The 115,343-nt window shown below is 42.3% G+C and carries 99 protein-coding genes, 1 pseudogene and 1 other annotated feature (1 of these 101 cut by a window edge); of the genes and pseudogenes, 38 read left to right on the top strand and 62 right to left on the bottom strand.

Translation table 11 applies throughout. The annotated features are described in order from the left end of the window. Positions 1–517 carry the final stretch of an MFS transporter gene (locus Xenpb_RS02500; RefSeq protein ID WP_187652950.1) on the top strand. The gene continues 692 nt to the left of window position 1, outside the view, so the window shows 517 of its 1,209 coding nt (coding positions 693–1,209); the start codon falls outside the window, past its left edge; its stop codon occupies positions 515–517. Positions 518–613: 96 nt separating this feature from the next. Here Xenpb_RS02500 and Xenpb_RS02495 read toward each other — a convergent pair whose 3' ends face one another. The 5 genes from Xenpb_RS02495 to cecR all read right to left on the bottom strand — a co-directional run bounded on the left by Xenpb_RS02495 (position 614) and on the right by cecR (position 6,463). Beyond that, positions 614–1,720 (bottom strand): ABC transporter permease, encoded by a 1,107-nt coding sequence (locus Xenpb_RS02495; protein WP_187652949.1) that lies wholly within the window; start codon positions 1,718–1,720, stop codon positions 614–616. Positions 1,721–1,732: 12 nt separating this feature from the next. Next, entirely contained in the window at positions 1,733–2,893 is a 1,161-nt protein-coding gene (locus tag Xenpb_RS02490) for an ABC transporter permease (protein WP_187652948.1), read from the bottom strand. Continuing rightward, complete coding sequence (locus tag Xenpb_RS02485) at positions 2,890–4,626, bottom strand: ATP-binding cassette domain-containing protein (protein ID WP_187652947.1); 1,737 nt, start codon at positions 4,624–4,626, stop codon at positions 2,890–2,892. Before Xenpb_RS02485 ends, Xenpb_RS02490 begins: the two co-directional genes overlap by 4 nt. A gap of 9 nt (positions 4,627–4,635) precedes the next feature. Then, on the bottom strand, positions 4,636–5,646 hold the full coding sequence (hlyD, locus tag Xenpb_RS02480; RefSeq protein ID WP_187652946.1) for a secretion protein HlyD: 1,011 nt from the start codon (positions 5,644–5,646) through the stop codon (positions 4,636–4,638). Positions 5,647–5,785: 139 nt separating this feature from the next. Next, positions 5,786–6,463, bottom strand: coding sequence for a transcriptional regulator CecR (gene cecR / locus Xenpb_RS02475; protein ID WP_187652945.1), 678 nt, complete (start codon positions 6,461–6,463; stop codon positions 5,786–5,788). Between the two features lie 368 nt (positions 6,464–6,831). Between cecR and rhlE the strand changes: the two genes are divergently transcribed. Together rhlE and dusC are read left to right on the top strand one after the other, a co-directional pair. Further along, the gene (gene rhlE / locus Xenpb_RS02470) at positions 6,832–8,235 is read left to right on the top strand and encodes an ATP-dependent RNA helicase RhlE (protein WP_187652944.1); all 1,404 of its coding nucleotides are present in this window, start codon (positions 6,832–6,834) and stop codon (positions 8,233–8,235) included. A gap of 3 nt (positions 8,236–8,238) precedes the next feature. Next, a complete protein-coding gene (gene dusC, locus Xenpb_RS02465) occupies positions 8,239–9,171 on the top strand; it encodes a tRNA dihydrouridine(16) synthase DusC (RefSeq protein WP_187652943.1) in 933 nt (310 codons plus the stop codon). A gap of 402 nt (positions 9,172–9,573) precedes the next feature. On the opposite strand, the gene Xenpb_RS02460 is transcribed toward dusC, so the two are convergent. From Xenpb_RS02460 to Xenpb_RS02425, 8 genes are all read right to left on the bottom strand, one after another. Next, positions 9,574–10,512, bottom strand: a complete 939-nt coding sequence (locus tag Xenpb_RS02460) for a hypothetical protein (RefSeq protein WP_187652942.1) — start codon at positions 10,510–10,512, stop codon at positions 9,574–9,576. 128 nt (positions 10,513–10,640) lie between these two features. Continuing rightward, complete coding sequence (locus Xenpb_RS02455; RefSeq protein WP_187652941.1) at positions 10,641–11,609, bottom strand: hypothetical protein; 969 nt, start codon at positions 11,607–11,609, stop codon at positions 10,641–10,643. A gap of 83 nt (positions 11,610–11,692) precedes the next feature. Then, positions 11,693–11,938: a hypothetical protein gene (locus tag Xenpb_RS02450; protein ID WP_187652940.1), complete on the bottom strand. Its 246-nt coding sequence runs from the start codon at positions 11,936–11,938 to the stop codon at positions 11,693–11,695. Between the two features lie 128 nt (positions 11,939–12,066). Beyond that, positions 12,067–13,047: a hypothetical protein gene (locus Xenpb_RS02445; RefSeq protein WP_187652939.1), complete on the bottom strand. Its 981-nt coding sequence runs from the start codon at positions 13,045–13,047 to the stop codon at positions 12,067–12,069. Next, complete coding sequence (locus Xenpb_RS02440; RefSeq protein ID WP_187652938.1) at positions 13,048–16,176, bottom strand: toxin VasX; 3,129 nt, start codon at positions 16,174–16,176, stop codon at positions 13,048–13,050. It abuts the gene before it with no gap. Between the two features lie 18 nt (positions 16,177–16,194). Then, a complete protein-coding gene (locus Xenpb_RS02435; RefSeq protein ID WP_187652937.1) occupies positions 16,195–17,406 on the bottom strand; it encodes a DUF4123 domain-containing protein in 1,212 nt (403 codons plus the stop codon). After that, positions 17,406–19,415 (bottom strand): type VI secretion system tip protein TssI/VgrG, encoded by a 2,010-nt coding sequence (tssI, locus tag Xenpb_RS02430; protein WP_187652936.1) that lies wholly within the window; start codon positions 19,413–19,415, stop codon positions 17,406–17,408. Before tssI ends, Xenpb_RS02435 begins: the two co-directional genes overlap by 1 nt. Positions 19,416–19,427: 12 nt before the next feature. Further along, entirely contained in the window at positions 19,428–21,170 is a 1,743-nt protein-coding gene (locus Xenpb_RS02425; RefSeq protein ID WP_187652935.1) for a type VI secretion system baseplate subunit TssF, read from the bottom strand. Between the two features lie 199 nt (positions 21,171–21,369). Here Xenpb_RS02425 and Xenpb_RS02420 point away from each other — a divergent pair, with 199 nt between their 5' ends. The 3 genes and pseudogenes from Xenpb_RS02420 to Xenpb_RS02410 all read left to right on the top strand — a co-directional run bounded on the left by Xenpb_RS02420 (position 21,370) and on the right by Xenpb_RS02410 (position 23,860). Beyond that, the gene (locus Xenpb_RS02420; RefSeq protein ID WP_187653093.1) at positions 21,370–21,642 is read left to right on the top strand and encodes a hypothetical protein; all 273 of its coding nucleotides are present in this window, start codon (positions 21,370–21,372) and stop codon (positions 21,640–21,642) included. A gap of 908 nt (positions 21,643–22,550) precedes the next feature. After that, a pseudogene (locus Xenpb_RS02415) lies at positions 22,551–23,036 on the top strand (phage tail protein); the annotation flags it as partial. A 572-nt stretch (positions 23,037–23,608) separates the two neighbouring features. Beyond that, positions 23,609–23,860 (top strand): GlsB/YeaQ/YmgE family stress response membrane protein, encoded by a 252-nt coding sequence (locus Xenpb_RS02410; RefSeq protein WP_099114406.1) that lies wholly within the window; start codon positions 23,609–23,611, stop codon positions 23,858–23,860. 111 nt (positions 23,861–23,971) lie between these two features. Here the strand turns inward: Xenpb_RS02410 and sseA are convergent, their stop codons facing one another. Both sseA and Xenpb_RS02400 read right to left on the bottom strand, forming a co-directional pair. Further along, the gene (gene sseA / locus Xenpb_RS02405; protein ID WP_187652934.1) at positions 23,972–24,811 is read right to left on the bottom strand and encodes a 3-mercaptopyruvate sulfurtransferase; all 840 of its coding nucleotides are present in this window, start codon (positions 24,809–24,811) and stop codon (positions 23,972–23,974) included. 100 nt (positions 24,812–24,911) lie between these two features. Continuing rightward, positions 24,912–25,067 carry a hypothetical protein gene (locus Xenpb_RS02400; RefSeq protein ID WP_167336750.1) on the bottom strand — a complete coding sequence of 52 codons (156 nt, stop codon included), beginning with the start codon at positions 25,065–25,067 and terminating at the stop codon, positions 24,912–24,914. A 236-nt stretch (positions 25,068–25,303) separates the two neighbouring features. On the opposite strand from Xenpb_RS02400, the gene dinG reads away from it, so the two are divergent. Further along, positions 25,304–27,439, top strand: a complete 2,136-nt coding sequence (gene dinG, locus Xenpb_RS02395) for an ATP-dependent DNA helicase DinG (protein WP_187652933.1) — start codon at positions 25,304–25,306, stop codon at positions 27,437–27,439. A 54-nt stretch (positions 27,440–27,493) separates the two neighbouring features. On the opposite strand, the gene Xenpb_RS02390 is transcribed toward dinG, so the two are convergent. From Xenpb_RS02390 to rhtA, 3 genes are all read right to left on the bottom strand, one after another. Continuing rightward, positions 27,494–27,715: an alkylphosphonate utilization protein gene (locus Xenpb_RS02390; protein ID WP_187652932.1), complete on the bottom strand. Its 222-nt coding sequence runs from the start codon at positions 27,713–27,715 to the stop codon at positions 27,494–27,496. Positions 27,716–27,904: 189 nt separating this feature from the next. Next, complete coding sequence (gene dps, locus Xenpb_RS02385) at positions 27,905–28,411, bottom strand: DNA starvation/stationary phase protection protein Dps (RefSeq protein ID WP_187652931.1); 507 nt, start codon at positions 28,409–28,411, stop codon at positions 27,905–27,907. A gap of 249 nt (positions 28,412–28,660) precedes the next feature. After that, positions 28,661–29,551, bottom strand: coding sequence for a threonine/homoserine exporter RhtA (gene rhtA / locus Xenpb_RS02380; RefSeq protein WP_187652930.1), 891 nt, complete (start codon positions 29,549–29,551; stop codon positions 28,661–28,663). Between the two features lie 145 nt (positions 29,552–29,696). Between rhtA and Xenpb_RS02375 the strand changes: the two genes are divergently transcribed. Genes Xenpb_RS02375 through Xenpb_RS20380 form a run of 3 tightly spaced genes read left to right on the top strand, consistent with a single transcriptional unit; the run spans position 29,697 to position 30,797 of the window. Then, positions 29,697–30,311, top strand: coding sequence for a TIGR00730 family Rossman fold protein (locus Xenpb_RS02375; protein ID WP_187652929.1), 615 nt, complete (start codon positions 29,697–29,699; stop codon positions 30,309–30,311). Positions 30,312–30,333: 22 nt separating this feature from the next. Further along, complete coding sequence (locus tag Xenpb_RS20385; protein WP_368666792.1) at positions 30,334–30,612, top strand: hypothetical protein; 279 nt, start codon at positions 30,334–30,336, stop codon at positions 30,610–30,612. After that, positions 30,531–30,797 carry a GNAT family N-acetyltransferase gene (locus Xenpb_RS20380; protein ID WP_368666794.1) on the top strand — a complete coding sequence of 89 codons (267 nt, stop codon included), beginning with the start codon at positions 30,531–30,533 and terminating at the stop codon, positions 30,795–30,797. The genes Xenpb_RS20385 and Xenpb_RS20380 overlap by 82 nt, the downstream gene beginning before the upstream one ends. A gap of 109 nt (positions 30,798–30,906) precedes the next feature. Here Xenpb_RS20380 and Xenpb_RS02365 read toward each other — a convergent pair whose 3' ends face one another. Then, entirely contained in the window at positions 30,907–31,914 is a 1,008-nt protein-coding gene (locus Xenpb_RS02365; protein ID WP_187652928.1) for a Gfo/Idh/MocA family protein, read from the bottom strand. A 264-nt stretch (positions 31,915–32,178) separates the two neighbouring features. On the opposite strand from Xenpb_RS02365, the gene Xenpb_RS02360 reads away from it, so the two are divergent. Further along, positions 32,179–33,774, top strand: a complete 1,596-nt coding sequence (locus tag Xenpb_RS02360; RefSeq protein WP_187652927.1) for an ABC-F family ATPase — start codon at positions 32,179–32,181, stop codon at positions 33,772–33,774. 50 nt (positions 33,775–33,824) lie between these two features. Here the strand turns inward: Xenpb_RS02360 and moeB are convergent, their stop codons facing one another. Then, positions 33,825–34,574, bottom strand: a complete 750-nt coding sequence (gene moeB, locus Xenpb_RS02355; protein WP_187652926.1) for a molybdopterin-synthase adenylyltransferase MoeB — start codon at positions 34,572–34,574, stop codon at positions 33,825–33,827. 12 nt (positions 34,575–34,586) lie between these two features. Next, positions 34,587–35,828 (bottom strand): molybdopterin molybdotransferase MoeA, encoded by a 1,242-nt coding sequence (gene moeA / locus Xenpb_RS02350; RefSeq protein WP_187652925.1) that lies wholly within the window; start codon positions 35,826–35,828, stop codon positions 34,587–34,589. 220 nt (positions 35,829–36,048) lie between these two features. Between moeA and Xenpb_RS02345 the strand changes: the two genes are divergently transcribed. From Xenpb_RS02345 to yeiB, 3 genes are all read left to right on the top strand, one after another. Next, the gene (locus tag Xenpb_RS02345) at positions 36,049–37,233 is read left to right on the top strand and encodes a YbfB/YjiJ family MFS transporter (RefSeq protein WP_187652924.1); all 1,185 of its coding nucleotides are present in this window, start codon (positions 36,049–36,051) and stop codon (positions 37,231–37,233) included. Positions 37,234–37,381: 148 nt separating this feature from the next. After that, positions 37,382–38,050, top strand: a complete 669-nt coding sequence (gene folE / locus Xenpb_RS02340; RefSeq protein WP_187652923.1) for a GTP cyclohydrolase I FolE — start codon at positions 37,382–37,384, stop codon at positions 38,048–38,050. A 39-nt stretch (positions 38,051–38,089) separates the two neighbouring features. Then, complete coding sequence (yeiB, locus tag Xenpb_RS02335; protein WP_187653080.1) at positions 38,090–39,223, top strand: DUF418 domain-containing protein YeiB; 1,134 nt, start codon at positions 38,090–38,092, stop codon at positions 39,221–39,223. A gap of 77 nt (positions 39,224–39,300) precedes the next feature. On the opposite strand, the gene sanA is transcribed toward yeiB, so the two are convergent. The 6 genes from sanA to metG all read right to left on the bottom strand — a co-directional run bounded on the left by sanA (position 39,301) and on the right by metG (position 46,510). After that, positions 39,301–40,023, bottom strand: a complete 723-nt coding sequence (sanA, locus tag Xenpb_RS02330; protein ID WP_187652922.1) for an outer membrane permeability protein SanA — start codon at positions 40,021–40,023, stop codon at positions 39,301–39,303. A 172-nt stretch (positions 40,024–40,195) separates the two neighbouring features. Then, complete coding sequence (locus Xenpb_RS02325; RefSeq protein WP_187652921.1) at positions 40,196–41,893, bottom strand: NAD-dependent malic enzyme; 1,698 nt, start codon at positions 41,891–41,893, stop codon at positions 40,196–40,198. 241 nt (positions 41,894–42,134) lie between these two features. Then, complete coding sequence (cdd, locus tag Xenpb_RS02320; RefSeq protein WP_187652920.1) at positions 42,135–43,019, bottom strand: cytidine deaminase; 885 nt, start codon at positions 43,017–43,019, stop codon at positions 42,135–42,137. Between the two features lie 203 nt (positions 43,020–43,222). Next, positions 43,223–43,918: a CidB/LrgB family autolysis modulator gene (locus Xenpb_RS02315; RefSeq protein WP_187652919.1), complete on the bottom strand. Its 696-nt coding sequence runs from the start codon at positions 43,916–43,918 to the stop codon at positions 43,223–43,225. Next, positions 43,912–44,334, bottom strand: coding sequence for a CidA/LrgA family protein (locus tag Xenpb_RS02310; RefSeq protein WP_187652918.1), 423 nt, complete (start codon positions 44,332–44,334; stop codon positions 43,912–43,914). Before Xenpb_RS02310 ends, Xenpb_RS02315 begins: the two co-directional genes overlap by 7 nt. A gap of 148 nt (positions 44,335–44,482) precedes the next feature. Continuing rightward, the gene (gene metG, locus Xenpb_RS02305; protein ID WP_187652917.1) at positions 44,483–46,510 is read right to left on the bottom strand and encodes a methionine--tRNA ligase; all 2,028 of its coding nucleotides are present in this window, start codon (positions 46,508–46,510) and stop codon (positions 44,483–44,485) included. Between the two features lie 182 nt (positions 46,511–46,692). On the opposite strand from metG, the gene apbC reads away from it, so the two are divergent. From apbC to asmA, 5 genes are all read left to right on the top strand, one after another. Further along, the gene (apbC, locus tag Xenpb_RS02300) at positions 46,693–47,805 is read left to right on the top strand and encodes an iron-sulfur cluster carrier protein ApbC (protein WP_187652916.1); all 1,113 of its coding nucleotides are present in this window, start codon (positions 46,693–46,695) and stop codon (positions 47,803–47,805) included. A gap of 354 nt (positions 47,806–48,159) precedes the next feature. Beyond that, on the top strand, positions 48,160–49,239 hold the full coding sequence (locus Xenpb_RS02295) for a YiiG family protein (RefSeq protein WP_187652915.1): 1,080 nt from the start codon (positions 48,160–48,162) through the stop codon (positions 49,237–49,239). Between the two features lie 378 nt (positions 49,240–49,617). Further along, on the top strand, positions 49,618–50,259 hold the full coding sequence (gene udk / locus Xenpb_RS02290; protein WP_187652914.1) for a uridine kinase: 642 nt from the start codon (positions 49,618–49,620) through the stop codon (positions 50,257–50,259). Between the two features lie 47 nt (positions 50,260–50,306). Beyond that, positions 50,307–50,888: a dCTP deaminase gene (dcd, locus tag Xenpb_RS02285; protein ID WP_099114380.1), complete on the top strand. Its 582-nt coding sequence runs from the start codon at positions 50,307–50,309 to the stop codon at positions 50,886–50,888. Positions 50,889–50,950: 62 nt separating this feature from the next. Continuing rightward, on the top strand, positions 50,951–52,822 hold the full coding sequence (gene asmA / locus Xenpb_RS02280) for an outer membrane assembly protein AsmA (protein WP_187652913.1): 1,872 nt from the start codon (positions 50,951–50,953) through the stop codon (positions 52,820–52,822). A 248-nt stretch (positions 52,823–53,070) separates the two neighbouring features. Here asmA and Xenpb_RS02275 read toward each other — a convergent pair whose 3' ends face one another. Both Xenpb_RS02275 and Xenpb_RS02270 read right to left on the bottom strand, forming a co-directional pair. Next, on the bottom strand, positions 53,071–53,481 hold the full coding sequence (locus Xenpb_RS02275) for a hypothetical protein (protein ID WP_187652912.1): 411 nt from the start codon (positions 53,479–53,481) through the stop codon (positions 53,071–53,073). A 223-nt stretch (positions 53,482–53,704) separates the two neighbouring features. Then, the gene (locus Xenpb_RS02270; RefSeq protein ID WP_187652911.1) at positions 53,705–55,285 is read right to left on the bottom strand and encodes a TerC family protein; all 1,581 of its coding nucleotides are present in this window, start codon (positions 55,283–55,285) and stop codon (positions 53,705–53,707) included. A gap of 299 nt (positions 55,286–55,584) precedes the next feature. Here Xenpb_RS02270 and gndA point away from each other — a divergent pair, with 299 nt between their 5' ends. Then, on the top strand, positions 55,585–56,991 hold the full coding sequence (gene gndA, locus Xenpb_RS02265) for an NADP-dependent phosphogluconate dehydrogenase (RefSeq protein ID WP_187652910.1): 1,407 nt from the start codon (positions 55,585–55,587) through the stop codon (positions 56,989–56,991). A 321-nt stretch (positions 56,992–57,312) separates the two neighbouring features. Here the strand turns inward: gndA and Xenpb_RS02260 are convergent, their stop codons facing one another. Next, the gene (locus Xenpb_RS02260) at positions 57,313–57,807 is read right to left on the bottom strand and encodes a YbaK/prolyl-tRNA synthetase associated domain-containing protein (RefSeq protein WP_255523003.1); all 495 of its coding nucleotides are present in this window, start codon (positions 57,805–57,807) and stop codon (positions 57,313–57,315) included. Between the two features lie 169 nt (positions 57,808–57,976). Here Xenpb_RS02260 and yiaY point away from each other — a divergent pair, with 169 nt between their 5' ends. Then, positions 57,977–59,128 carry an L-threonine dehydrogenase gene (gene yiaY, locus Xenpb_RS02255; protein ID WP_187652909.1) on the top strand — a complete coding sequence of 384 codons (1,152 nt, stop codon included), beginning with the start codon at positions 57,977–57,979 and terminating at the stop codon, positions 59,126–59,128. Positions 59,129–59,353: 225 nt separating this feature from the next. Here the strand turns inward: yiaY and Xenpb_RS02250 are convergent, their stop codons facing one another. Next, complete coding sequence (locus Xenpb_RS02250) at positions 59,354–59,692, bottom strand: helix-turn-helix transcriptional regulator (protein WP_187652908.1); 339 nt, start codon at positions 59,690–59,692, stop codon at positions 59,354–59,356. Positions 59,693–59,812: 120 nt separating this feature from the next. Here Xenpb_RS02250 and Xenpb_RS02245 point away from each other — a divergent pair, with 120 nt between their 5' ends. Next, positions 59,813–60,814 (top strand): permease, encoded by a 1,002-nt coding sequence (locus Xenpb_RS02245; protein WP_187652907.1) that lies wholly within the window; start codon positions 59,813–59,815, stop codon positions 60,812–60,814. Between the two features lie 234 nt (positions 60,815–61,048). Further along, positions 61,049–62,134 carry a methyltransferase domain-containing protein gene (locus tag Xenpb_RS02240; RefSeq protein WP_255523002.1) on the top strand — a complete coding sequence of 362 codons (1,086 nt, stop codon included), beginning with the start codon at positions 61,049–61,051 and terminating at the stop codon, positions 62,132–62,134. Between the two features lie 193 nt (positions 62,135–62,327). Here the strand turns inward: Xenpb_RS02240 and hisIE are convergent, their stop codons facing one another. From hisIE to hisL, 9 genes are all read right to left on the bottom strand, one after another. Beyond that, positions 62,328–62,981, bottom strand: a complete 654-nt coding sequence (hisIE, locus tag Xenpb_RS02235) for a bifunctional phosphoribosyl-AMP cyclohydrolase/phosphoribosyl-ATP diphosphatase HisIE (RefSeq protein WP_187652906.1) — start codon at positions 62,979–62,981, stop codon at positions 62,328–62,330. Next, positions 62,975–63,751: an imidazole glycerol phosphate synthase subunit HisF gene (gene hisF, locus Xenpb_RS02230; protein WP_187652905.1), complete on the bottom strand. Its 777-nt coding sequence runs from the start codon at positions 63,749–63,751 to the stop codon at positions 62,975–62,977. Before hisF ends, hisIE begins: the two co-directional genes overlap by 7 nt. After that, complete coding sequence (gene hisA / locus Xenpb_RS02225; RefSeq protein WP_187652904.1) at positions 63,733–64,470, bottom strand: 1-(5-phosphoribosyl)-5-[(5-phosphoribosylamino)methylideneamino]imidazole-4-carboxamide isomerase; 738 nt, start codon at positions 64,468–64,470, stop codon at positions 63,733–63,735. The genes hisF and hisA overlap by 19 nt, the downstream gene beginning before the upstream one ends. 4 nt (positions 64,471–64,474) lie before the next feature. Next, positions 64,475–65,065 (bottom strand): imidazole glycerol phosphate synthase subunit HisH, encoded by a 591-nt coding sequence (hisH, locus tag Xenpb_RS02220; protein ID WP_187653077.1) that lies wholly within the window; start codon positions 65,063–65,065, stop codon positions 64,475–64,477. 23 nt (positions 65,066–65,088) lie between these two features. Then, on the bottom strand, positions 65,089–66,156 hold the full coding sequence (hisB, locus tag Xenpb_RS02215; protein ID WP_187652903.1) for a bifunctional histidinol-phosphatase/imidazoleglycerol-phosphate dehydratase HisB: 1,068 nt from the start codon (positions 66,154–66,156) through the stop codon (positions 65,089–65,091). After that, positions 66,153–67,259: a histidinol-phosphate transaminase gene (gene hisC / locus Xenpb_RS02210; protein WP_187652902.1), complete on the bottom strand. Its 1,107-nt coding sequence runs from the start codon at positions 67,257–67,259 to the stop codon at positions 66,153–66,155. The genes hisB and hisC overlap by 4 nt, the downstream gene beginning before the upstream one ends. Before the next feature lie 15 nt (positions 67,260–67,274). After that, a complete protein-coding gene (hisD, locus tag Xenpb_RS02205; protein WP_187652901.1) occupies positions 67,275–68,597 on the bottom strand; it encodes a histidinol dehydrogenase in 1,323 nt (440 codons plus the stop codon). 3 nt (positions 68,598–68,600) lie between these two features. Continuing rightward, positions 68,601–69,500 (bottom strand): ATP phosphoribosyltransferase, encoded by a 900-nt coding sequence (gene hisG, locus Xenpb_RS02200; protein WP_187652900.1) that lies wholly within the window; start codon positions 69,498–69,500, stop codon positions 68,601–68,603. A 55-nt stretch (positions 69,501–69,555) separates the two neighbouring features. Further along, positions 69,556–69,676 (bottom strand) — a sequence feature (His leader region). Further along, positions 69,652–69,699: a his operon leader peptide gene (gene hisL / locus Xenpb_RS02195; protein WP_139837445.1), complete on the bottom strand. Its 48-nt coding sequence runs from the start codon at positions 69,697–69,699 to the stop codon at positions 69,652–69,654. (Overlaps the previous feature by 25 nt.) Before the next feature lie 308 nt (positions 69,700–70,007). Here hisL and Xenpb_RS02190 point away from each other — a divergent pair, with 308 nt between their 5' ends. Further along, entirely contained in the window at positions 70,008–70,847 is an 840-nt protein-coding gene (locus Xenpb_RS02190; protein WP_187652899.1) for an SDR family oxidoreductase, read from the top strand. 3 nt (positions 70,848–70,850) lie between these two features. Here Xenpb_RS02190 and Xenpb_RS02185 read toward each other — a convergent pair whose 3' ends face one another. After that, positions 70,851–71,471: a glutathione S-transferase family protein gene (locus tag Xenpb_RS02185; protein ID WP_187652898.1), complete on the bottom strand. Its 621-nt coding sequence runs from the start codon at positions 71,469–71,471 to the stop codon at positions 70,851–70,853. A gap of 185 nt (positions 71,472–71,656) precedes the next feature. On the opposite strand from Xenpb_RS02185, the gene Xenpb_RS02180 reads away from it, so the two are divergent. Next, on the top strand, positions 71,657–72,865 hold the full coding sequence (locus Xenpb_RS02180) for a serine hydrolase (protein WP_187652897.1): 1,209 nt from the start codon (positions 71,657–71,659) through the stop codon (positions 72,863–72,865). A gap of 121 nt (positions 72,866–72,986) precedes the next feature. Here Xenpb_RS02180 and Xenpb_RS02175 read toward each other — a convergent pair whose 3' ends face one another. The 3 genes from Xenpb_RS02175 to Xenpb_RS02165 all read right to left on the bottom strand — a co-directional run bounded on the left by Xenpb_RS02175 (position 72,987) and on the right by Xenpb_RS02165 (position 76,702). Continuing rightward, on the bottom strand, positions 72,987–74,291 hold the full coding sequence (locus tag Xenpb_RS02175; protein WP_187652896.1) for an HAAAP family serine/threonine permease: 1,305 nt from the start codon (positions 74,289–74,291) through the stop codon (positions 72,987–72,989). A gap of 1,065 nt (positions 74,292–75,356) precedes the next feature. Then, positions 75,357–75,965: an undecaprenyl-diphosphate phosphatase gene (gene ybjG, locus Xenpb_RS02170; RefSeq protein ID WP_187652895.1), complete on the bottom strand. Its 609-nt coding sequence runs from the start codon at positions 75,963–75,965 to the stop codon at positions 75,357–75,359. A 473-nt stretch (positions 75,966–76,438) separates the two neighbouring features. Beyond that, positions 76,439–76,702, bottom strand: coding sequence for a GrxA family glutaredoxin (locus Xenpb_RS02165; protein ID WP_187652894.1), 264 nt, complete (start codon positions 76,700–76,702; stop codon positions 76,439–76,441). Positions 76,703–76,901: 199 nt separating this feature from the next. On the opposite strand from Xenpb_RS02165, the gene Xenpb_RS02160 reads away from it, so the two are divergent. The 3 genes from Xenpb_RS02160 to rlmC all read left to right on the top strand — a co-directional run bounded on the left by Xenpb_RS02160 (position 76,902) and on the right by rlmC (position 78,968). After that, the gene (locus Xenpb_RS02160) at positions 76,902–77,213 is read left to right on the top strand and encodes a YbjC family protein (protein WP_187652893.1); all 312 of its coding nucleotides are present in this window, start codon (positions 76,902–76,904) and stop codon (positions 77,211–77,213) included. 84 nt (positions 77,214–77,297) lie between these two features. Continuing rightward, on the top strand, positions 77,298–77,813 hold the full coding sequence (locus Xenpb_RS02155; RefSeq protein ID WP_187652892.1) for a YbjN domain-containing protein: 516 nt from the start codon (positions 77,298–77,300) through the stop codon (positions 77,811–77,813). 24 nt (positions 77,814–77,837) lie between these two features. Continuing rightward, on the top strand, positions 77,838–78,968 hold the full coding sequence (gene rlmC / locus Xenpb_RS02150; protein ID WP_187652891.1) for a 23S rRNA (uracil(747)-C(5))-methyltransferase RlmC: 1,131 nt from the start codon (positions 77,838–77,840) through the stop codon (positions 78,966–78,968). A gap of 100 nt (positions 78,969–79,068) precedes the next feature. Here the strand turns inward: rlmC and artM are convergent, their stop codons facing one another. The 5 genes from artM to Xenpb_RS02125 form a co-directional block, all read right to left on the bottom strand. Next, on the bottom strand, positions 79,069–79,737 hold the full coding sequence (gene artM, locus Xenpb_RS02145; RefSeq protein WP_187653076.1) for an arginine ABC transporter permease ArtM: 669 nt from the start codon (positions 79,735–79,737) through the stop codon (positions 79,069–79,071). After that, positions 79,737–80,453, bottom strand: coding sequence for an arginine ABC transporter permease ArtQ (gene artQ / locus Xenpb_RS02140; protein ID WP_187652890.1), 717 nt, complete (start codon positions 80,451–80,453; stop codon positions 79,737–79,739). Before artQ ends, artM begins: the two co-directional genes overlap by 1 nt. 11 nt (positions 80,454–80,464) lie before the next feature. After that, a complete protein-coding gene (gene artJ / locus Xenpb_RS02135; RefSeq protein ID WP_187652889.1) occupies positions 80,465–81,202 on the bottom strand; it encodes an arginine ABC transporter substrate-binding protein in 738 nt (245 codons plus the stop codon). Between the two features lie 33 nt (positions 81,203–81,235). Next, positions 81,236–81,964, bottom strand: coding sequence for an arginine ABC transporter ATP-binding protein ArtP (gene artP, locus Xenpb_RS02130; RefSeq protein ID WP_187652888.1), 729 nt, complete (start codon positions 81,962–81,964; stop codon positions 81,236–81,238). Positions 81,965–82,190: 226 nt separating this feature from the next. Next, positions 82,191–83,093 carry a lysine exporter LysO family protein gene (locus tag Xenpb_RS02125; RefSeq protein WP_187652887.1) on the bottom strand — a complete coding sequence of 301 codons (903 nt, stop codon included), beginning with the start codon at positions 83,091–83,093 and terminating at the stop codon, positions 82,191–82,193. A gap of 556 nt (positions 83,094–83,649) precedes the next feature. Between Xenpb_RS02125 and macA the strand changes: the two genes are divergently transcribed. Then, positions 83,650–84,801: a macrolide transporter subunit MacA gene (macA, locus tag Xenpb_RS02115; RefSeq protein ID WP_187653074.1), complete on the top strand. Its 1,152-nt coding sequence runs from the start codon at positions 83,650–83,652 to the stop codon at positions 84,799–84,801. Then, positions 84,801–86,762, top strand: a complete 1,962-nt coding sequence (macB, locus tag Xenpb_RS02110) for a macrolide ABC transporter ATP-binding protein/permease MacB (RefSeq protein WP_187652886.1) — start codon at positions 84,801–84,803, stop codon at positions 86,760–86,762. The genes macA and macB overlap by 1 nt, the downstream gene beginning before the upstream one ends. Positions 86,763–86,862: 100 nt before the next feature. Here macB and cspD read toward each other — a convergent pair whose 3' ends face one another. Continuing rightward, a complete protein-coding gene (cspD, locus tag Xenpb_RS02105; RefSeq protein ID WP_187652885.1) occupies positions 86,863–87,093 on the bottom strand; it encodes a cold shock-like protein CspD in 231 nt (76 codons plus the stop codon). A 326-nt stretch (positions 87,094–87,419) separates the two neighbouring features. On the opposite strand from cspD, the gene clpS reads away from it, so the two are divergent. Both clpS and clpA read left to right on the top strand, forming a co-directional pair. Then, positions 87,420–87,740 carry an ATP-dependent Clp protease adapter ClpS gene (gene clpS, locus Xenpb_RS02100; protein WP_187652884.1) on the top strand — a complete coding sequence of 107 codons (321 nt, stop codon included), beginning with the start codon at positions 87,420–87,422 and terminating at the stop codon, positions 87,738–87,740. A gap of 31 nt (positions 87,741–87,771) precedes the next feature. Further along, on the top strand, positions 87,772–90,066 hold the full coding sequence (gene clpA / locus Xenpb_RS02095; RefSeq protein ID WP_187652883.1) for an ATP-dependent Clp protease ATP-binding subunit ClpA: 2,295 nt from the start codon (positions 87,772–87,774) through the stop codon (positions 90,064–90,066). Between the two features lie 124 nt (positions 90,067–90,190). Here clpA and infA read toward each other — a convergent pair whose 3' ends face one another. From infA to trxB, 5 genes are all read right to left on the bottom strand, one after another. Further along, positions 90,191–90,412 (bottom strand): translation initiation factor IF-1, encoded by a 222-nt coding sequence (gene infA / locus Xenpb_RS02090; RefSeq protein WP_045969938.1) that lies wholly within the window; start codon positions 90,410–90,412, stop codon positions 90,191–90,193. 152 nt (positions 90,413–90,564) lie between these two features. After that, positions 90,565–91,254: a leucyl/phenylalanyl-tRNA--protein transferase gene (aat, locus tag Xenpb_RS02085; protein WP_187652882.1), complete on the bottom strand. Its 690-nt coding sequence runs from the start codon at positions 91,252–91,254 to the stop codon at positions 90,565–90,567. Between the two features lie 8 nt (positions 91,255–91,262). Next, positions 91,263–93,005: a cysteine/glutathione ABC transporter ATP-binding protein/permease CydC gene (gene cydC, locus Xenpb_RS02080; protein ID WP_187652881.1), complete on the bottom strand. Its 1,743-nt coding sequence runs from the start codon at positions 93,003–93,005 to the stop codon at positions 91,263–91,265. A gap of 2 nt (positions 93,006–93,007) precedes the next feature. After that, complete coding sequence (gene cydD, locus Xenpb_RS02075; RefSeq protein ID WP_187652880.1) at positions 93,008–94,777, bottom strand: cysteine/glutathione ABC transporter permease/ATP-binding protein CydD; 1,770 nt, start codon at positions 94,775–94,777, stop codon at positions 93,008–93,010. Between the two features lie 104 nt (positions 94,778–94,881). Beyond that, positions 94,882–95,841: a thioredoxin-disulfide reductase gene (gene trxB, locus Xenpb_RS02070; RefSeq protein WP_187652879.1), complete on the bottom strand. Its 960-nt coding sequence runs from the start codon at positions 95,839–95,841 to the stop codon at positions 94,882–94,884. A 631-nt stretch (positions 95,842–96,472) separates the two neighbouring features. On the opposite strand from trxB, the gene lrp reads away from it, so the two are divergent. The 5 genes from lrp to serS all read left to right on the top strand — a co-directional run bounded on the left by lrp (position 96,473) and on the right by serS (position 103,878). After that, complete coding sequence (gene lrp / locus Xenpb_RS02065) at positions 96,473–96,967, top strand: leucine-responsive transcriptional regulator Lrp (protein WP_004256338.1); 495 nt, start codon at positions 96,473–96,475, stop codon at positions 96,965–96,967. Positions 96,968–97,105: 138 nt separating this feature from the next. Next, on the top strand, positions 97,106–100,432 hold the full coding sequence (locus tag Xenpb_RS02060) for a DNA translocase FtsK 4TM domain-containing protein (protein WP_187652878.1): 3,327 nt from the start codon (positions 97,106–97,108) through the stop codon (positions 100,430–100,432). Between the two features lie 73 nt (positions 100,433–100,505). Further along, positions 100,506–101,117, top strand: a complete 612-nt coding sequence (lolA, locus tag Xenpb_RS02055) for an outer membrane lipoprotein chaperone LolA (protein WP_099114343.1) — start codon at positions 100,506–100,508, stop codon at positions 101,115–101,117. Between the two features lie 7 nt (positions 101,118–101,124). Continuing rightward, a complete protein-coding gene (locus Xenpb_RS02050) occupies positions 101,125–102,468 on the top strand; it encodes a replication-associated recombination protein A (RefSeq protein WP_187652877.1) in 1,344 nt (447 codons plus the stop codon). 120 nt (positions 102,469–102,588) lie between these two features. Beyond that, positions 102,589–103,878, top strand: a complete 1,290-nt coding sequence (gene serS, locus Xenpb_RS02045; RefSeq protein ID WP_187652876.1) for a serine--tRNA ligase — start codon at positions 102,589–102,591, stop codon at positions 103,876–103,878. 133 nt (positions 103,879–104,011) lie between these two features. On the opposite strand, the gene Xenpb_RS02040 is transcribed toward serS, so the two are convergent. The 7 genes from Xenpb_RS02040 to ycaO form a co-directional block, all read right to left on the bottom strand. Next, positions 104,012–104,830 carry a BPSS1780 family membrane protein gene (locus Xenpb_RS02040; protein WP_187652875.1) on the bottom strand — a complete coding sequence of 273 codons (819 nt, stop codon included), beginning with the start codon at positions 104,828–104,830 and terminating at the stop codon, positions 104,012–104,014. 117 nt (positions 104,831–104,947) lie between these two features. Beyond that, positions 104,948–105,763 (bottom strand): BPSS1780 family membrane protein, encoded by an 816-nt coding sequence (locus tag Xenpb_RS02035; protein ID WP_187652874.1) that lies wholly within the window; start codon positions 105,761–105,763, stop codon positions 104,948–104,950. 593 nt (positions 105,764–106,356) lie between these two features. Next, complete coding sequence (locus Xenpb_RS02030; RefSeq protein WP_187652873.1) at positions 106,357–107,502, bottom strand: endonuclease/exonuclease/phosphatase family protein; 1,146 nt, start codon at positions 107,500–107,502, stop codon at positions 106,357–106,359. Positions 107,503–107,673: 171 nt separating this feature from the next. After that, complete coding sequence (pflA, locus tag Xenpb_RS02025) at positions 107,674–108,414, bottom strand: pyruvate formate lyase 1-activating protein (RefSeq protein WP_187652872.1); 741 nt, start codon at positions 108,412–108,414, stop codon at positions 107,674–107,676. A gap of 121 nt (positions 108,415–108,535) precedes the next feature. Then, positions 108,536–110,818, bottom strand: a complete 2,283-nt coding sequence (gene pflB, locus Xenpb_RS02020; RefSeq protein ID WP_187652871.1) for a formate C-acetyltransferase — start codon at positions 110,816–110,818, stop codon at positions 108,536–108,538. Positions 110,819–110,873: 55 nt separating this feature from the next. Then, positions 110,874–111,731, bottom strand: coding sequence for a formate transporter FocA (gene focA / locus Xenpb_RS02015; protein WP_187652870.1), 858 nt, complete (start codon positions 111,729–111,731; stop codon positions 110,874–110,876). A 328-nt stretch (positions 111,732–112,059) separates the two neighbouring features. Beyond that, entirely contained in the window at positions 112,060–113,820 is a 1,761-nt protein-coding gene (gene ycaO, locus Xenpb_RS02010) for a 30S ribosomal protein S12 methylthiotransferase accessory factor YcaO (RefSeq protein WP_187652869.1), read from the bottom strand. A gap of 148 nt (positions 113,821–113,968) precedes the next feature. On the opposite strand from ycaO, the gene ansB reads away from it, so the two are divergent. Then, complete coding sequence (gene ansB / locus Xenpb_RS02005) at positions 113,969–115,012, top strand: L-asparaginase 2 (RefSeq protein ID WP_187652868.1); 1,044 nt, start codon at positions 113,969–113,971, stop codon at positions 115,010–115,012. The last annotated feature ends 331 nt before the right edge of the window (positions 115,013–115,343 follow it).

Genomic DNA, 115,343 nt, shown 5'->3' with positions numbered 1-115,343 from the left:
GGACTACTCTAAAATGACAGGCTTTGTGGGATTATCTTTTATAGTCAGTTATTCCGATGTGTTGGCCTTTTTCTCATTTATCTCTGCATTGTCTTTGTTATTTGGGAATTTTATTGCAGGGCGTTTTTTTAGTTTGGAGAAAATCAGACTTTCTTTTTTTCTGGGGGCTTTTTTTGTTTCTTTAGGGTGTGTTTTTTGGTCTTATCCGTATCATGATTTTCAATTGCTACATTATAGTATAGGGAGCTTTATATTATTTGTTGGATTATCTTTTCTCAGAATATCTCTTTATGCTTCGGGCCAAGAGTTGACTCCATCTGAGTATTTGGCTGAGATTATTGCTGCATCAGATGTTATATCGCGTAGTTATCAATCTTTATTAGGCGTAGTTATTTTATCTTTAATACCTATATTGACAGTAAACAATATCTTATCTTTTTTAGCTTTTTCAGCAATGGGATCATTACTTATCACAGGAAAAATAAGTCAGAAAGTTCAGGAAAAACACAATAGCTAAAGAATGTTAGCTCTTAGATTAGGAGAGTAAGGGAGAAACTGAGGAAAGAGAACACCATTTATCCATATCCTGCTCTCTTTCCTATTTGCATTTTTATCAAGCAATCTTACTGCGGAACAGCCGATAAGCGATCCCCCCAGTCGTTGCAGTAATCACCAACAAAGGCCATAAATTCGGCCAAATGACGGATAAATCTGCCCCTTTTAAATAAATCTGTTTGGTAATATCAGTAAAATGCCGGATGGGATTAATCCATGTTATGTCTTGTAACCAGACGGGCATGTTCTCGACTGGGGAAATGTACCCGGAAAGTAAAATCGCCGGCATCATAAACACAAACACGCCGATAAATGCCTGTTGTTGGGTGGAGCAAACCGCAGAAATCAGCAACCCGAAACCAACCAGAGATAATCCATAAATCAACATACAGCCATAAAATAGCGCTAATGAACCAGCGAAGGGAATTTGATAACACAGAATCCCAATCAGCAAAACAATGGTTGCCTGCATAGTGGCGACGACCAGTGCCGGAATGGCTTTGCCAAGGAAAATTTGCCATGTCGCTAATGGAGAAACCAGCAATTGATCCAGCGTTCCCTGTTCCCGCTCACGGGCGACAGACAAAGCCGTGACGATCAGAACGCCAATCGTAGTAATCATGGCAACCAGCGATGGCACGACAAACCACTTATAATCCAAATTGGCGTTATACCAGTTACGGATGATTAGCTCACTGTTATTGAAACCAGGGGCATTCCCCAATAACTGTTTCTGATAATCCATCACAATTTGCTGGATATAGTTAGCGGCAATCTGGGCACTATTTGAATTACGCCCATCCAGCAAAACTTGAATTGATGTCGGATTATGAGTGGCAATATTGGCACTGAAGTTCTGAGGAAAACGCACCAATAGCAGTGCCTTGCGGTTATCCAGTGTAGGACGGATTTCTTGCGAACTGGTCAGCAAAATAACATCAGGAAATGCTTTCGATTTTGCCAGCCGTTGGGTTAACTCAATCGAAGCCTGCCCTTTGTCTTCATTATAAATAGCAATAGTGGCATTTTTGACTTCCAGCGTTGCTGCCCATGGAAATAAGATCATTTGCAGAATTACGGGCAAAATCAAAATACTCCGTGTTTGCGGCTCTCTCAGAAGAGACTGCAACTCTTTCATGATTAGCGTATACAAGCGATGAAACATGCTCTTTCCTTTTTAATCCAGATGACGACGAGTTTTCCACGCAGTCAAGCCAATAAAAACGATGGAGCTGGCAATCAGCAGGAGCAGGTTTGTGATTAACACCGTACCGATGTTACCCGCCAGAAAGAGTGTCTGTAGGCCACTGACAAAATAGCGTGCGGGGACGATATAAGTCGAAACCTGAATAAGCACCGGCATACTGTCTATTTCGAAAACAAAGCCAGACAACATAATGGCAGGCAAAAAAGCGGCGTTAAGGGAAATCATCGCTGCATTGAACTGATTGCGCGTCAGAGTTGAGATCAATAACCCCATGCCCAAGGCAGTGGCAAGATAGAGACTAGAGACTGACGCCAATATCCAGAGTGAACCACGATAAGGAACATCCAGTACAAAAACCGTGAATATCATGCAAAGCACCATGACAAAAGAGCCTAAAACTTGGTAGGGCAATAACTTGGCGAGCAGTAATTCGGTTCGGGTGACTTGGGTTGAAAGTAACGCCTCCATGGTTCCACGTTCCCATTCACGGGCAACCACGAGTGAAGTGAGAATGGCGCCTACGACGGTCATGATAATGGAAACAGCCCCGGGGATGAGGAAGTGCCGGCTAATGGCAGCCGGATTAAACCAATAGCGGATTTGTGTATCAATCAATGGCGTGGTTGAAACACCCCGATTTTGTCCCCGTTGTTGGAGCCAGATTTGCCAGATACCTTTGGTATACCCCTGGACAAAGTTGGCGGTATTGGGTTCACTGCCATCAGTAATGACCTGAATAGGCGCATGGCTGTCTGCACGGGCAAGCAGGGCATCAAAATTTACCGGAATGACGATAATGCCCCGAATTTGGTTCTCCTGCATTTTCTTGATTAAGAAGTGGCGATTATCGCTGATGGTGGCATCAATATAAGGCGATCCCGTAAATGCGTGAACTAATTCACGGGCATCTTCGCTTTGCTGCTCCATCAGAATACCGAGGCGAAGTTTGCTGGAATCAAGATTTATGCCATAGCCAAAAATAAATAACAGCATCAGCGGGATCACCACCGCAATCAACGCACTACTGGGATCGCGGATAATCTGTTTAGTTTCCTTGATGCAGAGGGCTTTCAATCGACGCCATGAGAAATTGACGGCTTTCTGGGATGCTGCATGTTCAGAACGGCTCATTGCGGCTCCTTATCGTAATTCACCACGAGATCGATAAACGTATCTTCCATCGAAGGGTTAGGCCGCTCATCCGTGGCAACTAATTGTTTCAGCTCATCAGGGGTTCCGGCTGCAATCAATTTTCCCCGAAATACCAGCCCGATACGGTCACAGTATTCTGCTTCCTCCATAAAGTGGGTTGTTACCATCACGGTAACCCCTTTATCGACCATGCCGTTGATATGGAGCCAAAATTCACGGCGGGTCAGCGGATCGACACCAGAAGTGGGTTCATCCAGAAACAGGATGTCAGGTTCGTGCATCAATGCGCAGGAAAGGGCAAGGCGTTGTTTAAAACCGAGCGGAAGACTATCTGTTTTTTGTTGCAAGATTGGCCCAAGATTGAATGCCTGGATCATATCTGACATTTTTTCTTTCTGATGTCGGCCTTTCAGCCCGTAAACACCGGAGAAAAATTTAAGATTTTGCTCAACCGTCAGGTTGCCATAGAGCGAGAATTTCTGAGCCATATAACCAAGACGTTGGCGCGCCTTGCCTGAGCTGGTTTTTAAATCCATATTCAGAACCAGCGCCTTACCGGAAGTGGGGATCATCAACCCGCACATCATTTTAAAGGTTGTGGATTTGCCGGCGCCATTTGGTCCCAACAGACCAAAAATTTCCCCGCGTTTCACCTGAAAATCCACATCATCAGTAGCGGCAAAATCCCCAAATTTTTTAGTCAGGTTACAGGCTTCTATCACGGTTTCTGTCGGATTGGGCGGAATCTGAGGCATTATTTCAGCCAATGCGGAACGGTGGGATGGGCCGCCGCCCAGTAAATCAATAAAAGCATCTTCGAAACGCGGTTCGGCCTCAAGAATATTGGCTTCGGATAGCCCTATTTGTTGGAGTAATGCGCTTTTATCTGCTTCTCCTTTTAAGATTAAACGAACATATCTTCCTTGAATCACGCCATCAGTCACCTGGGGCAGGATGAGGGCATGTTGGAGCGTTTTGCGTCGGTCGCCCTGTTTAACATCCAGTAAAAAAGATCGTCCGGCAATATTCTGAGTCAAATTTTGTGGCTGACCGCGATAGATCAACTCACCCCGGTTCATTAGCAAGACATTACGACATAACTCGGCTTCATCCAAATAAGAGGTACTCCATAGAATAAGCATACCTTCGGAAGCGAGTTCATGTACCATCTGCCATAATTCACGGCGGGCGATAGGGTCAACGCCCACGCCCGGTTCATCAAGTAACAGAACCTTCGGGCTACCCAGTAAAGTACAGGCAAGCCCCAATTTTTGTTTCATGCCGCCGGATAATTTTCCCGCCAGACGTTCAGTAAAACGGGTTAAATCCGTAAAAGTGAGTAATTTTTGAAATGTGGCTTTGCGCTCCTCGCCAAGTACACCACGTAAATCGGCATATAAAGTGAGATTTTCCATAACGGTTAAATCTTCATACAGGCCGAATTTTTGCGGCATATAGCCGAGTTCAGAACGGACTTGGACACTATCCTTGATGGGATCAAGCCCCATGATTTCAATATTGCCGCTATCAGGCTTCAATAATCCGGCCAGCATTCGTATCAACGTGGTTTTTCCTGCGCCATCAGGGCCGACAAGCCCCGTGACAGATCCGCCCTGAATTTCTGCCCGTAGATGGGAGACAGCAGGAGCGTCCAATCCTGGAAAAGTTTTCTCCACGCCGTTCAGTTTGATCGTATAAGCTGAACTGCTCATGTTATCGCCTTACTTATTGTTGGCTTCAGTAGAATTTGTACCAGCAAAACGCAGGGTAACAGGCATTCCTTGTTTCAATCCTTCATCAGGATCAAGAACAATAACCCGCAGGCGATAAACTAAATCCGTTCTTAAATCGGGAGTTTCGACATTCTTCGGGGTAAATTCAGCGGTTGGAGAAACGAAGCCGATTTTGCCGTGATAGGGCTGATTTTTCCGTCCATCGGTATAAATCAGAATTTCCCGCCCTGCGGTAGCCTGATTCAGATTCGGTTCATCAATATACGCCCTGATCCAGACCGGATTGGTGAGTGATAGAGCAAAAACCGTATTTCCAGCCGCCAGCATTGTACCCGGCTCAATGGCTCTGGTCAGAATCACACCTGCTGATGGTGAAGTGAGTTGGGTATCTTTCAGATTGAGTTCAGCCTGTGCAACCGCCGCTTCTGCTTGGCTAAGCTGGGCTTTGGCGGCGACAATTTCTTCTATGCGATAACCGGTTTCAAATTGGCGCAATTTATCTTTTGCCGCCTGATAAGCGGCCAATGCCTGGTTTCGCCCGGTTTTGGCATTTTCCAAATCATTAGCTGAAATAGTTTTACTTTGCCACAATCCTTGCTGGCGTTTCAGGAAACTATCGGCAAAGCGGAATGCAGATTCTTTCTGAGCCACTTCTGCACGCACTTGGGAGATTTCTTCAGTACGGTAACCCGCTTCTGCTTTGGCAAGGTTTGCCTTGGCGACATCCCGCGCGGCTTTGGATTGATTCAAGGCATTAATAAAGGGAGCATCATCAAGATGGCCGAGTGTCTGTCCCGCAGTAATGGCATCACCTTCATCCACTTGTAGTTTGGCCAGTTTACCTGCAACCCGAAAACCAAGATTAACGGTTCTGACATCGACATTGCCATACAGAGTCAGTTCCCTGCCATTTTGTTCTTGATAATAATAGATACCAACAATAGCACCGATAACAACAATGAGCGCCAATAGGGCAAGAGCAAACTTTTTACTGTTCATACTATCCCTTATGCCTTGTTCAATTTATACCCTTATTTTTCAAATAATTAACTGTCATTTGAAATTTATCAGGTATGCACATTTTTGAGTCTATAACTATTTATTGCTGTAGTTCTTGTTGCTGTATTCCTTAATTGCCTTATTTTTTTCGTAACCCTTCAAGCAACAAGTTGATGTGTTGAGACAAAACTTGATTAATTAACTCATATTCTTTAGTGCCAATATTATCCCAGCCTGTTTGGCGCAATAAGGCTTCCCGTGCCAGACGGAAAGAAAGAATTTCCCCTAATAAGGCGTGAGTATGGATTTGGGTTGAAATCTCACGTTCATCAGCGCCGATATAATTAGCGATTAACTTATTGATGCGGGAATAAATCGGGGCCAGCCCTTGCTCATGCATGACATTGTAAGCTTCTGTTGGTGTCAGTTGTTCATGTGACATGATGCGGCTGATATTGATACTGCTTTTCTCGAAAATCAGGCGGTTGTAGCTAACCATGCCTTGATGAATAAATTCCAGGATTTTTTCTTGTGGATAGGGTTTCGGCGTTTCGGCAAAAAAACGGTCAATTGATTCAATTAACGGGGAAAATTCTGATTTTAGCTTATCGGCGATATGTTGCACGACAGCGAGGTATAGTCCTTCTTTAGAACCAAAATAGTAGGCAATGGCTGCGATATTTTGTTGCGCGTGTTGGGCAATGTTACGAGTCGTGGCACCATCCAGACCTGATTTACCAAAAATTTCTATTGCTGATTCAAGAAGTTGCTGTTTGGCTTGTTCGCCTCGTGATGTCTGAGCCGTCTTCGCTGCCATGTTAAAAGAGATCCTGTTATAAAGAAAAAGAATTGCCAAGAGTGTCGTAAATATATCAATCGTATGATTAACTTTAAGACTAAAGTAAGTTGATGTAAAGTTGACGCAAATTGTCTTTTTAATAGACACCTATAAAAAATAATTTTCCTATTTTTGATCAATTCTCGTAAGTGGGCGCTTTCAATGAGATTTCGTGCCAATTATTAGCTTTTCAGGGCTGTTTGGAATCACATATCTGTTATAATGCCGCGCTTATGGTACATCGCAGTTTGTGTAATTTCTTTGCGTTTTATCGCGTCTATTTTCTTCCCATAAAACTGCCCCTGAATTGATATCAGGAATGGTGAAGTCTGGAGCATTTCTTATTTATGAATTTTGAGTCACTCGGCTTGAAGGCTGATATTTTGCGTGCCGTTGAAGAGCAAGGCTACGCGGAACCTACCCCTATTCAGCAACAGGCTATTCCTGTTGTGTTATCTGGTAAAGATCTGCTGGCCAGTGCCCAGACCGGAACCGGAAAAACAGCAGGGTTTACCTTACCTATTCTGCAACTTTTGAGTGAATCCCCGATTCAGACAAAAGGCCGCCGTCCGATCAGGGCATTGATTCTGACACCGACACGAGAATTGGCGGCGCAGGTTGGCGAAAATGTACGTAATTACAGTAAATATCTCAAATTACGTTCATTCGTGGTATTTGGTGGAGTCAGTATTAATCCGCAGATGATGAAACTGCGTGGTGGGGTGGATATTCTGGTGGCAACACCAGGGCGTTTGCTGGATCTGGAACACCAGAATGCCGTTGATCTCTCCCGCGTTGAAATCCTGATCTTGGATGAAGCTGACCGTATGTTGGATATGGGTTTTATCCATGATATTCGACGAGTATTGAATAAACTGCCGGCAAAACGCCAAAATTTACTCTTTTCCGCGACTTTTTCTGATGAAATAAAGAGCCTTGCCAATAAGTTGCTGCATAATCCGGTGAGTGTAGAAGTCGCGCGTCGTAACTCTGCATCTGAACAGATTGATCAATCAATCCATTTTGTAGATAAAAAACGTAAAGGCGAATTGCTTTCTTACATGATAGGTAACCAGAACTGGCAACAGGTTTTGGTATTCACTCGAACCAAACATGGTGCAAATCGACTGGCGGAACAACTGAATAAAGATGGCGTGACTGCTGCCGCGATCCACGGCAACAAGAGCCAGGGGGCGAGAACCCGTGCACTGGCTGATTTCAAAACAGGGCAAATTCGCGCATTAGTTGCAACAGATATTGCCGCTCGTGGCTTGGATATCGACCAATTGCCATATGTGGTCAATTATGAATTGCCAAACGTTGCAGAAGATTATGTTCACCGAATTGGCCGTACTGGCCGTGCGGATGCAACCGGGCAAGCGATATCGCTGGTATGTGTTGATGAGCATAAGCTTCTGAAAGATATTGAACGGCTATTGAAGCGGGAAATTCCACGCATTGCCATTCCGGGCTATGAACCAGATCCTTCTATCAAGGCTGAGCCAATCCAAAACGGGCGTAACAGCCGTGATAATAGCCCCCGTAGAAATAATGCTCGGGGTAATGGCTTCCGCGACAATCATTCACATAGCGAACAGCCTCGTAGCCAACGTAGAAATGGCAAGCAAGGTCAATCCTCAAAACATCAGGCTAACCCAAATGGTGAGCGCTCACGCAACCAAGGAACCTCATCGGGTCAGCGGCGTCAGCGAACCACAAAAGCGTCGCGTTCCCCGGTGTCGGGAGAGTAATTGATGCGCGTTTTGCTGGCTCCGATGGAAGGTGTTTTGGATTCTCTGGTGAGGGAACTGTTGAGTGAAGTCAACGAGTACGACCTTTGCGTCACAGAATTCCTGCGAGTGGTTGACAGCTTACTACCGGTAAAATCTTTTTACCGGTTGTGCCCTGAGTTACATCATCAGAGCCGTACACCATCGGGAACCCCGGTCAGGATTCAACTTTTGGGGCAGTATCCAGAATGGTTGGCAGAAAACGCAGCTAGAGCAGTTGAATTGGGATCTTGGGGGGTTGACCTAAACTGCGGTTGTCCTTCCAAAGCGGTAAATGGCAGCGGAGGCGGTGCGACATTACTGAAAGATCCTGAATTTATCTACAGCGGCGCCAAAGCCATGCGGGAAGCTGTACCAGCACATTTACCAGTGACGGTAAAGGTGCGTTTGGGGTGGGATTCTGATGCACGTCAGTTTGAGATTGCCGATGCCGTACAGCAGGCAGGAGCAACAGAATTAGTCGTGCATGGGCGAACCAAGGAAGATGGTTATAAGGCAGAACGTATCAACTGGAAGGCGATTGGCGAGATTCGTCGTCGTCTCTCCATTCCTGTGATTGCCAATGGGGAAATCTGGGATTGGCAGAGTGCTCAGGAATGTATCAAAATTACAGGATGTGACGCTGTGATGATAGGGCGTGGCGCACTGCATACGCCAAACTTGAGTCGGGTCATTAAATATAACGAGCCAAGAATGCTGTGGAGCGATGTGCTCAAGTTATTGCAAAACTATACTTATTTAGAAAAGCAGGGAGATACAGGGCTGTATCATGTTGCCCGTATCAAACAATGGCTAGGGTATTTGCGCAAAGAATATGATGAAGCAGAAGTATTATTTATGCAAATCAGGGCATTAAAAACATCTGCCGAAATCGCCAGTATCATCTTGTGCAAATAAAAGAAAAGGGAATTTTTATGAGTACTCAAACAATAAAACTCTGCAATGGTATAAGAATGCCGAATATCGGTTTAGGAGTATATAAGACAAAAGAGGAGCGGAAGTAAAACAGGTTGTCAAAAAAGCGCTGGAAACAGGCTATAGGATGATTGATGCGGCTGCAATCTATAAAAATGAAATTGGAGTTGGGGAGCCAGCATGCCAATATCTTCATCCAAAAAAGGATCGTAAATAGTTGACATTCTGCTAATTTAATTTCTTTATACTTAGCCATATAAAACAATTTCATATGATAATTTAATATAAATGATAATAAAGTAACTATTTACAATGTAAATTTTAAAACTATTAAAAATAGCACCGAGATAATTATAATTATCTCGGTGCTATTTTTTCCAACATTTATTTCGGATCAGTAGCTCCTTTTGGTGGACCAAGCCTATCCAATTCAGCTAAGATTGCCGTAATCTGAGTTTCCCAGTCCGTTGGTTTTATTTGCTTACGAAGCCACGGTAATCGCTCTTGACGTTTAAAATCCACTGAACTGACGGCCTCTTTTCCTTGTAATAAATATTTTGACATAAATGCCAATAAATACTTTTTGCTTATTATGTCGTCTATTAAGTTAGGAATACGGGGTTCAAAAGCATAAATCATCAGTTTGTTATTTTTGTCAAGCCCATAAACTCTTAGATACAGAACATCATATAGATTAACAAGTTCGGCTTGAGAGTAACGAGCAACATATATCCTTCCTTTACGCCATGTATAAAACAGTTGCTTTTCCCGATCAATAACAAGAGGGGGTATTTTACGAATTAAAGATAATAACCATAAATGTATTATAATCATTGTAGTGAAAAATAGAAAAAAACCACCATCTAAAAATAAATTTTCTCTCACTCTAGATTTTTCATAAAAACCATTATCCATATAACGAATATGAAAATATTGAGACCAAGATATTTTCTTTGAATCAGCAATATACTCATAAATTTTATCATCATCTGGCACATTAGGATTTAGATGAAAATTTTCTCCATATTTATCTTTAATAATACCAACAGTTATTAAATAAAATTCCTCATTAGCTTTCCATGTGTTAATAACATCATTAATAAAAAAACAAAATCCTAATAAAAAACCGACCAAAGAGGAAAGTAAAACTTTTTCATCAAAATTACTCCTGCCATATCGTATTTCACATTTTTTATCATCAATTAAATCAATAAAACCCTTTGTTTTTATTTGCTCTTTATCCAGCTTTCCGATGTTTTCATCCAAAAAAGGATCACAAGTAGTTGACATTTGTGCTAATTTAATTTTTTTATCCTTAGCCATATAAAATAATCTCATATAACAATTTAATATAAATGACAATAAAGTAACTATTTACAATGTAATTTTTGAAATTTTAAAAATAGCACCGAGATAATTATAATATTCTTCAGTGCTATTTTTCCCAATATTTATTTCGGATCAGTAGCTCCTTTTGGTGGGCTAAGCCTATCCAATTCAGCTAAAATTGCCGTAATCTGAGTTTCCCAATCCTTTGGTTTTATTTGCTTACGAAGCCACGGTAATCGTTCTTGACGTTTAAAATCCACTGAACTGACGGCCTCTTTTCCTTGTAATAAATATTTTGACATAAATGCCAAAATATAAATTTTATCCTCGTCTGAGTTGAAAAGACTAAGATAAGGGATAAAAAACTGATATGTCAGTTCATTCTTTTCGTTTAGTCCATAACATTTGAAATGCAAAATATTATTAGTAAACGCCACGCCTAATTCTTTATAGCGAGATACATAGACTTTTCCTTTTTTCCAAGTGTAAAAAAGTTTTCTTTCATGATCAATTATGAAATTTGCAGGCCTACGTAATCTTAAAAAAATGCTGATAAGAAGGATATTGGTACTAAGAAAAAATAACCCGAAGCTTGCATCTATAATCAGATATCGCCTAGCCCTTTCTTCACCATAATAGCTATCTTTGGAATAGGAAATATATAAATATTCCGTTAGAGATATTTTTTTGTCATCTGATATTACCCGTAATGATTTAGTATATGCAGGTGCATTTGGATTTAAATAAAATTGCTCTCCATAACGTTTTTTTGCATTCTGAACAGACCAAAGAAGATCTTCTTCATTAGCTTTCCATCCCTTAACAAAATCATTAATAAAAAATCCAAAACCTAACATAAACCCAATCATCACAGGTACTATAACTTCTTTTCTTGCTCTGATAAGATTATGACGAAAATGACACTCCTTACTATTTATTGCATCCAAAAATCCTGCACGCTTTACGGTTTTATTATCCAGAAGAATTAGCTTTTCCTCCAGAATAGGATCACCAAATGTAGACAATGGCTCTGTTGGAGGTGTCTTCACTCTAAAGAGTTTTTTGAGCAATTTTTTTATTAATTTATTCATTTAACGTAATACCTCATCTTCATATCCATAAATCGCATTTTCCAATATTGGTTCTTTACCCTATAACTTTCCTTATTCGCTTTTCATGTATTAATAACATCGTTAATGAAAAAACAAAAAACTAATAAAAAATCGGCTAAAGAGGAAGGCAAAATCTTTTTACGATAATGACTCCTGCCATATCGTATTTCACATTTTTTACCATCAATTAAATCAATAAAACCCTCTGTTTTTATTTTCTCTTTATTCAACATGCCAATGTCTTCATTCAAAAAAGGACCGCAAGCAGTTGACATTCGTGCTAATTTAATTTTGTTATCCTTAGCCATATAAAATAATCTCATATAACAATTTAATATAAATGATAATAAAGTGACTATTTACAATGTAATTTTTTAAATTTTAAAAATAACACCGAGATAATTATAATATTCTTCGGTGCTATTTTTTCCAACATTTATTTCGGATCAGTAACTCCTTTTGGTGGGCCAAGCCTATCCAATTCAGCTAAGATTGCCGTAATCTGAGTTTCCCAATTTGCTGGTTTTGGATTTTTACGTGAAGGAAATATTGATGATTGGCGTTTAAAATTCACTAAACTGACAGATTCTTTTCCTTGAATCAGATATTTTGCCATAAAAGCCAGTAAATACTTTTTGCTTATTATGTCGTCTATTAGGTTAGGAATACGGGGTTCAAAAGCATAAATCATCAGTTTGTTATTTTTGTCAAACCCATAAACTCTTAAATACAGAACGTCATATAGATTAACAACATCGACTTGAGAGTAACGTGCAACATACATTCTTCCCTTACGCCATGTATAAAACAGTTGCTTTTCCCGATCAATAACAAGAGGGGATATTTTACGAATTAAAGATAATACCCATAAATGAATTAAAATCATTGTAATGGAAAATAGAAAAAAACCACCATCTAGTAATAAACCCTTTCGAGCTCTCGATTTACCGTAAAAACCACTATCCGTATAAAGAATATGAAAATATTGAGAAAAAGAAAGGCTCTTTGTATCAGCAATATACTCATAAATTTTATAATAATCCGGCAATTTAGGATTTAGATAAAAATCTTCCCCATATCTCTCTTTAATATCACTAACAGTACTTAAATGAAAGTTTTCATTAGCTTTCCATGACGTAATGTAATCATCAATAAAAAAACAAAAACCTAATAAAAAACCTGCTAAAGAAGCAAGTAAAATATTTTCACGATAATTACTCCTGCCATATCGTATTTCACATTTTTTATTATCAATTAAATCAATAAAACCCTCTGTTTTTATTTGCTCTTTATCCAGTATTCCAATATCTTCATCCAAGAAAGAATCACACACTATTGATAGCCGGCTAATTTTGGCATCATTGTTTACTTTGCCTTCAGTTTTTTTAGTTAACCACTTTTTTATTGAGTTTATCATTTAGCGTACCTTCTCATCAAAATATCCATAAATTGCATTTTCGATTGTTGGCTCTTCTCCCCATTGATAGCGCAAAGGTGAAATATCATCTTCTTTGGGCATATAGTACCAAAAAATTTTTAGGTATTGAGCATATTCTTCTTCTATTTCCAATGTCAGAGTAAGTATGCCATTTTCATCAATGGGATTTTTATTTTTATAAATTATCTCAGAGAGGACTTGTTCCATTAATTCTTCAAATCTCCGCTTAGCTTTAGCGTAATGAGGTTCATTTACATAAATGGTGTGATCACTTCTTCCTGTGACATTAGATGATGGTAAAACATGATAAACCAACTCTGATCTTTCCCATTGAAAATTCGGCAACATAAAATGATAAATCATCTTTCCTTTTTTATTACTTTCTTTTTTTAATATTGGTCTAGTAAAAAAATTCAAAAACTCTTGATATTCTACCTTAAATGTATTAATTACTTTATCATCCATTTTTCGAACTTTGCCGAATTGGAGTGCTATATCTTCAGGTCGTTTAAAACCCATTTCCAAAAATGAATATTTATCACCGCTTCCCCAAAAGCAATTCATTAATAAATATTCCAATTGGGTTTTTCCAAAAAGAACTAAATAGGCAATACTTGCTAGCATACCTAAAATTCCCGCCCATATCATACTGGTAAAGAATGATCCTATTCCTGCTGCTCCAGCGCTTGTGCCCAAAAGTGATGGTCCCAAAAATCCAGCAGTTATCATTAATGTACCAGTACCAATAGCAACATGTGCATACGCTTCCTTATGACTACCTAAAGCTCTAGCTTGATAAGCATCATAATAAGCAAGCCCTCCGCTTAAAATCCCAGTTAGCCCAACAGTCCCCTTTGCCAGCAGTTTTATATAGGCACCATTTAACATAAGCCTGCGTGATGCTGCACCTAATAGTGCTTCTGCCGCAGGGTGATTTATTCTTCTCGCCAGTGCTTCTGCTTTTGCAAGCCCTTTCCCGAAAAGCTCAGAAGAATTGCGTGCTGCAACTGCCATACCAAGTGTCGTATTCAGGTAAGTAAAAGCTAAATACACAATTTTTCGATTCGCGTTCAGTGGATTATTTCTATCAAAACCAGATTGCGACAATAAGTTATAGAATGTATAACTTTTCATAATAAGATCAAATCCAGTTAGACTGCAATCCAGGACAATACTAAGAGACTTATCATAATGTGACATAAACTTAATATTAAATTCTGGTCTGTTAATTTTAATGGTAGGTATTTTTAGTTTCAAATCTCCCGTATAATTTTTAATCCGATTTGACCAGTTAAATACTATCTTTCCTCCCTCTTTTTGAACGTTGACTTTGACTTTTTTCCCCCATTCTTTCAGGTTCCCGATCAGCCCTTGTTGTTTATATTTTTCCAGATCATTGATTAATTTTGCCACTTCTTTTTCTGTCAATAAAACAGATCCTTTATATTCTTCTACTCCCAACGCGCTGAACATTTTATTGGTAAAAATCTGGTTTACTTTTTCAATACTTTTTACATATAAGCTGACAGAACCTTGAGCTATTTTTTCGGCTCCCCATGCAAGAAACATCCCTAGTACTTCACCTGTTGCACTAAGAACTTTATCTATTCCTTTTGTTATATATTCTGCCATCAATGGTTTTTTAGCACCATCATGTCCTAGCGTATTGACGATTCCATTGTTAATAATAAACCATGTACTACTCTCATCTAATGCAGATTTACCGCCAATAATATTTTCTAATGTCGACGTTCCCTCTACAGTTCTCTGTAATGGCTGCATTAATTCTGTAATTAGATCGCAATGTATTTCAAATTCCCGACCATCTTCTTCTGTCAGATCGCTTTTTTTATCACTCAACGAAAAAAAATACTTGAAATAATGTGATAAGCCACCTAATTTACTCGCAATATTCGGACTTTCAAAAAATTCTTTGTATATTTCAAGAACTTTTTCTTGCCTTTTTTTTACATCTACAATGGGATCGGTAAGTTTAGGCCACCAGGTTTTCCAATTTTCCTGATGAATATGTTCTTTAAAATATTCTTTAATATTTTTATCCTTTGATGCAGCAATTACCTCAACAAATTGCCCTATAGTAAGAGGATAAATATTTGTTGCAGAATAACTTAGCTGCCAAAGATTAAGTAACTCATAAGCCATTAAAATATCACGCTGATATCCCACAGGATCATGCAATACCACAATCTTCGCTTTATCTTTGTAATAAGGGCAGATAAGGCTGTCTATATAACGCATTTCCATATCTGCATTCATGAAAAAACTGCCTTCAGTCGTGATATCTCCCAAATCAGCAGATTGTAAGAGCGGATCGGATAATTGATTTTTGTATGCCTGAAATTGTTTTTCAGGATCTTTGAAATCTTCCACTAATCCGTCGAAATGTTCTTGTTTGGCATCAATGGCATAATCTGATACTTCACTATCTAAATCCACAAATTGCATCGCACTCTTGCGGAAGTTTTTATCGTTATCCATCTTATTCAGGACAGATTTAGCCAGTTTGACTTCACTGTAAACGATGCTGATTTGGGTCACATCTTTATCAATCGCCAGAAAAGGATAGCCTAATCCCGCTGTACCACTGGCAGGGTGGATTTCTTCCCACGATGAGCTTCCGGCTTTTTGCTCATATTTGGTGTATTTTGTAACCATTCCCCTTTTGCCCTCTAATGTGACAATTTCAGGGCTGAATTTGAAAATCAATAACTTGCCATCCTGTTGGGAACCCCTGGTTTTAATTGGTCCTTCTTCTTTGACATAGATCCAACCCGGTCTTGGCATTCGAATGCTATAGCCCCCCAGAACGCTTGCATTTAATGAATTATCATAAGGATCAATAAAAGTCCTTATTGGCGGCGGTAATTGAGCATTTACCCATTTGTCACCAAAAAAATTCATATAAGCATATCTGACAGGATAAACAGGCCGGATATTGGCGTCACAGGGCCTGACAACGGTATCCATATCCAACTCATGAGGTATGCGTGCCTTCGCCTCATCGACAATTTTTTCAAACGTTTTTTCCGCTTTTTTCACGGCTGTCTCAAGAGCGTCATTCACGCTCGTTAATATCGATTTTTCCATTTCTCTTATTTCCTTGTGTTAACCTAATGCCCGGTTTTTAAAACAATACTCATAACAAGCCAGCGCCCGCACCTCTTGCGCCTGTGCTTGTGTACAGGCATGCTGCCATGCCCGCTGCCAGAGTGCTTCGTTATCCCGCGCCAGACTTCTGCCCGCTACCAGATACAAAATGGAACGCTGATGGGCGAAACCCGCCAGACAAGCAAAATTGGCCTGTTGCACCACAAAGGCCGGCAGTTGTTCCTTCTGTTCTGGCGTCAGTTCAGGTTGGGTCTCTGTAATAAATTTCACTATTTGAGCCACCGCCCGCTCTTGGGTCTGCCCCGCCAATAGGTTTATCAGATAGGGGTTAATTGCCACGGGTGCTGTTTTCTCCTGATCTAATGTGTTTTCAGCCAAAGAAAGGGCATAGTACTGTGCTGTCTGGCTATCGAAATAACCGATGCGCGTTATCGGGCGCATAAAGTGCATCAGTTGTTCATCCGGCAGGCTTTTCAGTAGCGGGAGCAAGCCTTGCGGCACATAGAAGCGGTAAAACACCCATGATTGTTGTTGTTCATTTCTCAGATAGGTGAATTTACGCAGGTGATTACGGATAACAGGAAATGGCTGATCACTGTCGATAAGAATTCCCGGTTCTGGTGTGATCGGCTGTGTGATCTTTTGCTGAAAAGCAGAGTGCACCGTTGTGTCATCGGTTAACTCCACCAGATAAGGGGCGCTGTCTTCGAGCGTGATTTGGGTTTCCCCTTGAAACAGGCTTTCCCATCGCAGGTTGGAGACCATCAGGTCAGGCACGATAAAACTGCCCATAACCCGACGGTAAACCGTGGCATCAATCACCATATAGCGGTATTGTCCGCTCTTTTTGGCGGGCATGGTTTTTGTCACGGCGAACTGCAATACGCCACGCTCGGCAGGCAAGAGGGTGTTGATATTGTATTCGTTCAGCGGGATCACTCGTGTATTCCGCTCCACCCCTTGCCGGAACTGCCGCAATAGCGGCAATTCGATATAAGAGCTGGCGGCAAGGTATTCAGGCAACGGCTGAATACTTTGGTATTGCCCCGGTGAATGTCCCGCCTGTAGGACATATTCCGCCAGCGACGACAGAGCCTGTGGCTTGTTCGTTGCATGGACAATCGCCCGGGCAGAGTAGTGCTCGCCTTGTTGCGTGGCATAGGAATAATCCACCATCCAATGTTCGGCATAATCGGGTATCCAGGACATTATTCTGATGGCTCCTGCTGCTTACGGGCTTTTTCCCGGCAATCCTCTGCCATGACCAACCCTTCATTAGCTGATCCGCTGAGTGATGGCACAGTGCCCGGGCTGCCCCCTGTTACCGAAACATCCCCTTGCAGGGTGATTTTGCCAGTGATTGTCACCCCTGAACCATCCAGCTTAATCGATCCCGCCTTGCCTTTGATCAGTACGGATTCGCTGGCCTGTAGGGTATGGACTTTTGTCAGGCTCTGGATGTTGTTGACCACGTTCAGGGTATAGTTGTTGTTGATTCTGGTAGTTTTGTCCCTCCCCACTTCTTGCAGGTGATCAGCAAAGATATTTTCCTGCCAGTTGTTGTTGATGCGGGTCTTGCGATCTTTGGTGATGGTTTCAAACTGGTTCAGGTCAATCTGGATATGCTGTTCATGCATGATCCGGATGAATTCATCGTTGCCGATTTCATGTTTGCGGTTGTTCAGTACATGGTGGCTTTCATCGTGACCAACACGTTGGGTTTTATCGTGGTTTATCTGGATAAGCTGGTCTTTCTGGGCATGGATATAGATCTCTTCACTGCCTTTCGCATCTTCAAAGCGCAATTCGTTAAATCCTTCACCTTTGTGGGTGTGGGTCTTGAAGGTGGTGCGCGTTTTTTCCGCCGGCAGATCCAGCGGTGGGCGGTTACGGCCGTTGTAGGTACAGCCCGTCACTATTGGACGATCAATATCCCCGTTCAGGTAGGAAATAATCACCTCCTGACCAATACGCGGAATAGCCATAAATCCATAGCCATCACCATTCCAGCCCTGCGCGACACGCACCCAGCAGGAAGCGCGGTCATCTGCTTCATCATAACGGTTCCAATGGAAATGAACTTTGATAGCGCCATGTTTATCAACGTAGATTTCCTCACCTTCCGGCCCCACGACGGTTGCCACTTCATCCCCATCTGCCAGTGGCTTGTAACGGAATGGCGGGCGCCAGTCCTGCCGCCCCGGAATAAAGGAAACGTTGTTGGTCAGCGTCGTACCTTCTCCCGCATTTCCAGAAGCTTGTGGTTGATGTCCATGATGCGTGACAGTAACCACCTGCCAGCGATCATTCATCGTCGCAATCGGGTGGGATTGCAGAACGAAGATCCGTCCCGGTCTTAGTTTGATACAGTTGGTACTCGCTTTACCGACTTTGCTCTGGTTCTGCAACTGCTCCAAACGCAATTGGGTGAAAGGGCGTCCTTCTGCATCCATCTGAAAACGGCCATAACTCTCAAATACAGAATGATTTCCTCCATGTTCCAGCGTAGACAGATGTTGCAGAGGATAGGAAGGACGCAGGAAATTATTATCTTTATGGATCGTTTCATCCGGGCACAGATATTCGCCGTAATTCCACTGCCATGCTGTCGAGTCACTGTTATCTGTGTTTGACTGTACGTTGTAGGTCAGCGTTAACGCAGCCAACATGCCGAGATGGGAATTACTGTAAAACAATTTGTCCTCTTCGAACCAGAACATGATGCCTTCTTCCGCCGCCAGTCGGCACCAGAATTCATAAGCGGATTCGCGTTTCTGAGTGGTATATTCCCGTATTGAATGCTGCTGGTGATCTTTGTAAAACTTGCTGTCCGCCCTGATGCGATGTTCTTTCAGTAATTGACCGAGAATATCCGGCACGGATTGATGGTGGAAAATCCGGCTATCCTGATTGAGCGTCATCAACCACATTTCCGGGCGAATAATAAAAGTGTAATAGGTTTGTCGCCCATCGGTATTACCCTGTTCGGCTCCGGCCACAACACCATTAACCGTTCGCTCAATGACGCCATCTCTAATCACCGTCAGAGAGGCACTGGAACCCAATTGTTTATTGAGTGCCACGTTGTCAAAAGAACTGACTACTGTCATAGACAGGTGAAACAGTTGTGATAATCCTTCCTGTAAGCTGAAATTCACTACCTGAAACGTGGTCTGCGGTAGTGCACCTATCTGGCAAGTAAAAACTAATCCATCCATTGTAGAAACTCCTTACATAATTGAGCGATAACCCTGAATCATTGAAGGTGACAGATACCATTCCGTCCCGGAAGGTTGGCTGAGCACGCGCATTCGCAGCCATGTTCCCTGTGCAAGGCAGAACGGGAAGAATTGGTAGAGTGAATTGGCGAATCGATACATTTCGCCGGCATCGGTATAAGCGCTTTCATCCAGCATCAGGGTAACCAGCAGACAGCGAACGGGCCTGTCCCGGATCATCCTGTCACCCCATTTTGCTTCTATATTGGCAATCCCGCCGATCATGCGCCGGATATTCCGGCTGGACGCGCGATCAGTATCTGCATACAGATCAAAATCCTGTAGTAGTTGTTTGACTGACGCGCTCATCTCCAATAAATGGCTGCCGACAGAATAGTGCGACAAAAAATCCCAATGACGATGGCTATCAACAATCGGAGGATAAGTTTGTGAAGTGGGAATGATATTTTTTAATTGAAAAACTTCGGGAACATTTTCTCCCGTCTGGCAGATCTCACCCAGTGCAAGAGGTGCCTGATATTGTTCAAAGCTATAAAAATGGCAAATGAATTCACGCTCAGGTGGTTTACGCATCAACTCCGCTTTGCTGTCATAGAAAATCAGCTCATACTGTATTCTGCCCAGAGCATCTTTACTGATTTCAAGCGCATAGAACCAAGCCTTGTCGTACTCTGGGTGATAACGTTCCATACCTGTCAGGAGGCTGGCCGGATAAAACAGGTATTCATCCCCGCGTCTTTCCTCTTCTGTGTTTGGCTCATTTTTCAGTTCTATACCTGCAATATGCAGAACACCCTGAGTTGGCATTAAGGGTAAACGATAACGCGCTGTTTCCGGGACAAAGGGAAGTGTCACTTGGCTGTTACGCGCCATATTAACCACAGGCGCACAATGAAGCTGGAATGCAGACTTTATTTGCGCTGTTGACAATGGTAATACTGTATTCAAAGTCAGAACGACACTGAATTCACGATGTTTTGTCAGTTTCAATCGCTTTGCCATTGTCGGCAGAGGTAAATTCAGAAATTGGTTAACATGCGGCAGATAAAGAGACTCAACTAACAATTGTGGCGCCCAGTTATCCCCGACAGCAGATGACAGAACCAATCGGGAAGCGCCTGAGCGCGGTTCAAACCGATCTCCGTGTGCTTTATAAACTTGCCCATCGTGATACAGTTCAGCACCATCATAATATTGAGTCAGCCCCAACATCAGGGCATCAGCAACCTGCTCATCACTGCTCAGGAACAGATTAATCGGCTGGGTCAGCCACTCTTCTTCCTTACCAATATAGCGAAATTTTAAGGTGATTTTAGTCGTCTGTACCTGATGTGTAATTTCACGTGACACTAATATCAAAGGTTCAATAGGACATTCTCGGCAAGTGACAAATGTCTGTCGACGATGAGTATGAACTTCTGTTCCCGCCGGTATGGAAAAAGCAAAATCCCCCTGCGTGCCACTGTCAAACTGAATCATACTGGTCGCAGGAATACCTTTGATCGGCTGTGCCCGTAATTTTTGCAGTAACGGCTGAGTCAATTCAGGAAAAGCATCATCGACTTTCTGACTCAAACGGGCCATTAAAGCAGCAAAGCCCTCACTAACCCTTTCAGCATCAGGATCCCTGCCACTCAGTACATCTTCAAGATGTGGCTTCTCTTCACGCGCAGATTTTGCAAGTTGCCTTAGGTAATCAAGTTCCCACTGATAATAATATTCAAACGATTTCACAACTGACTCCTTTTCCTAAAGCGGCATGTTGTGAGAATGACCACTTTGCATTTATACCCGTCCTTCAAGTTGCAGCGTTAGCATTGTTGGCATCCTGAAATACCCAGGGTATATGTTTAGTTTATTCATTTCAGGTAAGTACATAATCTTTACCAATTCTTATGAATTAAAAAGAACTGCTTAATATATACGCTGTCTGGTGTATGTCAAAACAAAAAATAGCGAACATATTGTTCCTTTATTCCCATTTATTCACCGCAAAAACATTAGAAGATCTAAGTATTTTTATTTAAAATTAATAAATCAATTTGATGAATTTCTCCCCGCGGAAGGCGCTCATGCCAAAGCAGATTTTCCGCATGATGATACGGCCACGCAGGCAGCGCTTGGCCTCGTGGTTGGTCAATGGCATGTCTTTATGATTGAGAAACACCCATATATTTCCGAATGTTGGTTCGAAGTTTATGGATAAGAGCATTGGCTTTGCTGATATTGCTCACCCTAGGTGGCTTTGCGGTAAAGTGTTTTTTCGTTTTCATAGGAAGGAAACTTACCTGACTGAAAGGATCAATCAACAGGCAAAAGCGGATCATAGAGATGTTCTAATAACGATATCTTTTTGTCATCTGATATTATCTGTAATGATTTAATATATGCAGGCGCATTGGGATTTAAATAAAATTGCTCTCCATAGCTTTCTTTTGCATCTTTTAAGAACCAAAGAAAATTTTCTTGAATATTTTTTTAATTAATTTACTCAGTTAACGTAATACCTCATCGTCATATCCATAAAGCGCATTTTCATCTGTTGGTTCTTCTCTCCATTAATAACGCAAGGGTGAAATATCATCTTCTTTGGGCATATAGTACCAATAAATATCATTTAGGATAACACGTTGATTTTACTTAATTCTGTCACAAGGGCAGACATTAGGGAAATCAAGGGGGTTAAGTTAAAGTGGTATCCTCTTCGGTGCATTATGTTTTGTCAGTAGAGGAGCTGATTTTATTGATCCTCCATTTGTTATTCTATGCCATCCTGTCATCAAAACATGCAGCTCGCCTAAACGTTAAATCGGGCTTAGTCAAAACGCATTCTCCAGTATTGATGAACTTATTTTATTGATGTTCACTGGCGGAGAAGTAACCCGCCTTCATGTTATTTAGCAATACACATTGTTGATTAAATGAGGGTCAGATATGAATACTCAAGATAATAAACCGGATAAGACGACGGAAAAAGATAATGTGCTTCCTGAAACAACCCTCCGGGCAGAGCAGACTGATACGCTGAATAATACGGAGAACAGTGAAAGCAATATCTTTGGCTTCGGTTATTACCGTGCCAATTTCTCTAACAGTCATTTCGGAGCTAATGTCATGACAAAAATATTTAAAGTTCCCTTTGCGGCGCAAGGGGACAGGGTATCTATTCCTAATGAAGTCCAGCCAGACGGAGCTGTTTCATATACTCAGGGCTACGGCTATGATTACGAGCGTAACCAGAACGTTGATCCCGCCGCAAGGGATATTGAACGTGAAAAGATGAACGGGCTTTTTCACGATATCACGAAAGCGGTAGGGGAGATGCAGACCTTTGGTGCAGCGCAATGGACAGTAGAGGCTCAGCCTTATCCACTACGTGGATTGGTCTACCATAAACAAAAGCTCTGGCAATCCCGCATTGAGAACAACAAGGAAGAGCCAAAAGCAGGCAATGCCTGGGTGGAATTAAAAGCTGATCTGACTGCCGCTGATGTGGGAGCCTATAGCAAGGAGGAATCGGATACCCGTTTTCAGTCGAAGGGTAATTATCAACCTGCAGGCGACTATGCCATCAGAGGAGAATGTTATACGAAATCGGAAACTTATTCTCGCAGTGAGATTGATAGTCGTATATCACAGAGAAATATGGCTAGCGCGACAGCGAACGGTTGGTGGGAGTGTGGTGATACCGGCATTATTTATCAGTGGGGCATATCCTATCAGGGCGGTGTCATTAAATTTCCTAAGCCATTTAGGACACAGTGTTTTTCTGTTGTGACTAATATCTATTATGACAAACCTACTTCAGGTGATAACCAGTGGCCTGTATTTAATCTGCGAACTGACTCATTCCAAACACAAGTCGACACAAAAGGTTGGTACCTCACTTGGTTTGCCATCGGAAAATAAACTTTCACTATTGCTCAGGGCCAGCCGGCCCTATTTTTATATATTACCGCTACATCTTCATTACAGTTGAAAAATGAGAACAGGGGATGTATCACTATTGTGAAAAGCTATTTAAATTCATCTGGTTGTATAAATATTCCTAATGACTGAAAAATCTCTTTTCCTTTCTAATTTGCAATTCTTTTGGCTAGTGTCTTAACTTAGGGCATAGAAACATAACTTGACTCTTAAACAAATAATCTAGTCAGATTCGGAGGTTGTATATGGGTATCCTGTCATGGATTATCTTTGGCTTAATTGCCGGGATCCTTGCTAAATGGATTATGCCGGGAAATAACAGCAGCGGCATCATTATGACAGTGATTCTGGGAGTTGTGGGCGCTGTTGTGGGAGGGTATATCAGCACATTCTTTGGAATGGGAAAAGTTGATGGTTTTAATTTGGGCAGTTTCGCTATTGCCGTTATCGGCGCGATGCTTGTCCTATTTGTATACCATAAAATTTCCAATCAGTAATTTTATAGATTTATCTTAAAGCTCACAATTCATATGATAAATAACAAGAAAGGGCATGTTATTTCAATGCCCTTTATTATCATTATTTTTTATTAACTATTTTCCCGAGCGTTATTTTTCTAATGGAAGTGAATCATCAGCTCCCCATTCAGCCCAGGAACCATCATATAATCCAACCTCTTTGTGACCAATCATATCAAGCCCCAATACTAAAACGGCGGCTGTCATGCCAGAGCCGCAACTGGTAATAATCGGCTGGTTTACGTCAACCCCTTGTTTGTGGAAAATTGCCGTAATTTCTTCTACGGATTTATAACTTCCATTATCAACCAACGCTGTCCACGGAACATTTTTAGCGCCGGGGATATGGCCCATTCTTAAGCCGGGACGAGGTTCTGGCACTTTTGCCTGAAAACGGTCTTCCGCTCTGGCATCAATAAACTGTATCGATTCATTCTTATGCAGGATATTCAGGATCTGCGCCTGAGAACAGACTTTTTCGGGGGAAAACTGGACATTAAACACATCGGGCGAACGAACGACTTCTCTTGATTCGGTTGGATAACCCGCCTGCTGCCAGCCTTGTAATCCGCCTTCCAGAATGCGGACATGGCGGGCACCAAAAATTTTGAATGTCCACCATGCGCGTGGAGCAGAGAACATATTTCCCTGGTCGTAAATAATCACCAGATGGTTTTCACTGATACCCATTTTATTAACCGCCTGACAGAAAGTTTCTGGTTCTGGCAGCATGTGAGGCAGATTGGTCTGTAAATTGGCAACTTTATCAAGGTCAAAGAACTGAGCGCCGGGAATATGCTTATCTAACCAGAGTTGATAATAATCGATGGATTGAGTAGGCATCGGGGCGCTGGCATCAACAATAACGACATTCTCATCATGGAGATGCTCGTTTAGCCATTGTGGACTGACAAAATATTCATTTTTCATGAGCTTCCTCATCTGGTGTCGTCATACCGGATATTACAAACTGATACATTGTCAAAAATGGATGCTGTAATATCAGGTATTGCGATAAAAACTAATTTATTTATTGTTGCTCTACCGGGGCGTTTTCCTGCTGAGTCTGTTGTGGCTCTTCTGCTGGTGTTGTGGAGCGGGTGTACATATTCAACCCTGCCAGAAAGACGCCACCAATTGAGCCGATAGAAAATAATATGATGATAATGAGCAGGATTTTTTTCATCTCTGTATCCAATAAGGTTTTTAATAAAGCATCATAACAGCCATAAACAATGCCAAAAGATAGAAAGCCAAAAGTATATCGGCTTCTATACTTCAGACAAGCAATAACCATTTTTATCATATTGACAGTAAAACAGTCAGAACGCTGGGAACAGCTTCCCAGTAATGAGTATATAAAGCTGATTTGATACTCACTCTATGGGAGAATAGCCCTCCAATTTTTAAGCAGTAAAACTTATGGCACTTTCCAGTTCAATAAAAAATCAAATTAGCCAATGGTATAAGGCGTTATCCGTCCATATTGATGGTTTTATCCCGCGAGCACCTCAGCGTCAAATGATTGCAGAAGTTGCAAAAACACTGGCAGATGAAGAAGGGCGGCATTTGGTGATAGAAGCGCCTACGGGAGTAGGGAAAACTTTATCGTACCTGATTCCGGGGATTGCCGTCAGTCGGGCAGAACAGAAACCATTGGTGGTAAGTACGGCCAATGTTGCCTTGCAGGATCAAATCTACAGCAAAGATCTGCCGTTGTTACGCAAGATTATTCCTGATCTGAAATTCACGGGCGCTTTTGGCCGTGCACGTTATGTTTGTCCACGTAATCTGGAGACGATTTGTGCCGCAGAGGGAGAGCAGATTGATCTGATGTTTCTGGTCGAAGATCAAACGGAAATCACCAATAGTGAAGAGCGTGAGTTATGTCGTCGGTTGCGTAATGATTATTCGACTTTTGTATGGGACGGCCTGCGTGATCATCATAAACTGGCGTTATCGGACTCGCTGTGGGCAAAAGTCAGTACGGATAAGATGAACTGTCTGGCGCGAAATTGTCAGTTTTATCACCGTTGTCCCTTCTTTCTTGCCCGTCGGGAGATTGACGATGCGGATGTTGTCGTTGCCAATCACGCTTTGGTTATGGCTGCGCTGGAAAGTGAATCCGTTTTACCGGAAGCAAAAAATCTGCTGTTGGTATTGGATGAAGGGCATCATATCCCAGATGTTGCAAGGGATTCGCTGGAAGTTGAAGGGGAAATTACGTTATTCCAGCTTAATGGGCAGTTAGATTCATTTATCCGTCACGTGGAGCAGTATCTGATTCAATTCCGGCCAACCAAACCGCCTGCGTTGGCAAATGTCACACGATTGCAGACTCACTGTGAAGCAATCCGTGAACATTTTAAGGAATTGGCAATGATAACACAGGCTTTATTGCCTGAACGCGGTGAATCAGAAGAATATTTATTCGAACTGGGAAAGTTACCGGATAGTTTGCTGTTGTGTTGTCAGCAGTTATTTAAGCTCACCGATGGATTACGTGGTTTAGCAGAAGCGATTTTAAACGACCTTAACGATCAAACGGCTAAACAGGATATTGTCCGACTGCATCGTGCCATCCTGCAAACCAGCCGGACATTGGGCTATTTTGAGAATATGGCAAAATTATGGCGTTTGGCCTCGCAGGAAGAATCTTCCCACGCGCCGATATCAAAATGGTTAACACGCCGCTATGAGAAAAACCAATCACACCTCTATTTTCACTGTGCAGGCATTCGGGTCAGCGAACAGCTAACTCAGCTATTATGGCGTAATATTCCCCATGTTGTGGTGACATCGGCGACATTGCGTTCGCTGAATAGTTTTTCTCGTATTCAGGAACTGACTGGCTTACATGAAAACTATGATGATCGTTTTATCACTCTGTCATCGCCTTTTGAGCATGTACGGCAGGGGCGCTTGATTATTCCCCAAATGACACAAGAACCGACGATTCAAAATGAGATGCAGCATCTTGAGGAAATGGCGCGTTATTTCCGTTCGCAGGTGATAGACGGGAAGCATCGGGGAATGCTGATATTATTTAGTAGCCAGCGTGCGATGGAAGGTTTCCTCACTTTTGTGACAGATTTGCGGTTGATGTTATTGGTACAGGGTGATCAGCCCCGTTATCGGTTGGTAGAAACACATTGCAAGCGGATTGATGAAGGGCAAGCAAGCGTTCTGATTGGATTGCAGTCATTTGCTGAAGGGCTGGATTTAAAAGGTGCTTATCTTTCTCAGGTACATATTCATAAAATCGCCTTCCCGCCTGTAACCAATCCGGTCATTATCACCGAAAGTGAATGGCTGAAATCATTGAAACGCTATCCATTTGAAGTACAAAGCTTGCCAAGTGCTTCCTTCAATTTGATTCAGCAAGTAGGAAGGTTAATTCGTAGCCATGAGTGTTACGGTGATGTGGTGATTTATGACAATCGGTTATTGACCAAACGCTATGGGCCACGTTTGTTGAATTCTTTGCCTGTATTTCCTATCGAAAGGCCTGATGTTCCCTCGGAACAGGCGTTGGCGCTAATGAAAAAGGATAAATAATGTAAAATTTAACATTATTTATCCTTTAACCAAAAACAGGTTTGTAACTGTTATTTAGCTTACTTTTTTCAGGAAGCAGGTTTTCAGTACTAACCCTTTGATTTTGTCAGCATTACACTCAATCTCATCTTCGCGATGAGTCAGGCGGATGTTTTTAATCAATGTTCCACGTTTCAAGGTCTTGGAAGTCCCTTTTACTTTTAAGTCCTTGATGACCTGAACTGAATCACCGTCGTTCAGCAATGCACCGTTGGAGTCTTTGACTTCGTTATCCATTGTATGGCGTCCTCATGTTTATTTTTAAATCAAACAGGGATTATAGAGAGAAAAACGATTTTTTTAAAGGTTAGTGTGCTTTTTTAGAATATAACTGTTGTTTTTAAATGTTTTTCTTATCAATTGTATGCAAAGATGTAAAAAAGGCCACAGAAGTGGCCTAAGATTTTTAAAGATAATATTGTTATTTTATTGCTCAATGTTTGCTTCGATAAACCATAAAAACTTGTCGAGATCACGGGAGGCCGCAGTAAACATATCTGCTGTGTCTTCATCTTCCGCATCAATAATCGCCTGACGAATATCATTGGCAACAATGGCATAACGATCTGCCAGTGCCTTAAGATGATCTTGTACGTCATGAATATTTGTTGGATAACTTTTCAGCGTTGTACGTTTATTCACTTCCTGAACGGTTCCTAATGCTGTGCCACCCAATTGAACTGCGCGTTCTGCAAATATATCCAGATGTTCAATAATGGCACTGCGAAAACTGTCCAGCATTTCATGAATAGCAATGAAATTCCGGCCACGCATATTCCAGTGGGCTTGTTTAGTCAGCATGGATAGATCGATAAATTGGATCACCATATGATTCAAGGCGATAATCGATCTCTGCTTAACATCTTCATCAACATTATTGCGGGTATAAAGCAGGCCAGAAGTTTGGGTTTTGATTAATTTTGCTGTACTCATAATAGTGCTCCCTTAATTCTGATTAATGAATTGCCTCATTAGATTTGATAATTATAGCTGACAAATTTTCGTGAGCCATATTGCTTATCCCTATTGCATTAATAGGTATTGGTATTTATAGGTATTGATATTAATAGATATGGTATTGATGGGTATGATATTGATAAATATTTCATGAAAATAAAAAACCGGATGATATTGAGTTTCCTCCGGTTTGAATAAACAATGCCAGTATTTTGGTAAAAATAACTATTCTATTTTTTCTATTTTAGTTTTTCGTTTAATGGTAGACGTGGAGCCGATGGAAGCACAAATAATGCAGAAAAGAGCAACCCACTGAGTCATCGTCAAATGCTCATTAAGGAAAATAATGCCTGATAATGCGCCTAATGCTGGTTCAAGGCTCATTAATGTCCCAAATGTTTTGGCTGGCAGGCGGGTAAGGGCAATCATCTCCAGTGTATAGGGGAATGCGGTAGATAAAATGGCGATCCCCAGTGCAATAGGCAGCAGTGAAACATCAAACAGTAATTCAGGGCCAGTCTGTATTAACCCGATTGGGAAGAAGATAAAGGCAGCAATCAGCGAACCAATAGAAACGGTAGCGGCGCCATAGCCAGCCCCCGCACGTTGCCCGAAGATAATATAAAGTGCCCAGAAGACACCGGCTCCTAAAGCATACAAAATCCCGATAGGATCAAGTGTACTGACACTATCCCCGATTGGCAGGAGAAAACCTAATCCGGCAATGACTAAAGCAATCCAGAGAAAATCCAGTGGGCGCCGGGAAGAAAACATGGCAACAGCCAGAGGCCCTGTGAACTCAAGTGCAACGGCAATGCCGAGAGGAATGCGGGACAAAGCCATATAAAACAGATAATTCATTGCCCCGAGTGAAATACCGTAGGCAAAAAGAGGAATCAGAGAATCCCGCTGAAATTTCAGACGCCACGGTTTAAAAATCAGAAAGAGAATAATTGTTCCCAACGCAAGTCTCAAAGCTGTGACACCAGGCGCACCGATGACATGGAATACTGTTTTAGCCAGTGAGGCTCCGGCCTGAATTGATGTCATCGACAGTAACAATAAAATAATGGGGAACAGTGGAAAAGAAGCTGCCCGATGTTTAGAAAGAGACATTTAAAAAAAACCTCAGTTACAACGTATTAATTAGGAGGATGTCATCTTCGCAGTGAAACAGATATAACTCAACAGTATTATCAGTTGTACGCTTGTTAGTCTATCGTATAATCAGAAATTAAAAAAACAATAATGGAGTTTGGTTATGAAAGAAAATGCGGTTAAAAATGCACCAGAAAAAAAAGGTTCTGTAAAAAGTATTGCGGTTTATTGTGGTTCAAGCCTTGGCATATCTGAGGTCTATAAAGAAAGCGCGATATCTTTTGCGACAGAGCTGGTAAAACGTGACATTACTTTAGTTTATGGTGGAGCAAGCGTAGGGATCATGGGAACAGTGGCGGATACTGTCCTGAAAGAAGGCGGTAAAGTGATTGGGGTTATCCCGACCTTGCTGGAAGAGCGTGAAATTTCCCATAAGAATTTATCTGAACTCCATGTTGTGGAAACTATGCACCAGCGCAAAAGCAAAATGATCGAACTGGCAGAGGGGTTTGTTGCTTTGCCCGGCGGCTTTGGCACATTGGAAGAATTCAGTGAAATTTTTACCTGGAGCATGATTGGGTTGAATAGCAAACCTTGCGGTATCCTCAATATTAACCGATTCTATGATCCTTTAATTTCTATGATCGACAGAATGGCAGATGAGCAGTTTTTGCAGGAAAAATATCGTCATATGGCAATTGTTGAACAAGATCCTGCTTTATTACTTGACCGTTTTAGTGATTATGTTGTTCCTTCTGTTAAAACTTATTTCAAATAATTTCAACGTAAGGGGAAATATAATGATAATAAGAACAGCTTTGATGCAGGATGTTGAGGCGATTTTATCTCTCTATTATGTCTTGTTTAGTGAAATGGCAGCGTTACAGCCAGATAGGCTCAAAGCGACCGGACAAGACAGAGATTTTATTGTTTCTAATGTGGATAACAGCAAATTTCATTTACTTGTTGCGGAAGATGAAGATAGCAGCATAAAGGGATTTGCCATTGCACAAGAACAAAATACCCCGCCTTTAACTGCCTGGTTCCCAGAACTTATGGCCATGTTTTTGATCTGGTAGTAAGTCGGGATGCCAGAAATCTCGGTGTTGGCCGGAAGTTATTGGCTGGAATGCAGAAATGGGCAAAAGAAAATGGTTATTCACATCTGGAACTGAGTGTATTATCTCAAAATGTTGATGCAATACGTTTGTATGAAAGGGAAGGGTATCAAGAAGTGAATAGAACCATGGCGATTACTCTGTGATCCTCACGCCCTGCGCGATTGCGCTTCAAGTAGGTATTAGATAACCATCGGTAAAAATGAAAAGTTTGATCAGGATGAATTGGCCAGCTAAATACTGGCCGTAACAGACTTATCTTTTAGGATTACTATTTAAAGCAATTCGGTACTCTCTTAATACTTCGTCGATAATCCAACTGGTTCGGGCGGCAGATTCTCCATTGGATGGGCAAACTCCTTTGCCCTGTATCTCAGCAATAACTGTCTGGATTAATGGCATTTGAATATGTTTTGGATTTTCAAAATGGTACTGATAATGTTGGTTATTTTCATCATAATATGAAATGGGGGAGTCACCGAATGTGGCAAAAACTATCTTGCCTTTGTCTCCGATAATTTCGACTTTATCCTCACGAGAAGTGGCGACAAAATTCCAAATTCCAACGCCCTGAATCTGGTTTTCAAACATAAATGACATGGAAACGCAATCCTCGGCGGGATAGGCTTTTGCCTGTGAGTTAGCATGTCCTTTAACCGAGATAATTTTACCGAGCAGAAAATCCAATATATCGAGTGTGTGGCAAGCCAAATCAACAAATAAGCCACCACCGGATATTTCTGGTTTTACAAACCATGGCAAATTATCAGGATCTTGATAGATAGAAGCCATTTCCCTGAATAACATGCAATTTACAATTCGCGGTGAACCAATTGCCCCGGAATCAAGTAACTCTTTTATTTTAATAAATCTGGGTAAAGCCCTACGATAATAAGCGACAAACAGTGGGACTTTTTGTAATTGGCATATGGCAATCATTTCGTTGCATTCTTCAAATGTCAATGCCATCGGTTTTTCAACATAGACAGTTTTTCCCGCTTGTGCTGCTAAAATTGTATATTCTTTATGGGTAGAAGGTGGGGTCGCAATGTATATGGCATCAATTTCAGGATCATTAATCAGAGATTCGGCATCTGAATACCATTTTCTGATATTGTGCCGTTTGGCAAAATCTTTGGCTAAATCAGCATTGCGGCGCATTACCGCCACTAATTCAGAGTTTTCCAGTTTGTAAAAAGCAGGGCCGCTTTTTACTTCCGTGACATCACCACAACCAATAATGCCCCATCTTACTTTTTGCATGGTATTTTTCCGGTGTATCAAATTGTTGAGTTGTAAAATTCAGGGAAAGTTTATAACAGTACCGCTTTGGGTTCTGTATTTCCCTGTTCTATAGATTAGCGCTGTTTATGGAAAAAATAATTAGTATTCAGTATGTTATTTGATGCCTTTCTCTAATTTTGAAAGTGAGCAACGCATTCTGGCGATACTTTTTTCTGGTTGTGGCATAATGCGCGGCTATCAATTTTATAAACTTCCTTTTTATTCACTTTAAGAGCAAAAGTTGTGTTAAGTACAAACAACATCACCATGCAGTTTGGCAGTAAGCCACTGTTTGAAAATATTTCTGTCAAATTCGGCAACGGCAACCGTTATGGTCTGATTGGTGCGAATGGGGCAGGTAAATCTACGTTCATGAAAATCCTGGGCGGAGATTTAACCCCAACTTCCGGTAACGTCAGCCTTGATCCAAATGAGCGTCTGGGTAAATTGCGGCAGGATCAGTTTGCATTCGAAGAATATACCGTGTTGGATACGGTCATCATGGGACATTCGGAGCTGTGGGAAGTTAAACAGGAACGTGACCGCATTTATGCCATGGCCGAAATGAGCGAAGAAGATGGCTATCGTGTGGCTGATCTGGAAGTTGCCTATGGCGAGATGGATGGTTACAGTGCCGAAGCGCGTGCTGGTGAGCTGTTACTGGGCGTGGGTATTCCTGTGGAACAGCATTATGGCTTGATGAGTGCAGTCGCTCCGGGCTGGAAATTGCGTGTATTGTTGGCACAGGCACTGTTTTCTAATCCTGATGTTTTGCTGCTCGATGAGCCAACCAACAACTTGGATATCGATACTATCCGCTGGTTGGAGCAAGTGCTTAATGAACGTGACAGCACGATGATCATCATTTCCCATGACCGTCATTTCCTGAATACCGTATGCACTCATATGGCTGATTTGGATTATGGCGAATTGCGTCTGTTCCCGGGCAATTATGATGAGTATATGGTGGCGGCGACACAGGCTCGCGAGCGCCTCATGGCAGATAATGCGAAGAAGAAAGCACAAATTGCTGAGCTACAGGCTTTTGTTAGCCGTTTCAGTGCTAACGCTTCTAAATCTAAACAGGCAACTTCCCGCGCCCGTCAGATTGATAAGATCCAGTTAGAAGAAGTAAAAGCTTCCAGCCGCCAGAATCCTTATATCCGTTTTGATCAGGATAAAAAACTGTTCCGTAATGCGCTGGAACTGGAAGGTTTGACCAAAGGATATGATAACGGGCCACTGTTCAAGAACCTGAACTTGCTGATGGAAGTTGGCGAGAAAATGGCGGTGATCGGTGAAAACGGTATTGGTAAAACCACATTCCTGAAAACGCTGATCGGGGAAGAGGCGCCAAATAGCGGTACGATTAAATGGTCTGAAAACAGCACCATTGGCTATTACGCACAGGACCACGCCAATGATTTTAACTGCGACCTGACTGTCTTTGAATGGATGAGTCAATGGAAGCGCGAAGGTGATGATGAGCAGGCAGTGCGCAGTATTCTTGGTCGTTTATTGTTCGGTCAGGATGATATTAAGAAGAAAGTGGGTGTGCTTTCCGGTGGTGAACAAGGCCGGATGCTGTTTGGTAAGCTGATGATGCACAGGCCAAATATTTTGGTGATGGACGAACCCACCAACCACTTGGATATGGAATCGATCGAATCTTTGAACCTTGCGCTGGAACTCTATCAGGGAACGTTGATTTTCGTCTCCCATGACCGTGCTTTTGTTAGCTCATTAGCCAGCCGTATTCTGGAGATTAAATCCGATAAGGTGATTGATTTTAAAGGCACTTATGATGAGTATCTGAGAAGTCAGGGTATTGCTGAGTAATTCTGCTTAACGTTTATAGCCCCGTTTATTTTACGGGGCTATGATCAGGGTTACTGACAAACCTCACATTTAGGGTCTTTAGGCAGTTTGATCTCACGAAATTCCATTGTCATTGCATCGAACAGTAATATTTTTCCATGACAGATTTTTCCATATTGAGTCAATAGCTTAATGGCCTCCATGGCCTGTAATGAACCAATAGTTCCCACCAATGGCGCCATGACGCCTGCTTCAACACAAGTCAGATTGTTTTCACCAAATAACCGACTCAGGCAACGGTAACAAGGTTCTTTAGGTTGGTAAGTAAAGACGGAAAGCTGGCCTTCCATGCGAATGGCTGCACCAGAAACCAAGGATGTTTTACGTTTGTAGCACAAGCGATTGAGTTGTTCACGGATGGCAACGTTATCTGTGCAGTCAAGCACCATTTCGTGCTGGTTTATCAATTCATCCAATGCAGGATCATCTAATAATCCATCAATGGGATGAATGGTAACGTGCGGGTTAATCTCCCGCAGTGTCAGGGTCGCTGAATGAACTTTTGGCATACCAATACGTTCATCGCGATGGAGAATTTGCCTTTGCAGATTGGAAAGGGAAACCGTATCAAAATCCAGCAGGGTGATAGTTCCAACACCAGCCGCAGTAAGATATTGGGAAGCTGCGCAACCGAGGCCCCCCGCACCAACTATCAGCACCTTGGCAGACTTTAATTTTTCCTGCCCGTCGAAATCGAAACCCCGCAAGACAATTTGTCGGTTATAGCGCAGGGTTTCTTCATCGGTAAGTTCGATAGTCATTGTTTTATTATCTTATTGGTTTTTCAGTAAATGATTGAAAAATTCGATGTGCACTGTTTCGCCAGCCGCAACATGTCCGCGTTCCCGTTCCAGAACGATAAAACAGTTTCCGGAGCTGTATGAACTAAAGATATGGGAACCTTGATGACCTGTGGTTTTTACCTCGAATTCTCCGTTTTCATTGATGGCAGCGATACCACGTTGGAAATCCAATCTGCCGGCGGATTTTTTCAATGGCGTTGTCGCCTTGGCTGTGAGGCGTATTGGTGGTTGCCATGTGGTAAAGCCGGATAAACGGGCAATCAGTGGTTGTACTAATTGATAGAAGGTCAACACAGCAGAAACGGGATTACCGGGTAAGCCACAAAACCACGCATTCTCCAATTTGCCAAACGCAAAAGGTTTACCGGGTTTAATCGCGAGCTTCCAGAAACTGATTTTGCCCACTTCATCTAAAATCTGTTTAGTGTAATCCGCTTCACCCACAGAAACGCCGCCGCTGCTGATCACTAGATCGGCTTGTTTATCTGCATTGATAAACGTTTGGCGCAATGTAGCAGGATCATCGCGGATCACGCCCAGATCGATAACTTCACAATCCAGTTTTTCTAACATCAGGTGAACAGCAAATCGATTAGTATCGTAAATCTGACCAGCCTGTAACGGTTCGCCAATGGTTTGCAGTTCGTCACCTGTAGAGAAAATAGCAACTTTCAGCTTACGGACAACATCAATTTTAGCTATGCCCAGTGAAGCAATCAGCGGCAATTGCGCCGTGGAAAGTTTAGTTCCTTTTGGCAATACCACCGCATTTTGAGTGATATCTTCTCCAACAGTACGAATATTTTGCCCTTGTGTTACCGGAGAAGTGAACTGGATTCCTGTTTCAGTAACCTCTGTCTGTTCCTGCATCACCACGGCATCAGCACCAGAAGGAATAGGAGCGCCAGTCATGATGCGAATACAACTGCCAGCCGGCCATGCTCCCTGAAACGGCACACCAGCCAGTGCTTTTCCTGCGACGGGCAAGGTTTGGTGATCGTTCAGATCGGCAATACGAATGGCATAACCATCCATTGCTGAGTTATCAAAAGGGGGAACGTTGATGGGGGAAACGATATCAGTGGCGGTAATACGGCCCGCAGATTCGGTCAGGTTAATGGTTTCTGTGTTAGTTAGAGGAACAGTCTGCGCCAGTAATTTTTCTAGTGCCTGCTCAAGTGAAATTAAGTCTGAGGTATGACAGTGATCCATGAGAAGCTCCCTATATGCCGCAAATACAAATATTACAGCTTGCGGACAATCATTTATTTTTGAAGCAGTTATTTTTGCAATTGAACGCATTATGACAAAGATTGCTTTACTGGGGAATGAGGGGGAGGAGTTGTTAATAAAAGATGTATATTATATTCATGATTTGTTATAACTGATTTATTCTCACTAATCCAATTGATTTCATTATCATTTAATCACTATGAGCAATCAAACCATCACATCTCGTGGACGTCATTATCAGGCTTTTCAGATTGCATTAAGCAGTTTTCTTGCTTTGGTTGTTGCAATGGGAATAGGGCGTTTCACTTTTACTCCACAAGTTCCGTTGATGATTGCTGAATCCCAACTCACATTGACGGGAGCAGGCATTGTTGCGGCATTTAATTACCTTGGTTATCTGGTGGGTTCTTATGATGCAATGCGGGCTCAGCGTTTTGTTGAATATCGTCTATGGAGTGGATTATGGGGAGCAGTGATCATTACGCTGCTTTCGGCATTGCTGGATGGGCCTGTTTTGCACAGTATTGCTCGTTTCTTTATTGGCTGGGCCAGTGGCTGGACGTTGGTATTGGTTGCAGCATGGGCGAATGATGAGTTGGCAAAACTGAATCGCCCGGGATTAAGTGCGGCTGTTTTCTCTGGGACGGGAATGGGGATCTTCATCAGCGGCGTGTTGGCGATGGGGATTCAATCCTGGCAAATGAGCGCTGCCAGCGCGTGGATGTTATATGGTATTCTGGCTTTACTACTCAGTATTTATATCAGCCGTTATTTGCCCCGCAGTGGTGAACTGCACCGCCCACAAACTGCCATCCAAAAACTCACTCTGACACCGGAGATTAAGCGGTTAGTGTGGAGTTACAGTCTGGCTGGATTTGGCTATATTTTGCCTGCAACATTCCTTTCCCAAATGGCATCAGAACGTTTTCCTGATAGCCTGTTTGCTCAGTTTGTCTGGCCAATATTTGGCATTGCTTCTGTCATTGGCATTATGTTGGGAATTTTACTGCGCAATGTATCAACGCCTCAAATTCGTTTGGCAGTTTCGTTATGGCTTCAGGCATCAGGTATTTTGATTGCAGAAATATTGCCGGGTCTTGCCGGGTTGATGACGGGAGCATTACTGATAGGCGGTGGTTTTATGTGCGTGGTGCAATTGGCTTTGCAGTATGGCCGGGAATTGGCGCCAGACCACGCCCGCTATATGGCGGGATTACTGACCACGGGTTATGCACTGGGGCAATTAGTGGGGCCGGTGTTATCAGCGACTTCAACATGGCTGACAGGTAAACTGGAACCTGCTTTGTATACTGCATTTATTGGTTTGCTTGTTGCGGGGTTATTGGTATTCAATCGTCATAAAATCCATCGTGAGTTATCTTGATTTGGCGCATTGATGACGTACAGGTATAGTTGTGATTGGATACAAAAATAAATAAAGATTGTGTGGTGTTACACTCACTGATATCTGCGTAAAATAAACGTTTCGATTATCCGTCAAGTAACGGAAAGTATTACTCTTGGAGAAACTGATGTCATCCCTAAGTACAGAAGCTGCATTGGTGCATTCGGCACTGATCGCCCGTGGTCTTGAAACCCCATTGCGTGAACAAACTCTGGAGCCGGAAGTGCGTAAGGTACGCATTGAGGAACACATGACAGAAATTATGAAACTGTTAAATCTTGATTTGAGTGATGACAGTTTGGCGGATACGCCGGGTCGTATCGCGAAAATGTATGTGGATGAGATCTTTTCAGGATTGGATTATAACAATTTCCCGAAAATCACCCTGATAGAAAATAAAATGAAAGTCGATGAGATGGTAACGGTACGTGATATCACGTTAACCAGCACCTGCGAACACCATTTCGTCATCATTGACGGCAAAGCTACCGTTGCTTATATCCCTAAAGATAAGGTCATTGGTTTGTCGAAGATTAATCGTATTGTTCAGTTTTTTGCTCAGCGTCCACAAGTGCAGGAACGTTTGACACAGCAGATCCTGATTGCACTACAAGCCCTGCTTGGCACAAATAATGTTGCCGTTTCTATTGATGCAGTCCACTATTGCGTTAAAGCACGCGGCATTCGTGATGCAACCAGTACGACAACGACGACTTCTCTGGGAGGGTTATTTAAAACCAGCCAGAATACACGGCAGGAATTCCTGCGTGCCGTGCGCCATCTGCAATTATCATGATGAACTTTTACTATCATGGAGCATAGTTCTAATGGAGTAATGCACCAGCGAATTGAGGTAATTGATAGTCTGCGTGGTTTTGCCATTTTGGGGATATTACTGCTGAATATCTCCGGTTTTGCATTGCCATATGCGGCCTATATGAATCTGTTTTATAACGATTCAGTTTCATCCTCTGATGTCGTGACATGGCTGATTTTAAATACTTTTACTCAGGGAAAGTTTCTGTTCATTTTGACGTTGTTGTTTGGGGCATCGCTTGAATTGCTTCAACAGCGAGGGCGTGATTGGAATATTCCCAGATTGCTGATTTTGGCTGTTATTGGTTTACTGCACGGTATTTTGCTATGGGACGGCGATATCTTGTTGTCATATGGCATTGTTGGTCTGCTGGCATGGCATTTTATCAATAATCGTCAAAAGTTGTTTGGTACAGCGGCGACTTTGTATTTGTTCGGCGTGATGATGTTTTATCTTCTGGGGTTATTTCCCGTAGGAGATAATAATTCATTCTGGCAGCCAACACCGGAAGACCTCTTTCATGAGAGTTACTGGAAAACTCATGGCGGGCTATTGGCTATAGAGCATCGAATCCGTCAAATCAGTGGCATCATGATTGTGGTCGTTGTGCAATACGGCTGGCAAATAGTCGGTGTCATGCTTTGTGGCGCAATGTTACTGCGTAATGGTTGGTTAAAAGGAGAATTCAGCCGTAAACATTACCGTCGATTGGCATTATGCTTAATTCCTGTGGGGATGGTGATTCAATGTATTGCCTTGTTAATTCAGTATTTATACCCTTACAGCTATTTTGCGTCGTGGACAGTCCGCTACACTATTACTGAACTGGCAACACCCTTGTTGGCACTGGCTTATATCTCGTTGATTTATGGATTCTGGCCTACTATATCACGCTGGAAAATCGCGTTTTGGCTCCGTCAGGTCGGGAGAATGGCACTGAGTAGCTATTTGTTGCAAACCTTGATTTGCACCACTCTTTTTTATCGCTTTGAATTATTTGACCGGTTTACCCGTTTGGAATTGATGGCATTTGTTCCATTTATCTGGGCATTAAATATCTGGTTTGCTTGCTGGTGGTTGAATCGTTATTCACAAGGGCCGATGGAAAAGCTCTGGCGCAGTTTAACAACAAAATTGTCTGGTAAGGTTTAGGCAAATCATTTGCTAAGTTGTTTAAAGATTAAGAGCCTATTGGATAGGCTCTTTTATATTGAATTCGTTTCTCTTTTTTATTTGCTACGAGGTTTTTTTTCTAGTTCCTGTAGCTCTTCTGGCGATACAGCCGGATAACCCTGAACCCCGGTTGGGACGATATGTGGTGTGGGAATTGGCATCAATGGGCCTAAAAAGCGTGGTTCACGTTTCAGAATATACAAATCTGTCAATGCGCCAAGACGTGCAAATATTTCCCTGAAACGAATGGTCATCATATTCTTAGGGGAAGGCACCGCATAGCATTGTGCTTCTATACCCAGATGTATGGCGATAAACAAAGCCCGTTCACAATGGAAGCGCTGAGTGATTATGGTAAAGTCGTCAGTATCAAATACCTTGCGGGTTCTGACAATCGAATCCAGTGTTCTGAAACCGGCAAAGTCCATTACAATGCTGCTGGCTGGGATCCCCGCCTTGAGCAAATCCTTCCGCATGGTAATGGGTTCATTATAATTGTGCTGAGCATTATCTCCGCTTAATAATAAATACTTAACTTTACCGCTGTTGTAAGCGTTAACCGCTCCTTGAATGCGGTAAAAATAATATTGGTTATATTGACCGGTTTTATAATATTTGGATGTGCCGAGTACCATGCCGACTTGTCGCTCAGGAAGTAGCCTGAGGTCATCAAAAATGTAAGGAGCGGTTTTCCAGCTAATCCAACGGTCAAGCATAATAGCTGTCAGCATCATGACAGCAATAATGAAAACCAGACCGGTAATCAAGCGTTTCCACATGATTTTCTTTTGCCTTATATGTACTTATGGGCCAATGCCTAAAGGCTACTTTACTTAAAATATTGAAGCAAGTTTTCAGTAGGTGATATTAAAACTTATTACAAAACTAAAACGGCGGGGCAATAACTGAAAAAGCCCGCCAACATGATTGGCAGGCTTATTAAGATTATTATCAGAATGAGGTGCGTTTATAGATGCGATATTCTGGTTTCCAGAAATTGCGGTCAATTGCTTCATCCAGTGCATCTTCGGATGTGACAATCGCTACACCTTGAATTTGGGCTTTTTTCGCCACTTCTTTGGCTATTTTGCGAGAAACATCCTGGATATCATCGATGAGCGGCAGTAATGGGCCAGAGCCTGTTTGTGCCAGTGGTGAACACTCTGCTAATGCACGGCTGGCTGCCATCAACATATCATCCGTAACACGTTTAGCGCCGGAAGCGATAACACCTAATCCGATACCAGGGAAAATATAGGAATTATTGCACTGTGCGATCGGGAATTCCTGACCTTCATATTTTACCGGAGCAAATGGGCTGCCTGTTGCCACCAGCGCTTTACCCTCTGTCCAATTGATGATGTCTTCAGGACGCGCTTCTACACGAGAGGTCGGGTTAGACAGCGGCATCACGATTGGGCGTTCGCAATGTTTGTGCATTTCACGGATGATTTCCTCTGTGAACAAACCAGACTGACCGGAAACACCAATCAAGACAGTGGGTTTTGCGTTGCGAACGACATCCATCAGCGAAAGGGAATCACTGCTGACATCCCATGATTGCAGAGCTGAACTTTTCTGTACCAGCGCACTCTGGAAATCCAGAAGATTTGGCAGCTTATCGGTTAAGAGACCAAAACGGTCAACCATGAACACACGAGCACGAGCCTGCTCATCACTTAATCCTTCAGATTTCATCTGGGCAATGATCTGCTCTGCAATCCCGCAACCCGCGGAACCTGCACCAAGGAATGTCACAGTCTGATCTTTTAGCTGGCGCCCCGCGGCATGGCTGGCTGCAATCAAGCTACCAAGGGCAACGGCTGCGGTACCTTGAATATCATCGTTGAAGCAGCAAAGCTCATCACGATAGCGGGTCAATAGTGGCATCGCGTTGTTCTGAGCAAAATCTTCAAATTGCAGCAGGACATTTGGCCAGCGGCGTTTCACCGCCTGAATAAATTCATCCACAAATTCGTCATACTCTTTGCCGGTAATGCGCGGATGACGCCAGCCCATGTATAGCGGGTCATTCAGACGTTGTGGGTTATTTGTGCCCACATCCAGCACAACCGGTAAGGTATAAGCCGGGCTGATTCCACCACAGGAGGTATACAGCGACAATTTACCAATAGGGATCCCCATTCCCCCGATACCCTGATCACCCAGGCCAAGAATACGTTCACCATCAGTGACCACGATAACTTTCACATTCTGCTTGGTGGCATTTTGCAGCATGTCATCAATGTAAGCTTTGTTTGGATAGGAAATAAACAGGCCACGTGCACGGCGGTAAATGTCAGAAAAATGCTCACACGCTTCACCCACGGTTGGTGTATAGATGATAGGCATCATTTCACTGAGATGAGCATCAAGGAGACGATAGAACAGCGTTTCGTTGGTGTCCTGAATATTCCTTAAATAAATGTGTTTATCGGCGTCACTTTTGAAATCGCGATATTGACGGTAGGCGCGCTCAGCCTGTTCTTCTATTGTTTCAACTGCCTGGGGCAGTAAACCATGCAAGTTGAAATTGCTGCGCTCTTCTTCAGTAAAGGCACTGCCTTTATTCAGCAGAGGAAATTCCAATAAGATGGGACCTGCGTAGGGAATATAAAGAGGACGTTTACTTTCGTGTTCCAGTTCCATGATGCTTACTCTTTGGACTAATCAATAACAAAATCGGCTGTAGATCCTAAGAAGATAAAAAAAATAAGTACAGCAAATGTTACTTAAATATATTTATCGTGAGCAAAAATGAGAGATAACATGCAGAATTGGCTAAAAAAATGTTATTTAATTTCTTTATTTTACTCCTCTTGAGCGATATAGAGGAGTAAAACTGCCATTTTGTTAAGTTACCTTTATACCCAATGGGATATAGTTCATTTTAAAAGGTATGCCGTTCCACTTTTGTACAGCCAAGTGCGGTTAATGTCGATTGTGTTGCGTTCCATTGTGATAAATGGCTATTTTCACCTTCCACGAGTACCGCCCGTTTGATGGATTGACAATTCCCACCTGACATATTCATGAGTATCAGAGCGGCCTGCAATGGCGGTAAGCTTGGGTTGAATGCAGCGTTTTCTGCATAACGGCCGGTATAAATTCGCCCTTGCTTATCCTGTAGTGCGATCCCTGAGTGGGATTGGCTATAAGGTGCGTGACTGTGGTTTGCTGCGTCCAGTGCTGACTGTACTAATTCGTCGCTGGTATTGAATTGATGACCGTGGTTAACGGTATCCAGCAGCAGTGGTGTGTCTGTTAAATCACCTGGGCCAAAGGCTTCCGGCAGGTAATCCGCTAGCGTTAATCTTGGGCGATTCGGTAGATAAACTTCTAATTGTGTACCGCTATTCAGCTCATTCATAAACTGGCGGCAGTGACCACAAGGCGAATAGTTGATAGTGATGGAAGCCAGTTTTTTCTCACCACATAACCAAGCGTGTGTAATTGCTGATTGCTCGGCATGGACAGTTTGCTGTAAAGGGACACCAGCAAATTCCATATTGGCGCCGAAATAAAGATTACCACTTTCTCCCCGTGCAATTGCACCGACATAGAAATGGGAAATAGGCGTAATGGCACAGGCCGCAGCAAGTGGCAATAAGGCTAATGCCAGCGCATGATCATCAAATCCACTGATTTGTTTAACGGATTCAACCTGTTTTGCGGTTAGCATGGCAGGAAAATCGTCATTGCCAATGTAAGGTAATAGCGCTTCTTGCAGTTTAGGCGTAATTTCTGACCAAATAGCATGAAAACGAGCTTGCATAGAATGATCTCCAAATTAATTGAAGGTCATTCTAGGATGTCTGTTCAGGTTTGTAATGTGATAACAGCCATATATTTAATGAAATTTGTGTAATAAAAGCATTATCTTAGCAACTTATATCAAATTTTTGCTGTTTTAATTAACTTTTTCACTTTTTAGTTACGCTTTATCAACTTCTTTAACAATGGCTGTTGGCAGGATAATTAACCGAACAGATGCAATAAGATCGGAAATAAAAAAGGTGCAATGAGTGAAGTAATAATGCCGCATGTCATTAAAGCTAACGAACTGTATGCTCCTTCAACATGATCCATTTCAGCACAGCGGGCAGTCCCCACCGCATGGGATGCTGTTCCCATCGCCAATCCTCGTGAGGCCTGTGTCTTTATTTTCAAAAGATTAAACAGGTTATGCCCAAAGATTGCACCTAAAATACCTACCGTGATAACACAAGCTGCACTGATAGCGGGAATACCACCAATAGAATCAGCGACTGCCATAGCAATTGGCGTGGTGACAGATTTGGGGAGAACGGAAGCGGCGATTTCAGGTGTAGCACCTGCCCATAACGCAATGGCAGTACCTGTTACCATTGCCACAATACTGCCAATAAAACAGATGGTAATAATCGATTTCCATTGGGCACGGATTTGATGGAGTTGTTCATAAAGCGGAAAAGCCAGGGCGACAACGGCAGGTTGTAGCAAATCATTCAATATCCGGCTACCCGCAAAATAATGTGCGTAAGGTGTATTTGTCATGAGTAGCAGGGGAATGATAACAGCCATTGATATCAACAAAGGATTAAATACAGGCAGTTTGAGCCGAATTGACAGCTTTTTGGCAAAATAAAATACGAGCAACGTTAACGGTAGTGACCACCAAATATGACTTAACATTTTTCTTTCTCTTCCTGTTTTTGCTGTTTAGCGCCAATAATGATGCGCTCGCGGTGGACATAGTGGGAACTGTAGGCAACAACAATCATGACAACGATTGTACTGACAATACAGGAAAGGATAATGGGGAGTATTTGCTGACTGAGTTGTGAGTAATAATCCATGACACCCACTCCGATAGGTAAAAAGAGCAATGTCATATTTTTCATCAACAGACTACAGCCCGGTTTTACCCAATGCGGGGGAATAATTTGGAATGCAAGTAAACAAAACAGGAGAAGTAAGCCAATAATACTGCCGGGAAGAGAGAAGGGAAGCAGTGCTGAAATGATATTTCCCGCGATCAGGCACAAATAGAGCAACGCGAATGCGCGCAGATATTGCCAGCCTATCATCAGCACGTTTTGGAAAGACATAATAGATAATTCCTCAATATAGCGAGGTTTTTATCATACGACTAACACTGTAAATGTGCCATACGTCACATTAAAAAGCGGACTCAAAAATGAATCCGCTTTAGTATCTATTTGATAAAAATCAATATTTTTTCTGAGTGCGCGTTAGTTATTTAACTTGCATGCCAGGTTGTGCGCCGCTATCCGGGCTTAGCAGGAAAATATCTTTCCCGCCAGGGCCTGCTGCCATCACCATACCTTCTGAAATACCAAAGCGCATCTTGCGTGGTGCAAGGTTGGCAACCATCACTGTCAGGCGATTTTCCAACGCCTTTGGATCAGGATAGGCTGAACGAATGCCGGAGAATACTTGACGAGTCTCGCCACCGAGATCAAGGGTCAGTTTCAGTAATTTATCTGAGCCTTCAACAAAATCAGCTTGTTTGATCAATGCAATACGTAAATCAACTTTAGCAAAATCATCAAATGCAATCGTGTCCTGAATAGGATCATCCGCCAACGGGCCAGTTACGGTTTTTTGGGGCTCGATGCTCTCTTTTGAGTCAGCAACCATAGCTTCAATTTTAGCCATTTCAATGCGATTAAATAGGGCCTTGAATGGGGAAACTTCATGGTCTAACAGAGGTTGTTGGATGCTATCCCAAGTCAGTTCGGTATTCAGGAAGGCTTCTGCGCGTACAGTCAAGCCCGGAAGCACTGGCTTCAGGTAAGTCATTAATACGCGGAACAGGTTAATGCCCATTGAACAAATCGCTTGTAGATCAGCGTCACGGCCTTCTTGTTTCGCCACAACCCACGGTGCCTGTTCATCAACGTAACGGTTAGCAATGTCGGCCAATGCCATGATTTCACGGATTGCCTTGCCGAATTCGCGATTGGTGAAGTCTTCTGCAATAGTTTGTGCTGCATCAACAAATTTTTGATACAGCGCAGGATCAGCAAGCTGGTCTGCCAGTTTGCCACCAAAGCGCTTATTGATGAAACCGGCATTACGTGAAGCAAGGTTAACCACTTTGTTAACGATATCGCTGTTAACACGCTGAACAAAATCTTCCAGATTCAGGTCAATATCATCAATGCGGGAAGAGAGCTTCGCTGCGTAATAATAACGCAGGCAATCAGCATCAAGGTGTTTCAGATAAGTCTCGGCCTTGATAAAAGTTCCGCGGGATTTGGACATCTTAGTTCCGTTTACGGTGATATAACCGTGAACGAACAGGTTGGTTGGTTTACGGTAATTGCAACCTTCCAACATTGCCGGCCAGAACAGGCTGTGGAAATAAACGATATCTTTACCGATGAAATGGTAGAGATCTGCTTTGGAATCTTTTTCCCAGAACTCATCGAAATTCAGGTCATCACGCTTATCACACAGATTTTTGAATGAGCCCATGTAGCCAATTGGTGCGTCCAACCAAACGTAGAAATATTTACCCGGTTGATCTGGAATTTCAAAACCGAAATAAGGTGCATCACGGGTGATATCCCATTGTTGCAACCCGGCTTCGAACCATTCCTGCATTTTATTTGCGACTTGCTCCTGTAACGTACCAGAGCGAGTCCATTTTTGCAGCATGTCGCTGAATGCAGGGAGATCGAAGAAGAAATGCTCTGTATCGCGCATTTCTGGCGCGGCGCCAGAAACAACGGAACGAGGATTGATCAGTTCCGTTGGGGAATAGGTCGTTCCACAAACTTCACAGTTATCGCCATACTGATCTTCTGCCTTACATTTTGGGCAGGCGCCTTTGACGAAACGGTCTGGCAGGAACATGCCTTTTTCTGGATCGTACAACTGAGAAATTGTCCGGTTTTTGATGTAACCATTCTTTTTCAGTTCCAGATAAATTTTAGATGCAAGTGCTTTGTTCTCTTCACTATGCGTAGAATGGTAGTTATCGTAGCTGATAGCAAAGCCGGCAAAATCCTGCTGATGCTCCAGGTTCACCTTGGCAATCATATCTTCTGGTGAAACCCCACTCTGCTGGGCTTTCAGCATGATTGGTGTACCGTGGGCATCATCAGCGCAGACAAAGTGAACCTCTTTGCCGCGCATTCGATGATAACGAACCCAAATATCAGCCTGAATGTGTTCCAGAATATGACCGAGATGAATTGGACCGTTAGCATAAGGTAACGCACAGGTCACCAATAGTTTGTTCGCGACTTGAGACATAGTTAGGATCTGACTTCCGTAAAATGAAAAGGGTTTTTGATGTTACCTGATCAAGAGCGTTGCCGCTAGGGTAACGGGGGAACTTCGTCACTTTTACTTATGGCCTTATCTGAAGCCGTTAGCTTCTGTTATGATGTCCAAACGGTTTTAGGTTGAAAAAAGAGAAATTAAAAGGAGCCGGGATGAACTCACAATCCCCCGAGCAGACCAATCCTGACCTGCTGAAAGAACACGTTGCCAAGATATTGACAACGTTCAAACACCCGACATTAGAGCGAGATTTGATCGCCCTGAAAGCGTTACATCATTGCACTATGCTGGATGGCGTACTGCATATTGAATTAATCATGCCGTTCGTCTGGAAACGCGCCTTTGAAGTATTAAAAACAGAAACAACTCAATCCCTGCAAGCCGCGACGGGAGCAAAAGCCGTTGAATGGCGATTAACCCATGATATCAGCACATTGCGCCGGGCCAATAACTTGCCGGGTGTAAATGGTGTGCGCAATATTGTCGCAGTCAGTTCAGGTAAGGGCGGTGTGGGGAAATCCAGTACGGCGGTAAATTTGGCGCTGGCACTGGCACAGGAAGGAGCAAAAGTCGGTATTCTGGATGCGGATATCTACGGCCCCTCTATCCCCAATATGCTTGGTACAGCCAAAGAGCGCCCGACTTCCCCGGATGGTCAGCATATGGCACCGATTATGGTACATAGCATAGCGACTAACTCCATCGGCTACCTTGTTACTGATGATAACGCAATGGTCTGGCGTGGCCCGATGGCGAGCAAAGCCTTGATGCAAATGTTACAGGATACTTTGTGGCCGGATTTGGATTATCTGGTGATCGATATGCCGCCGGGGACAGGTGATATCCAGTTAACGCTGTCCCAGAATATTCCGGTGACTGGCGCGCTGGTTATTACAACACCACAGGATATTGCCTTAATTGATGCCATGAAGGGCATTGTTATGTTTCAGAAGGTCAATGTGCCGGTTTTAGGCATTATTGAAAATATGAGCACCCATATTTGCAGTAACTGCGGTCATCATGAGCCGATTTTCGGTACAGGTGGAGCAGAGACACTCGCAGAAAAATATCATTGCCAATTACTGGGAAAAATCCCACTGCATATTTCATTGCGTGAAGATCTTGACCGCGGCGAACCGACGGTAATTAGTCAGCCTGATAGTGAGTTTGCGGATATTTATCGTGAAATTGCTGCCGGTATTTCTGCGCAGATGTATTGGCAGGGAGAAAAGATCCCAACTGAAATTTCTTTCCGTGCAGTTTGATTTGAGTGGTTGCAGTTTTATTTAAGTAATTATTTAAAAAATATATAAAAACGCCGTTGTTAGTTGATGATTTTTTGTGAGCGGCGTTTTTTATCTTAGTTAAAAATATTACTTAATTTAATTGGTTGTCTGGTATTTTATTCTTCCCCAATTAATAAATTGGATGTAAAACTCGATTTGTTGCCTTTATTACATGGAAATAGTGAAATTAAGAAAACTTAATTCCCCTGATGAGTAATTTATTGAAATTTCAATTCATTAGCTAAACTACTTTGTTGTTGAGTCGGTGCCTTGAAATCCATCTTTTCAAAAGGTATTTTATCCACCTTAAAAAATCTTATGTAAGGAATGACAATGGATTTTAATGGTAGCTCCACAAAATGGAAAAAAGGGGTTATGGCGTTTTGCATTGCGCTAGCGTTATCAGCGTGTGATAACAAAAAAGAAGAGTCAGCACAGCCTGTAGCCTCTGCATCATCATCTAAAACTGCGCAAGGTAATTCAATCGCAGGGAAAGTTGAACAGTTGGCTAAGGAATTAAAAGGCGAATCTGTTCAAGATGCTGAACAAGTTATTTCAGAAAAAATGCAGGCATATATTGAGTGTTATAACTCACTGGATGAATATATCCATGAGAGTATGAATCGCTATAGCGATTGGGTTAAAGACTTAGAAAAAGGCCCTACAGGTAATGAAAAAGTTGTTTATGGTATCTACTCGGTTGGGCAAGATAGCGTAACCCGTTGTCAGGGAAAAATTAAAAAAGTTGCTGCAATGACACCCGAATTGAAGCCGATTGATGATATTGCTATTAACTATATTGAGTCATCAGTAAAACTTGTCGCAGAAATCAATGCACTGAATCGCTATTATGACCAAGGTGATCACAAAGATGATGGTTTTGCTAAAGGCAAAGCAAAACATCCTCAATTGATCGCTGCTTATCAGGTATTTGAACCAGTGTCTGAAAAATTCTCTCAATCTATTGAAAAGATTAATGATGAACGTCAACTGACCGCTTTACAGCAAATAGAAAAAGAAGATGGTCGAACGTTGGAATATTATAGTCTGGCAATCTTAATTGATGCCAAAAAAATCAATCAGATGATCGAAGAGGATACTTTTGATACTGCTCAAGCATTCGCTATGGTTGCTGAATTGCAAAGCAAGACAGAAAATGCGCTTCCCTTGGTTGCAGAACGTCAGAATGCGGGTGACCACTCCTACATAGGTTATAACTTTCTATTAACTCAAGCTGACAGTTATGCTAAGGCGGCGAAAGAACGTATCCGCAGGATCAGGGATAAAGTTCCTTATTCAGATTTTGAGGAAAAACGTTTAGGCACGTCTTCTGAATGGTTGGTAAATGGTTCTGTCGGCAAACTGATACGAGAGTATAACCAATTTGTTGAGAGATTTAATCGGTTAAATTAATGAGTAACTCATTGATATTATTATCATCCTGTGGTGGTTTATGATATTTGAGTGATTCAGTATTAAAAACGTAGGTCAATGGCTCCTACGGTTACAGAGCCATTGACCTATGTTCGGTGATGTCTATTTTATCTGCCGAAATGCCTCGCATCACTTTCCATATTTCAATTACATACCATTGAAGGATTATTTTTAGCGTATTCTCCACTTGAAGCATAAAATCGCGGAATTTTTATGCGAAGCGTATCGAAAAAAACGAGACTTATCTTGTTTACTCTGGAATAGAAGCCACTAACTCCCTATAATCCGCCACACATGGTGTTCGTGAATACCATGTTCCCACTTTATTTTTTCTTTTTTAACCAGGTTATTTCTACTATGGCTGATGAAGCACATAAGTGTACAATCGTAGGTATCTCAGGTGCCTCCGCCTCAGGCAAAAGCCTAATTGCCAGCACACTTTATAGAGAATTACGCGCTCAGGTTGGTGATCATAATATCGGTGTTATTCCAGAAGATTGCTATTATAAAGATCAAACCAACACCCCAATGGAAGAACGTTATAAAGTTAATTATGATCACCCAAGTTCAATGGATCACAATTTACTGTTTGAACATCTCCAGGCACTGAAGGCCGGAAACTCCATTGAATTGCCGCAATATGACTACGTTGAACACACCCGCAAACCTGAATCCATTCATTTTGAACCGAAAAGAGTCATTATTCTCGAAGGTATCCTACTATTAACGGATAAGCGTTTGCGTCAAGAGTTGGATTTTTCCATTTTTGTCGATACACCACTGGATATCTGTTTGATGCGCCGTATTAAACGCGATGTGAATGAACGTGGGCGTTCATTGGATTCCGTCATGGAACAGTACAAGAAAACGGTACGGCCCATGTTCCTGCAATTTATCGAGCCATCAAAACAATATGCCGATATTATTGTACCTCGTGGTGGGAAGAACCGCGTGGCCATTGATATCTTAAAAGCCAAAATTGGCCAATTTTGCGAATAATCTGCTGTTCAGGCATTCATAAGTATCATCGTATTTGAGAGGAAATAATGCGACTCTGTGACCGTGACATTATTAAATGGCTAGATGAAGGTAAGCTGGTAATTACCCCACGTCCCCCTGTTGAACGTATTAATGGGGCAACTGCTGATGTGCGCCTTGGGAATCAGTTTCGCGTTTTTCGGGGTCATACTGCCGCTTACATTGATTTAAGTGGACCTAAGGCGGAAGTCAATGCGGCACTTGACCGTGTCATGAGCGATGAAATTACTTTGCCGGATGGAGAAGCATTTTTCCTCCATCCCGGTGAATTGGCTTTGGCGGTAACGCTGGAATCTGTCACACTGCCTGATAATTTAGTCGGTTGGTTGGATGGGCGTTCATCTCTGGCGCGTCTCGGCCTGATGGTGCATGTCACTGCGCATCGTATTGATCCGGGTTGGCAGGGGCAAATCGTTCTGGAATTCTATAATTCGGGCAAACTGCCTTTGGCTTTACGCCCCGGAATGGTCATAGGCGCATTGAGCTTTGAACCGCTTTCGGGATCGGCTGAACGGCCTTATAACCGGCGTCAGGATGCTAAATATAAAAATCAGCAGGGAGCCGTAGGTAGCCGTATCAGTGAAGATTAATCTTTTCTGGTAAAGCTTTCTGGTGAAAATAGTCATCTTGTAGACATGAGACTGGGGAAGTCATGAAAAGATTGTTGACGACACTCGTTATTTTGTTGGTAGTCATTGTTGCTGGTTTAACTACGCTGGTCATGTTAATTAACCCAAATGATTTCCGTGACTATATAGTCAAACAGGTACAAAAGAAGAGTGGCTACCAGCTCGTGTTTCAGGATGATTTACGCTGGCATGCCTGGCCAAAACTGAGCATTCTGACTGGGCAGGTATCATTGACCGCTCAGGATGCTAAAAAGCCGGCAATTGTGGCAGAAAATATGCGTCTGGACGTGGAATTATTGCCTCTGTTATCCCACCAGCTTTCAGTTAAAGAAGTGATGCTGAAAGAGGCTGTATTGCGATTCACCCCAGATAGTCAGCCGCAGAAACGGCTGCAAGCCCCGATTGCGCCGGAAAGTGATATTCGCTATCCCGCCGTCTCTGGCCGTCAGGCTTGGAAATTGGATATTGCCAGAATCAAAGTAGTGGATAGTTTATTGATCTGGCAAGCTAGTGATCATTCCCAATTAAATGTTCGTGGTATCAATTTACTGTTGGAACGCAATGATAAAAATCACGTTGACCTCAAACTCAGCAGTAAAATTAATCAGAATCAGAAAGAATTGGCATTTGAACTTGGTGCCTTAGTGGATATTTCCGACTATCCGCAGAAGATGTTGGCTGACATTAATTCCCTGACGTATCAATTAAAGGGTGTTGGTTTGCCATCTGCCGGAATTCAAGGGACGGGCAGTGCTACAGTGAAATATCAGGCTTCACCTGAATCAATATCACTGCAAAAAATAGCGTTGATGGTGAATGATGAGAACGAGCTGAAAGGTAATATTACTGCCATATTGAAAGATAAGCCGCAATATTCCATCAACCTGACATCGCCAAAATTGAATCTGGACAATCTGTTAGGGTGGGATGTCTTACCGAAAAATACCCCGCAGTCAAAACATGATTATCGAATCGAAAATAACTCCTCAAAACCAGTGATCGCGGCATCAGTCTCGCCATTGTCCAATTACGATCTTACTTTTTTGCAAGGCGTTGATGCTGATGTCTCATTCATGGCAGATAAGCTCATTTATCAGGGGATGAATATTGATAATTTTGGTTTGCAGGCTGTGAATAATAATGGCTTGGCGAGAATTGAAAAGTTAAACGGCAATCTATTTGGTGGACATTTTGCGCTGCCAACCACGATTGATGCCACAGTGACTCCTGCAAAATTACATACAAAGCCATTTTTACAGAAAATTGAACTGGAGCCATTGTTAACCGCATTAGCATTACCGCCAATATTCAATGGTCAGATTAACGTAGATGGTGATCTTGTGGGGGAAGGGTATGACGAATATGCCGTTTCCCATTATTGGCAGGGTGATTTGAATATCGATCTGAAAAACGCGCGCCTGAAAGGATTGAATATTCCACAGCTTATTCAGCAATCTTTTTCCCGGGCAACTGATCAAGTCAGTCAACCTACGAATACAGATGATTTTACAGAAGCGAAAAATATGTCAGTGAAAGCACAATTGGATCATGGTGAGATTAATATTAGTGGACTTACTGCAACTTCCGGTATTCTCAATATTCAGGGTAAAGGAAAAGCGAATTTACTGAAACAGAACACCGATGTTTCATTATGGGTGCAACTGACCGGTGGATGGGGTCAACAGAACGAATTGGTACGTCGTCTGGCGAAGTTAAGAGTGCCACTGCGCGTTTATGGTGATTGGAATAACCTGCAATATATGTTGAATGTGGAATCTGTATTGCGTGATGAGATACAAGAAAGAGCCAAAAAATCCATCAAAGATTGGCTCGAAAACAACGATAATGAGAACCTTAAAAAACTAGAGGAATTGCTGAATAAAAAACAGGGGTAATCATTAATACGTAATGTTAACCATGTATGCAAATTTTAATTAAAAAAATGGCTTAGAGTGTCACAAATCATAAAGTCAGAAATAAGACAAAGAGAGGGTAAATATTACCTATGACGTCTAATCTTGGTCGTGCATTATCGTCGGTTTATGTGTAGTAATAGAAAAGAAATTGATATTTTAGTTTAGGTCAGGTGATCGCTTTGGCGATCACCTGATTTAATGCCTATTTCTGTTAATACCTTACTGTATTAATACCCGACAACCTGATAGTAGAAGTGCGGTACCCAGCCAAGCTGATTAGTCGTGACGGAGACCGTCAGTGTATCTTTCGACAAGCCAACTCCGTCTGAATTATCTCGCCGAGTTTTGACATCAGCCAAATAACTAGGATGCTGATTATCAAAACTATCTCCGACAATACTTGCCTGGCATGAAATAATGCCATTTGGCAAGGCCGTGGGCAGTGTGATTTTGTAGAAGTGAGTATAATAAGTCACCCCACCAATCACAGATACATTAAATTCGCCAATAGGTTCACTTCCAACCACAAGCCCATTTAGCATGAATATCTCACCCAGTTTGATGATGGTGTGATCTTCCCCGATTCGACGTGATTCAAGGTCTGATCCTACCAAATCACCCAAGCCTAAATTTCGCACAAGGGCTTGTTTATCTGGGATATCAGCTCCATTCTTACTTTTCTCCAGCCGTCCCTCAACGTCATCTTTAGCGGCTAACTACCATTGAATGGCGTTAATTGTACTTAGGGAAGTTATAAGTAAATAGCCTAAAAATTGAACCAAACTGATAAAACATATAGGAATAAAAAAACCGGCTTTATGCCGGTTTTTCTCAGTAGCCATCTAATTTCAGGTTGGCGTGTTACATTTCCACTTCTTCTTCCACTTTCAATGAAGTAATTTTTACTTTATTGATACGGTGGCTAGTGATTTCCAGTGGTTCAAACAAATAATCACCAATCTGCAATTGTTCGCCTTGTTGTGGAATATGTTGCAAGTGTTCCATTAACAAACCAGCCAGTGTTTGGTATTCGCGTTTTTCATCCAATGGCAGTGGCACGTAAAGAACCAAATCTTCTAGTGGCATAAACCCATTGGCAACCCAATACCCTTCTTCCATGACCTGAATATCATGGCGGGCATCGATCTCTCCGCCACCCACAGGCAGGTTACCGGTAATGGTCTCCATCACATCTGTTACTGTGACTACACCTTCAACAGAACCGAACTCATCAACGACAAACGCGAAATGTGTTTGCGCCAGACGGAATTGCTCCAATGCTTGCAGCAAAGAGAGGGATTCCGGGAAAATCAGCGGTTGTTGCACCAATTTCCGTAAATCGAAGGCATTGTGAGTCAGTTGTTGGTTGAGGATATCAATCACGTGCACTACGCCGAGAGGTTCATCACTGGTTGTCTCATCGGTGACGACAATTCGCGTATGCGGCTTTTGTTCCAGCAACAGAGTCAATTTTTCAGCCGGAGCATGGGCATCAAGATAAACAACATCATGGCGTGAAGTCATGATACTGCTGACGGTACGCTGAGCCATGCTGAGAACACGGGCGATCATCTGGCGCTCTTGAGGCTCAAAGACTTCTTCGTTATCAGCACCATCCGCAATCAGATTGGAAGTATGATTATCCAACGCAGCGTTTTCACGTTTGCCGTTTAAAATGTGAAGAACGGCCTCCGCGGTTCTTTCACGCAGAGAACGGGAAGCGCTCAAGAACTTGCGGCGATTGAATTGGGCAAACTGATTCAATGCTTCAATCATGATGGAGAAACCGATAGCTGCATAGAGATAGCCTTTCGGTATGTGGTAACCAAAGCCTTCTGCAACCAAACTGAAACCGATCATCAACAAGAAACTAAGACAGAGGATAACGATTGTGGGATGTGCATTAACGAATTTCGTCAGAGGCTTACTGGCCCATATCATCAAGATCATGGCGATGATAACTGCGGCAATCATGATACCAATGTGATCGACCATGCCTACAGCAGTAATAACGGAATCCAGTGAAAATACCGCATCCAGGACGATAATCTGCACGACAACCGGCCAGAAGCTGGCTCCTTTGCGTTGTTGATTGCTATGTATCGTTTTCCCTTCCAGCCGTTCATTCAATTCCATTGTGGCTTTGAACAGCAAGAAAAGTCCCCCTATCAGCATAATTAAATCACGGGCGCTGAAAGGATGATCCCATAGGGTAACGAGTGGTTTGGTCAGGGAAATGAGCCAAGACAGGCTGAATAGCAGCAATATCCTCATAACCAGAGCACAGGAAAGCCCTGTCAGGCGAGCTTTATCTCTCTGTTTTTCAGGAAGTTTGTCTGCCAAAATGGCAATAAATATTAAGTTGTCAATTCCGAGAACAATTTCTAAAACGATAAGAGTAGCCAGACCGGCCCATATCGTCGGATCAGCGATCCATTCCATACAATTTATTTTACCTTTTATTATGACGGCTTCTGCCGACTATTGAATAATGGGTATTGAAGGACGAAATATCAATAGTCGATTTATCTTAGTTGGAAATTTTTTCAGCAAACAAACGTCACGACGGTATCGATTGCATCAATAACTACCCCCTGTGGCCTTTCCTGAGTTAACATGTGACTTCATTAACAAATTGTCCACTCTGTTTTGTTGCATACGGGCATGTGTTGCATATGACATATTGCGTCACGTACTGCATCTTGGGTGGGGCAGCAGTCATTATTAGACGGGAGTTATTCATGTCCAAACAGCAGATCGGTGTTGTCGGTATGGCGGTAATGGGGCGCAACCTGGCGTTGAATATTGAAAGCCGTGGTTACTCTGTATCCATTTTTAACCGCTCCAGTGATAAAACTGACGAAGTTATTGCTGAAAATCCAGGGAAAAAATTAGTTCCAAGTTATTCCATTGAAGAATTTGTCGATTCACTGGAAAAGCCACGTCGTATTCTGTTGATGGTTAAGGCAGGTGAAGCTACGGATAAAACCATTGCATCACTGACGCCACATTTGGATAAGGGTGACATTCTGATCGATGGTGGCAACACCTATTTTCAGGATACTATTCGCCGTAATCGTGAGTTGTCTGCTCAGGGTTTTAACTTTATCGGTACTGGAGTTTCTGGTGGTGAAGAAGGTGCACTGAAAGGCCCTTCAATTATGCCCGGTGGTCAAAAAGAAGCTTATGAACTGGTAGCGCCTATTCTGAAAGAGATTGCTGCTCAGGTTGATGGCGAGCCTTGCGTCACTTATATTGGTGCAGACGGTGCCGGCCATTATGTGAAGATGGTTCACAATGGTATTGAATATGGTGATATGCAGCTAATTGCGGAAGCCTATTCCTTATTGAAAAACGCATTGAACCTCAGCAATCAGGAATTGGCAGAAGTATTCAGCGATTGGAACCAAGGCGAGCTGAGCAGCTACTTGATCGAAATTACTGCTGATATTTTCCGTAAGAAAGATGAAGAAGGTAAATATCTGGTTGACGTGATTCTGGATGAAGCTGCCAACAAAGGTACCGGGAAATGGACTAGCCAAAGCTCGTTGGATTTGGGTGTTCCAGTGACACTGATTACGGAATCTGTATTTGCACGTTATATCTCTTCCCTGAAAGATCAGCGCGTGGCGGCATCCAAGGTGCTGTCTGGCCCGGAAGCACAGCCATTCAATGGCGACAAAGCTGAATTTATCGAGAAAGTTCGCCGTGCTCTGTACTTGGGTAAGATTGTTTCCTATGCGCAAGGTTTCCAGCAACTGAAAGCGGCCTCGGATGAATATAGTTGGGATCTGAACTACGGCGAAATTGCCAAGATTTTCCGTGCCGGTTGTATCATTCGTGCGCAATTCCTACAAAAAATCACGGATGCGTACAATGAAAACCCCGCTATTGCTAACTTGCTGCTAGCTCCTTACTTTAAACAAATTGCAGACGAATACCAGCAAGCTCTGCGTGATGTTGTCTCTTATGGCGTACAGAATGGTATCCCAACACCAACATTCTCTGCTGCCATTTCTTATTACGACAGCTATCGTTCAGCCGTTTTGCCAGCCAACCTGATTCAGGCACAACGTGATTACTTTGGTGCGCACACTTACAAGCGTACCGATAAAGAAGGTGTATACCACACCGAATGGCTGGAATAATCGTTTAATATTTTTTATTAAATATTTAATGTCCAAAGAATAGGGTGCTGAGTTATCAACACCCTATTTTGTTGAATGAAACATATTAATTCAGAGGTTGCTACTTGAGCAACCGTTGTGCAAATCTCTCTAACCAGTGCGCTATCTCAGCATCATGATAGTAAAGCAATACAGCGAGGCTGAGGATAACCAGACTGAGTATTACTAGAACAAAAATATTATTCATATAATAATCACTCATTTCATCTGGTTAAATTATAGCAAAATGTAAACCTTATTTAAGTTAACTGGAATTTATAGCGTATTTTCTTGAAGTTAGCTTTAATCGGCTATTTTTCGAAAAGCAACTAATTCTGGTATAGCGATACGACGGTAATCTTCCGTATTCAAAATAATTGAACGTTCCAGACTACCGGCATTAAATGCCAGTTCGTCATAGCGATCGAATAGGAGTGGGTCGGCAACGAGCTTCAAATCCGGATGAAAGCTAAACGGTGGAATGGCGCCAAAGACACAGCGTGTCAATTCAGAAACTTCTTTTGAGCTTGCCAACGATGCCCGGCTTCCTCCTGCTTGTCTGGCGAGAGTGGCAAGATCAGCTTGTTGGTCAGCAGGTAAAACAGCAAGGATATACTGTCGATAACCATTCCCTTTCACATGACAGACCAGGCCTTTTGCGCCTTGGCCTAACTGAGTTCCCCGTATTTTTGCAACTTCTTCTGAACGACCACCTGTGGCATGTTCCATGACACGATAACGAGCATTGTGAGTATCCAACAAAGCAGTTAGACGTTCGAAAATGTCATTTTTTAGCAAAATCTTCTCCTACATAAACTCAAACTAAAATTTAGTACCTATTTTTTTATTCTTACATAGGCAATTATTGATTCTGGTCAAAATTACTGGGTCAGATAAATGCCACATTGTAATTCAATTCTCTTACATTGAAATTTGAAATAATTCAGTAAAATTTAAGGGGTTCCAAATGGCAGCATCGACTTTCTTTATCCCGCCAGTGAATAAAATTGGTATGGGGTGCATGACTGAAGCCGTTGAATTAATAAAAAATTATGGCTACAGACAAGCGCTGATTGTTACTGACCGCGTGCTAAACGAGATTGGTGTTGTCAGAAAGGTTCAGGCTTTACTGGCAGAGGTAGAGATAAAAAGTGCGATTTATGATGGAACGAATCCAAACCCGACAACGATTAATGTTGAGGAAGGTTTGGAAATTCTGCGCCAGCATCGTTGCGATTGCGTTATCTCTTTGGGTGGCGGTTCACCTCATGACTGTGCAAAAGGTATTGCGCTGGTGGCGACCAACGGTGGGGATATTCGTGATTATGAAGGCGTTGATCGTTCAGCTAAACCGCAGTTACCTTTGATTGCTATTAATACTACTGCGGGTACTGCTTCTGAAATGACACGCTTCTGTATTATTACGGATGTTGAACGTCATATTAAAATGGCGATTGTGGATAAAAATGTTACGCCTATTCTGTCAGTCAATGATTCTGCTTTGATGGCAGGTATGCCAAAAGGCCTGACAGCCGCAACCGGGATGGATGCCTTGACTCACGCCATTGAGGCGTATGTTTCTACCGCTGCGAACCCAATCACTGACGCCTGTGCATTAAAAGCAGTGACAATGATTAGCAATTATTTGCGCCGTGCCGTTGAAGACGGCAATGATATGGAAGCTCGTGAGAATATGGCCTATGCCCAGTTCCTGGCAGGTATGGCATTCAATAATGCGTCTTTGGGATATGTCCATGCTATGGCACACCAGTTAGGTGGGTTCTATGATTTGCCACATGGTGTCTGTAATGCGGTTTTACTGCCACATGTACAAAGATTCAATGCAAAAGTTTCTGCGGCTCGCCTAAAAGAGATTGCCGGAGCGATGGGAGTTGATGTAGCAGATCTGAATGATGAGCAAGGCGCTGACGCCTGTATCCAGGCAATTAGTGAATTGGCAAGAGATGTCAATATTCCGGCTGGATTATCCGCATTGAAGGTGAAAGAAGAAGATTTGCCAATATTGGCAACCAATGCGTTGAAAGATGCCTGTGGATTCACCAATCCAATTCAGGCCTCACATGAAGAGATTGTTGCTATCTTTAAAGCGGCAATATAATTCATTGAGTAGTGATTTTTAGTGTCATATTGCTCTCTTGTAACAGCTTTGTTTGTTAGTATTGCGTATCCCTTTGAAAAACACATTTTCCCTTAGGGAATGTGTTTTTCATTAGGTGATAGGCAAGTTAAGCTATAAATGATAAAAAATCTTCGCTGTCATCCCCTAATCAGGTCTACTGTGACCTTATTCCGTATATTTGATAGAGATATTAGTCTCCTTCTATCACTTCTGTTTTTTACATAACCCACATGATTGTTCGGTGAAGTGTTCAACCGAAATCCCCATACAACACTCTTCTTGCAAGAAGTTGATCAAATTTTCCAAGTGCTGATACTCAGGTATACACACAATAGTACGACTGTGCTTCTCTTGACGGATTAATCCAACCTTCACCATGCGCGCTAGATGATGTGATAGTGTTGAAGCCGGAATACCTAGGGCTTTCTGAATTTCTCCGACGGAGGCTCCCTGATGGCCGGCCTTAACTAAAAAGCGAAATATAGCTAATCGGTGGCTATTCCCCAGTTCAGCCAGGCTTGCTGCGACTTCTTCGTGTTTCATACGTGTCTCTAAACAAAAATTTCAATGTTTCTAGAAATATAATTGACAGGAACTGCAATAGCAATCTAATATCCCCAATATTTCCATAAAACTAGAAATATAGATATTTGGAGGTTTAGAATGTCTTCTCAATTGCAAGAAACTTTAAACATGTTTGTCTTCCTCGCCATAGAGTTATCAGCCTTGTTTATTGGTATTAGTTTGTTGGTTGGTATTCTCCAGCGGCATATACCTCCATCCAAGGTGGAAGCCTTACTGGGTGCTAACCGAAGGGGATATTTTTTGGCTGCCGTCCTCGGATCTATCACCCCTTTCTGTAGTTGTTCGACCATTCCTATGTTGAAAGGGCTAATTCGTGCCAGAGCTGGTTTTGGTCCAACGATGGTATTTTTATTTACTTCCCCTCTATTGAATCCCATCATCGTTGTATTGCTTGTCGCTACTTTTGGTCTGACACTAACAGCTATTTACGTACTCTCTGCTCTTCTGATCTCACTTGGTGCCGGATGGTCGCTACAAAAATTGGGATTTGAGCGTTATGTACGCCACGAAGAAGCGTCCGATTGCGGAGTTTCTGGGGGTAGTTGCGACGTTAAGCCCACGATATCAAACAGTTGTGAATCAATGGCGGCTCCCTGTTGTTCTGCTACCCAGATAACCACGCAATCTACAGGTTGCTGCGATAGCCAAACCACTAAAGCTGCTCGTCCAAAAAGCAAGTATAGCGGTCTGTGGCAGGAAGCTTGGTCAGATTTTAAGAATGTACTACCGTATTTATTCATCGGTATAGCGATAGGCAGTGTGATCTATGGCTATATTCCTACTAGTCTTCTTGAAGAATATGCTGGCTCAGATAATCCTTTTGCTATCCCAGTTGCTGCTGTCATTGCAATACCGTTGTATCTTCGCGCCGAAGCTTTGATACCGCTTTCAGCAGCTTTGATGATGAAAGGAGTCAGTGCTGGAGCGGTTCTGGCGTTAATTATCGGTGGTGCTGGCGCCAGCTTGACTGAGCTAATTTTATTACGATCCCTATTTACATTTAAGCTCTTGGCGGCCTTTGTAATTGTTATCCTTGCTATGGCAATGATCGCAGGTTACGCGGCTTTACTATTTTTCTGAATGTTAATCAAAATGAGTAGGCCGCTATTTATTTAAAAAACATGTTAATTGAAGGTTATTACTTATTGAAGATGTGAATAAACACTATGCTAAACAAGTTGCTATGACCGTGTGTAATTACTGGATATGGTGAGTATTAAATAGATTGCTTAGATGACAGGCAAATAAACGTCTTAGATTGATCGTTATTAGAGCCATGTCTGGACTAAGGTTGGGTTTTATTAGAGGAATAGAATGATGGAAACGAAAGAACAACAATTGTCTCGGCGGGTTGAAAATGTACAGAATTACTACGGTACAACGCTTTCGGGCAAGGAAGACTTGGTAACTAATGTTTGCACGGTAGATGAACCGCCTTCTGATGAGATCAAAGCTATACTAAAGGCAATTCACCCAGATGTGCAGCAGCGTTTTTATGGCTGTGGTACACCTTTTCCTCCTTTGCTGACTGGATCAACTGTGTTGGATTTAGGCTGTGGTGGCGGGAGAGATTGCTTCATTTTATCTAAGTTGGTAGGACCAGAAGGGAACGTTATCGGCGTGGATACTACTCTTGAGCAAATTGAATTTGCCAAGAGCTACGTCGAATATCATCGAGAAGCCTATGGCTACAACGCAAGTAATGTACATTTTATACATGGTAATATTGAGTCCTTGGATCTACTCAATTTACCGCCAAATAGTGTCGATGTTATAGTTTCCAATTGTGTCATTAATCTAGCTGCTGCAAAATCTGATGTGCTTCAGGGAATGGCCCAGTTGCTCAAACCTGGTGGAGAAATTTATTTTGCTGATATTTTCTCTGATCGCAGACTTTCCCAAGAGTTAAAAAATGATCCATTACTGATTGGGGAATGTATTGGTGATGTATTGTATTATGGTGACTTTGTGCGAATAGCGCGTGATGCAGGCTTTCGGGATATACGAATTGTTGCAAGCAATTTAAAGACTATTAGCAACAAACCCATTGAAGAAAAACTGGGGGGTGCAAGATTGTATTCAATGACTCTCAGGTTATTCAAGATTGATCTAGAAGATAGTTGTGAAGATTATGGTCAAGTCGCCATGTACAAAGGTAATCTCCCTGATTCCCCCATTCGCTTTATGTTGGATCAAGAACATGTATTTGAAACAGGGAAAGCGGTGCCAATATGTCGAAATACAGCAGATATCATTTGCAAAAGCCGATACCACAGTTTGTTTAGTGTGGTTGGTGAAGGCTGTACACACTATGGGGTTTTTAACTGTGGAACAGCCTCAAGCAATTTTGTCGCCTCAGTTGAAGTTCCCATGTGCACACCGGGTGGTTGTGGCTGCTAAATAGAGTAAATAGGCTTCTCTAATTATCACTGTTAATGGGTTTACAATTTGCTAGGTGTTTTGAATAGTAAAATTTGAATGCCACCATAATTGATACTACATCCTACTCAGATATAAAAGGTTATCTAATAGGATAGCAAGAAGCCACTTCGTATATATAGCTTGACGAAGTGGTTGTTATTTTTCGAAACCTCTATTCCTGCACCGAAAATGATTCTTTGGTTGAGTGCCGTTCCCGCAATTGATTAATGATACTACTAAGATCGAGTTCTTGATCTTGGAGTAAAACCAGCAGGTGATAAATCAAATCTGCGGCTTCGTTGGTCAATTCTTTTCTATCATTGACTGTAGCTGCTAACGCGGTTTCTACACCTTCTTCGCCAACTTTTTGGGCGATGCGTTTTGTTCCACTGGCATATAAGCGAGCAGTATAGGAGCTGTCCGGCGAAGCATTTTTTCGGCTTGCCAATAGTTGTTCCAATTGATAGAGGAAACCCCAGTCAGTTTGTACGGAAGCAAAGCAGCTTTCAGTTCCTTTATGGCAGGTTGGGCCAACAGGATTTACGAGGGCGAGTAGGGTATCGTTATCACAATCGGGATAAATATCAACCAGATTCAGAAAATGACCGGAACTTTCGCCTTTTGTCCATAACCGTTGTTTGGTACGGGAGAAAAAGGTCACTTTACCTGAGTCGAGCGTGACATTCAGTGCTTCCTGATTCATGTAGCCCAACATTAATACTGTTCCGGAAATAGCATGTTGGACGATGACCGGCATCAGGTTATTCACTTTCTCCCAATCCAGCTTTTCGATTTTTTGTGTTGTTAATGGCTGTGCTGTCAACATGTTCTAACCTCGACATCCTGTGTAGCAAGATATTGCTTGAGTTCACCGATATTAATAAGTTGTTTGTGGAAAACGGAGGCAGCTAAAGCACCATCAACGTTTGCAAGTTTAAACGCATCCAGAAAATGCTCTGGTGCTCCGGCTCCGCCAGAAGCGACCAGTGGCACAGCACAGATATCGCGAACTAATTTCAGTTGCGTAAGATCATAGCCATTGCGGACACCATCCTGATTCATCATATTCAGGACAATTTCACCCGCTCCGCGTTGTTGTACCTCTTTGACCCAATCCAATGTCTGCCAGCGCGTTGCGGTTGTACGTTTTTCATCACCTGTAAACTGGTAAACCTGATAATTGTTGGCTTTCTCATCAAACCATGTATCAATACCTACAACGATACACTGGACTCCGTAACGATCAGCTAAGCGGTTAATTAAATCCGGCTCAGTAAGTGCAGGGGAGTTGATGGAAATTTTATCTGCCCCAAACGATAAAATTTGCCCTGCTTCTTCAATGGATTTAATGCCACCCGCCACGCAGAAAGGGATATCGATGACTTCAGCAACTTTTGCTACCCAGCTTTTATCCACCACACGGCCATCAGACGAGGCGGTAATATCGTAAAACACTAACTCATCTGCGCCTTCTTGGGCATAGCGTTGTGCGAGAGGAACGATATCGCCAATAATTTCATGATTACGGAATTGTACGCCTTTGACGACTTGCCCATCACGGACATCAAGGCATGGAATTATGCGTTTTGCCAACATTGTATAGCCTCCGTCAGTGTAAACTTTCCTTCCAATAATGCACGCCCGACAATAACACCTGCTACACCAGACGCAGGCAGAGGAGAAATATCGGCAAGGTTGCCAATACCGCCGGAAGCTTGAAACTGGATTTGTGGATATTGTTGGCTGATTTCCTGATAGAGAGCGATATTGGAGCCGCTTAATGTGCCATCACGGGAAATATCGGTACATAACACATGCTTTAACCCGACAGGAAGATATTGTTCAATGACATCTTCAAGGGTGGCATGGCTGTTTTCTTGCCAGCCACTGATGGCTATTTGTTTAACCCCATCGGCACTGATGCGGATATCCAGTGCCAGTACAATCGCCTCCGCTCCATATTGTTGAAACCACTGTTTGACTAATTCAGGGTGGGTAATTGCAGTCGAGCCAATTACAACCCGGCTGGCACCTGCTTCAAGAAGCGTTCTGACATCGTTTTCTGAACGAATGCCTCCACCAACTTGCACAGGTACTGTCACACCCGCCACTAACTCTTTTAAAAGCGCGATCTGTCGTTTGGCAGGATCTTTTGCCCCTGTCAGATCCACTAAATGCAGTAATTCAGCGCCATCCTGCTCATATTGTTGCAAACGCAAAAGTGGAGAATTGCCATAATCCCGGCGCTGACCGTAATCTCCTTGATGCAAACGCACCACGTTGCCGTCGATTAAATCTAATGCTGGTATAATCATGGGATTACATCTCCAGAAAATTTTTCAATAATTGTGCGCCTGCCGCACCTGAACGCTCAGGGTGGAATTGCACCCCAAAGAAATTGTCTTTCGCAACGGCACTGCTAAATATATTGCCGTACTCCGTTTGAGCAATCGTATATTCACCGACAGGCAGCGCATAGCTATGAACAAAATAGAAACGGGCATTGTCTGCAATGTGGCGAAACAGAGGATGCCCTTTCTGTGCCTGTACTTGGTTCCAGCCCATATGCGGCAATGGTAATCCTTTGGTCACCATTTTTTCGACAGGTGCGTTAATTAATTTCAGCAAAGGAACGTTATCGCCTTCCGCACTGATGTCAGCCAATAACTGCATGCCGAGGCAAATACCCAGTACAGGTTGAGAGAGTGAGTTAATCAATGGGATTAATTGGCGTTGCTCGAGTTGCTCCATTGCAGCGGTAGCCGTGCCCACGCCGGGCAAGAACAGTTTATCGGCTGAACGCACAACATTTGCGTCTAAACTGATAATTGGATCATGACCTAATCGGCGGATGGCATAAGCAACAGAAGCGAGGTTAGCGCAACCTGTGTCCAGAATAACTATTTTCATCATAACGTCCTTTATAGCATCCCTTATAAAACACCTTTTGAACTAGGCAAGGTATCGCCTTCTATGCGAATGGCCTGCCGCAATGTTCGGCCAAAAACTTTGAACAGGCTTTCTGCCCGATGATGGTCATTCTTTCCTTTGGTTTTCAGGTGCAGGGTGCATCCCATTGTATAGGAGAGGGAACGGAAGAAATGTTCTATCATTTCTGTACTTAAATCTCCCACACGCTGATGTTTAAATTCAGCTTTATATTCAAGATGTGGGCGACCGGAAATATCTAAGGCACAACGGGCAAGGCATTCATCCATTGGTAATGTAAAGCCAAAACGGGCGATTCCCCGCTTATCTCCTAATGCTTGCTTCAAGGCTTCACCCAGTGCTAAACCCGTGTCTTCAACGGTGTGATGATCATCTATATAGAGATCGCCTTTGACTTGTATGTTCATGCGGAACCCACCGTGAGTCGCAATCTGATCCAACATATGATCAAAGAAACCAACACCGGTATTGATACGGCTTTCACCTTCGCGATCCAGCCAGACTTCAATATCAATGGCTGTTTCTTTGGTTTTGCGTTCAACATGTGCCTGGCGATCTTTTCGAGTCAGTTTTTCACAAATGGCTGACCATCCAAATGATTCAGATTGGTAACGAATACCCTTAATTCCCATGTTTTGGGCTAATTGCAAATCGGTTTCCCGATCACCAATGACATAACTGTTTTCGGTATCAATGACATCTTCTGCCAGATATTTGTCTACCAAGCCGGGTCTGGGTTTACGGCAATTGCAGCTATCTTCAGGTTTGTGTGGGCAGATCAGCACCTCTTCAAAATGAATACCTTGTGAAGTGAAAACCTGCATCATCAGGGCATGGGGTGGTTCAAAATCCGCTTGTGGAAAACTGGCAGTACCTAATCCGTCCTGATTAGTAATCATCACTAATTTGTAATTGGCTTTTTGCAGGGACAGTAAGGCGGGGATTACTCCAACCTCAAAAGCCAATTTATCAAGGCGATCAACTTGATAATCACTAGGCGGCTCGGTGATCAATGTTCCATCGCGGTCAATAAAAAGCATTTTCTGGCTCATGGGTTCTCAGTTTCCTTGATTTGTTGAGTTTGACTGGAAAGTGCATTAATGGCACTGACTAGCTGTTCACATTCATTCCGGCTGCCGATGGTAATGCGCAGGCAATTCTCTAATCCCGGCTGTTTTCTCTGATCACGCAAGATGATTCCTTTATCCCATAACATCTTGAATACGATTTCTGCATCGGTAAATTTCACCAAAATATAGTTGGTTTCGCTCGGAAACACGTTTTCAACCAGTGCCAATTGACTGAGCTCTTGCTGAAGATAAATCCGGTTACTGACAATTTCTGCCACACGATTTTTCATTGTCTGAATACCCGTTTCCGTTAGCGCTTGTGCAGCGATATCTGCGACAGGCGTTGCAAGTGGATAAGGGGCAATCACTTTCAGCATCAGCGCGATAATATCGGCAGAAGCCAACGTAAATCCACAACGCAATCCAGCCAAAGCAAAAGCTTTCGAGAGGGTTCGCAAAATGACCAAGTGAGGGTAGTCTTGCAGCCAACGAATGGTAGTATGTTGCGGACAAAATTCGATGTAGGCCTCATCAATGGCAACAATGGCCTGGTGACGAGTGAGTTCAAGGATCTGACGTAATGCCGCAGGTTCAACCAAATTACCAGTGGGGTTATTAGGGCTACAGATATAAATAAGCTTGACACGATCCAAATTGTTTTTGATGGAATCAACATCGGGTTGCCAGTTGGCACTGACAGGGATCTTTTTTTGTTCTATGCCGAAAGCTTCCGCGCTAACACTGTACATGCCATAAGTGGGCGGGCAAAACAGCACGGCATCACGCCCTGGTTCACAAAAAACGCGGATCAACAGTTCGATAGATTCATCCGCTCCACGGCTGACAAGAACTTGTTCCGGTTGTAAGCCAGCATAATTGGCATAACGTTGGATAACCGCGGCGGGCTGACATTCAGGATAGCGATTGAGAGTGTTCTCGCGAAATTGGAAATCGGGTGCGGTATGGTATTCATTCGCATTTAGCCAGATATCACCTTTGCCTCCCAGACGGCGGGCTGACATATAAGGAACTAAATGACGAATATTTTCTCTTGCCAGTGAATTGATATCAAAAACCGTACTCATGATTGATCCTTAGCCTTATGATTCTAAGTTTGCGTTACTCAAAGCAGCCATACGTAATGTAACCGCATTTTTGTGCGCGATGAGTTGCTCTGCCTGTGCCAGCGTTTCTATCGTGGGAGCGAGGTTTCTCAGCCCTTGTGGTGTGAGTCGCTGAACGGTCATTCTTTTTAGAAAGTCAGCCAGACCGAGGCTGGAATAGGTTGAAGTATAGCCATAGGTCGGCAGAACATGATTGGTGCCAGAGGCATAGTCCCCCGCAGATTCTGGCGACCAGTCACCGAGGAATATGGAGCCAGCACAGGTAATCTGTTCCACTAATTGTTCAGGCTGGCGGGTTTGAATAATCAAGTGCTCAGGGCCGTATTGGTTGCTGATCTCCACGCATTGGGAGAGATCTTTTGTAATAATGATGCGGCTAGACTGCAAAGCCTGGTTTGCGATCTGCTGGCGTGGCAATATCGTGAGCTGGGCTTCAATTTCACGGATGACTTGTCCGGCAAAGTTTTCGTCAGGTGTTAGCAGCATGACTTGGGAATCCGGGCCATGTTCCGCTTGAGAAAGTAAATCTGCGGCAGTAAATACAGGGTTAGCTCCGTGATCAGCGATAACCAGTACCTCTGACGGGCCAGCGGGCATGTCAATTGCAGCTCCGTCAATATATTGGCTCACTTGCCGTTTGGCTTCTGTGACCCAGGCATTGCCGGGGCCAAAAATTTTGTCTACTTTGGGAACAGATTCTGTACCGAATGCCATTGCTGCAATGGCTTGTGCTCCACCAACTTGGAAAATTTCAGTGATCCCGCACAGTTGTGCCGCATAGAGAATTTCATCGGCAATGGGAGGTGGAGAACACAGGATGATCTTACGGCAACCCGCAATGTCGGCTGGTGTGCCTAGCATTAATACGGTAGAAGGCAGCGGGGCTGAACCGCCGGGAATATAAAGCCCGACTGAGTTTATTGGGCGAGTGATTTGCTGGCAGCGAACGCCCGGCAGGGTTTCAACTTCAATTTCTACTGGTTTTTGGGCCTCATGGAACTGACGAATATTATTCATGGCTTGCTGCATAGCCTGCTTAATTTCGGGGGACAGGCGGTTGACAGCTAAATCTACTTCACTTGGCGTGATCCGGATGGCTTCCACCATCGTTTTGTCGAAGCGTTGACTGAATTCTTGTAACGCTTGGTCGCCGCGTGTTTTTACTGTTTCCAGAATCTGTTTGACTGTGCAAGCAATATCATCTGATGCCGCGACAGCCGGGCGAGCCAGCAATATTTTTTGTTGCTCTGGGGTGCATTCTTGCCAGCGGATGATGGATTTAAAATTAATATTCATCAAATTTTACTCCATCATTTTTTCAATTGGCAGAACGAGAATGGAACTCGCACCCAATGCCTTGAGTTTTTCCATCGTTTCCCAGAATAGGGTTTCACTGCTGACCATGTGCATAGCGACACGATTTTGTGCGCCTGCGAGTGGCAGAATGGTGGGGCGTTCGGCTCCCGGCAGTAGGGAAATAATCTCTTCCAACTTATCATTGGGAGCGTGTAACATGATGTATTTGGATTCTCGTGCCTGAATGACCCCTTGAATGCGGAGCATCAGTTTGTCGATGAGCCGTTGCTTAGCTTCTGGCATCTCTCCATCACGTTGGATAAGGCAGGCTTTTGAGCGATAAATCACTTCAACTTCCCGCAACCCGTTGGCTTCCAATGTGGCACCGGTTGAAACTAAATCACAAATGGCATCCGCTAGCCCTGCGCGAGGTGCAACTTCAACAGAACCATTGAGAAGGCAGGGTTTGAAGCGTATGCCTTTCTGATCTAAATAACGTTTTAGTAAGTGTGGATAAGATGTAGCAATACGGGCATCTTGCAGGCATTCCACCCCTGTATACTCGCAATCAAAGGAAGCCGCGAGGGAAAGACGGCAGTCACCAAAATCCAGACGACGTAACGTTAAATAACTCGGGGTTTCTCCTTGTGCCTGACGAGTCAGTAATTCTTCTTCAAGGACGTTTTCACCGATAATGCCCAAATCGACAACACCATCCATAACCAAGCCAGGAATATCATCGTCGCGGACGCGCAGGATATCAATGGGCATATTTTCTGCAAATGCAATCAGGCGTTGTTGTTGTAAATTGATTTTGATCCCACAGCGCGCCAGCAATGTTCTGGAATCATCACTAAGGCGGCCTGATTTCTGGATGGCTATCCGTAAGCGTGTCTTATCTAACATGTTGTGTTTTACCCTATCTTAATATTCGGTCAGTGTTTAAATCGTAGAAGCCAGAAACAAAAAACCCCCGGAAAATCTTCCGGGGGTTTTGTCGTATTCATGCCACCGGAAGACGGATTAAATGTCTTCCAGCACGCAGCAGCCTGAAAGACTAATCAGGATGATGGTGATGATGATGGCTGAATTGAATACGGTTCATAATGTGGAAGCTCTCTATCTACGTTTGACGTTATGTAAGTGCTATTTTTATAAAGGGTATATACGTATTTAACGATGACTGTACTTAACGTTATGTTTGCGACTAAGGATTGGTTGCTTGCTGTTTAACCTATATGATTTTATGTATGAAAAGCAAACTTTTTTTTAAAAAAGGTATTTATTTTGTGTTAATTAATTGTTTTTCATAATAAATGAGGGCTGTTGTCATTAGGGAAATATACGGGTAATGTTAGCCATGGTCATATATTGACCTAATAATCAAAATCATGTCAGTCTTGGGGAAGAGCCATGGTAAAAAAAGTTTCGATTATTGGACTAGGCTGGTTAGGAATGCCATTGGCGCAAGCACTACTAAGTAGTGGTATGCAGGTAGTTGGCAGTAAAACAACATCGGATGGCGTTGAAGCTGCATGTATGTGTGGTATCGATTGCCGCCTATTGAAACTAAGCCCTCAAATCGTCTGTAAAATGGATGATCTTGAGCAACTGATGTCTGTCGATGTGCTGGTTTTAACATTACCGGTTAGTGGGGTTGCTGGTGGAGGGGAAGGATATGTCAAAGCCGTGCAACTGATTATCGATACTGCGCTTTCATATGCTGTTCCACGAATTATTTTCACCAGTTCCACTTCAGTTTATGGCTCATCTGTGGGTTATCTCAATGAAGATGAACCGTTGTCTCCTGAAACACAATCAGCAACAGCGTTGGTGGAATTGGAAAATTGGCTGCATCAGTTACCCAATACATCGGTCGATATATTACGTTTGGCTGGCCTGGTAGGTAATGGGCGCCATGCTGGGCGTTTTCTTGCGGGGCGAAAGGCAATTGAGGGAGGAGAAAATGCGGTTAATTTGGTACATCAGGATGATGTTATTTCCGCCATTAAGCTACTTATCCAGCAACCAAAAGGGGGGCATGTTTATAATCTGTGTGCACCCATCCACCCGAAAAGATCAGAATATTATCCGTTAGCCAGCCGGCAACTTGATTTAACGCCGCCAGAATTTTTACAGCCAGAAAATAAGGCAAAGGCAATTGAAAGCAAGGTAGTTGATGGTAGCCGGATCTGTCGGGAACTGGGTTTTGAATACCAGTTCCCAGATCCCGGCAGAATGCCAATGAGTTAATGATTAATTTATTTCGATCATAACAATCTTTTTAAAAGCGGGTCTTTCGGTTAACAGTTGATACCAGCGTTCTAGATTTGGCAGGGAAGGGCGATCTATCTCTACGTTTAACCACAAATAAACCAGCGGAGCCAGAGCGATATCAGCCATGCCAAACTTAGCACCGGAAAGGTATTGTTGGTGACTGAGTGTGTCATCGACAATTTTCAGTAATTTTTCAATTTCTGCTAAAACTTGGGTAATAATTTTGAGGTTGCGCTGATCTTCTGGTGTTCTGATAAAACTGATCATGAACTGTTTAATGGGAGGAAATAGATTGCAACCCACCCAATCCATCCATTTCTCAATGCTGGCTCGTTCTTGAAGATCGGATGGGTAAAGGCTATTTTGGCCGAATTTCGCTGCAATATAACGTACAATTGCATTTGATTCCCACAAAATAAAATCACCGTCTTGCAAACAAGGAATAACAGCATTCGGATTCATGTGTAGGTATGCAGGATCATTGAGTTTGCCAAATTTTCCACCAACATCAATTTGTTGATATGGCACATTCAATTCTTCCAGACACCAAAGGACTTTTTTCACATTTGATGAGTTTTTACGACCCCAGATTGTTAGCATTATTTTTTTCTCATATAAGATCATTCGGAATTATTGATAATATCATAACAAAATCAGGCTAATAACAAGAGAATCTTTACGTTATTGGGTTGGAGTCTTCTCTTATAACATCCTATATTAATAAGAGTTTTTATTTTTACTTTATAGATATATACAAAGTTGAGTAGTAAAGAAAAGGGCGACTGATGATGGAAAAAAAACGACAGACACCGGTAATAAAATCTTTTGTTGTTGGCTTGAGTGTTTTTTGGTTAGCGGGTGCCAATGTGTATGCAATGGACGAACCCGCTGCACCTGAAATTGATGCTAAAGCTTATATATTAATAGATTATGCCAGCGGAAAAATTCTAGCTTCAAATAATGCTGATGAGCGGTTAGATCCGGCAAGTTTAACCAAAATGATGACCAGCTATGTGATTGGGCAGGCGATTAAGTCAGGAAAAATTTCTACAGAAGATATGGTAACCGTTGGCAAAGATGCCTGGGCTACGGGTAATCCAGTGCTTAAAGGTTCATCCTTAATGTTTTTGAAACCGGGTGACAGAGTTAAGGTTATAGATCTGAACCGCGGTATTGTCATCCAGTCCGGTAATGATGCCAGTATTGCCCTTGCTGATTATGTGGCAGGCAGTCAGGACACATTTGTTGATTTAATGAATAAATATTCGAAAACACTGGAATTGACGAATACTCATTTTAAAACTGTCCATGGTCTGGATGCGGCCGGGCAATATAGCACCGCCCGTGATATGGCACTGTTAAGTCAGGCCATGATCCGTGATGTGCCGGAAGAGTATGCTCTGAATAAAGAGAAAGAATTTACGTTTAACAATATCCGTCAGCCTAATCGTAACCGCTTATTGTGGAACCAGAATATGAATGTGGATGGTGTGAAAACCGGACACACCAGTGGCGCTGGCTATAATCTGGTCGCATCAGCAACAGAAGGGCCAATGCGTTTGATTTCGGTGGTATTGGGTGCGCCCAGTGATCGGATGCGTTTTTCTGATAGTGAAAAACTTTTAGCATGGGGATTCCGTTTTTATGAATCGGCGATCCCCCTAAAGGCGAGTGATACGCTGGTGACGGAAAAAGTATGGTACGGGACGCGTTCAGAGGTCGCTTTAGGGGTTGAAAAAGATGCTTCAGTGATAGTGCCTCGTGGGCAGGTGGGTAATTTAAAAGCCAGTTTTACATTGAATCAAACTTCCCTTGAAGCACCGCTGGAGAAAAACCAAGCGGTGGGCACTGTGAATTTTATGCTCAATGATAAAGTTATTGATCAGCGTCCGTTGGTAGTTAAAGAAGCTGTGGAAGAAAGTGGCTTCTTGGGGCGTATGTGGGATTTCGTTGTAAAAACCGTGAGCGGTTGGTTTAGTTCGTTATTCAGTTAGTGAGAGCTAAAACGACTTGATACATCTACATAACAACATGACGTGAAAAAATGCCAGTCAACCTTTTGGTGACTGGCATTTTTTGGTGCTGCCGCACAAACAGCAGCTTTTTTTACGTTGATTACATGACTGAGTAAATTGCCGCAGAAATAGCAATTGAACCTGCTACAACAACAAAGATATTGCTTGGTTTGCCTGCATATTTGCGCATAGCCGGAACTTTATGAATGGCATACATTGGCATGATGAACAGGATCATGGCAATAACAGGGCCACCCAGTGACTGGATGATATCCAGAATACTTGGGTTAAGTGTAGCTATGATCCACGCACTGACTAACATAAAGATGCTGGTGATACGATTCAGCGTTTTGTGCTGAATTGTTTTGCCTTGAGTGCTCAGTGCTTTGTTCACAATACCATTGAAACCTTCACGGGCGCCCAGATAGTGACCAAGGAAAGATTTAGTAATGGCAATGAAAGCAATGAATGGAGCAATGTATTCAATAGTAGGTACACGAAAATGGTTAGCCAGATAAGACAAAATAGTAATGTTCTGTGCTTTTGCCTCTGCCAAATTTTCAGGAGACAGGCTCAGTACGCAGCTAAAGACAAAAAACATGACAGTCATTACCATCATGATGTGAGCATAACCCAGAATACGTGAGCATTTTTTCTCTGCATGTTCACCGTATTCTTCACGTTTTGCTACTGCAAATGCAGAGATGATTGGAGAGTGGTTGAAAGAGAAAATCATAACAGGGAGCGCCAGCCACAAAGTGAATAGCAGGCCATGATTGCTTGTTGACGACATCGCACTGTCCAGTGACAGAGTATCAAAGATAGCGGTGTTCCAATGAGGAATTAAATACACAGCCAACAACATTAAAACAGTGACGAATGGGAATACCAGTACGCTCATGGCCTTGACGATAACTTGCTCACCGAAGCGGATAATGCTCATTACACCAAGAAGCAAGATAAGTGCCAGCAGTGCACGTGGTGGAGCGCTCATTTGTAACTGGTTTACGATAAAGCTTTCTACTGTGTTGGTCAGTGCCACGCTGTAAACCAGCAGGATAGGGTAAATGGCAAAGAAGTAGAGAATAGTGATCAGAAAACCGGCAACTTTACCAAAATGTTCTTCTACCACGCCGGTGATATCTCCACCGCTGCTTTTGCCAGATAAAACAAAACGACACATCCCACGGTGAGCAAAAAATGTCATGGGAAGAGCGAGTATCGCCATGATAATAAGAGGAATCAAGCCACCGATGCCAGCATTGATGGGGAGAAACAAAACACCAGCGCCAATGGCTGTGCCATATAACCCCAACATCCATACAGTGTCTGATTTACGCCAGGTAGCATGCTCGCTTTTGCTGGCAGCAGGGGATGCGATTGAACCTGATTGAGATGTGTCCATAAATATCTCCGAAATAACGCGGTAAAGTAAAATTTAAAAACTGCTAAACTCGCCCATTAATTAAATGCGCGAGTTGGATTTTTATATGAATAATAAGTTGTCAGATATTGCGTTGATGTTTATCTAAACGTTTTTATTACTACATTTTTATTACTACATTAATAATTTGGCCAAAATATGTTCATTTAAAACAGAACATTTAAACAAAGGAAAAGGAGCGGTAACTCTTGTTCACTGTATTTTTAATGCCCAAATCAAAAAATTTAACTCCTGACTTTTGATAGGGGAAATATATTTATTTTCAGTGAAATGTACCGTGATCACTCTCGCAATTGCAAGATTTATATAAAAAAGGAAAGATGTTATAAATCTTTGCTGAAATGTTGATCAAATATTAAAGAAAATAGAATGAAGAATTTAACAAGGATGATATCATTATTTTTGTTTTAAATTCTTATATTGACCTATATTATTATTTAATAATATTCATATATTAATAAATTTCTTGATTGTTGGTTAATGAATATTTAAATAAATATAATTAATGTTAATTTTTTATTTTTGTCTTTTTAATTTAACACGGGTTCCTCTGTAATATATTGATTTTTATTAAAAAATAATATTTTATTTCTTGATTGAATATGATGTTTTTTCTTTTTCTTATTACTTTGTTTTTATTGATTATGTGTTAATGGAGCTATTGTCTTTAGTTGATTGTTGTGTGTAAATATCAATCATTGAATCTGTGTTTATGAAGAAATGGTAATCATTTTATGGATGTATATTGTTAAATATAACGAAGGATTTTATTTGGATATTTTGTCTGTTTACATAGAGTAACATAAATGTTACGAAATAAATTGAATAAAATAAAACCTTAAATTTAACAAGCCTATTGGGTTTAAGGTAAACCTAATTACATTAAAGGATTAGAGTTTAAAATGTAAATGTTCACTGGAAATTCGTTGCTAGTATGAATTTCCAGCGACATATCGTTACCTTTCATTTTGCAAATTGTGCAGCGCTGCAATTTGCAATCTAATAGGATATGACTTTGAGATTTGACTAATTTTTTACCAACCCTTTTCGGATTAAGAATGCACAACAGAACTGGTAAAGGCGGGTAAGTTTACTTTGCAAACGCTCACCATATAGGCCCCAAAATACCTGAGAGAAAGCACAGCCTAATAGGCTTACTAAAAATGCCCCAATCATATCAATCGGCCAGTGAACACCAACATAGACACGGGACCAGGCAATGGCGCAGGCAATAACTATTAGGCTTACACCTGACCAGATTCGGTGCCATAAGATGAATGCTAATGCGAAAGTGAATACGGCTGTGCCATGGTTACTCGGAAAAGATTCCGTAGGGGCATGATAGAGGAAATTATAGCCAATACCTTCAACAAACGGTCTGGCGTGTGGAACAAGTATGCCAAGGATATAGGATACTGCCATTCCAAAGGCAAAAGCGACACAGGATTTACTGACGACGGTACGTTGATGTGTGATGGCTTCTTCTTTGCCCCAAAGCCAACAAATGGCTAATGTGATGGGATAAACAAATACTAAATATTTTGCGATAAAGACTGCAAGCCAAATTATCATGGGTGATGAATCGGGTGTTGCATTGATAAAAAGAAACAATTTGTGGTTGAGTTGTTCTAGCAAAGTAAGCCTCACAAACGTGATATTTACGTAACATGATGATTTTATTTTAGCAACTTAAAGTTAAAATAGTAATTTTATAATACAAAGTCATAAATATGATCACTTTGATTCATCACTTTATTTAACTATTGTTGAAACCATATGAGTAAATAATATAGCGGTGATAGTAACGAAAAGTAATCTCTCTCTTGTCATTATCACAAAAACAACAAAAAAACCCGATAGCCTTTAACCAAAGTGGATGACTATCGGGCTCCTCAATATGGGGACATCAAAGAAAAGCAGTGGCAATAATTAAGACTACACTATGGAGTGAAAGTTCTCATCATTGAGAAAAAAAACGAAAAATTTTTTCTGAGGGATGAATTTTTTGAAGGGGGTATAGCTAAGGTGACCGCTATCCAGTAAGGTAAACGTTTTCGGCTGGATAGCGGCTTTTTTGATGCTTCGCGTTCTGGCTAGTTATTTTTTTGTTATTTGTATAGCTCTAGATTTTCTTTAGCATAAGCTTCAAAGTCAGTGCAGCCACCGATATGCTTCTCATCAATGAAAATTTGAGGAACAGTTTCAACAGGTTTACCTACTGTTTTTGATAAGTCGTCTTTGGTGATGTTCTCAGCCCAGATATCAACATAGCGATAATCAAAATCGTCGCGCTCTGCTTTTAATTTTTCAGCGAGTTCTTTAGCACGAACGCAGTATGGGCAACCCGGGCGGCCAAAAATGACAGTATACATACAAACAACTCCTTAAGTGGTAATGATCGTGAACTTTATAGATTGTCATCTAGAGTTACTATGCCTGTAAGTGCCCACAAAAAAAAGCAGGAATTGCCTTTTGTTGTAATTAGTCCTGCCAATTGGCGGGATTGAGGTATGATAGCCTGACGATAAGTGACAAAAGATCTATTTTTAAGGCTGGGAAAGCAGGTCAAAAATGAAAATAAACCCATCAAAAGAGATGCGTTCATTGGCTGATATGCCCAATTTGGTTATTTTATTGGAAGTATTGGGCATCGGGTTATTAGTCTTGGCGTATTTGTCGATCACTGATAGCATAATTCTATCACCTTTATTAATGACGACAGAAGCTCACATTGCTATGATCTTATTGGGTATCGGTTGCTTGATACCAGCAGCTATCCATATTATCTGGCGTGCGGTCTATAATCTTTCCTTTCTGGGAATTGATCATAAGAAAGCAGATAAAAATCATCAGCCTTTTTCTGATGATGAAAAAATAAAATAGGTTAATTATTGGTCATGCTGCTACTCAGTAGGGCGTTTCCCAAAGTAGCATGTGTAACTTCTTGGTCATATGAGGTTAATTTCGATGGATTCTATGGTTATTCCCGATTTGTCAACATTGCGCACGTGGCTTGAACGGCTCAAAATTTCTTATTTTGAGAATGATTCAAACTCAGTCCTGCATTTGCCTCATATGCAGAATATTGATGGCCTGTTTGATGCCAAGATCGATCTGTTGGGGGATGTCGTATTGTTTTCTGCTCTGGCAGAAGTTAGGCCAACGGCGATCATTCCATTGGTTGCCAATTTAAGTCAGATTAATGCCAGTTCCCTGACAGTTAAGGCATTTCTTGATGTTCAGGATGAAAACTTACCTAAGCTGATTGTTTGTCAGGCATTTCCTATCGCAGCAGGTATGACTTTCACGCAGTTTTCCAATTTTATGCAGCAAGGTGAAGAACAAATTGCTAATGTGATTTTCGAAATTCACAGCAATAATCTTCTCTATGTCAATCATGATATGGAAAGTGAGATGGAAGTAGAAGTGGAAGATGAAGAATCATTGGCTTCGACGAATACATCAACATTTACTTTGCACTAATATTTTTTGATACGGTTTTTTACAATGCAATGTGTGCAGTACACCGCGGGGCATTGTCACTCCTGCCAGTGGCTCGATAAGTCCTATTCACAGCAATTATCTGATAAACAACAACATTTAAAACAACTTTTACAGGAAACATCAGTAATACACTGGCTACCGCCAGTGACCAGCCAGACCAGTGGGTTTCGTAATAAAGCCAAGATGGTAGTGAGTGGTAGTGTTGAGCGCCCGTTGCTTGGTATGTTGCATCGCGATGGTAGAACAGTCGATCTTTGTGATTGTCCGTTGTACCCACAATATTTTCAGCCAGTATTTGATGCAATAAAAATATTTATCGCTAAAGCTGGCTTAGTTCCCTATAACGTTGAGCGTAAGAAAGGAGAATTGAAATATATTCTTCTGACGGAGAGCCGTGCCAATGGTGAAATGATGCTGCGCTTTGTTTTGCGTTCAGAAACAAAACTGGTTCAGTTAGAGCGAGCATTACCATGGTTGCAGGAACAGTTGCCACAAGTGACAGTGGTGTCCGCCAATATCCAACCGATTCATATGGCAATTTTGGAAGGCGAAAAAGAGATCATTTTCACTGAACTCAAGATGTTGAAGGAAACTTTTAACGGTATCCCGTTGTATATTCGTCCGCGTAGTTTTTTCCAGACGAATCCAGATATTGCCTCTGAGCTGTATGCAACAGCAGGGCGTTGGGTCAGGGAATTAAATATCAGTAGCATGTGGGATCTGTTTTGTGGTGCAGGTGGTTTTGGTTTGCACTGTGCAGATAAAGAAACCAAGCTGACGGGGATCGAAATCAGTGCTGAAGCTATTGATTGTGCTAAAAGTTCAGCCAAAAGCCTCGGGTTGGAACATGTGGTATTTCAGGCGCTGGATTCTACTCATTTTGCGCTTGATAAATCACAAGTACCTGATTTAGTACTGGTCAACCCGCCTCGCAGAGGTATTGGCAAAGAACTTTGTGAGTATCTTGGTCGGATGGCTCCCAAGTTTGTTCTCTATTCAAGCTGTAATGCTCAGACGATGGCAAAAGATATTGCCATGCTCAAACAATATCGAATAGAAAAAGTGCAGTTATTTGATATGTTTCCTCATACTGAACATTATGAAACATTGGCATTGTTGGTTTTTGATGTTTAGCTCTTGATATAAAGTAATCTGCTGATTTTACCTGCTTACTCCCGTGATAAATTGAGGTTATCACAGGAGTAAGCAAAACATGCGCCGATTAATCAAACAGTTAATTGCGTTGTTCAAATGATAATGCCCGCTGTTCGATCATACGCATTAGTAGTGTTAAAAGGCCATTGATACAAAGGTAAATGATACCAGCGGCAACGAATACCGTGACATCATAACTGCGACCGAATTGAAGCTGACTTTGCCCCATGATATCCAATAAAGTGATTGTGCTGGCAAGCGAAGTGCTCTTGAAAATCAGCACGACTTCATTGGAATAAGAAGAAAGCGCCCGTTTAAAAGCATAAGGTAGCAGAATGCGCATAGAATGTGCTTTGGACATACCAAGAGCCTGACAAGATTGCCACTGCCCGGCTGGAATGGCCTTAACCGCACCATAAAACAATTGGGTTGAGTAGGCAGCACTGTTCAATGCCAGTGTAACCATTGCACATAGCCACGGTTCTGACATGAGTTGCCATAACCACGGATATTCTTTTATTGATGGAAATTGTCCCGGCCCGTAGTAAATCAGAAAAAACTGAACGAGAAGAGGCGTTCCGGTAAATAGCGTGATATAGCCTTTGACCAATTGAGAGAGTACGGGCAATTTCATTGTCAGAATCATAGTCAATACAACAGACAGTATAAATGCAGTCAGTAAGGCTATGAAAGTCAGACTAAGACTGGTTTGCAGGCCCGGTAAAATATCCTTGATATACTCAAACATCATGAAGCACTCCGTTCAAAATGAGTGGTGCGCATTTCAAGTTGTTTAAGAATAAATTGGCTCACCAATGTAATTACCAGATAGATAGCCGCGGCGATCACATACCATGTAAATGGCTCCTGTGTTCGGGTTGCAATGCTTTTTGTTTGTAACATTAAATCATTAACGCTGATGAGGGAAACCAGAGCAGTATCTTTCAACAGAACCAGCCATTGATTACCGAGTCCGGGTAGGGCATGACGCCACATCTGCGGCATAATCAGACGAAAAAATATGCGGGTTTGACTTAACCCCAATGCCTGGCCTGCTTCCCACTGCCCTATCGGGATGGCTTTCAATGCTCCCCGCAGCGTTTGTGAAGCATAGGCGGAATACAATAGTGAAAGGGCGATGACGCCACAAAGGAAGGGGCTGACATCAAAGTTATCAATTTCCATCTGTATGTTGAACTGCCAGAAAACCAGGTTAACTTCAAAACCTTCTGACAACATGATGAGAAGTTGTGAACTTCCGAAATAGATGAAGAGAACGACTAAAATTTCAGGCAGCCCCCGGATCAATGTAACCCAGCAGGAGCCTAACAACGCGATAGGTTTCCAGCGTATGGATTCCCACGCGGCAAAAAGCATTGCCAGCACCAAGCCAATGATAAGTGAAGAGATGGCAAGGCCGACGGTAATTCCGGCGGCATTGATTAAAGATTGTAGTTCATTCATTGGGAGCCAGTTTATTGTTCAAACCATTTTTTATAGATGGTGTCATAAGAGCCATCTTGTTTGACTTCAGCCAGCGCTTTGTTCAGTTTGTTCAGTAACTCAGTATTACCTTTACGAACTGCAATCCCTAAACCGGTACCAAAGTAGTTTTTATCTGTTACTTTATCACCAACAGTACCTAATTTCTGGTTCTTTTTCAGCCACTCATTAACGACTGCTGTATCGCCAAACACAGCATCAATACGACCATTTTTCAGATCAAGGATTGCATTCTGGTAGCTATCATAAGGTACGGTCTTGATTTCTTTATGTTGTTCCATCAAATACTTTTGGTGTGTAGTTCCGTTCTGTATTCCGACTTGTTTACCTTTGAGATCGCCAATGTGAGCGAATTTTCCTTTGATGGCAATGAAAATGGCTGAGTTATCATAGTAGGTATGGGTGAAATCAACTTGTTTTTGGCGATCGGGCGTAATATCGATACCTGCCATCAGTGCATCAAAACGGCGAAATTTCAGGCTGGGAATGAGACTATCGAAAGATTGGTTAGTGAATGTGCACTCAGCCTGAAGCTTTGCACATATGGCATTTGCTAAATCGACATCGAATCCCTGAATCTTATTGTTTGCATCAATAAATTCAAATGGCGGGTAAGTGGCTTCTGTTGCAAAACGGAGTGCCGTTTTTTCTGCTGCGGTTGCCGATAAGGTCATTGCACTCAACAAAACTGCAAACAATAATTTTTTCATAGCCATATCCTGTTGTTCATGAAGAATGGTATATCAGTGTGATAAATAATGAGCAAAGGCTTTTGTTTGAGGCCGCATAAAATGAGTTGCGTCACCTTTTTCGATAATGTGGCCTTGTTCCATATATACAACCTGACTTGCTGTTTTACGAGCCACTTCCACTTCGTGAGTCACAATAACTTGCGTGATACCGGTTTCTGCCAACTCTTTAATAATATCAATAACCTGAGAGGTGATTTCCGGATCAAGTGCAGCAGTGGGTTCATCAAACAACAGAATTTGTGGCTCCATCATTAACGCCCTTGCAATGGCGACACGTTGTTGTTGTCCGCCAGAAAGATGCAGTGGAAAACGGTTAGCGAATTCATCTAAACGGAGACGAGAGAGAAGTTTTGCTGCCTTTTCCCGGGCTTGTTGTTTAGACAATTTCAGGACTCGACAAGGTGCTTCAATCAAATTATCCATTACGCTTAAATGTGGCCACAGGTTGTATTGTTGAAAGACCATGCCAACCTTTTGTCGTAATGCCAGAATTTCTTTGTGATTGGGTTGTTGCTTAAAATCAAACTGATGAGTTGCCACATTGAGTTGCCCAGAGCGAGGCATCTCCAGTAGGTTCAGAACACGCAGCAATGAACTTTTGCCGGCCCCGCTTGGCCCTAGCAATACGACAGTTTCTCCTGATGTACATTCAAAATTGATATCGAACAGAGCCTGATGTTTACCATAGAAACAATTTATGTTTTTTAATTGAATGCTCATGCGAAGAATATGAATAGTTAGTTATTTGTTGAGATATTAATCCTATAAGCATAACTATGCAATAATGTCTGCATAAAATTGTTGTTTTCATTAGATTAGTGACTTAACTAATCAAGTAATAGGCATTTTTTGGATTGCTTTTTTGCTCTTTATTTTACGAGTTGGATTAATTTTCATACTAAAAAGGTTTTTTTAGTCAGTTTATATGCTAAATCAAGATAGTTCTTTATTGAGTAAAAAATGCAATGAACAACGGAGTCATTAAACTCAATATAAAGCCATGAACAATGGCTGCTGGTACGATACTTACACCACCACAGCGTTGTAAGATAGGTAAGGTAAAATCGACTGAAGCCGCGCCTGTTAAACCTAATGCGGTTGAACGATAGCGGTTTATTAGCATGGGGATGAGTATAATGGAAGCCAGTTCACGAGCTAAGTCATTGAAAAATGCTGTACTGCCAAATACCGGCCCATAAGCATCGGAAATTAAAATTCCCGAAAGGGAGTACCAACCATATCCCGATGCAATGGCAAGACCTGTCTTGGTAGGTAATCCTAGCAAAAATGCAGCCAGCACACCGCCTAGCAGAGAACTGATGGCAACGACTATAGCGATAATCGTACCACGACGATTCAACAGCGTTTGCCTTAAGCTCATGCCGTTATTGCGCAGTTGAATACCAACCAAGAATAGTAGAAAAATCAATGCAACTGTACTGGCACGGTTGGAAAAATGGAACCATGACCAGCCTGTTAAGCCAATAAGAAACCCTAATATTAATGCGCCACATAACTTGACGGAATCTAACACCATATGTAATCGGGACGGTGGCTGTTCCTGTTTATGTGTATTAATAATCCACGGATCGCGTTTATCCAATAGGAAAAGCGCTAGCATATTAATAATAAAAGTGCATAGGAAAAATGTTGTTGCATACAGCAAGATAGAAAGCAAATTGCTGCCCAGATTCTCCAACATGGCGAGGTTGATGCCCATCAGAACAAGAATGGTATAAACCATGACATTGAGTAGCTTGTGTACCTGCGTGAGCAACGATTTCTTATTAAGATGAATAAGGTAGCCTAGAGTTAAAGGCAAAAGAATAATTAACAGTCCTGAATACATAATTCACATCCTTATCCAGTAAGAGAGGTTTTTTTATCTAGTTCTGATAATTAAAACCAGTCATAAGGGCTAATAAGCGTAGGGAAACAAAGTGATTACACTAAAATAACAAATAGGATAAGGATAAGCATACTGAAACTCAACGCATTTTTAATCTCTAATAGAGTGGCTGTTATAAATAAAATCAAGTAAATCCGATAGGTAAAAGGAGGAATATATGTTTCTGGGACGTGTAGAAATTTCCGGCCTTAGAGGTATAAATAGATTATCACTTTAATGAACTTGTTTTTTATCACTCTTGGGATGAAAGCTCGGCAGAACGTGGTGTCGGCGCTATCCCGTCACTTTTGAAAGAGACGTTTTCCAGCGTTTTTTGATTGGTAAGAGGGAAAATCAATTGAACGTGAAGTTTTGATGATTCAGTGCTCCAAGTTTTAGAGAAAAAATGTGTTAGATGTTTTTCTAATCGGAAATATCTAGTTGATAGGATTCGTTGATGTCATCTACAGTACATTGGTGTAACGAAGTTTTATTTTCTCATGGTGGAGCTTTGTTGATGAATCTTTTTTCTGTCAAGTCTCGTTGGATCGCAACAGTGCTTATCCTCATTGCCATTGCATCTGTATGGAGCTATTTCTTTTTCCTGCCGAAACCTGTCACATATAAAACTAATGCAGTCATAAAGGGTAACTTTGAAAGAAGTGTTTTGGCTATAGGCAAATTAGATGCAGTGAGTAAAGTTGATGTAGGTTCTCAGGTCAGCGGTCAATTGAAAGAATTGTATGTGAAATTGGGAGAAAAGATTAAAAAAGGTCAATTACTGGCGACAATTGATCCGCAGACAGCAAAAAATGCTGTAGTAGAAGCGCAAGAAACGGCAAAATCATTGCAGGCCGATCTCCGCGGTGCACAAGCAGAGCTGAAACTGGCTCAGCTTAAAATAAGCAGACAGAAAAGGTTACTTAAATTAAATGCAACATCTGCTCAGGAATTAGATGTCAGTAAAGCAGATGTGCAGTCTAAAGCTGCCAGAGTTGATAACATTAATGCACGAATTCAGCAAAATAAGGCCAAACTTGATACGGCTGAAACGAATTTGCAATACACCAATATCCTCGCCCCCATAGAAGGAATTGTGGCGGATATTAAAACATTTCAGGGACAAACTGTGATAGCCGCACAGCAAGCTCCGACTATCCTGACAATCGCAAACCTTGATACGATGATTGTTAATACAGAAGTATCAGAAGCAGATGTCATCAATCTGAAACCCGGACAAAAAGCATCATTTACTATTCTGGGAGCATCCGGAAAACAGTTTCACGGTGTCTTAGAAGATATCTTGCCAACACCGAAGGGAACGGCAAGCACACCTAATGGTGAAATGACGTATAAATCTGGCCCTGTTTTCTACTATGCTCGTTTTAAGGTTCCGAATCCTGAACATATTCTGCGTTTGCAAATGACTGCTCAAGTGAAAATAGAGCTTCAGACTCTGCATAATGTATTGATGATCCCAATTTCAGATTTAGGGAAGCAAATATCTTCTACCCGATATGAAGTTAGTGTCTTGCGTAATGGAAAAGAAGAAAAACGCGAAATTACGACAGGTGCCTTTAATAATATCAATGTTCAGGTTATTTCTGGTTTGAAGGAAAACGACCGAGTGATAAGTAGTCGCAGTGATAGTAATGTAGAGGGATCATAATGAATACGTTACTAGAACTAAAAGATGTTAGCCGCAGTTACCTCGCTGGAGAAGAACAAGTTAATGTTTTGGATAATATTTCGTTATCCATTCATGCCGGAGAAATGGTAGCGATTATCGGTGCTTCCGGTTCAGGTAAGTCAACTTTGATGAATATACTAGGCTGTTTGGATAAACCCAGTAGTGGAGAATATTGGGTTGCCGGCAGAGATACTGCCGGTTTGGATAGTAATCAGTTGGCCGAATTACGCAGAGAATACTTTGGGTTCATTTTTCAGCGTTATCATCTAATGGCTCATTTAACCGCAGAACAGAATGTTGAAATTCCGGCGATCTATTCAGGTGTTCCCAAAATGCAACGGCGTGAGCGGGCTGTTGGGTTGCTTAAAAGCCTTGGATTGGAAAATCGTATCAGTTATCGGGCAAATCAGCTTTCAGGGGGACAGCAACAGCGAGTCAGCATCGCCAGAGCACTTATGAATGGTGGGCAGGTCATTCTTGCTGATGAACCGACAGGAGCACTGGATAGTGTTTCTGGTCAGGAAATGATGGATATCTTGAAGCAACTTTGTCGGCAAGGGCATACGGTCATTATTGTTACTCATGATCCGAATATTGCAGCACAGGCTCAAAGAGTGATTGAAATTAAAGATGGGCGTATCATGAGTGATTCACATCCTTCTGAATGCGGAACACAAACATCGCCTCCTCCTTCTTCTGCGAGCATAAATTCTGTGGGGGTAAAAAACTCTTCAGTGCAACAAATTTGGGGGCGTTTTAATGAAGCATTATTGATGGCGTGGCGTGCCATGATCATCAATAAACTACGTACCTTACTGACTATGCTTGGCATTATCATTGGTATTGCTTCTGTTGTAACGATCTTGGTGATTGGTGATGCGGCAAAATTAATGGTGCTATCACATATTAAATCCATTGCAACTAATTCCATCAAGATTTATCCGGGGGGGGATTTTGGTGATGATAGTGACTTGGATAGTCAGGCACTGAAACTCACCGATATTTCAATAATAAAATCTCAACATTATGTTCAGGCAGTTTCTCCTGAATTCAGGACAAATGGGCGTTTGCGTCGAGGCAATATTGATGTGAATACATCGGTATTGGGTGTAGGAGGTGATTTTTTTCATGTATATGCCATGAAATTTATCCAAGGGATGCCTTTTACTTCAGAAATGCTTCAGCATCAGGCTCAAGTGGCTATTATTGATAACTATACTCGTAAAAAGTTATTTCCTTACCAAAATAATGTGATAGGCGAAGAGCTCATTTTAGAAAATATACCCTTGACGGTGATTGGCGTAATTGCTGATGGGCAAGAGTTTTATAGCGGTAACATATTACAAATTTGGTTGCCTTACAGTACGATGAATGGCCGTCTGATAAACAAAAGCTATTTAGATTCAATTGATGTCAGAGTGAAGAATGGCTACTCTGCCAATAAAGCGGAAGAAAAACTTAAGCAGTTATTGGCATTTCATCATGGTAAAAAAGATGTTTCTACCTACAATGTAAACAGAACAATTGAAGCAATTGATAAAACAACGCGAACCTTACAAATGTTCTTAACGTTAGTGGCGGTAATATCTTTGGTGGTTGGTGGAATTGGCGTGATGAATATCATGCTGGTATCAGTCACAGAGCGTACCCGAGAGATTGGTATTCGCATGGCAGTCGGTGCCAGAACCAGCGATATTATGCAGCAATTTCTTATTGAATCTGTCTTGGTCTGTCTAATGGGCGGCATACTGGGGATTACCCTGTCATATAGCTTATCTTTGACTGCACAGTGGATATTACCAAAATGGGACTTTGTTTATAACCCTGCTGCATTTATCGTCGCTTTTGGTTGTTCAACCGTCATTGGGATAGTTTTTGGTTTCCTGCCGGCACGAAACGCTGCTCATCTTGATCCTATAGAGGCGCTTGCAAGGGAGTAATTTGTAAGGAAGTAGCAGAGTAGTAAGTAGCAAAGGAGTAAATAGCACGCCACAAATAGGCCATTGTTTATTTGTGGCGTGGAATTACGAATTTATTGGATCACTCTTTTTTTGATTTTGAGCTTTCTTCCAAAGGTACAATAAGGCTGGCGTGGTTACCTTTCGGGCCTTGATGAACACTAAAATTCACTTTTTGCCCAGCTTTCAGCGTCCTATAACCATCCATCTGAATGGTTGAATAGTGAGCGAATATGTCATCACCCCCGCTGGTTGGGCAAATAAATCCAAAGCCCTTTGCATTATTGAACCATTTAACAGTACCTGTTTCCATACTTCTCTATCCCTCGTATCACGATTTCGGGTTTAGGAGTCACTAAAAATTTCAGGATATGAACAGACGCCCAGACAGAATGCGGTGTTCATAAAATATACTGTAGTGAAATTCATTACGCCGTCAAGCATATAAGTAACGTCAAGCTGTCTCAGATGGCTAAAGTTTGATATAGATAACGGTATCCGATTTTTAGGGGAAATCCTTATTCGGTAATCAAAGGGGGGAGGAAGCAGAGTGCTGTATGAAGTGATAAAATATATAGCAGTAGAATGAATTAGTTCATACTAAAATCCAGCGGAAAGTTAATGCCCAGCGGAAGAATAATGACTGAGTTTTATAACGATTTGAAAGTTGAAGAATTTATTGAAGATGACGCAAAACAAAAGCTACAGCCGCCATCAATGTATAAGGTCATTCTTAATAATGATGACTATACCCCTATGGAGTTTGTGGTTGACGTATTGCGAAAGTTCTTTTCTTATGATGTTGAAAAAGCAACGCAACTAATGCTGGATGTCCATCATAAAGGGAAAGCAGTTTGCGGAATTTATACGGCAGAGGTCGCAGAAACTAAAGCTGCGCAAGTGAACATGTATGCTAAGGAGCACGAGCATCCGTTACTTTGCACGCTGGAAAAAGTCTGATCTGGCTTACTGATTTTAGGAGGAGGTGCTTATGCTCAATCAAGAACTGGAGCTTAGTCTCAACATTGCTTTTGCCAAAGCAAGGGATAACAGGCATGAATTTATGACTGTAGAGCACCTGTTGCTGGCGCTATTAAGTAACACATCGGCGCGGGAAGCACTGGAGGCTTGTAAAGTCGATTTGTCGCTGTTACGCCAGGAATTGGAGAATTTTATTGCTCAAACTACCCCTTTGTTATCCGAAAATGATGACAGAGATACACAACCTACATTAAGTTTTCAGCGTGTTTTACAACGCGCTGTGTTTCACGTTCAATCCTCGGGGCGTTCAGACGTTTCCGGGGCTAATGTCTTAGTTGCTATTTTTAGTGAGCAGGAATCTCAGGCTGCTTATTTATTGCGTAAGCATGACGTCAGTCGCTTGGATGTCGTGAATTTTATTTCTCATGGAACGCGCAAAGATGAGCCGGATAACGATTCTCACCACAGTATCAATCCGGTTCAGGAAGAGCAGGTAGTGAGTGAAGATCGGTTGGAGAATTTTACAACTAATCTGAATCAATTGGCGCAAAAAGGTCAAATTGATCCCCTTGTCGGGCGTCAGAATGAATTGGAGAGAACTGTTCAGGTACTGTGCCGCCGTCGCAAGAATAACCCCCTGTTTGTGGGAGAATCTGGCGTTGGTAAGACGGCTATTGCAGAAGGGCTTGCATGGCGTATTGTACAAAATAATGTCCCTGAAGTTATGCAGGGCTGTACTATCTATTCTCTGGATATTGGATCACTGCTGGCGGGTACAAAGTACCGTGGTGACTTTGAGAAGCGCTTCAAATCCTTGTTAAAAACCTTAGAGCAAGATAGAAAAAGCATTCTCTTTATTGATGAAATCCATACTATCATTGGTGCAGGCGCTGCTTCAGGTGGACAAGTGGATGCAGCCAACCTTATTAAGCCTTTGCTGTCCAGTGGGCGTATTCGGGTAATTGGTTCGACAACTTACCATGAGTTCAGCAATATCTTCGAAAAGGATCGGGCTTTGGCTCGTCGGTTTCAGAAGATTGATATTGCTGAACCTTCGCCAGAGGAAACAGTGCAAATTATCAATGGCTTGCGAGCTAAATATGAGGCACATCACGATGTCCGTTATACGGCAAAAGCAATTCGTGCAGCAGTTGAGCTATCGGTGAAATACATTACTGATCGCCATTTGCCGGACAAGGCCATTGATGTTATTGATGAAGCCGGTGCCAGAACAAGGTTAGTTCCGTCCAGCCGCCGTAAGAAAACGATCAATGTTTCTGATATTGAATCCGTTGTTGCCCGCATAGCCCGTATCCCGGAAAAAACGGTGTCGGCGAGTGATAAAGACGTACTGAGAACAATGGATGATCGTTTGAAAATGTTGGTCTTCGGCCAAGATCGCGCCATTGGGGCTTTGACGGAAGCCATTAAAATGAGTCGTGCTGGATTGGGTCAGGAGTATAAACCAGTCGGGTCTTTCCTATTTGCAGGGCCGACGGGTGTCGGTAAAACGGAAGTGACAGTCCAACTTGCTAAAGTATTGAATGTCAAATTACTGCGGTTCGATATGTCGGAATATATGGAGCGCCATACTGTTAGCCGTTTAATTGGCGCACCACCAGGTTATGTGGGGTATGATCAGGGAGGGTTATTAACTGATGCGATTATCAAACATCCTCATTCTGTATTACTTCTGGATGAGATTGAAAAAGCCCATCCCGATGTCTTTAACTTATTGTTACAGGTTATGGATAACGGGACATTGACCGACAATAATGGCCGCAAAGCTGATTTTCGCAATGTTATTTTGGTGATGACAACTAATGCAGGGGTACGTGAGACACAGCGTAAATCCATTGGTTTCACAGAACAAGATAACAGCACAGATGGAATGGAAGAGATTAAACGGATTTTCACACCTGAATTCCGTAATCGTCTTGATGGCATCATTTGGTTTGATGCACTCTCTTCTGAGGTTATTCAGCAAGTCGTTGATAAATTTATCGTCGAATTACAAGCCCAACTGGATGAAAAAGGTGTTTCTCTGGAAATCAGTGCAGACGCTCGTCAGTGGCTATGTAACAAAGGTTACGATAAAGCTATGGGAGCACGCCCTATGGCTCGAGTGATTCAGGATAACCTCAAAAAACCATTGGCGAATGAATTATTATTTGGTTCTTTGGTACATGGAGGCTCGGTCAGTATTAAGCTTGATAAGGCTAAACAAGCATTAATATATGATTTTAAGGATGCCAAAAGGTCTAATAAGTCAAATAATAAGAAATCAGAAGATGCTGTATTGTAAGTGAGTGATTACTGTAGTTAGTGATTACTATAAATAGTGATAAAGGCTGGCGATAAAAACTGAAAGCCACACCACAGGTGGATGCTGAAAATACTATCCCCTGTGGTGTTAAAAGGTATCTTAATCAGCGACTACGGAAAGTAATACGGCCTTTTTCAGGGTCATATGTAGTTAGCTCGACTGTGACCTTGTCTCCAGTCAGGATGCGGATATAGTTCTTCCGCATTTTTCCTGAAATGTGGGCGGTAACAACGTGTCCGTTGTCTAATTCAACACGAAACACAGTATTCGGCAGTGTTTCTAATACAGTACCTTGCATTTCAAAATTAGTGTCTTCTTTGGCCATCTAATCCTCTAAGTAACAACCATAGTTTTTAATCGGCAAGATAATGCCGAAAAACCATCATTATGTAAAGGAATGTCGTATTTTAAACCATCATTTCATGTATGACGATAATGACATTCCCGCCGTGAACAGCATAAATCCCTAAGTGATGATTATAAATCCAGCTCTTGTTTAGACCAGCAGTCCGGTTGTAATGACTGCTCTCTCAATTGATAAAGATGCTGAAGAAATTCTTCCCTTGGAATATTTTTGGCGCCCAATGATTCTGTATGGTGATTTAATACCTGACAGTCAAACAATCGGCCACCATGATGTAGAAAGTGGTGATAGAATGCGACAAACGCACACTTAGATGCGTTCTCCATTCTGCTAAACATAGATTCACCGCAAAATAGTGTCCCTATACCAACACCGTATAGACCACCTACAAGTTGGCGATCATGCCAAACCTCAATTGAATGAGCCAAACCTTCATGATGCAGTGCTTGATAACCTCGCAAAACATCTGGCCCTATCCAAGTGCCTTCTTGTCGTTGTGCACAATGATATATCACTTCATCGAAAGCATAGTTTACCGTAATTTGGTAAGTATGTTTGCGAATAAACCGAAGAAGTGTTCGGCCCGTATGCAGTTCCCCGGGAATTAATACTGCCCGAGGGTCGGGAGACCACCACAAAGGAGGCTCATTGGGCGAATACCACGGGAAAATGCCTTCATGATACGCCACTCTTAAGCGTTCTGCACTAAGATCTCCTCCAAATGCCAGTAAACCATTAGGTTCAGCCATCGCATTGGTTGGATGGGGAAATTCATATGAATTATCGAGTTGAGCTATCAACATAAAATGAATCACTCCTGCGTAGGATAGCTCTGACGCTGATAAAACTGATAATACCGTCCCTGTTGGGCAAGTAGCACATCATGTTTGCCTTGCTCAATAATACGTCCTCCATCCATAACACAGATCTGATCCATATGCTGCAAGCCTGTCAGTCGGTGAGTCACGATAATCAGTGTCTTGTGCTGGCAACTACGGTGTAACAATGACAAAATCTGTTGTTCAGTATCAGAATCGAGTCCTTCGGTTGGCTCATCTAGAAGCATTAAAGGGGCATTGTGCAGTAACGCTCTGGCAATACCTAAACGGCGCTGTTCTCCGCCGGAAAGTTGGCGACCGCCTTCACCCATCCAACAGTTTAGCTTCTTATCATTGCCTAGCAAGTTCTCCAAGCCCACTTGTTGTAATACGGTTTCTAATTCATCATCGCTGGCATCGGGTTTTGCTAATAAAAGATTCTCACGTAAAGTGTGGCTGAACACATGTATACGTTGGGGAACGATGGACATCATTGAGCGAAGTGTTGCTTCATCATAGTCGGAAATGGGATGCTGGTTGAGTTGAATTTCACCATTATTAACGTCCCATGCGCGAGTTATTAACTGTAAAAGCGTCGATTTACCACATCCGGTCTTTCCTAATAAAGCAACATGCTCTCCTGATGCCAGAGATAAAGAAATATCTTTTAATACAGGCTGAGGTTGGCCCGGGTAGGTGAAATCAAGATTTTTTATCTCAAGGCTGAGAGCGCTATTTGCCTGTGGTCCGTGATCAGGGAAAGTCACTTCCGGTTCTTGGTGCATTAATTGAGAAACACGAGTTGCAGATGCAATAACCTGTCCCATGTGCTGGAATGCTATAGTGACTGGCCCAAGAGCTTCAAAAGCAGCAAGGGCACAGAAGGTAAATAGCGCTATTAACGCACCCGGTTGACTATTTTCTCCAACACCTGCTGCGGCGAGCCAAAGTATCAGTGTTACAGTCATGCCCGTAGAAAAAATCATGATGGCTTGTGAAAGCCCTGTCAAATTAGCCTGTTTTTGTTGGCTTTTCAGCCAATCACCTTCAATCGCCGTCATGGATTGACGAAAACGCTTAAGTGCGCCAAATACAGTTAATTCAGCTTGTCCCTGCAAAGCGCTGGTGAGTAATGTACGATATTGAGCGCGCTGTAGAGTAATATTTCTGCCGTAGGGTTTCCCTGCCTGGAAAAACACGAAAGGCAAGATCAATAGCAGCCCCAACATAATGCCACCGAGAGTATAGGCAAGGGTAATATCAAGGAACCCTAAGCCAAACGTTAGTACTACAATCACAACAAATGCGGCAAGAACAGGGGAGATAACCCGCAGATAGAGGTGATCCAATGTTTCGACATCGGCAACGAGTCTGTTTAACAACTCACCTTGACGGAAGCGGGCAATGCCTCCCGGAGAAAGCGGCAAAATTTTCTGAAAAGCAAAAACACGTAAATGAGCTAATACACGGAATGTTGCATCGTGACTGACAAGTCGTTCAGCATAACGACCAGCAGTGCGGAAAATGGCAGCACCACGCACACCTGCGGCAGGCAGCATATAGTTAAACGTATATAACCCTGCGAATCCGGCTAAGGCAGTGCCGGCAAGAAACCAACCTGAAAGTGTCAGCAGTCCGATGCTGGCGAGCAGAGTCACAATCGCCAAGATCATACCTAAGCTAATGAGAAACCAGTGGCGGCGGTATAATGCGAGAAATGGGAATAATACGCGCATGATTATAGCTCCACACTACGATGAGACAGCAGACGAGAAAATGCACCTTGAGACTGGCTTAGACTCTGATATTCACCTTTCTCAATCAATAACCCATTTTCCATTACCCAAATTTGATCATATGTCAGCGTTTCTTCTAGCAAGTGAGTAATCAGTAATGTGGTTTGCTGGTAAGAGGCTTGGTTTAAAGCCGTCATCACACGCTGTTCGCTATGGGCATCAAGACTGGCGGCGGGTTCATCTAATAACAGTAATTGGCAGGGATTTAATAATGCTCGGGCTACGGCGATACGCTGAGCCTGCCCGACAGACAGACGAGCAGCATTGTCCCCAATGACCGTATTGATTCCATCAGGCAGATTGCGGACAAATTCACTGACATAAGCTCTTTCCATCACATCATGGATTTGTTCCTGCGTGGCATCATATTGACCAAGACGAATATTATCGAGCACAGTTTGTTCTGGTAAATGTGGATTTTGCCCAACCCAACTCAGACATTCGCGCCATTTAGTGAGATTGAGTTCGCGTAGCTCAATGCCATTGATTTTGAGGGAGCCACGATAAGGTAGAAAACCCAGTAGTACATTGATCAATGAGCTTTTACCTGCACCACTTTTTCCGACCAAGGCAATCCGCTGGTGTTTATCCATCGTAAAATTCAACGGGCCGGCAAGGCGATGACCATCGTGGGACAGTATCTCCAGTTCACAGGCTTCAATAGCGACGGATTCTTTATCTGTTAGTGTTTCTTCGCCACTGGTTGCCGCTTGTTCTCCATCACTACTGAGCAAAGTGAAAAGCGATTCTGCTGCTCCGACTGCCTGCGCTTTTGCATGATAAAACGTTCCTAAGTCACGTAGGGGTTGGAAAAATTCAGGAGCAAGGATTAAAGCGAGGAAGCCGGCAAACAACGTAACTCCCATTCCGTAGCTGCCAAAGTGTAATTCTCCCAAATAGGAAAAACCAAAATAGACGGCAACAACGGCAATGGAAACTGCGGCAAAGAACTCCAATACAGCCGAAGACAGGAATGCCATGCGCAGTACTTCCATCGTTCTGTGACGGAAATTCTCTGTTGACTCTGCGATCTGCTTAACTTCGGCTTCCCCTCGATGGAACAGGCGCAACGTTTCCAGACCTCGTAAACGATCGAGGAAATTACCACTTAATCGGTTAAGGGCAACAAAATTACGTCGGTTGGCATCAGCGGCACCTAACCCTACCAACGCCATAAACAGAGGAATTAAGGGGGCAGTGACCAGCAAGATTAATCCTGCGGCCCAATTAATCGGAAATAGGGTAACCAGAATTAAAATGGGGATTATGGTAGCAAGAACCATCTGAGGCAGATAGCGGGAATAAAAATCCTGCATATCTTCGATTTGTTCCAGAATAATCGTTGCCCAGCTTCCCGCTGGCTTTCCTTTCACCCATACAGGCCCTAACTGCTCCAGTTTATCCAACACCATATTTCGGATTTGTTGGCGCACAACTTTGCCACAAATAAACCCGACACGTTCCCGAATAGCATTGACGATTGCCCGCAATGTGAAAGTGGCGGCTAGCATCAGAAACTGATTGATGAGATTTTCGCGGGGAACATTGTCCATAATCAGGGCCTGGAGGATGGAAGCCAGGAGCCAGGCTTGCGAGATAATCAATAATCCGCTGATTAGGCCGAGTAGCATGGATAGACGAAGCCACCGACGGGCAGGGGCACTCTGCTGCCTTAGCCATCGAACAAGTTCAGTTTGTCTTGTTTTGTCCATAAGAAAAACTTCTGATTAGCAGGTAGTGATACGGAATACCAAAACAAGCTTTATGTTGCTTGTTAAAAAGCGCTACCGAAATAGCGCTTCTAAGGAAAAATGGATTATTTGGTTGCCAATCCATCAAGGAAACGTTCTGCATCCAATGCCGCCATACAACCAGTACCTGCTGAAGTAATGGCCTGACGATACACGTGATCCATAACATCTCCGGCGGCAAAAATCCCGGGAATAGAGGTTTGGGTAGCATTTCCATGCAATCCGGATTGCACTTTGATGTATCCATTCTCAAGATCAAGCTGACCGTCAAAGATGCTTGTATTCGGGCTGTGGCCGATAGCAATGAAAACACCGGTTACATCCAGTTCTTCGGTATTGTCACTTTTCGTATCACGAATGCGGATACCTGTCACACCCATGTCGTCGCCCAGAACTTCGTCCAGAGTTCGATCGGTATGCAGGATAATATTGCCGTTCTTGACTTTTTCCATCAGGCGGTCAATCAGTATTTTCTCTGAACGGAAAGAGTCACGGCGGTGAATCAGATGAACTTCAGAAGCAATGTTCGCTAAATACAGCGCTTCTTCAACCGCAGTATTACCACCACCAACTACAGCAACTTTCTGTTTACGATAGAAAAAACCATCACATGTTGCACAAGCAGATACGCCCCGACCTTTGAAATTTTCTTCGGAAGGCAATCCGAGGTAACGGGCAGAAGCACCTGTCGCGATGATCAAAGCATCACAGGTATATTCCTGATCATCTCCATATAAACGGAATGGCCTGTTTGAGAAATCCACTTTCTGAATATGGTCAGAAATGATTTCAGTTTGAAACTTTTCAGCATGTTGGAACATACGCTCCATCAGGCCTGGGCCAGTCAGCCCTTCAGGATCACCGGGCCAGTTTTCAACCTCAGTCGTGGTGGTCAATTGGCCGCCTTTTTCGACCCCAGTAATGAGAACAGGGTTTAAATTAGCGCGGGCTGCGTAAACAGCAGCGGTATAACCAGCAGGACCTGAGCCAAGAATGATAAGTTTACTGTGTTTGGCTGTGCTCATGAATACCTCATTTCCATTATCGCATGTTGCGGATTTAGGGATTGTAGGAGAAATAATAAGTTAAAAAAAGCGATTCTCAGATAAAATATTCATGTTATTAACGATCTTACCGATAGATAGTAACTATGATGTAAGCGAAATGTAAGAAGAGATTATGCAATCTTCTGAATTGAACATCATTTATACGTTTAGGGCCTGAAATGAGCTATTAAAAGGATTTACTGAAAATTTGTTTGGTAGGTTGTTCTGATTTTTGCTCATTTACTTTGACAATCGGCTGTGCATTTGCGAAAACATCTGCGTAAGAGATAATTATCTACCTCGCTAATCAATTGTTTCTATAGAATAGACAAATTGGTGTGGGTGATTTTCTCATAGAATATAAAAATTGCCGTTAAGCTGCTTTCTAAAAGACACAGTGTTTTAGGAGATAATATTCTGGGAAATGGTGATTTGGTAGTCGTGTATGAGTCAGACGGTGATAGAAAATCATATTCCGGGATATTGCAGTAGGCCTTAAACCTTGGTTATAGATTGAGCTTTAGCCTTTGAAGACATCTTTTCCAGCTCAGTTGCTTGAAAGAGATAGGGAAAAGTTATGGGTGTAGGAATATAAAGAGAGAGCAATAAGATGATTGATAATAAGAAGCGTCCGGGAAAAGATCTTGATCGTATAGATCGTAATATCCTTAACGAGTTGCAAAAAGACGGCCGTATTTCTAACGTGGAGTTATCCAAGCGAGTTGGTTTATCACCAACGCCTTGTCTGGAGCGTGTACGTCGCTTGGAGCGTCAGGGCTTTATCTCTGGCTACACAGCTTTGCTGAATCCTCATTATCTGGATGCATCATTGCTGGTATTCGTTGAAATTACACTTAACCGTGGTGCAGCAGATGTATTTGAACAATTCAATACTGCTGTCCAGAAACTAGAAGAAATCCAAGAATGTCATTTAGTTTCTGGTGATTTTGACTACTTGCTGAAAACACGTGTGCCAGATATGTCCGCATATCGTAAATTGCTCGGCGAAACTCTGTTGCGTCTTCCTGGTGTTAACGATACTCGTACTTATGTTGTTATGGAAGAAGTGAAACAGAGTAACCGTCTGGTGATTAAGACTCGTTAAGCTTTTACCTAATTTAATGAGGTACAGATGCAAAACAGGAAAAACTTAGGTACACTCCTGTTTATGTATACAGTTTCAACGCTGAGCTATCCTCAGCGTTGTTCCGTTTAATCAACATGAAAACCTGGAGAGTCTTTCTTGAACCAGGAATATACAGAAGACAAACGTGTTAAGTTAAAAAAAATAAGCAGTAGCCGCCGGCTCTTAGAAGCTGTCCTGTTGGTTATTGCCATTTGTGCTGTGTACTTAATGATAGCGCTTGTCAGCTTCAACCCATCCGATCCTAGCTGGTCACAAACGTCGTGGCATGAACCCGTTCATAATTGGAGTGGCAGCGTTGGTGCCTGGTTATCAGACATACTATTCTCGGCATTTGGTATTCTTGCCTATGCAGTCCCACCGTTAATGTTTTTAGGGTGTTGGAATGCTTTCCGTCAGAACGATAGGCAAGAGTACGTAGATTTCTTCACACTCGCACTGCGCGTCATTGGTGCTTTAGCGCTGATATTGACTTCATGTGGTTTGGCTGCGCTCAATATTGACGATTTAAATGATTTTGCCGCTGGTGGCGTTATCGGCAACTTATTTAGCAATGCAATTCTGCCTTGGTTCAATGTTCTTGGAGCAACGTTGGCGCTGCTTGGCATTTGGGCTGTTGGCTTTACCCTATTTACGGGTTGGTCATGGCTCGCGATTGCGGAAAAAATTGGTGAAGTCATTCTGAATTCAATTAGTTTTGTGGTAAACCGTGGCCGTAATAATGCGGAATATTACGATGATGAATTGGAAAATAAAGTCGTTTCCGAACGTTCCACCAGTGAACAAGATAGAGCTGAGCACGTTGATAAAGGTGACATAATTAAGACAGCCGTTACGACTGGAACAGTGGATGAAGATGATGTATTGCTGACGGCGCCAACAATCGTTGAATTAGCGAATACGGATTCAACATCATCGGTTGATTCAATCCCTCCTGTTATGGAACCTTCTGAAACGTTTCAGGAAAATAACTCACCTGAACCTATTGATGCAGAATCTGCTACCGTCATTTCAGCAAAAGAAGCCGTGTTTTCAGAAATGGCTGATAATTCACTTAACAGTGAGCCGTCTCTACAACTGGCTACGCAGTCAGCAGAGACTTTGCCAGAGTTTGCAGCAGATGAACAGGAACCTGTTCGTTATTCATTTGAATTGCCGACAGATTATCAATTGGATGCAGAATCAGAATCTGGCCCTCTTTCGCAGACTCACAATGAAAATATCAATCTGAAAAATACAGCGGCAGATATAACAAGTTCTGCGGTTGTAACGAGAAATCCGCAGGTCAAGCAGGGGATTGGCCCTGAAATGCCTCGTCCTAATCCGGTCAGAATACCTACACGCCGGGAATTGTATGGCATTAAAGTGCCTTCTCATCGTTTGGCAGAGCATCTGCAACGAGAAGAAAAAGAAAGGCAAAATGAACTGATTGCGGAAGCTGACGAGCAGCAAATGGATGAGCAACAGCAAAACATGCTGCGTCAGCAATTCCTTGAACAACAACGTGAACGCTATGGTTCAGATTTTGAAGCGGAAAGTAAAGATCAACAACAAGCTGCGTCAGTATATGAACAACCTAAATATGAACAACCCAGAGTAGCGGCATTTACGGAAAATAATCCGCAAAATAGTGTAGATGAAGGTATAGATGAACAGGCTGCGCAGGAAGAAGCGTTACGGCTTGCATTTGAGCAGCAGCAACGTGAGCGTTATCAAATAAGTCAGCCTGCCGAATCTGCATTTATGCCAACAGAAGCCCCGACTCATCAGGTACAGGAGAAAAAAATAGCTCCGGCTCTTGCTTCTCATGAGTTGAAAACTGAACATATTCTTGCGCAGCAACCGCAGCAACCGCAGCAACCGCAGCAACCGCAGCAACCGCAGCAAGATAGTCTGTTCCATCCGTTTTTGATACGCAATGATCAACCGTTGCCGAAACCGACGACGCCGATGCCTTCTCTGGATCTTCTGGCAAAACCGCCAGCGGAAGAAGAGCCGGTTGATATGTTTGCTCTTGAACAAACCTCTCGTTTGATTGAAGCGCGCTTGAATGATTATCGCGTCAAAGCGGACGTTGTTGGATTTTCTCCCGGCCCTGTTATTACACGATTTGAACTGGATCTGGCACCTGGAGTTAAAGCTTCCCGTATTTCTAACTTATCGCGTGACCTTGCTCGTTCACTTTCAGCGGTAGCCGTTCGTATTGTTGAAGTGATTCCGGGAAAACCTTATGTTGGTTTAGAACTACCCAATAAGAAACGGCAAACAGTTTACCTGCGGGAAGTGTTGGATTGCGAGAAATTCCGTGATAACCCATCACCATTGACTATCGTTCTTGGAAAAGATATTGCAGGGCAGCCGGTTGTGGCTGATCTGGGCAAAATGCCTCACTTGCTGGTTGCAGGGACAACCGGATCGGGTAAATCGGTCGGGGTTAACGCTATGATCCTCAGTATCCTGTATAAAGCGAAACCAGAAGATGTTCGCTTTATCATGATTGACCCTAAAATGCTGGAGTTATCGGTTTATGAAGGCATTCCACACTTGTTGACCGAAGTTGTCACCGATATGAAAGATGCCGCCAACGCATTGCGTTGGTGTGTGAATGAGATGGAACGACGCTACAAACTGATGTCAGCTTTGGGTGTACGTAATCTCGCCGGCTACAACGACAAAATCAAACAAGCGGAAAATATGGGACGTCCAATCCCTGATCCATTCTGGAAACCAGGCGATAGTATGGATGTAACACATCCTGTGCTGAAAAAAGAGCCTTATATTGTTGTGATGGTTGATGAATTTGCCGATTTAATGATGACGGTAGGGAAAAAGGTGGAAGAATTAATTGCGCGTTTGGCTCAGAAAGCACGCGCAGCAGGTATCCACTTAGTATTGGCAACACAACGCCCCTCTGTTGATATTATCACCGGATTGATTAAGGCAAATATTCCGACACGTATTGCATTTACCGTGTCCAGTAAAATCGATTCCCGTACCATTCTTGATCAAGGTGGTGCAGAATCATTGCTTGGCATGGGGGATATGCTTTATTTAGCACCAAACTCTTCCATTCCTGTGCGTGTTCATGGTGCATTTGTACGCGATCAAGAAGTTCACGAAGTGGTTAATGACTGGAAAGCCCGTGGTCGCCCTCAATACATTGATAGCATTATCAAAGGGGGAGAAGACGGTGAAGGTGGTTTAGGATTTGATAGCGATGAAGAACTCGATCCTTTATTTGATCAAGCAGTTGAATTTGTGATTGAAAAACGCCGGGTTTCCATTTCGGGTGTGCAACGCCAATTCCGCATCGGATATAATCGGGCAGCCCGGATTGTTGAACAAATGGAAGCACAACAGATTGTTAGTGCGCCTGGTCATAATGGCAATCGTGAAGTTTTGGCACCTCCGCCGCACGAACATTAATCACAACTGTAAAATATAACGTGGTATCGGCCATTAAAGCCGGGAATAAATACGAATTGAAGGTATCTCGCACATGAAAAAACTGATGTTAATTGGTTGTCTGATGATGGGTGTGAGCGTGGGTTCTGCATGGGCTGATGCGACTCAGGATCTGCAAGGGCGTTTGGGAAAGGTAAATAGTTTTCATGCCAGCTTTACTCAAACAGTTACGAGTAATGATGGTTCAACGATCCAAAAAGGAGAAGGTGAACTTTGGATCAAACGTCCTAATTTGTTTAACTGGCATATGACATCACCTGATGAAAGCGTTTTGGTTTCTGATGGCAATACATTGTGGTTTTATAATCCCTTTGTTGAACAAGTGACAGCGAACTGGTTAAAAGATGCAACGGGAAATACACCATTTATGTTAATTGCGCGTAATGATCCCGCTGATTGGAAACAGTACAAAGTTGTGCAAAGCAATAATAATTTTGAACTGACTCCCACTAACGCCAATGGCAATCTAAAACATTTTTCGATTACCGTAACCCCAGAGGGGACCATTCAGAAGTTCACAGCGGTTGAACAGGACGGGCAAAAGAGCGCTTATCAATTGAAAGGGCAGCAAAACACCAATGTAGATGCGGCGAAATTTAAATTTACCGTACCAGAAGGTGTCACGCTGGATGATCAACGCCAGTGAGGTTTAAGTGAACAATCTTTCACTCGACTTTTCACAAAATGAATTTCAGCCACTGGCCGCAAGAATGCGGCCAGTCACATTAGATCATTATATTGGTCAGCAACACTTGTTGGCAGAAGGAAAACCTTTGCCAAGGGCAATTCGAGCTGGCCATCTCCATTCTATGATTTTATGGGGCCCGCCAGGAACAGGAAAAACAACGCTGGCTGAAATTATCGGGCACTATGCACAAGCTGATATTGAACGTATTTCAGCAGTGACCTCCGGTATTAAAGAAATTCGTGAATCTATAGAAAAAGCACGTCAAAATCGTAATGCAGGGCGCAGAACTATCTTATTCGTTGATGAAGTTCACCGATTTAATAAAAGCCAACAGGATGCGTTTTTGCCGCATATTGAAGATGGCACGATCACATTTATTGGCGCTACGACTGAAAACCCTTCATTCGAATTAAATTCAGCTTTGTTGTCACGGGCTCGTGTTTACTTATTGAAACCACTCTCAACGGCAGAAATTGAGCAAGTACTTATACAGGCGATGAACGATAAAGAGTGTGGCATTGGTGGGCAAAATATCATATTGCCGGATAATACCCGCCAAATGATAGCAGAGCTTGTTGCAGGAGATGCCCGCCGTTCACTGAACTTACTGGAAATGATGTCAGATATGGCAGAAGCAAATTCGCAGGGGCAGAAAATTCTGACACCGGAATTGCTGAAAGAGGTCAGTGGAGAGCGGAGTGCGCGCTTTGATAATAAAGGTGATCGATTTTACGATTTAATTTCTGCCCTGCATAAGTCAGTCCGTGGTTCAGCGCCTGATGCCGCGCTTTATTGGTATGCCCGAATTATTACCGCAGGTGGTGATCCACTTTATGTTGCCCGCCGATTATTGGCGATTGCTTCTGAAGATGTAGGAAATGCTGATCCACGCGGAATGCAGGTCGCCATTGCTGCATGGGATTGCTTCACTCGTGTGGGGGCAGCAGAAGGAGAACGAGCGATTGCACAGGCAATTGTTTATCTCGCGTGTGCACCAAAAAGTAATGCGGTTTATACAGCATTCAAGGCAGCAATGGCGGATGCGCAAGACAAGCCTGATTATGATGTACCGGCCCATTTGCGTAATGCGCCGACTAACTTAATGAAAGAGATGGGGTTTGGCGAAGCATACCGCTACGCCCATGATGAAACGAATGCTTATGCTGCCGGTGAAGTTTATTTCCCACCGGAAATGCAGCAAATACGCTACTATTACCCGACAACCAGAGGGCTGGAAGGTAAGATTGGAGAGAAGTTAAACTGGTTAATGGAACAGGATAAAAATAGCCTGATAAAACGCTATCGTTAATCTCTTTGATACGGTAAGGTTTATATCCAACAGATTTCATCATGTTTTCTCAGTAACAATTTTTTCAATAACAATTTTCTCAATAACAATTTTCTCAATAACAACAAGCACAGGACTAGTATGCTCGATCCAAACCTACTGCGTAATGAGCTAGACGCAGTCGCCGAAAAATTGGCTCGCAGGGGTTATACCCTTGATGTGGAGATGCTGCGCAAATTAGAAGAGCGCCGCAAAGTTTTACAAGTTGAAACTGAAACCCTGCAAGCAGAACGTAATTCCCGATCGAAGTCTATTGGTGCAGCGAAAGCCCGTGGTGAAGATATTGAACCACTGCGTCAGGAAGTGAATCAATTGGGAGAAAAACTGGATTCAGCAAAAGCTGAACTGGAAGCGTTGCAGGCTGAGATCCGTACTCTTGCTTTAAGCATGCCGAATATCCCGGATGATTCTTCTCCTGACGGAAAAGATGACAGTGACAATCTGGAAATGAGTCGTTGGGGTGAGCCTCGTCAGTATGACTTTGAAATCAAAGATCATGTATCACTGGGTGAATTGACCGGCGGCCTTGATTTTGCTGCTGCGGTAAAATTAACAGGTTCACGCTTTGTCGTAATGAAAGGCCAGCTTGCCCGCCTGCATCGTGCTATCGCACAGTTCATGCTGGATCTGCATACTGAGCAGCACGGTTATCTGGAAACTTATGTTCCTTACTTAGTTAACCAAGATTCTCTGTATGGTACGGGTCAATTGCCTAAGTTCGGCGAAGATCTGTTCCACACCAGACCGCTGGAAGAAGAATCTGGCAGTAACTATGCCTTGATCCCAACGGCTGAAGTCCCTGTTACAAATTTGGTTCGTGATGAAATTCTGGATGAAAGCGAATTACCACTGAAAATGACAGCACATACACCTTGCTTCCGTTCTGAAGCGGGTTCTTATGGCCGTGATACCCGTGGTCTTATTCGCATGCACCAATTTGATAAAGTTGAATTGGTTCAGATTGTTCATCCTGAAAAATCCATGGATGCACTGGAAGAATTGACAGGGCATGCCGAAAAAGTGTTGCAGTTGCTGAACTTGCCTTACCGCAAGATGTTGCTGTGTACAGGAGATATGGGAGCGAGCGCAAGAAAGACTTACGATCTGGAAGTTTGGCTGCCTGCGCAAAATACTTACCGCGAAATCTCATCTTGCTCTAATATGTGGGATTTTCAGGCTCGTCGTATGCAGGCGCGTTTCCGCGGTAAAGATGACAAGAAAACCCAGTTGGTGCATACACTGAATGGTTCTGGTCTAGCGGTAGGTCGTACACTGGTTGCGGTGATGGAAAACTATCAGCAGGCAGATGGCCGTATTGAAATCCCAGAAGTGTTGCGTCCTTATATGAATGGACTGGAATACATTGGTTAATAACATGTATTCTTTAATAAAAAAAGCGCCGAATATTGGCGCTTTTTTTATGAGTAAGCTCCTAATAAAATAAGATCTAAATATCATTCCCTTATTTTTAAAATTCCTTTTATTATCATCAGGTTTAATTAATTCACAGCTTGTTCGAGGATTCTTCTTTTTTGTAAAAAACACGACGATAAGAGGAATAAGAGGTTGCCATATACAGCGGTGCTGTTAGCAAGAGCCCTAAAAATAGAGGAAGTGTAGAAAGAAATATTAAAAGATACATAAAAATGAAAAATAGTATTACCCCTAAAATATTTTTCGATATTGCATTGAAACTGATTGAAAGAGCTTTTCCTACGTTGAAATTTTTAAGGATAATCAGTGCAGGAGCAAACCAAGAACATGCAGTGGATAAAAACAGGGAAATTAGGGAAATCATCAGGGATAAAAATGATGATTCTGAATCATTATAGGTTATGATTGAGTCAAAATTAATGTATGAATAGATATCACCAAAAACAGATTGATAGAGATTGTCACCATCGATTAGTGCGATAAGCAGGGAGCTTATTATTTGTATTCCACAAACGATTAAACCAACGACAAGTAGGTCACCACATTTATATTTAAATCCATCAAAAAAACGTCCTAACTCGAATTTACCGTGAGTTCTTTGTTTTTCACAAATGACTATAATGCCAGCGACAAATAAAGGCTCCAATAAATTAGGAAGAATAAAACCAAAATGCGGGATAAGTATTAGGCCTAATTGGATGATTCCATAGATAATTACCATTACTATCCACATAACCAGTTTAGGTGTTATAAAATCCCACGCATCGCCTATCCAACCGATGGTTGCGCTTACATTAATTGTCTGTCCATTGGGAATGAATATACTGTTATCATTAGTAGCATTATTAGATGTGTTTTCCAAATTTTGATGAATATTTGGGTTATCCATTACTTTTTAATCTCCTGATTATTAATGTTTTTTATCTGGTTATACAAAGTGTTAAGTGATAATAAAAAAGCGCTATTTTTTAGCGCTTTTTACATGTGGGTATCGATGGGTGAAAATTTAAACGATTAAACTCGATTTTGTTTCTTTTTCTTCTGGAGTATAAAAGATACTACGATAGGTCGTGTAATAAGTTATCATGTACATAGGGATTGTCACAAGCAGACCCAATAGTAATGGAATCGCGGAAACAAACATCAGGATGCCTATCAACAAGAAAAAGAGAAAACCACCAAATAGATTTTTCCTTACTGCACTAAGACTCATTGAAACTGCTTCGCCAAATTTTAAATCATTAATGATGATCAGAGCAGGAGCAAACCAGATAAACGCTAAGGCAACTATTATGAAAATGTATAGAACAACTATTGCTAATAGAAAGGTAGAAAGGCTACCTATTAATAGTGCTGGATCGGGGTCTTGCCCTGATAAAATCAATTGAAATATACTTGCACCGCCAACAATCATAGCAGCAATAAAGCCAAGCAGATGTATACCAAAGTAAAGTGCACCAACAGCAACTAATGAACCCAACTTATTTTTAAATCCGTAGAAAATTGACTCTATGTCAAAATCGCCTGTTGTTCTTTGTTTCTCACTTGCAGCGATGAAGCCTGCAACGAATACTGGACCAAATAGTGCAGTAAAGATACCGAGTACAGGCATGAACTGAGCTATTATCAGAATAACTATGTAAATTAAAGTCATCAATATCCATTTCAGTGAACTTGCTTTAAACATCTCCCATGCGTTACCGATCCACTCTGTTGCTGCTCCAGCTCCTACTGCTCGACCACCAGGAATGAATGTGCTTTTTTCTTTGCTCAGGGAAACGTTGTTTTCTCCTGAATTCAAATTAATCTCTTGATTATCCATTTTTTTTCCGATTTATCTTATTGAATGGCTATTGTCGAATTGGTTTTTCTCTATTTCCACCCCGCTAACACAAATTGTTAGAGAAAACAGCAGAATTATCATATAAAAATTATTAATCAACAAGTATTAATTGTCATTCTTATCAGTAGATTAATGGTGGTTTTATCCGTGTTACTGAGTAAATTGAAGTGTTTTTTGTCGCTTATGACAATATGTTTTAGTTAAATTAACTTATCCATATGGATGTAAAGCAAATAAATTTATCTTTAATAGCAAAAATTGAATTTATTTAGATTGAAATTTTTATTCAATGCCAGAAATTTGTTCTGGTTTAAGGCCGTATGTTCTTCATATCCTGTGGTTAATATTTTACCATTGTTTGAATGGCATTTTTCTATGATTTTTATTAAATATTAATTAGTTATAGTTAATTGATGTAATTAAAAAAGAAATATGAAAGCGCAATCTGGCTTTTTATTTGGATAATATCAGGCTGTACTCAGCCTGATATTACTATAACTGGTTATAATTAATGGGATGAATTTATCATTATTCAGCCTTTATATTTTGGATAAGTAAGTTATATCAACCAGTTAGGGTCTTAAATCAAAAGTAACTAATACACCTTTGTGGTCAGTAGGCCAAACACCTTTAGGCTGTTTAAACTTATCTTGAGAGGTTTCTTGAACACGTTTGCTTTTAACAATACTACCAGAAGGTCCAATGATAACGGCACCTTGAACTGCTAATCGTGAGTCATTGTGGAAAAAAATAAAATCAATCCGATCGCGTTCATCTGCTTTTGGGGCCCATATAAGCTTTTTGATATCAACATATATATTATTTGCTGGCCAGGTAAAACCTGGATAAGCGACTGGATCGGGGTATTTTATTCGATAAGTATCAAGATAGCCTGAATTAGTTAATAGTTTACTACTCGTCCAAGGAACCACAGCTCCGTTATGGTCGAAAAGATTTTTCGTTTCTTCTGACCAATCCATCCAAGAAGGTTCATTAAAATCACCCGCCAATATAACTAAATGATTATTGTTGATTTCATTTTGAGCATCATTTATAAATAATTTAATCGAGTTTGGACGTTGGGATTGATTGTTTTCTCTCAGTATATCGTTAATATTAGTATCTGGGCCATTGGCTAACTCTTTCCAAGTATTACCATCATAACCTCTGGGAAGGTAATAGGCAGCGTTTTTATAATCTAAATGACAGGAGTAAAAATCTATATAAGTGTTATTTATTTTAATTAATGCTTTAGTAAATCTGTCAAAATTACTATGTTTGATTATAGGGTAACGGGAAAGAATACTGGCATCATTTTTTGATTTGTAAGAATAATATCTTATTCCTTTGGCATTAAGCGTTTTTACTAAGCGTTTAGTAAAATCAATATTATTATAATTTTTTACTTCACTAAGTGCTATAAGATCCGCGTTAGTAGAAATGATAGCATTTATAATGCCTTCATAACCACCTTTAACGGTAATACCCGCTAGCCAAGTATTTAATGTGAAAATTTTTAATATAACTTTATTGTTTTTACCATTGGTATAAATTTGGATGTTATTGTTTTTAGGTTTGTCATCGAGGTTTATCAATGTATTATCATTACTTTCGTATGCTGGTTTATTTGGTTTTAATGTTGTCTCATTAGCTTGTGTATTTAATGAAGTTAATAATATACATACGCTAAATAAAGAAAAAATGAAGTTTTTCATCATAATATCCTCGGAGTAACAACGGAATATTGTGATAATATTGCTGAAATTAAATAATTATTCAATATTATTGGTAGAAAATATAAGAATAGATTTGAGGTGTTAAGATAACTATTTAGAATAAAACTGGCAGCAATTATTTGATGCCAGTTTTTGATTAGAAGAGGGATAAATCTAGTAGATCACATGATGCCCATAACGACTCAAAATTTCTTTTACCCTATCCATTGTCTCTTTTGATGGGGGCTTGACACCTTCTAGTTTATATTCTTCGCCCATTGCAATCCATTTATGTTTACCAAGTTCGTGATAAGGTAATAATTCAATTTTCTCAATGTTTTTCATATCTTTGGTAAATTCACCAAGCAGATGAACGGATTGATCGTCATCCGACCAACCGGGGACGACGACATAGCGAATCCAAACTTTTTGATGACGTTTTGCCAGATAACGGGCAAATTCGAGAGTCCGGTGATTAGAAACTCCGACTAATTTTTGGTGAATGTCATCGTCAAGCTGCTTTAAATCCAGCATAACCAGATCGGTATCGTCCAGCAGTTCATCGATCACCGGATCATAACGGCGAACAAAACCATTGGTATCCAGGCAGGTGTGAATGCCTTCTGCATGGCAAGCCCTGAACCAGTCGCGGACAAATTCAGCCTGAAGAATGGCTTCACCACCAGAAGCTGTAACGCCACCACCAGAAGCATTCATAAAATGACGATAAGTTATTGCTTCTTTTATTAATTCTTCAACTGTCACGGTTTTTCCGCCATGGGTATCCCAAGTATCGCGGTTGTGGCAATAGAGGCAACGCATCAGGCAGCCTTGGAAAAACGCGATAAAACGGATACCGGGGCCATCAACGGTTCCGCAAGATTCAAAAGAGTGGATACGACCAAGTACGGACATGAAAGGATTTCTCCAAAGACTGACAAGCTGATAAAGGCCCCAATTGTGGAGGGGCCTTTAGTGTATGTCATTTCATTTCATCAGAAAATAATGACATTTTCGATGCTGCTATTCTGATTATTTACATTGATTGAGTAAATGTACGGGTAATCACATCTCGTTGCTGTTCTTTAGTCAGCGAATTGAAACGTACTGCATAACCGGATACGCGAATAGTCAACTGAGGATATTTCTCAGGATTTTCCATTGCATCCAATAACATCTCACGATTCATCACGTTGACATTCAGATGCTGACCGCCTTCGATATCTGCTTCGTGATGGAAATAGCCATCCATTAAGCCCGCCAGATTTGCTTTGCGTACATCATCATCTTTACCCAACGCATTCGGTACGATGGAGAAGGTATATGAAATACCATCTTTAGCATAGGCAAACGGTAGTTTAGCAACGGAGGTCAGTGAAGCAACTGCGCCTTTTTGGTCACGCCCGTGCATTGGGTTAGCACCTGGACCAAATGGTGCACCGGCACGGCGTCCATCAGGGGTATTACCTGTTTTCTTGCCATAAACGACGTTTGAAGTAATGGTCAGTACAGACTGTGTTGGAACTGCATTGCGGTATGTTTGCAGTTTCTGGATTTTTTTCATGAAGCGTTCAACCAGATCACAAGCGATATCATCGACACGAGGATCGTTGTTACCGAATTGTGGGTATTCACCTTCGATATTGAAATCAGTTGCTAAACCATCTTCATCACGGATTGGGGAAACTTTCGCATACTTAATTGCAGACAGTGAATCAGCCGCCACGGACAGACCCGCGATACCGCATGCCATGGTACGGAACACATCACGATCATGCAGTGCCATTAATGAAGCTTCATAGCTGTATTTGTCGTGCATGTAGTGGATGATGTTCAGGGCAGTGACATACTGTTTTGCCAACCAATCCATGAAGTGATCCATGCGATCCATAACTTTGTCATAATCAAGCACTGCATCTTTCATTGGCGCTTCTTTCGGGCCAACCTGCATTTTCAGTTTTTCATCCACGCCGCCATTGATGGCATACAACATGGTTTTTGCAAGGTTTGCACGGGCACCGAAGAACTGCATTTGTTTACCGACGATCATTGGGCTGACGCAGCATGCGATAGCATAGTCATCGCTGTTGAAGTCAGGACGCATTAAATCATCGTTTTCATATTGCAGAGATGAAGTATCGATAGAAACTTTTGCTGCGAATTTTTTGAAGCTAATCGGCAGTTTTTCAGACCACAGAATGGTCATGTTAGGCTCTGGGGATGGCCCCATGGTGTACAGTGTATTCAGGAAACGGAAGCTGTTTTTGGTCACAAGAGTACGACCGTCTAAACCCATACCTGCCAGTGATTCAGTTGCCCAGATTGGGTCACCGGAGAACAGTTCATCGTATTCCGGAGTACGCAGGAAACGCACCATGCGCAGTTTCATGACCAGATGATCGATCAGCTCTTGAGCCTGCTCTTCTGTCAGTTTGCCTGCGTTAATATCGCGTTCGATGTAGATATCCAAGAAGCTGGAAACACGACCGAAGGACATTGCTGCGCCGTTCTGAGATTTAACGGCTGCCAGATAGGCAAAATAAGTCCATTGTACCGCTTCTTTGGCATTGGTGGCCGGGTTGGAAATATCGTAACCATATTTAGCCGCCATCTCTTTCATTTGTCCAAGAGCACGGTGCTGTTCAGAAATTTCTTCGCGCAGGCGGATAGTCGATTCCAGATCTTCGCCGTTTTCCAGTTTTTCCTGTAGGGAAGTGAACTGGGCATATTTTTCATCACGCAGGAAGTCAATACCGTATAGCGCAACACGACGATAATCACCGATGATGCGTCCACGGCCATAAGCGTCAGGCAGGCCAGTCAATACACCAGATTTACGGCATTTCAGGATATCAGGTGTATAAACATCGAATACCCCCTGATTATGGGTTTTACGATATTCAGAGAAAATCTGTTTCAGTTTTGGATCCAGTTCGCGGTTATAGGCTTTGCAAGAACTTTCAACCATTTTAATGCCGCCAAATGGAATAATGGCACGTTTCAGAGGTGCTTCAGTTTGCAGACCAACGATTTGTTCCAGATCTTTTGCAATATAACCAGCATCATGAGAGGTAATTGTAGACGCAACATTAGTATCAAAATCTACCGGTGCATGAGTACGGTTTTCGATTTTGATACCTTCCATGACTTTTTCCCACAAAATATCTGTCTCTTTTGTGGCGCCTGCAAGGAATGATTCATCACCTTCATACGGAGTATAGTTTTTCTGGATGAAGTCACGAACGTTAACTTCATTTTGCCAGCTACCCTCGTTAAATCCTTGCCATGCTACAGAAAATTTTTCATTTAACTCAGACATGATACTTCTACCTTTTAACAGTGGAAATTTTAATAAATCTGGCGTGGAGGCGCAGTTAATGCTTTTTGCCGCCACGTAAATAAATAAACCAATAAGTCAACCCAACTAATACAGCACCACCAATAATGTTACCTATCGTTACAGGGATCAGATTATCGGTAATAAAGTTCGAAATGGTGAGTTGAGGAAACTGTTCGGGGGTTGCTCCCACTCTCACCCAGAATTCATCTGGCGCGAAGTTTCTGATGACGATCCCGAACGGAATTAAAAACATATTAGCGATACTGTGCTCAAAGCCGCTGGCAACAAACATCCCAATCGGGAGTATCAACGCGAATAATTTATCGGTCAAACTGCGTCCGGCATAGCTGATCCAAACCGAAAGGCAGACCATCAAATTGGCTAAAATACCCAAACATACCGCTTCAATAAAGGTATGGTGCATTTTGTGATCCGCGGTCTGTAATACATTCAGCCCCCAGGCACCATTGGCAACGGCATACTGGCCTGAGAACCAAACTAGGATCACAAAAAATAACGCGCCAATCAGATTACCGATATAAACATTAATCCAGTTCCTGAACATCTGTGACCACGTAATGCGCCCTGTTGCTTTTGAAATGATCGTCAGTACCGTGGAAGTGAAAAGATCAACACCACATATAACCACCAGCATCAAGCCAAGGGAAAAGCAGATCCCTCCCGTCAATTTTGCCAATCCATAAGGAATGGATGAGGTTCCTGTTGTTGCCGTAATATAAAAAACAAAAGCAATGGAGATAAACACACCTGCCATGATTGCCGATAAGTACGTCACTGCGGGGTGTTTATTGACTTTATATACACCACTATCATCAGAGATTTGTGCCATTACAGCAGGTGGAAATAAATTAAAAGGGTTGTCAGTTTTCATCCTAACACTCTCTTTATCCTTAAATAATTGTAGCACGCAATGATAGTAACAAATGGACATTGACCTGAATTTGATATGGATCATATTAGCCCGAAAGTTTGGTGAACTATGGACGTCAAAATGCAGCGTTATTATTTTATCACTTTGATTATAAAGAAAAAATATTTTTTAAAATTTATAAAAATATTTTATGTAGGGGGTTTTAGAGAGTTCAGATGGAAAAGTAAAATAACAGGTCAAATTGTCATTTATTTGTTGTTTTGAAATAAATTATATTTAACCTGAATTTTACTTTTTATAGTTAATAAACTTTAATGTAACAGTTTAATTATTTCGCCCAAAACTCACGTTTAGCTTTTTGCAGTTTTTCATAAGCATTCAACAATGCCTGATGCGCGGGCAATGCTTTTAATTCTGAATCAACAGACCATAAACCGTGGAAACAGTTCTCCCCAGCAATAGCAGCGGAAGCAGCATCAACCGTATCTTGCCCATACATCTTAACGAATGCTTGATAATACTGTGCGGGTTCGCGATCTTCTTCCTGAGTTAATAGCAGCAGTGTTTGCAGGCAGCGATAGTAATTAGCTCTCTCAGCGGTAAAGACAGAGGCATTGAAATCCTGTGTCCATTCAACCCAGATCAGGGCTTGTTCCGAATCGTTACCAGCCAGTGCCAGCATAGATTTCAATTCACCGATACGCAGATTGCTCCAGCCGTTATCTTTACCCGCAGCAATACCTAATAATTCACGAACGCGGGTGAAATCATCCAGTCCTTCATCGTCCAATAGTTCGAGAAAGGCAAGATACTCTTCCGGCTGCCATTGACTGTCCGGTAACGCCAGGATCGTGTCACGCAGATGCGTGCCCATCGTGTTATTGGCAATGTGTAAATCTTCAACCGGATAAATATCTGACATGCCAGGAACCAGAATGCGACATGCGTAAACGCCAAGATGTTCGTAATCTGCAATGTAGACTTCAGCATCCAGCGTATTGAAGATTCCCATCAGAGTGGCAAACTCTTCCTCTGTCGTACCACTGAAACTCCAGTCAGCAAATTCATAATCGGCATCCTGTTTGAAAAGATCCCAACTGATTGCACCGCTCGAATCAATAAAGTGAGTTTCCAGATTAGTATGCTCAGAGACTTCTTCATCATCAAAACTTGGTGGAGTAAAGACATCCAGATCTTTCAGGCTGCGCCCTTGCAGCAGCTCTGTAACAGTGCGTTCCAGCGCAACGCCAAAATCAGGATGAGCACCAAAGGATGCGAAGCAAGTACCATTATTCGGATTGAACAATACAACACAAATTACAGGGAATTGACCACCGAGTGAGGCATCGTAGCAATAAAGCGGGAAGCCTTCTTCCTGCAATTTGTTGACTGCTTCAACTACGGCAGGATAGCGGTTCATAACATCCTGTGGAATTTCAGGCAAGCTGATGCGTTCTGCGATAATACGGTTTTTCACATAACGTTCGAACACCTCAGACAACCCCTGAACGCGGGCTTCGTTCATGGTATTTCCGGCGGACATGCCGTTTGAAACATACAGATTTCCGACAATGTTCATCGGAATATAAATAGCCTGGTTATCTGATTGGCGCGTGAATGGTAAGGCACAGATACCACGCTCCTCATTACCCGATTGCAGGTCAATCAATTGGCTGGCACAGAGCGCATTATCTGGATTGTAAAAACGATGCAGGCGCTCATCTAAAATCCCTTCTGGCAGAGAATCATCTTCCGGCAGAGGGAACCATTTTTCAGTCGGATAATGAACAAATTCGCCTTTGGCAACAGTATCGCCAAGGTAAAAATCAGCAAAGAAATAGTTTGTCGATAGACGCTCAAAATATTCTCCCAATGCAGAAGCCAATGCCGCTTTTTTGCTGGCTCCCTTACCATTGGTAAAGCACAGAGGGCAGTCACGATCGCGGATATGTACTGACCAGACATTTGGTACAGGATTCAGCCATGAGGCTTCTTCAATATTAAAACCGAGAGATTCCAGCTTATGCTGGAAACGATTAATGGAGTCTTCCAATGCGGCATCTTTGCCTGGGATATAGGTTTGCGTCATCGTGATTCACTTCAATTTATGCTAAAGACCGCATATCATACGGCGTTTTTTTCATCCGCTCTATCAATTCCCAAAAATTATTGTTAATTAGAGTTTATTTATTCTTAGTTTACATAATAAAATAGCTTTTTTTACAAGAGGTTGAATAATGAAAAAGACTAAAATGACAGCAATAGCCGGTTTTTTGGCTTTAGTTAGCGGTTCTGCTTTTGCTTTGCCAAATATTACTGTTTTGGCAACTGGCGGCACGATTGCCGGGGGTGGTGAATCTGCAACTCAATCTAGTTATACTGCCGGTAAAGTCGGTGTTGATTCATTGCTGAACGCAGTGCCGGCAATCAGAAACATTGCTGATTTGAAAGGCGAGCAAGTTGTCAGCATTGGTTCGCAGGACATGAACGATCAGGTTTGGTTGACTCTGGCGAAAAAAATCAATGCTGATTGTGGTAAAACCGATGGTTTCGTTATCACCCATGGTACTGATACCATGGAAGAAACGGCTTACTTCCTTGATTTAACGACTCAATGCCAAAAACCTATCGTGATGGTTGGTGCTATGCGTCCATCCACCGCTTTGGGTGCTGATGGCCCATTGAACTTGTACAACGCGGTTGTTGTTGCTGCGGATAAAAACTCTGCAAACCGTGGCGTTTTGCTGGCGATGAATGATTCCGTTATTCATGGTCGTGACATCGGTAAATTGAGCACAACGGAAGTTCAGGCATTCCAGGCTGTAAATTCCGGTGCACAGGGTTTTGTTCATAACGGCAAAGTTAACTACTATTCCGCAGCGCCAGTAAAAACTAACAAAGCGGCTTTTGATGTTAGCGAATTGGACAAACTGCCAAAAGTTGGCATTGTTTATAACTACTCCAACGCATCTGATCTGCCAGCGAAAGCTTTCGTTGAAAATGGTTATCAGGGCATCATTAGTGCGGGTGTAGGTAACGGTAACATCTATAAGTCCATTTTCGACACGTTGACTAAAGCAGCTAAAGAGGGTGTCGTTGTTGTTCGCTCCAGTCGTATTCCTTTTGGTTACACCACCCAGAATGCTGAAGTTAACGACAGCAAGTATGGATTTGTAGCGTCTGAGCGTTTGAACCCACAGAAAGCGCGTGTTCTTCTGCAACTGGCGCTGACTCAGACTACTGATGTGGCAAAAATTCAGGAAATGTTCGGTAAGTATTAATTCCTGATTTAATTATTGATGTAAAGAAACCAGAAAGATGCTTTATGCGTCTTTCTGGTTTTTGCTTAAAACATTTAATTATGATATATGCCCGATTTGTCCCCAATAAAAGAGATAACGTGCTAATAAATGATTATCCATAGGTGAATCAGGGTGAGATCTCATATATTTAGTAAGGTTATTTAGGTTAAATAAAGACCAGAATATAACTTCTTATAGCTCTTTCTCTCATTAAAACGATAAGATCACGCTATTCCATAAAAATAGCGATCGTAATAATGAGTATTTTTAACTTTATCAGTAAGATCGATGACCCGCGTTCTGATATCAA

It is taken from the genome of Xenorhabdus sp. PB62.4 (assembly GCF_014467285.1).
Lineage (GTDB): Bacteria > Pseudomonadota > Gammaproteobacteria > Enterobacterales > Enterobacteriaceae > Xenorhabdus.
Note: the sequence above shows the minus strand (reverse complement) of the source record. Positions and strands in the feature narration are given on the sequence as shown.

Bases quoted from the DNA above. Each gene is read 5' to 3' on its own strand.
- Xenpb_RS02495 (WP_187652949.1), bottom strand. From the start codon at position 1,720: ATGTTTCATCGCTTGTATACGCTAATCATGAAAGAGTTGCAGTCTCTT.
- Xenpb_RS02490 (WP_187652948.1), bottom strand. From the start codon at position 2,893: ATGAGCCGTTCTGAACATGCAGCATCCCAGAAAGCCGTCAATTTCTCA.
- Xenpb_RS02485 (WP_187652947.1), bottom strand. From the start codon at position 4,626: ATGAGCAGTTCAGCTTATACGATCAAACTGAACGGCGTGGAGAAAACT.
- hlyD (WP_187652946.1), bottom strand. From the start codon at position 5,646: ATGAACAGTAAAAAGTTTGCTCTTGCCCTATTGGCGCTCATTGTTGTT.
- cecR (WP_187652945.1), bottom strand. From the start codon at position 6,463: ATGGCAGCGAAGACGGCTCAGACATCACGAGGCGAACAAGCCAAACAG.
- rhlE (WP_187652944.1), top strand. From the start codon at position 6,832: ATGAATTTTGAGTCACTCGGCTTGAAGGCTGATATTTTGCGTGCCGTT.
- dusC (WP_187652943.1), top strand. From the start codon at position 8,239: ATGCGCGTTTTGCTGGCTCCGATGGAAGGTGTTTTGGATTCTCTGGTG.
- Xenpb_RS02460 (WP_187652942.1), bottom strand. From the start codon at position 10,512: ATGGCTAAGGATAAAAAAATTAAATTAGCACAAATGTCAACTACTTGT.
- Xenpb_RS02455 (WP_187652941.1), bottom strand. From the start codon at position 11,609: ATGAATAAATTAATAAAAAAATTGCTCAAAAAACTCTTTAGAGTGAAG.
- Xenpb_RS02450 (WP_187652940.1), bottom strand. From the start codon at position 11,938: ATGGCTAAGGATAACAAAATTAAATTAGCACGAATGTCAACTGCTTGC.
- Xenpb_RS02445 (WP_187652939.1), bottom strand. From the start codon at position 13,047: ATGATAAACTCAATAAAAAAGTGGTTAACTAAAAAAACTGAAGGCAAA.
- Xenpb_RS02440 (WP_187652938.1), bottom strand. From the start codon at position 16,176: ATGGAAAAATCGATATTAACGAGCGTGAATGACGCTCTTGAGACAGCC.
- Xenpb_RS02435 (WP_187652937.1), bottom strand. From the start codon at position 17,406: ATGTCCTGGATACCCGATTATGCCGAACATTGGATGGTGGATTATTCC.
- tssI (WP_187652936.1), bottom strand. From the start codon at position 19,415: ATGGATGGATTAGTTTTTACTTGCCAGATAGGTGCACTACCGCAGACC.
- Xenpb_RS02410 (WP_099114406.1), top strand. From the start codon at position 23,609: ATGGGTATCCTGTCATGGATTATCTTTGGCTTAATTGCCGGGATCCTT.
- sseA (WP_187652934.1), bottom strand. From the start codon at position 24,811: ATGAAAAATGAATATTTTGTCAGTCCACAATGGCTAAACGAGCATCTC.
- Xenpb_RS02400 (WP_167336750.1), bottom strand. From the start codon at position 25,067: ATGAAAAAAATCCTGCTCATTATCATCATATTATTTTCTATCGGCTCA.
- dinG (WP_187652933.1), top strand. From the start codon at position 25,304: ATGGCACTTTCCAGTTCAATAAAAAATCAAATTAGCCAATGGTATAAG.
- Xenpb_RS02390 (WP_187652932.1), bottom strand. From the start codon at position 27,715: ATGGATAACGAAGTCAAAGACTCCAACGGTGCATTGCTGAACGACGGT.
- dps (WP_187652931.1), bottom strand. From the start codon at position 28,411: ATGAGTACAGCAAAATTAATCAAAACCCAAACTTCTGGCCTGCTTTAT.
- rhtA (WP_187652930.1), bottom strand. From the start codon at position 29,551: ATGTCTCTTTCTAAACATCGGGCAGCTTCTTTTCCACTGTTCCCCATT.
- Xenpb_RS02375 (WP_187652929.1), top strand. From the start codon at position 29,697: ATGAAAGAAAATGCGGTTAAAAATGCACCAGAAAAAAAAGGTTCTGTA.
- Xenpb_RS20385 (WP_368666792.1), top strand. From the start codon at position 30,334: ATGATAATAAGAACAGCTTTGATGCAGGATGTTGAGGCGATTTTATCT.
- Xenpb_RS02365 (WP_187652928.1), bottom strand. From the start codon at position 31,914: ATGCAAAAAGTAAGATGGGGCATTATTGGTTGTGGTGATGTCACGGAA.
- moeB (WP_187652926.1), bottom strand. From the start codon at position 34,574: ATGACTATCGAACTTACCGATGAAGAAACCCTGCGCTATAACCGACAA.
- moeA (WP_187652925.1), bottom strand. From the start codon at position 35,828: ATGGATCACTGTCATACCTCAGACTTAATTTCACTTGAGCAGGCACTA.
- Xenpb_RS02345 (WP_187652924.1), top strand. From the start codon at position 36,049: ATGAGCAATCAAACCATCACATCTCGTGGACGTCATTATCAGGCTTTT.
- folE (WP_187652923.1), top strand. From the start codon at position 37,382: ATGTCATCCCTAAGTACAGAAGCTGCATTGGTGCATTCGGCACTGATC.
- yeiB (WP_187653080.1), top strand. From the start codon at position 38,090: ATGCACCAGCGAATTGAGGTAATTGATAGTCTGCGTGGTTTTGCCATT.
- sanA (WP_187652922.1), bottom strand. From the start codon at position 40,023: ATGTGGAAACGCTTGATTACCGGTCTGGTTTTCATTATTGCTGTCATG.
- Xenpb_RS02325 (WP_187652921.1), bottom strand. From the start codon at position 41,893: ATGGAACTGGAACACGAAAGTAAACGTCCTCTTTATATTCCCTACGCA.
- cdd (WP_187652920.1), bottom strand. From the start codon at position 43,019: ATGCAAGCTCGTTTTCATGCTATTTGGTCAGAAATTACGCCTAAACTG.
- Xenpb_RS02315 (WP_187652919.1), bottom strand. From the start codon at position 43,918: ATGTTAAGTCATATTTGGTGGTCACTACCGTTAACGTTGCTCGTATTT.
- Xenpb_RS02310 (WP_187652918.1), bottom strand. From the start codon at position 44,334: ATGTCTTTCCAAAACGTGCTGATGATAGGCTGGCAATATCTGCGCGCA.
- metG (WP_187652917.1), bottom strand. From the start codon at position 46,510: ATGTCTCAAGTCGCGAACAAACTATTGGTGACCTGTGCGTTACCTTAT.
- apbC (WP_187652916.1), top strand. From the start codon at position 46,693: ATGAACTCACAATCCCCCGAGCAGACCAATCCTGACCTGCTGAAAGAA.
- Xenpb_RS02295 (WP_187652915.1), top strand. From the start codon at position 48,160: ATGGATTTTAATGGTAGCTCCACAAAATGGAAAAAAGGGGTTATGGCG.
- udk (WP_187652914.1), top strand. From the start codon at position 49,618: ATGGCTGATGAAGCACATAAGTGTACAATCGTAGGTATCTCAGGTGCC.
- dcd (WP_099114380.1), top strand. From the start codon at position 50,307: ATGCGACTCTGTGACCGTGACATTATTAAATGGCTAGATGAAGGTAAG.
- asmA (WP_187652913.1), top strand. From the start codon at position 50,951: ATGAAAAGATTGTTGACGACACTCGTTATTTTGTTGGTAGTCATTGTT.
- Xenpb_RS02270 (WP_187652911.1), bottom strand. From the start codon at position 55,285: ATGGAATGGATCGCTGATCCGACGATATGGGCCGGTCTGGCTACTCTT.
- gndA (WP_187652910.1), top strand. From the start codon at position 55,585: ATGTCCAAACAGCAGATCGGTGTTGTCGGTATGGCGGTAATGGGGCGC.
- yiaY (WP_187652909.1), top strand. From the start codon at position 57,977: ATGGCAGCATCGACTTTCTTTATCCCGCCAGTGAATAAAATTGGTATG.
- Xenpb_RS02250 (WP_187652908.1), bottom strand. From the start codon at position 59,692: ATGAAACACGAAGAAGTCGCAGCAAGCCTGGCTGAACTGGGGAATAGC.
- Xenpb_RS02245 (WP_187652907.1), top strand. From the start codon at position 59,813: ATGTCTTCTCAATTGCAAGAAACTTTAAACATGTTTGTCTTCCTCGCC.
- Xenpb_RS02240 (WP_255523002.1), top strand. From the start codon at position 61,049: ATGATGGAAACGAAAGAACAACAATTGTCTCGGCGGGTTGAAAATGTA.
- hisIE (WP_187652906.1), bottom strand. From the start codon at position 62,981: ATGTTGACAGCACAGCCATTAACAACACAAAAAATCGAAAAGCTGGAT.
- hisF (WP_187652905.1), bottom strand. From the start codon at position 63,751: ATGTTGGCAAAACGCATAATTCCATGCCTTGATGTCCGTGATGGGCAA.
- hisA (WP_187652904.1), bottom strand. From the start codon at position 64,470: ATGATTATACCAGCATTAGATTTAATCGACGGCAACGTGGTGCGTTTG.
- hisH (WP_187653077.1), bottom strand. From the start codon at position 65,065: ATGAAAATAGTTATTCTGGACACAGGTTGCGCTAACCTCGCTTCTGTT.
- hisB (WP_187652903.1), bottom strand. From the start codon at position 66,156: ATGAGCCAGAAAATGCTTTTTATTGACCGCGATGGAACATTGATCACC.
- hisC (WP_187652902.1), bottom strand. From the start codon at position 67,259: ATGAGTACGGTTTTTGATATCAATTCACTGGCAAGAGAAAATATTCGT.
- hisG (WP_187652900.1), bottom strand. From the start codon at position 69,500: ATGTTAGATAAGACACGCTTACGGATAGCCATCCAGAAATCAGGCCGC.
- Xenpb_RS02190 (WP_187652899.1), top strand. From the start codon at position 70,008: ATGGTAAAAAAAGTTTCGATTATTGGACTAGGCTGGTTAGGAATGCCA.
- Xenpb_RS02185 (WP_187652898.1), bottom strand. From the start codon at position 71,471: ATGCTAACAATCTGGGGTCGTAAAAACTCATCAAATGTGAAAAAAGTC.
- Xenpb_RS02180 (WP_187652897.1), top strand. From the start codon at position 71,657: ATGATGGAAAAAAAACGACAGACACCGGTAATAAAATCTTTTGTTGTT.
- Xenpb_RS02175 (WP_187652896.1), bottom strand. From the start codon at position 74,291: ATGGACACATCTCAATCAGGTTCAATCGCATCCCCTGCTGCCAGCAAA.
- Xenpb_RS02165 (WP_187652894.1), bottom strand. From the start codon at position 76,702: ATGTATACTGTCATTTTTGGCCGCCCGGGTTGCCCATACTGCGTTCGT.
- Xenpb_RS02160 (WP_187652893.1), top strand. From the start codon at position 76,902: ATGAAAATAAACCCATCAAAAGAGATGCGTTCATTGGCTGATATGCCC.
- Xenpb_RS02155 (WP_187652892.1), top strand. From the start codon at position 77,298: ATGGATTCTATGGTTATTCCCGATTTGTCAACATTGCGCACGTGGCTT.
- rlmC (WP_187652891.1), top strand. From the start codon at position 77,838: ATGCAATGTGTGCAGTACACCGCGGGGCATTGTCACTCCTGCCAGTGG.
- artM (WP_187653076.1), bottom strand. From the start codon at position 79,737: ATGTTTGAGTATATCAAGGATATTTTACCGGGCCTGCAAACCAGTCTT.
- artQ (WP_187652890.1), bottom strand. From the start codon at position 80,453: ATGAATGAACTACAATCTTTAATCAATGCCGCCGGAATTACCGTCGGC.
- artJ (WP_187652889.1), bottom strand. From the start codon at position 81,202: ATGAAAAAATTATTGTTTGCAGTTTTGTTGAGTGCAATGACCTTATCG.
- artP (WP_187652888.1), bottom strand. From the start codon at position 81,964: ATGAGCATTCAATTAAAAAACATAAATTGTTTCTATGGTAAACATCAG.
- Xenpb_RS02125 (WP_187652887.1), bottom strand. From the start codon at position 83,093: ATGTATTCAGGACTGTTAATTATTCTTTTGCCTTTAACTCTAGGCTAC.
- macA (WP_187653074.1), top strand. From the start codon at position 83,650: ATGAATCTTTTTTCTGTCAAGTCTCGTTGGATCGCAACAGTGCTTATC.
- macB (WP_187652886.1), top strand. From the start codon at position 84,801: ATGAATACGTTACTAGAACTAAAAGATGTTAGCCGCAGTTACCTCGCT.
- cspD (WP_187652885.1), bottom strand. From the start codon at position 87,093: ATGGAAACAGGTACTGTTAAATGGTTCAATAATGCAAAGGGCTTTGGA.
- clpS (WP_187652884.1), top strand. From the start codon at position 87,420: ATGACTGAGTTTTATAACGATTTGAAAGTTGAAGAATTTATTGAAGAT.
- clpA (WP_187652883.1), top strand. From the start codon at position 87,772: ATGCTCAATCAAGAACTGGAGCTTAGTCTCAACATTGCTTTTGCCAAA.
- infA (WP_045969938.1), bottom strand. From the start codon at position 90,412: ATGGCCAAAGAAGACACTAATTTTGAAATGCAAGGTACTGTATTAGAA.
- aat (WP_187652882.1), bottom strand. From the start codon at position 91,254: ATGTTGATAGCTCAACTCGATAATTCATATGAATTTCCCCATCCAACC.
- cydC (WP_187652881.1), bottom strand. From the start codon at position 93,005: ATGCGCGTATTATTCCCATTTCTCGCATTATACCGCCGCCACTGGTTT.
- cydD (WP_187652880.1), bottom strand. From the start codon at position 94,777: ATGGACAAAACAAGACAAACTGAACTTGTTCGATGGCTAAGGCAGCAG.
- trxB (WP_187652879.1), bottom strand. From the start codon at position 95,841: ATGAGCACAGCCAAACACAGTAAACTTATCATTCTTGGCTCAGGTCCT.
- lrp (WP_004256338.1), top strand. From the start codon at position 96,473: ATGATTGATAATAAGAAGCGTCCGGGAAAAGATCTTGATCGTATAGAT.
- lolA (WP_099114343.1), top strand. From the start codon at position 100,506: ATGAAAAAACTGATGTTAATTGGTTGTCTGATGATGGGTGTGAGCGTG.
- serS (WP_187652876.1), top strand. From the start codon at position 102,589: ATGCTCGATCCAAACCTACTGCGTAATGAGCTAGACGCAGTCGCCGAA.
- Xenpb_RS02040 (WP_187652875.1), bottom strand. From the start codon at position 104,830: ATGGATAACCCAAATATTCATCAAAATTTGGAAAACACATCTAATAAT.
- Xenpb_RS02035 (WP_187652874.1), bottom strand. From the start codon at position 105,763: ATGGATAATCAAGAGATTAATTTGAATTCAGGAGAAAACAACGTTTCC.
- Xenpb_RS02030 (WP_187652873.1), bottom strand. From the start codon at position 107,502: ATGATGAAAAACTTCATTTTTTCTTTATTTAGCGTATGTATATTATTA.
- pflA (WP_187652872.1), bottom strand. From the start codon at position 108,414: ATGTCCGTACTTGGTCGTATCCACTCTTTTGAATCTTGCGGAACCGTT.
- pflB (WP_187652871.1), bottom strand. From the start codon at position 110,818: ATGTCTGAGTTAAATGAAAAATTTTCTGTAGCATGGCAAGGATTTAAC.
- focA (WP_187652870.1), bottom strand. From the start codon at position 111,731: ATGAAAACTGACAACCCTTTTAATTTATTTCCACCTGCTGTAATGGCA.
- ycaO (WP_187652869.1), bottom strand. From the start codon at position 113,820: ATGACGCAAACCTATATCCCAGGCAAAGATGCCGCATTGGAAGACTCC.
- ansB (WP_187652868.1), top strand. From the start codon at position 113,969: ATGAAAAAGACTAAAATGACAGCAATAGCCGGTTTTTTGGCTTTAGTT.